The organism is Muriicola sp. Z0-33, from assembly GCF_026126425.1.
Taxonomy (GTDB): domain Bacteria; phylum Bacteroidota; class Bacteroidia; order Flavobacteriales; family Flavobacteriaceae; genus JAFMPW01.
In genome coordinates this window covers 1-115,343 of record NZ_JAFMPW010000001.1, presented here as the reverse complement: position 1 = coordinate 115,343, position 115,343 = coordinate 1, and the positions used below count along the sequence as shown (strand labels likewise).

Annotated in this window: 95 protein-coding genes and 1 tRNA gene (1 of these 96 running past the window's edge); 67 read left to right on the top strand and 29 right to left on the bottom strand. The window is 39.8% G+C overall.

What is annotated here, in order from left to right; all coding sequences use genetic code 11:
• From J1G40_RS00480 to J1G40_RS00445, 8 genes are all read left to right on the top strand, one after another.
• A protein-coding gene (locus tag J1G40_RS00480) for a S41 family peptidase (protein ID WP_265240306.1) crosses the window boundary here: on the top strand, nucleotides 1-560 show its end. The gene continues 1,069 nt to the left of window position 1, outside the view; the window shows 560 of its 1,629 coding nt (coding positions 1,070-1,629); its start codon lies off the left edge, out of view; it ends in the stop codon at nucleotides 558-560.
• Nucleotides 561-587: 27 nt separating this feature from the next.
• Nucleotides 588-1,484: an SMP-30/gluconolactonase/LRE family protein gene (locus tag J1G40_RS00475; RefSeq protein WP_265240305.1), complete on the top strand. Its 897-nt coding sequence runs from the start codon at nucleotides 588-590 to the stop codon at nucleotides 1,482-1,484.
• Nucleotides 1,481-2,263, top strand: a complete 783-nt coding sequence (locus tag J1G40_RS00470; RefSeq protein WP_265240304.1) for an SDR family NAD(P)-dependent oxidoreductase — start codon at nucleotides 1,481-1,483, stop codon at nucleotides 2,261-2,263. The genes J1G40_RS00475 and J1G40_RS00470 overlap by 4 nt, the downstream gene beginning before the upstream one ends.
• Nucleotides 2,264-2,349: 86 nt before the next feature.
• Nucleotides 2,350-3,210 (top strand): fructosamine kinase family protein, encoded by an 861-nt coding sequence (locus tag J1G40_RS00465; RefSeq protein WP_265240303.1) that lies wholly within the window; start codon nucleotides 2,350-2,352, stop codon nucleotides 3,208-3,210.
• Between the two features lie 102 nt (nucleotides 3,211-3,312).
• Nucleotides 3,313-4,374: a Gfo/Idh/MocA family protein gene (locus tag J1G40_RS00460; protein WP_265240302.1), complete on the top strand. Its 1,062-nt coding sequence runs from the start codon at nucleotides 3,313-3,315 to the stop codon at nucleotides 4,372-4,374.
• A 15-nt stretch (nucleotides 4,375-4,389) separates the two neighbouring features.
• Nucleotides 4,390-5,868, top strand: a complete 1,479-nt coding sequence (locus tag J1G40_RS00455) for an acyl-CoA synthetase (RefSeq protein WP_265240301.1) — start codon at nucleotides 4,390-4,392, stop codon at nucleotides 5,866-5,868.
• Nucleotides 5,869-6,044: 176 nt separating this feature from the next.
• The gene (locus tag J1G40_RS00450) at nucleotides 6,045-7,562 is read left to right on the top strand and encodes a sodium:solute symporter family protein (protein WP_265240300.1); all 1,518 of its coding nucleotides are present in this window, start codon (nucleotides 6,045-6,047) and stop codon (nucleotides 7,560-7,562) included.
• A 104-nt stretch (nucleotides 7,563-7,666) separates the two neighbouring features.
• Nucleotides 7,667-8,041 (top strand): hypothetical protein, encoded by a 375-nt coding sequence (locus J1G40_RS00445; protein WP_265240299.1) that lies wholly within the window; start codon nucleotides 7,667-7,669, stop codon nucleotides 8,039-8,041.
• Between the two features lie 22 nt (nucleotides 8,042-8,063).
• On the opposite strand, the gene J1G40_RS00440 is transcribed toward J1G40_RS00445, so the two are convergent.
• The 3 genes from J1G40_RS00440 to J1G40_RS00430 all read right to left on the bottom strand — a co-directional run bounded on the left by J1G40_RS00440 (nucleotide 8,064) and on the right by J1G40_RS00430 (nucleotide 9,942).
• Nucleotides 8,064-8,504 (bottom strand): GNAT family N-acetyltransferase, encoded by a 441-nt coding sequence (locus J1G40_RS00440; RefSeq protein ID WP_265240298.1) that lies wholly within the window; start codon nucleotides 8,502-8,504, stop codon nucleotides 8,064-8,066.
• Nucleotides 8,505-8,508: 4 nt separating this feature from the next.
• A complete protein-coding gene (locus J1G40_RS00435) occupies nucleotides 8,509-9,432 on the bottom strand; it encodes a cation diffusion facilitator family transporter (RefSeq protein WP_265240297.1) in 924 nt (307 codons plus the stop codon).
• Nucleotides 9,433-9,510: 78 nt separating this feature from the next.
• Entirely contained in the window at nucleotides 9,511-9,942 is a 432-nt protein-coding gene (locus tag J1G40_RS00430) for an RpiB/LacA/LacB family sugar-phosphate isomerase (protein ID WP_265240296.1), read from the bottom strand.
• A gap of 609 nt (nucleotides 9,943-10,551) precedes the next feature.
• Here J1G40_RS00430 and rnr point away from each other — a divergent pair.
• The 3 genes from rnr to J1G40_RS00415 are packed head-to-tail and all read left to right on the top strand — an operon-like array spanning nucleotide 10,552 to nucleotide 14,163.
• Complete coding sequence (gene rnr / locus J1G40_RS00425) at nucleotides 10,552-12,741, top strand: ribonuclease R (protein ID WP_265240295.1); 2,190 nt, start codon at nucleotides 10,552-10,554, stop codon at nucleotides 12,739-12,741.
• Between the two features lie 49 nt (nucleotides 12,742-12,790).
• Entirely contained in the window at nucleotides 12,791-13,471 is a 681-nt protein-coding gene (locus J1G40_RS00420; RefSeq protein ID WP_265240294.1) for a head GIN domain-containing protein, read from the top strand.
• A 17-nt stretch (nucleotides 13,472-13,488) separates the two neighbouring features.
• The gene (locus J1G40_RS00415) at nucleotides 13,489-14,163 is read left to right on the top strand and encodes a LysE family translocator (protein ID WP_265240293.1); all 675 of its coding nucleotides are present in this window, start codon (nucleotides 13,489-13,491) and stop codon (nucleotides 14,161-14,163) included.
• A 56-nt stretch (nucleotides 14,164-14,219) separates the two neighbouring features.
• Here J1G40_RS00415 and J1G40_RS00410 read toward each other — a convergent pair.
• The 6 genes from J1G40_RS00410 to J1G40_RS00385 all read right to left on the bottom strand — a co-directional run bounded on the left by J1G40_RS00410 (nucleotide 14,220) and on the right by J1G40_RS00385 (nucleotide 33,787).
• Nucleotides 14,220-14,290, bottom strand: a tRNA-Cys gene (locus J1G40_RS00410).
• Nucleotides 14,291-14,338: 48 nt separating this feature from the next.
• A complete protein-coding gene (gene folB, locus J1G40_RS00405) occupies nucleotides 14,339-14,698 on the bottom strand; it encodes a dihydroneopterin aldolase (RefSeq protein WP_265240292.1) in 360 nt (119 codons plus the stop codon).
• A gap of 115 nt (nucleotides 14,699-14,813) precedes the next feature.
• On the bottom strand, nucleotides 14,814-15,758 hold the full coding sequence (locus J1G40_RS00400) for a type IX secretion system membrane protein PorP/SprF (RefSeq protein WP_265240291.1): 945 nt from the start codon (nucleotides 15,756-15,758) through the stop codon (nucleotides 14,814-14,816).
• Nucleotides 15,759-15,778: 20 nt separating this feature from the next.
• Nucleotides 15,779-29,419, bottom strand: coding sequence for a T9SS type B sorting domain-containing protein (locus J1G40_RS00395; RefSeq protein ID WP_265240290.1), 13,641 nt, complete (start codon nucleotides 29,417-29,419; stop codon nucleotides 15,779-15,781).
• The gene (locus J1G40_RS00390) at nucleotides 29,420-31,507 is read right to left on the bottom strand and encodes a PorP/SprF family type IX secretion system membrane protein (RefSeq protein ID WP_265240289.1); all 2,088 of its coding nucleotides are present in this window, start codon (nucleotides 31,505-31,507) and stop codon (nucleotides 29,420-29,422) included.
• A gap of 9 nt (nucleotides 31,508-31,516) precedes the next feature.
• Nucleotides 31,517-33,787, bottom strand: a complete 2,271-nt coding sequence (locus J1G40_RS00385) for a gliding motility-associated C-terminal domain-containing protein (RefSeq protein ID WP_265240288.1) — start codon at nucleotides 33,785-33,787, stop codon at nucleotides 31,517-31,519.
• Nucleotides 33,788-34,056: 269 nt separating this feature from the next.
• Between J1G40_RS00385 and J1G40_RS00380 the strand changes: the two genes are divergently transcribed.
• Entirely contained in the window at nucleotides 34,057-35,742 is a 1,686-nt protein-coding gene (locus J1G40_RS00380; protein ID WP_265240287.1) for a glutamine--tRNA ligase/YqeY domain fusion protein, read from the top strand.
• Nucleotides 35,743-35,812: 70 nt separating this feature from the next.
• Here J1G40_RS00380 and J1G40_RS00375 read toward each other — a convergent pair whose 3' ends face one another.
• The 3 genes from J1G40_RS00375 to J1G40_RS00365 form a co-directional block, all read right to left on the bottom strand.
• On the bottom strand, nucleotides 35,813-36,745 hold the full coding sequence (locus J1G40_RS00375) for an SPFH domain-containing protein (protein ID WP_265240286.1): 933 nt from the start codon (nucleotides 36,743-36,745) through the stop codon (nucleotides 35,813-35,815).
• Between the two features lie 128 nt (nucleotides 36,746-36,873).
• A complete protein-coding gene (gene gltX / locus J1G40_RS00370) occupies nucleotides 36,874-38,403 on the bottom strand; it encodes a glutamate--tRNA ligase (RefSeq protein WP_265240285.1) in 1,530 nt (509 codons plus the stop codon).
• A gap of 36 nt (nucleotides 38,404-38,439) precedes the next feature.
• Nucleotides 38,440-39,486, bottom strand: coding sequence for an alkane 1-monooxygenase (locus J1G40_RS00365; protein WP_265240284.1), 1,047 nt, complete (start codon nucleotides 39,484-39,486; stop codon nucleotides 38,440-38,442).
• Nucleotides 39,487-39,622: 136 nt separating this feature from the next.
• Between J1G40_RS00365 and J1G40_RS00360 the strand changes: the two genes are divergently transcribed.
• The 6 genes from J1G40_RS00360 (at nucleotide 39,623) to J1G40_RS00335 (ending at nucleotide 47,589) form a co-directional block, all read left to right on the top strand.
• On the top strand, nucleotides 39,623-43,042 hold the full coding sequence (locus J1G40_RS00360; protein WP_265240283.1) for a DUF4175 family protein: 3,420 nt from the start codon (nucleotides 39,623-39,625) through the stop codon (nucleotides 43,040-43,042).
• Nucleotides 43,035-43,454, top strand: coding sequence for an rRNA maturation RNase YbeY (gene ybeY, locus J1G40_RS00355; RefSeq protein WP_265240282.1), 420 nt, complete (start codon nucleotides 43,035-43,037; stop codon nucleotides 43,452-43,454). Before J1G40_RS00360 ends, ybeY begins: the two co-directional genes overlap by 8 nt.
• 7 nt (nucleotides 43,455-43,461) lie before the next feature.
• Nucleotides 43,462-45,330: a tRNA uridine-5-carboxymethylaminomethyl(34) synthesis enzyme MnmG gene (mnmG, locus tag J1G40_RS00350; RefSeq protein WP_265240281.1), complete on the top strand. Its 1,869-nt coding sequence runs from the start codon at nucleotides 43,462-43,464 to the stop codon at nucleotides 45,328-45,330.
• 134 nt (nucleotides 45,331-45,464) lie between these two features.
• Nucleotides 45,465-46,004: a hypothetical protein gene (locus tag J1G40_RS00345; RefSeq protein ID WP_265240280.1), complete on the top strand. Its 540-nt coding sequence runs from the start codon at nucleotides 45,465-45,467 to the stop codon at nucleotides 46,002-46,004.
• Nucleotides 45,982-46,809: a class I SAM-dependent methyltransferase gene (locus tag J1G40_RS00340; RefSeq protein WP_265240279.1), complete on the top strand. Its 828-nt coding sequence runs from the start codon at nucleotides 45,982-45,984 to the stop codon at nucleotides 46,807-46,809. Before J1G40_RS00345 ends, J1G40_RS00340 begins: the two co-directional genes overlap by 23 nt.
• A 273-nt stretch (nucleotides 46,810-47,082) precedes the next feature.
• The gene (locus J1G40_RS00335; RefSeq protein WP_265240278.1) at nucleotides 47,083-47,589 is read left to right on the top strand and encodes an OmpH family outer membrane protein; all 507 of its coding nucleotides are present in this window, start codon (nucleotides 47,083-47,085) and stop codon (nucleotides 47,587-47,589) included.
• 55 nt (nucleotides 47,590-47,644) lie between these two features.
• On the opposite strand, the gene J1G40_RS00330 is transcribed toward J1G40_RS00335, so the two are convergent.
• Both J1G40_RS00330 and J1G40_RS00325 read right to left on the bottom strand, forming a co-directional pair.
• The gene (locus J1G40_RS00330) at nucleotides 47,645-48,043 is read right to left on the bottom strand and encodes a DoxX family protein (RefSeq protein ID WP_265240277.1); all 399 of its coding nucleotides are present in this window, start codon (nucleotides 48,041-48,043) and stop codon (nucleotides 47,645-47,647) included.
• A gap of 10 nt (nucleotides 48,044-48,053) precedes the next feature.
• A complete protein-coding gene (locus J1G40_RS00325; protein WP_265240276.1) occupies nucleotides 48,054-49,205 on the bottom strand; it encodes an ATP-binding protein in 1,152 nt (383 codons plus the stop codon).
• 114 nt (nucleotides 49,206-49,319) lie between these two features.
• Here J1G40_RS00325 and J1G40_RS00320 point away from each other — a divergent pair, with 114 nt between their 5' ends.
• From J1G40_RS00320 to J1G40_RS00310, 3 genes are all read left to right on the top strand, one after another.
• Nucleotides 49,320-50,513: a phosphoglycerate kinase gene (locus J1G40_RS00320; protein ID WP_265240275.1), complete on the top strand. Its 1,194-nt coding sequence runs from the start codon at nucleotides 49,320-49,322 to the stop codon at nucleotides 50,511-50,513.
• A gap of 115 nt (nucleotides 50,514-50,628) precedes the next feature.
• Nucleotides 50,629-52,266, top strand: coding sequence for a LysM peptidoglycan-binding domain-containing protein (locus J1G40_RS00315; RefSeq protein ID WP_265240274.1), 1,638 nt, complete (start codon nucleotides 50,629-50,631; stop codon nucleotides 52,264-52,266).
• Between the two features lie 11 nt (nucleotides 52,267-52,277).
• A complete protein-coding gene (locus J1G40_RS00310; RefSeq protein ID WP_265240273.1) occupies nucleotides 52,278-53,261 on the top strand; it encodes a DUF4837 family protein in 984 nt (327 codons plus the stop codon).
• A gap of 46 nt (nucleotides 53,262-53,307) precedes the next feature.
• On the opposite strand, the gene J1G40_RS00305 is transcribed toward J1G40_RS00310, so the two are convergent.
• The 3 genes from J1G40_RS00305 to tatA form a co-directional block, all read right to left on the bottom strand.
• Nucleotides 53,308-53,478: a DUF6747 family protein gene (locus J1G40_RS00305; RefSeq protein ID WP_265240272.1), complete on the bottom strand. Its 171-nt coding sequence runs from the start codon at nucleotides 53,476-53,478 to the stop codon at nucleotides 53,308-53,310.
• Between the two features lie 240 nt (nucleotides 53,479-53,718).
• On the bottom strand, nucleotides 53,719-56,226 hold the full coding sequence (locus J1G40_RS00300; protein WP_265240271.1) for an OmpA family protein: 2,508 nt from the start codon (nucleotides 56,224-56,226) through the stop codon (nucleotides 53,719-53,721).
• Nucleotides 56,227-56,871: 645 nt separating this feature from the next.
• On the bottom strand, nucleotides 56,872-57,054 hold the full coding sequence (tatA, locus tag J1G40_RS00295) for a twin-arginine translocase TatA/TatE family subunit (RefSeq protein ID WP_265240270.1): 183 nt from the start codon (nucleotides 57,052-57,054) through the stop codon (nucleotides 56,872-56,874).
• A gap of 203 nt (nucleotides 57,055-57,257) precedes the next feature.
• On the opposite strand from tatA, the gene J1G40_RS00290 reads away from it, so the two are divergent.
• Complete coding sequence (locus J1G40_RS00290; protein ID WP_265240269.1) at nucleotides 57,258-58,127, top strand: M23 family metallopeptidase; 870 nt, start codon at nucleotides 57,258-57,260, stop codon at nucleotides 58,125-58,127.
• Between the two features lie 5 nt (nucleotides 58,128-58,132).
• Entirely contained in the window at nucleotides 58,133-59,641 is a 1,509-nt protein-coding gene (locus tag J1G40_RS00285; protein ID WP_265240268.1) for a GH3 auxin-responsive promoter family protein, read from the top strand.
• 50 nt (nucleotides 59,642-59,691) lie between these two features.
• Here J1G40_RS00285 and J1G40_RS00280 read toward each other — a convergent pair whose 3' ends face one another.
• A complete protein-coding gene (locus J1G40_RS00280; RefSeq protein WP_265240267.1) occupies nucleotides 59,692-61,035 on the bottom strand; it encodes a hypothetical protein in 1,344 nt (447 codons plus the stop codon).
• A gap of 206 nt (nucleotides 61,036-61,241) precedes the next feature.
• Here J1G40_RS00280 and J1G40_RS00275 point away from each other — a divergent pair, with 206 nt between their 5' ends.
• From J1G40_RS00275 to purD, 20 genes are all read left to right on the top strand, one after another.
• Nucleotides 61,242-62,930: a DUF6909 family protein gene (locus J1G40_RS00275; RefSeq protein ID WP_265240266.1), complete on the top strand. Its 1,689-nt coding sequence runs from the start codon at nucleotides 61,242-61,244 to the stop codon at nucleotides 62,928-62,930.
• A complete protein-coding gene (locus J1G40_RS00270; protein ID WP_265240265.1) occupies nucleotides 62,930-63,934 on the top strand; it encodes a hypothetical protein in 1,005 nt (334 codons plus the stop codon). The genes J1G40_RS00275 and J1G40_RS00270 overlap by 1 nt, the downstream gene beginning before the upstream one ends.
• Complete coding sequence (rfbB, locus tag J1G40_RS00265) at nucleotides 63,934-64,956, top strand: dTDP-glucose 4,6-dehydratase (RefSeq protein ID WP_265240264.1); 1,023 nt, start codon at nucleotides 63,934-63,936, stop codon at nucleotides 64,954-64,956. Before J1G40_RS00270 ends, rfbB begins: the two co-directional genes overlap by 1 nt.
• A 1-nt stretch (nucleotide 64,957) precedes the next feature.
• The gene (gene rfbA / locus J1G40_RS00260; RefSeq protein ID WP_265240263.1) at nucleotides 64,958-65,812 is read left to right on the top strand and encodes a glucose-1-phosphate thymidylyltransferase RfbA; all 855 of its coding nucleotides are present in this window, start codon (nucleotides 64,958-64,960) and stop codon (nucleotides 65,810-65,812) included.
• Between the two features lie 30 nt (nucleotides 65,813-65,842).
• On the top strand, nucleotides 65,843-66,388 hold the full coding sequence (gene rfbC / locus J1G40_RS00255; protein ID WP_265240262.1) for a dTDP-4-dehydrorhamnose 3,5-epimerase: 546 nt from the start codon (nucleotides 65,843-65,845) through the stop codon (nucleotides 66,386-66,388).
• Complete coding sequence (rfbD, locus tag J1G40_RS00250; RefSeq protein ID WP_265240261.1) at nucleotides 66,385-67,155, top strand: dTDP-4-dehydrorhamnose reductase; 771 nt, start codon at nucleotides 66,385-66,387, stop codon at nucleotides 67,153-67,155. Before rfbC ends, rfbD begins: the two co-directional genes overlap by 4 nt.
• A gap of 17 nt (nucleotides 67,156-67,172) precedes the next feature.
• Nucleotides 67,173-67,754 (top strand): acyltransferase, encoded by a 582-nt coding sequence (locus tag J1G40_RS00245; protein ID WP_265240260.1) that lies wholly within the window; start codon nucleotides 67,173-67,175, stop codon nucleotides 67,752-67,754.
• Between the two features lie 64 nt (nucleotides 67,755-67,818).
• The gene (locus J1G40_RS00240; protein WP_265240259.1) at nucleotides 67,819-68,763 is read left to right on the top strand and encodes a Gfo/Idh/MocA family protein; all 945 of its coding nucleotides are present in this window, start codon (nucleotides 67,819-67,821) and stop codon (nucleotides 68,761-68,763) included.
• Nucleotides 68,764-68,798: 35 nt separating this feature from the next.
• On the top strand, nucleotides 68,799-70,211 hold the full coding sequence (locus tag J1G40_RS00235; protein ID WP_265240258.1) for an MBOAT family O-acyltransferase: 1,413 nt from the start codon (nucleotides 68,799-68,801) through the stop codon (nucleotides 70,209-70,211).
• A gap of 35 nt (nucleotides 70,212-70,246) precedes the next feature.
• Complete coding sequence (locus J1G40_RS00230; protein WP_265240257.1) at nucleotides 70,247-71,119, top strand: hypothetical protein; 873 nt, start codon at nucleotides 70,247-70,249, stop codon at nucleotides 71,117-71,119.
• A gap of 32 nt (nucleotides 71,120-71,151) precedes the next feature.
• Nucleotides 71,152-72,396: a lipopolysaccharide biosynthesis protein gene (locus J1G40_RS00225; protein WP_265240256.1), complete on the top strand. Its 1,245-nt coding sequence runs from the start codon at nucleotides 71,152-71,154 to the stop codon at nucleotides 72,394-72,396.
• A gap of 3 nt (nucleotides 72,397-72,399) precedes the next feature.
• Nucleotides 72,400-73,662, top strand: a complete 1,263-nt coding sequence (locus J1G40_RS00220) for an O-antigen ligase family protein (protein ID WP_265240255.1) — start codon at nucleotides 72,400-72,402, stop codon at nucleotides 73,660-73,662.
• The gene (locus tag J1G40_RS00215; RefSeq protein WP_265240254.1) at nucleotides 73,659-74,927 is read left to right on the top strand and encodes a hypothetical protein; all 1,269 of its coding nucleotides are present in this window, start codon (nucleotides 73,659-73,661) and stop codon (nucleotides 74,925-74,927) included. The genes J1G40_RS00220 and J1G40_RS00215 overlap by 4 nt, the downstream gene beginning before the upstream one ends.
• Nucleotides 74,928-74,978: 51 nt before the next feature.
• Nucleotides 74,979-76,112, top strand: coding sequence for a glycosyltransferase family 4 protein (locus J1G40_RS00210; protein ID WP_265240253.1), 1,134 nt, complete (start codon nucleotides 74,979-74,981; stop codon nucleotides 76,110-76,112).
• Nucleotides 76,113-76,271: 159 nt separating this feature from the next.
• Complete coding sequence (gene wecB, locus J1G40_RS00205) at nucleotides 76,272-77,363, top strand: non-hydrolyzing UDP-N-acetylglucosamine 2-epimerase (RefSeq protein WP_265240252.1); 1,092 nt, start codon at nucleotides 76,272-76,274, stop codon at nucleotides 77,361-77,363.
• 27 nt (nucleotides 77,364-77,390) lie between these two features.
• Nucleotides 77,391-78,137, top strand: coding sequence for a glycosyltransferase family 2 protein (locus J1G40_RS00200; protein ID WP_265240251.1), 747 nt, complete (start codon nucleotides 77,391-77,393; stop codon nucleotides 78,135-78,137).
• Between the two features lie 23 nt (nucleotides 78,138-78,160).
• Complete coding sequence (locus tag J1G40_RS00195) at nucleotides 78,161-79,528, top strand: sugar transferase (RefSeq protein ID WP_265240250.1); 1,368 nt, start codon at nucleotides 78,161-78,163, stop codon at nucleotides 79,526-79,528.
• Nucleotides 79,529-79,686: 158 nt separating this feature from the next.
• Nucleotides 79,687-80,985 (top strand): UDP-glucose dehydrogenase family protein, encoded by a 1,299-nt coding sequence (locus J1G40_RS00190; RefSeq protein ID WP_265240249.1) that lies wholly within the window; start codon nucleotides 79,687-79,689, stop codon nucleotides 80,983-80,985.
• A 55-nt stretch (nucleotides 80,986-81,040) separates the two neighbouring features.
• Complete coding sequence (locus J1G40_RS00185; protein ID WP_265240248.1) at nucleotides 81,041-82,027, top strand: UDP-glucuronic acid decarboxylase family protein; 987 nt, start codon at nucleotides 81,041-81,043, stop codon at nucleotides 82,025-82,027.
• A 67-nt stretch (nucleotides 82,028-82,094) separates the two neighbouring features.
• On the top strand, nucleotides 82,095-83,366 hold the full coding sequence (gene purD / locus J1G40_RS00180; RefSeq protein ID WP_265240247.1) for a phosphoribosylamine--glycine ligase: 1,272 nt from the start codon (nucleotides 82,095-82,097) through the stop codon (nucleotides 83,364-83,366).
• A gap of 64 nt (nucleotides 83,367-83,430) precedes the next feature.
• Here purD and J1G40_RS00175 read toward each other — a convergent pair whose 3' ends face one another.
• Entirely contained in the window at nucleotides 83,431-83,652 is a 222-nt protein-coding gene (locus J1G40_RS00175) for a DUF6341 family protein (protein ID WP_265240246.1), read from the bottom strand.
• A 51-nt stretch (nucleotides 83,653-83,703) separates the two neighbouring features.
• Here J1G40_RS00175 and J1G40_RS00170 point away from each other — a divergent pair, with 51 nt between their 5' ends.
• From J1G40_RS00170 to J1G40_RS00160, 3 genes are read left to right on the top strand one after another with little or no spacing between them, the layout of a single operon-like run.
• Nucleotides 83,704-84,642 carry a hypothetical protein gene (locus J1G40_RS00170; protein WP_265240245.1) on the top strand — a complete coding sequence of 313 codons (939 nt, stop codon included), beginning with the start codon at nucleotides 83,704-83,706 and terminating at the stop codon, nucleotides 84,640-84,642.
• Nucleotides 84,643-84,672: 30 nt separating this feature from the next.
• A complete protein-coding gene (locus J1G40_RS00165; protein WP_265240244.1) occupies nucleotides 84,673-85,275 on the top strand; it encodes a DUF4254 domain-containing protein in 603 nt (200 codons plus the stop codon).
• Complete coding sequence (locus J1G40_RS00160) at nucleotides 85,262-86,368, top strand: glycosyltransferase family 9 protein (protein WP_265240243.1); 1,107 nt, start codon at nucleotides 85,262-85,264, stop codon at nucleotides 86,366-86,368. Before J1G40_RS00165 ends, J1G40_RS00160 begins: the two co-directional genes overlap by 14 nt.
• A gap of 8 nt (nucleotides 86,369-86,376) precedes the next feature.
• Here J1G40_RS00160 and J1G40_RS00155 read toward each other — a convergent pair whose 3' ends face one another.
• From J1G40_RS00155 to J1G40_RS00135, 5 genes are all read right to left on the bottom strand, one after another.
• Nucleotides 86,377-86,994, bottom strand: coding sequence for a TetR/AcrR family transcriptional regulator (locus J1G40_RS00155; protein ID WP_265240242.1), 618 nt, complete (start codon nucleotides 86,992-86,994; stop codon nucleotides 86,377-86,379).
• A 236-nt stretch (nucleotides 86,995-87,230) separates the two neighbouring features.
• Entirely contained in the window at nucleotides 87,231-88,286 is a 1,056-nt protein-coding gene (arsS, locus tag J1G40_RS00150; RefSeq protein ID WP_265240241.1) for an arsenosugar biosynthesis radical SAM (seleno)protein ArsS, read from the bottom strand.
• Between the two features lies 1 nt (nucleotide 88,287).
• On the bottom strand, nucleotides 88,288-88,623 hold the full coding sequence (locus J1G40_RS00145; RefSeq protein WP_265240240.1) for an arsenosugar biosynthesis-associated peroxidase-like protein: 336 nt from the start codon (nucleotides 88,621-88,623) through the stop codon (nucleotides 88,288-88,290).
• A gap of 113 nt (nucleotides 88,624-88,736) precedes the next feature.
• The gene (locus J1G40_RS00140) at nucleotides 88,737-89,426 is read right to left on the bottom strand and encodes a DUF2064 domain-containing protein (RefSeq protein ID WP_265240239.1); all 690 of its coding nucleotides are present in this window, start codon (nucleotides 89,424-89,426) and stop codon (nucleotides 88,737-88,739) included.
• Between the two features lie 289 nt (nucleotides 89,427-89,715).
• Entirely contained in the window at nucleotides 89,716-90,765 is a 1,050-nt protein-coding gene (locus tag J1G40_RS00135) for a ferredoxin--NADP reductase (protein WP_265240238.1), read from the bottom strand.
• Between the two features lie 128 nt (nucleotides 90,766-90,893).
• Here J1G40_RS00135 and J1G40_RS00130 point away from each other — a divergent pair, with 128 nt between their 5' ends.
• The 19 genes from J1G40_RS00130 to J1G40_RS00040 all read left to right on the top strand — a co-directional run bounded on the left by J1G40_RS00130 (nucleotide 90,894) and on the right by J1G40_RS00040 (nucleotide 108,618).
• Nucleotides 90,894-92,366, top strand: a complete 1,473-nt coding sequence (locus tag J1G40_RS00130) for a DUF5687 family protein (protein WP_265240237.1) — start codon at nucleotides 90,894-90,896, stop codon at nucleotides 92,364-92,366.
• Nucleotides 92,367-92,423: 57 nt separating this feature from the next.
• A complete protein-coding gene (locus J1G40_RS00125) occupies nucleotides 92,424-93,119 on the top strand; it encodes an ABC transporter ATP-binding protein (RefSeq protein ID WP_265240236.1) in 696 nt (231 codons plus the stop codon).
• Nucleotides 93,120-93,389: 270 nt separating this feature from the next.
• Complete coding sequence (locus J1G40_RS00120) at nucleotides 93,390-95,945, top strand: tetratricopeptide repeat protein (protein ID WP_265240235.1); 2,556 nt, start codon at nucleotides 93,390-93,392, stop codon at nucleotides 95,943-95,945.
• A 35-nt stretch (nucleotides 95,946-95,980) separates the two neighbouring features.
• Nucleotides 95,981-96,451 (top strand): bactofilin family protein, encoded by a 471-nt coding sequence (locus J1G40_RS00115; protein ID WP_414855654.1) that lies wholly within the window; start codon nucleotides 95,981-95,983, stop codon nucleotides 96,449-96,451.
• Nucleotides 96,429-96,662: an AtpZ/AtpI family protein gene (locus tag J1G40_RS00110; protein ID WP_265240233.1), complete on the top strand. Its 234-nt coding sequence runs from the start codon at nucleotides 96,429-96,431 to the stop codon at nucleotides 96,660-96,662. Before J1G40_RS00115 ends, J1G40_RS00110 begins: the two co-directional genes overlap by 23 nt.
• Before the next feature lie 10 nt (nucleotides 96,663-96,672).
• Complete coding sequence (locus J1G40_RS00105; protein WP_265240232.1) at nucleotides 96,673-97,056, top strand: hypothetical protein; 384 nt, start codon at nucleotides 96,673-96,675, stop codon at nucleotides 97,054-97,056.
• 88 nt (nucleotides 97,057-97,144) lie between these two features.
• Entirely contained in the window at nucleotides 97,145-98,257 is a 1,113-nt protein-coding gene (gene atpB, locus J1G40_RS00100; RefSeq protein WP_265240231.1) for a F0F1 ATP synthase subunit A, read from the top strand.
• Nucleotides 98,258-98,281: 24 nt separating this feature from the next.
• Complete coding sequence (gene atpE, locus J1G40_RS00095) at nucleotides 98,282-98,533, top strand: ATP synthase F0 subunit C (RefSeq protein WP_265240230.1); 252 nt, start codon at nucleotides 98,282-98,284, stop codon at nucleotides 98,531-98,533.
• A 63-nt stretch (nucleotides 98,534-98,596) separates the two neighbouring features.
• Nucleotides 98,597-99,091 carry a F0F1 ATP synthase subunit B gene (locus J1G40_RS00090; RefSeq protein ID WP_265240229.1) on the top strand — a complete coding sequence of 165 codons (495 nt, stop codon included), beginning with the start codon at nucleotides 98,597-98,599 and terminating at the stop codon, nucleotides 99,089-99,091.
• Between the two features lie 7 nt (nucleotides 99,092-99,098).
• Nucleotides 99,099-99,638: an ATP synthase F1 subunit delta gene (gene atpH / locus J1G40_RS00085; protein ID WP_265240228.1), complete on the top strand. Its 540-nt coding sequence runs from the start codon at nucleotides 99,099-99,101 to the stop codon at nucleotides 99,636-99,638.
• A 55-nt stretch (nucleotides 99,639-99,693) separates the two neighbouring features.
• Nucleotides 99,694-101,274 (top strand): F0F1 ATP synthase subunit alpha, encoded by a 1,581-nt coding sequence (gene atpA, locus J1G40_RS00080; RefSeq protein WP_265240227.1) that lies wholly within the window; start codon nucleotides 99,694-99,696, stop codon nucleotides 101,272-101,274.
• 28 nt (nucleotides 101,275-101,302) lie between these two features.
• On the top strand, nucleotides 101,303-102,163 hold the full coding sequence (gene atpG, locus J1G40_RS00075; protein WP_265240226.1) for an ATP synthase F1 subunit gamma: 861 nt from the start codon (nucleotides 101,303-101,305) through the stop codon (nucleotides 102,161-102,163).
• 134 nt (nucleotides 102,164-102,297) lie between these two features.
• Nucleotides 102,298-102,822 carry a hypothetical protein gene (locus J1G40_RS00070; RefSeq protein WP_265240225.1) on the top strand — a complete coding sequence of 175 codons (525 nt, stop codon included), beginning with the start codon at nucleotides 102,298-102,300 and terminating at the stop codon, nucleotides 102,820-102,822.
• A 50-nt stretch (nucleotides 102,823-102,872) separates the two neighbouring features.
• Nucleotides 102,873-104,330 carry a lipopolysaccharide biosynthesis protein gene (locus tag J1G40_RS00065; RefSeq protein ID WP_265240224.1) on the top strand — a complete coding sequence of 486 codons (1,458 nt, stop codon included), beginning with the start codon at nucleotides 102,873-102,875 and terminating at the stop codon, nucleotides 104,328-104,330.
• Complete coding sequence (dut, locus tag J1G40_RS00060; RefSeq protein ID WP_265240223.1) at nucleotides 104,327-104,761, top strand: dUTP diphosphatase; 435 nt, start codon at nucleotides 104,327-104,329, stop codon at nucleotides 104,759-104,761. The genes J1G40_RS00065 and dut overlap by 4 nt, the downstream gene beginning before the upstream one ends.
• Nucleotides 104,762-104,816: 55 nt before the next feature.
• The gene (locus J1G40_RS00055) at nucleotides 104,817-105,752 is read left to right on the top strand and encodes a tetratricopeptide repeat protein (RefSeq protein ID WP_265240222.1); all 936 of its coding nucleotides are present in this window, start codon (nucleotides 104,817-104,819) and stop codon (nucleotides 105,750-105,752) included.
• 4 nt (nucleotides 105,753-105,756) lie between these two features.
• Nucleotides 105,757-106,542 carry a DUF4292 domain-containing protein gene (locus J1G40_RS00050; protein WP_265240221.1) on the top strand — a complete coding sequence of 262 codons (786 nt, stop codon included), beginning with the start codon at nucleotides 105,757-105,759 and terminating at the stop codon, nucleotides 106,540-106,542.
• Between the two features lies 1 nt (nucleotide 106,543).
• Nucleotides 106,544-107,776: a murein hydrolase activator EnvC family protein gene (locus J1G40_RS00045; RefSeq protein ID WP_265240220.1), complete on the top strand. Its 1,233-nt coding sequence runs from the start codon at nucleotides 106,544-106,546 to the stop codon at nucleotides 107,774-107,776.
• A 5-nt stretch (nucleotides 107,777-107,781) separates the two neighbouring features.
• Nucleotides 107,782-108,618, top strand: a complete 837-nt coding sequence (locus J1G40_RS00040; protein WP_265240219.1) for an aldo/keto reductase — start codon at nucleotides 107,782-107,784, stop codon at nucleotides 108,616-108,618.
• On the opposite strand, the gene J1G40_RS00035 is transcribed toward J1G40_RS00040, so the two are convergent.
• On the bottom strand, nucleotides 108,615-109,136 hold the full coding sequence (locus J1G40_RS00035; protein ID WP_265240218.1) for an acyl-CoA thioesterase: 522 nt from the start codon (nucleotides 109,134-109,136) through the stop codon (nucleotides 108,615-108,617). The two genes, J1G40_RS00040 and J1G40_RS00035, sit on opposite strands and share 4 nt — an antisense overlap.
• Nucleotides 109,137-109,192: 56 nt before the next feature.
• The gene (locus J1G40_RS00030) at nucleotides 109,193-110,143 is read right to left on the bottom strand and encodes an SPOR domain-containing protein (protein ID WP_265240217.1); all 951 of its coding nucleotides are present in this window, start codon (nucleotides 110,141-110,143) and stop codon (nucleotides 109,193-109,195) included.
• Nucleotides 110,144-110,248: 105 nt separating this feature from the next.
• Here J1G40_RS00030 and dprA point away from each other — a divergent pair, with 105 nt between their 5' ends.
• Nucleotides 110,249-111,352: a DNA-processing protein DprA gene (dprA, locus tag J1G40_RS00025; protein ID WP_265240216.1), complete on the top strand. Its 1,104-nt coding sequence runs from the start codon at nucleotides 110,249-110,251 to the stop codon at nucleotides 111,350-111,352.
• A 279-nt stretch (nucleotides 111,353-111,631) separates the two neighbouring features.
• Here dprA and trpS read toward each other — a convergent pair whose 3' ends face one another.
• Both trpS and J1G40_RS00015 read right to left on the bottom strand, forming a co-directional pair.
• On the bottom strand, nucleotides 111,632-112,600 hold the full coding sequence (trpS, locus tag J1G40_RS00020) for a tryptophan--tRNA ligase (RefSeq protein ID WP_265240215.1): 969 nt from the start codon (nucleotides 112,598-112,600) through the stop codon (nucleotides 111,632-111,634).
• 78 nt (nucleotides 112,601-112,678) lie between these two features.
• Complete coding sequence (locus J1G40_RS00015) at nucleotides 112,679-112,921, bottom strand: GlsB/YeaQ/YmgE family stress response membrane protein (protein WP_265240214.1); 243 nt, start codon at nucleotides 112,919-112,921, stop codon at nucleotides 112,679-112,681.
• A gap of 57 nt (nucleotides 112,922-112,978) precedes the next feature.
• Between J1G40_RS00015 and J1G40_RS00010 the strand changes: the two genes are divergently transcribed.
• Entirely contained in the window at nucleotides 112,979-113,725 is a 747-nt protein-coding gene (locus tag J1G40_RS00010) for a lysophospholipid acyltransferase family protein (RefSeq protein WP_265240213.1), read from the top strand.
• A 92-nt stretch (nucleotides 113,726-113,817) separates the two neighbouring features.
• On the opposite strand, the gene J1G40_RS00005 is transcribed toward J1G40_RS00010, so the two are convergent.
• On the bottom strand, nucleotides 113,818-115,305 hold the full coding sequence (locus J1G40_RS00005; RefSeq protein WP_265240212.1) for an outer membrane beta-barrel protein: 1,488 nt from the start codon (nucleotides 115,303-115,305) through the stop codon (nucleotides 113,818-113,820).
• Nucleotides 115,306-115,343: the final 38 nt, after the last annotated feature.

The window sequence follows — 115,343 nt, the reverse complement described above, 5'->3', positions numbered from 1 at the left end:
ATGCCGTGCGCAACACTCAATTTAATGACTTTACTACAAGAAATGGCCGTAAGGTACAAGACGGCGGTGGTGTAATGCCCGATGTTGAGATAAGTGCAATTAAGACAAATGGTCTTACCAGGGCGCTGCTTAACAATCATGTGATTTTTGATTTTGCCACTAATTACCATTATCAAAACAAGCTGGAAAATGTAGCCGCATTTGACTTTTCTGATAGCGACTTTTCTGATTTTAAAACCTTCGTTTCCAAGAGCAATTTTAATTTTGAAACGAAAACGGAAAAAGCCCTTAGAGAGGCAATGGCCAGTGAAGAAGATGAAATTTTTGGAGCAGCTGTTGAAAATAATTACAAAACACTCCTTGGTGAAATTAGCAAGAGCAAACTAGCGGCCCTGGATAAATTTCAAATGGAACTTCAGAAAAATCTTGAGGACGAAATAATAAAACGTTATTTCTACCGGGAAGGACTGTATGATTATTACCTGAAGAACGATGATGCTATCCTTGCTGCGGCAGAATTGCTCGATAATACCACAAAATACAAAGACATCTTAAATTAGAATTTATTCTCCTGCAAGGGCGTAAGTGTGAAAAACAACAACAACAAAAGAGCCCGATTGATATTCGATGCTAAAGCAGAGTTAGGCGAGGGCCCTGTTTGGGATGCAAAGCAACAAAGGTTGTTCTGGGTAGATATAGAAAGAGGGAGGCTACATTGCCATTATCCACTAACTAAGAAAAATCTACACTGGGATTTTGAAGAAATGATCGGTGCAGTTTCTATCATATCAGATGGTAACTTGCTCTTAGCACTGGCATCCGGATTGGCTACCTTTTCTTTAGCCACTGAGGAACTTAAGCGCCTTAGTGTGCTGGAAAACACCGACCCCAGCATACGGTTCAATGACGGCAAATGCGATCCAAACGGGAATTTCTGGATAGGAACCATGCATAAAGAATTTCTTCCCGGAAATGGCAACCTCTACAAAGTAGATCATCAATTAGGACCTACACTACAGATAGAAAAAACTACTATTTCCAATGGCATGGCCTGGTCCTCAGATGGTTCCAGATATTTTTATATCGACTCCCCCACATTTGAAGTTGCTGTTTTTGATTTTGACAACGCCAGCAATCTAATTTCTAACAGGAAAAGTCTCTTTAAAATTCCTTCTTCCTATGGGGCTCCGGATGGTATGGCCATTGACAATGAAGACATGTTGTGGATAGCACATTGGGGGGGAGGATGTGTCAGGCGATGGAATCCGGCAAATGGGAAAGTGCTCCAGGAGATCTCTGTGGATGCTCCGCATGTAACCTCCTGTTGCTTTGGAGGCAAAGATTTGAATATGTTGTATATTACAACTGCCAGAAGCGATTTGGCCGAGAAAGAGCTAAAAAACTCTCCCTTAAGTGGCGGTCTTTTTTGTTTTAAAACCAATACTACCGGGAAGGCGGGAAGTCTGTTTAAAGGTAAAGTATGATATATACCGGAATAAAGGATAAGGTGGCAATTATTACAGGGGCAGGAACCGGAATAGGATTCGCCATTGCATCTTTATTACTCGAAAACGGTGCCAATGTAGTGTTGAACGACCTGGATAATGAGGTTACAGAAAAAGCTACTAAAACATTAGATGCCAAATATTCTGGCCATTGCCTTCCTTTTTCGGGTGATGCAGGAAATATAGAGGTCATAGATGGCCTGGTCCGATATACTCTTGAGCACTTTGGTAGAATAGATTTTGTCGTCCCCAATGCAGGCATCACCTTATTTGGTGATTTTTTTGAATTTAGCCCTCAGGATTTTCAAAAAGTAGTTAATCTTAATTTGCAAGGAGCGTTTTTTCTTGTGCAAAAGGCCAGCGCTATTATGAAAGATCAGGGCAGTGGGGGAAGAATAGTACTGATGTCATCTATTACAGGAATTAAGAGCTATCCATCATTGTCGGTATATGCGATGACAAAAGCCGCACTTCGTATGCTGGCAAGAAGCCTGGTGCTGGTACTTGGTGAACATCAAATCACAATCAATGCAATTGCGCCCGGGGCCACCCTGACAGAGCGCACAGCTCTGGAAGAGCCAGATTATGCAGGAGCCTGGGGCAAACTCTTACCCGGAGGAAATGTTGGTAAGCCCGAAGATATCGCCAACACTTGTCTTTTCCTGTTGTCAGAAGGGGCGGCCCATATTAGCGGGCAAACCCTGGTGGTAGACGGAGGCTGGACGGTTATTGGTCGTTATCCGGGAGATTTGGATTAAAAATATAGATCCGAAACTTTTTTGGAACCCAAGTCGACCTGATGATAATACTGTTTCCTAATACTTCAATCGCATCAATCTAGTATATGCAAAAAGACACTGAATTTGAATTGGCAGGGCTTCTGGGCAATAAAATAGTTGGGGTAAAACCTATCTCAGGTGGTGATATTTCCAAGGCCTACTTGTTAGAACTGCCTAAAAGTAAGGTGTTCTGTAAATTGAATTACAGCAAATTTGCCTATTCCCTTTTTGAACAAGAATTGACCGGATTGAATTTAATTGCCGATTCCGGAGCTATCAAAGCCCCTGAAGTTATTGGCTGTAGTAGATTAGAAAGGGGGGCTTGTTTGCTATTGGAATACATAGTGCCCGGTAACCCTACTGCAGCGGTAATGCAGAAGTTTGGATATCAATTAGCAGAACTTCATTTGTGTGGTTCTGAATACTTCGGCCTGGAGGAGGATAACTATATTGGCAGTTTGCCTCAGTCTAATAGCAAACACAATAATTGGGCAAATTTTTATGCCCGGGAGCGATTACATCATCAGTTACAACTTGCATTGGAAAAAAAGCTACTTAGAGCAGAAGAGGTGCCCGATGTTCAGACCTTAGAAAGCGTTATTGAGAAATACACAGGTGGAGCTATGCCCGGATTATTGCACGGGGATCTTTGGGGTGGAAACTATCTTATATCTTCCAGGGGTGATCCTTATTTAATAGATCCTGCCGTTTATTACGGCCATCACGAAGTTGATATTGCAATGACAAAGCTTTTTGGTGGTTTTGACAACGCCTTTTATCAGGCATATCACGAAATCATTCCGCAATCCGAAAGATTTGTTGAGCGACAAGATTTGTACCAGCTCTATTATTTGCTGGTGCATCTAAATCTCTTTGGCAGTTCCTATTATCCGGCAGTAATTAATTGTATCAAAAACTACTTTTAAGCGGGCAAGTAATCCTGGGTCAATTTTGTTTTTATATTTTTAAAGTGAGTTAAGTGCCTTCTTCACTTTCAACACAAAAGAAGCGCTATAATATAAACCTGTATGGAAAGAATAAAAGTTCTAGTAGTCGGCTGTGGAAACATGGGTATTAGTCATGCTCGTGCTTACCATCAATTGCCCAATTTTGAGATTGTCGGACTGGTAAGCAGAAGGCCCGATAGCCGGGAGAAACTTTCTGAAGAGTTGGGAGGTTTACCCACATTTTCAGACTTTAACACTGCACTAAGCAGCACTCGGCCAGATGCCGTATCAATCAATACTTATCCGGATACCCATGCAGAATATGTCAGGGCGGGACTGGAAGCCAATGCCCATGTTTTTGTAGAAAAGCCATTGGCTCTTACTGTGGAAGATGCGCAATCTTTAGTTGATCTGGCCAGGGAAAAAGGCAAAAAAATGGTTGTGGGCTATATTCTCCGGGTTCATCCGGCCTGGGCCCTTTTTATTGAAAAGGCACAAATGCTAGGTAAACCCCTGGTGATGCGAATGAACCTTAACCAACAGAGCTCCGGTGAGCAATGGTATACGCATAAACAACTAATGAATTCAATGTCCCCCATTGTTGATTGTGGTGTGCATTATGTTGACGTAATGTGCATGATGACCAGGGCCAACCCCGTCAGCGTAAGTGCAATTGGCGCCAGGCTTACAGATGAAATATCTGAAAACATGTACAATTACGGCCAGCTGCAGGTGCGCTTTGATGATGGCTCAGTGGGCTGGTACGAAGCAGGGTGGGGGCCCATGATGAGTGAAACTGCTTTTTTTATTAAAGATGTAATTGGCCCTAAGGGATGTGTGTCTATTGTAGAAGAAGACAAGGGGGCCTCCGATGATATTGAAGGACATTCCAAAACGGGCGGGCTATTGGTCCATCACAGTGATATGGATAGCGATGGTAATTTTGTTAAATCGGATCAGCTAATAAGTACAAAGGATGAGCCAGACCATGATGGCCTTTGTTTTCTTGAACAGGAATTCTTTTTGAAATCAATTCTGGAAGACAAGGATCTTACAGCCCACATGAACGATGCTGTGAACAGTCTTAAAATTGTCCTCGCAGCAGATGCATCTTACAAGCTTGGGAAAACCATAGAATTATAATATAAATAGAGTGCTATGATCTCATTAATAGACAGAGCCTATACTTTCGAAAACCGAACGGCTATTCTCTCTGATGGTAAAAAATACAGTTATAAAGAGCTTATAGCTGCCTCTGCTAAGGTAGCCTCGAATCTCCTGGGGGGAGAAAGTGATCTTGAAGAAGCGCGGATTTGCTATTTGGTGCCTCCTTCGTTTGAGTATACCGCTATACAATGGGGTATCTGGCGTGCAGGTGGTATAGCTGTGCCGCTGTGTGTCCTACATCCGCTACCATCTATTAGCTACGTCCTGGAAGATACTGAAGCAAATATTGTTATCGTCCATAGCGATTATGAACAGTTTTTAAAGCCATTGGAGAAAACGCTTGGTATTACCATAGTAGCGCTAAAAGAAGTACTAGAAGGGTTAAGCAGTTCTTTGCCTGATATTTCAAAAGAGAGAAGGGCTATGATACTGTATACCAGCGGAACTACCAGTAAACCAAAAGGAGTGGTCACCACTCATCGCAATATCGAGGCCCAGATTACCACCCTGACAAATGCCTGGGAATGGAGTAAAGATGATCATATCCTTAATATTCTACCCCTGCATCACGTTCATGGGATCATCAATGTAATGAGTTGTGCGCTATGGAGTGGGGCATGTTGTGAATTTCAGCCAAAATTCGATGCTGAAAAAGTTTGGAAGGCAATATCTTCGGGAAGGTTGACTCTCTTTATGGCCGTCCCGACAATCTATTACAAATTAATTGCCTTTTGGGAAGCTTCGTCGAAAGCCCAGCAATCTGTTTTTTCTGAGGCGGCCTCTGGCCTGCGACTTATGGTGTCTGGTTCAGCGGCACTTCCGGTTTCCGTCTTGGAAAAATGGGAGGAGATTACCAGCCAAAGACTTTTGGAGCGCTACGGCATGACCGAAATTGGTATGGGACTCTCCAATTCTTATCGCGGTGAGCGAAGGCCGGGCCATGTTGGACTTCCATTGCCGGGGGTTCAGATGCGCCTTGTAGGTGCAGATAACCAGGGTGTTGCGTCAGGGCAAGCTGGTGAAATTCAGATAAAAGGAGCAAGTGTTTTTAAGGAGTACTGGCAGAATGAGGAAGCCACCAAAAAAGCATTTACCGAAGATGGGTGGTTTATTACTGGAGATATTGCACAGATGAATCGTGGGCTCTATAAGATACTAGGAAGAGATAGTGTTGATATAATTAAGTCCGGAGGTTATAAAATCTCAGCTTTAGAAATTGAAGATGTGCTAAGAAAGCAGACAAATATAGATGATTGTGCTGTTGTGGGTCTGCCAAACGAGGAATACGGAGAGCTGGTTGCTGCATGTCTGATATCCCAAAAAAGCGACATAGATTTTGAAGAGGTTACCAGGCAGCTAAAAACTCAACTGCCGGGCTATAAGATTCCCAGAAAGTACATATTGAGAGCGGACTTACCCAGAAACGTTTTGGGAAAAGTGACCAAAAACAAATTAAAAGAATATTTTTAGATTAAATTCAGTGTTTCGCTAAAGGCTTAGTGATCATTAATCATTAAATATATCTATGGATTTCCTCACCATATTTCCATATGTCGGAATTATTGTTTTGGCTTTAATTAATGCCCTTCTTGTTCTAAAAAGGAAGATCAGGGTAGACAAAAGCGATCATAATCCTGAACATTAATATGGAATATTTCAAAGAACATTACATTACAATACTACTTACGGCTCTTTATGTTGGGGGCTGCTTGTATATTGGGTGGTATTTTAAGAAGAAGGCCTCCAGGGAAATTGAAGACTATTATCTTGCCAAGCGACAAATTCCTGGCTGGGTAATATCCCTGGCTTTTTTCTCTACATCGGCAAGTACAAACACCTATATCGGACAGGCGGGGAAATCTTTTCAATACGGCCTATCATGGGCCTGGATGGCTTTTATCTGGACGGTATTCTGTATTATTTCATGGCAACTACTGGGGCCTAGGATGCGATTTCAAACCGCCAGGTTAAAATCGTTCACAATTCCTGATTATTTTCATCTTCGATACAAGAGTAATCTTGCAAAAAGTATCAGGGTGCTTTCTGCCTGCATAATACTTTTCGCCACCCTATGGTACATGATCGGAATTGCTAAGGGGTGTGCTCATGTACTTACCTCTGTACTGGATATCCCTTATGAATATGGCGCATTTGCCATCATTTTTATCACCTGTGCTTATACTATCTGGGGGGGCATGTACAGTGTCTTATGGACCGATGCCATACAAGGAATAATAATGTTCGGAGTGGCCATACTTATGTTGATGCTCCCCTTTATCTATGTAGGAGGAGTGGATACCCTTTTTGAGAACCTCAGAACAACAGACCACCTAACGGCCACTGGGCAACCCATGGGTTCTGGCCTGGTAACTTTCGGTGAACTGGTTTCCTTTCTTTACATACTTGGAATAGGGCTTGCTATTGGCATGAAACAAATCTCTGAGCCTAAAAACCTCATTAGGTTTTACTCTATTGATAATGCCAAAAGCATGCGTTTTGCAATGATCTGGACCCCTGTATTTCTTGGCATTTCCCTTGTTTGCGTTATGGGTCTTGGAGCTCTGGTTCACGGAATGGCTAATGCAGAAGAGGCCGCCTATCTGGTACAGAATACGGACGAAGTTATTGGCTTTATGCTAGATAAATTTGACAATAAGCTGGTAAGCGGAATTTGTGTGGCCGGGCTCTTTGCTGCCGGAATGTCATCCCTGGCATCTGTTATCATCATCATTGGAACCGCCTTTGTGAAAGATATATGGCATGTGGTTAAGCCAATGGAATACACCAGGATCATCCCCAGAACAAAATGGTTTATGGGCCTTTATTGTCTGTTGGTATACGTGCTTACTTTATACCCCATGGCCGGGATTGTAGAACTAACCGCCTTTGCAGGAGCGGTATTTGCTGCGAGTTTTTTTCCTGCAATATTCGGTGGTCTATACCTGAAATGGGGCACGGACCTGGGCGCTATGGCATCCATGGTTGCAGGAATGCTGGTTAATATTATATGGCGTTTCGGCTTTAGATTTAACTATGATGGCCTTGAAGATATTCATGAAATAATTCCGGCATTTATCATGTCTTTAATAACATATATCGTTGTGAGCTTATTGAGCAGGGAACGAAGGCCAAACAAAGAACACCTCGCCAGAATTTTTGACTAGTTGCAGTGCGTTTCTTCAGAAATTACAACTCTATTTAGTCATAAACTACTGTTAATCAGTCTGTAAAATTTGTAATTCTCTTATTTTCTACTATCTTACTAGTTATGATAAAAGAAGAAAAGAAAGAAAACGAAGCATTTTTAGAGAAATCGATACGTCATCTTGAGGCGAGAGGTTTTGAGGATATCAAAGCGGATTTAAAGGGTTATGAATCCCCTAAGTCTTTTATTAAAAAAAGTACCGGGGTGGCCATAACTCCTGATATTGTTGCTCGTAAAGACGGTAGCAAATATTTTTTCGACATCAGTTTGAAATCTGAAAAGTCAAAATTATTAAAGTCGAAATGGCTATTTCTTGATACCCTAAGCCGGTTAAAAGCCAATAAATTCAGGATAATTACTACCCGAGGGCATTATAAGTTTACAGATAATATGTTGGCAGACATTAATCTTGGTAATAAAACGCCCATCAGAATATAACCCCTCAGATCTTAGAGGTCGATTAATTTTTTTCCATCATAATGTGTGGTATCCCGTCTTCCAGATACTCCTCCCCTACCTGGCTAAAGCCCAATTCCTTGTAGAACTTTGTAAGATAGGACTGTGCCGACAAACAGATCTCAGAGGTTTTGAAGCTATTCCGAATGGCGTCTATCGAAGCTATCATGATATCCTTGCCATATCCAAATGCCCGCTGATCTTTCTTAACCACCACCCTGCCTATACATGCCTTATCTGTGTAATCTCCCGGGGCGAAAATTCTTGTATAAGCGACGATGTCACCATTTTTAGAACCAATAATATGAAGGGCTTTTTCATCCTTCCCATCCAGATCCTGGTAGGCACAATTTTGCTCTACAACAAAAACAGCTGCCCTTAGCTGCAAAATATTATAGAGTTCTTTTGTTGTTATTTCCTCAAAGTTTTTTACTGCAATCTTCATTTTTCTAATCCTGAACTATTACTTTTTTACTGTCGCACTTTCCGTATTCTGGTTGGATGTTTACATGATTTATCCCAAACTTCTGATAAACATCTTTCTCTATCCTTTCGAGTATAATATCAAATTGGGAAAGGTTAATGTCCTGATCAAAATCTATATGTGCCTCCAGGTGCACTTCGTCTTCATTTAACTGCCAAATATGAACATGGTGTACATTTTTTATCTCCTCAATTTTGCTAATAGTGTCCACTATTTTTTCCACTTCAATGGTATCTGGTGTGAATAACATCAGCACCCTTGTGGACGCTCTAAGAAGGTCATATCCCATATAAATAAGGTACAGTGCTATTAAGACCGTTAGTAAAGGGTCTATCCAATAGGCCTCATAAAACTTCATAAGAATTCCGCCAACTAAAACAGCTACGGAAGCCATCATGTCTGTTAGCAAATGCAAATAAGCAGATTTCATATTCATGTTGCTATTTGCGTCTTTCTTCAATAGCAGCACGCTAAATCCGTTTGCTAAAATCCCCAGTAGTGATAATAGTATAACAAGGTCCGAACCTATGGCTTGTGGCTCCATAAAACGCTCAACAGCTTCCTTAATAAGGATTATTGCAACAACGATAAGAGTAGCCGAGTTTACAAATGCCGCTATAATTTCAGCTCTTTTATAACCAAAAGTTTTATTAACCGACGCTTCTTTTTTTGCAATAACAGTAGCAAAATAACTGACAATCAAAGACAATACATCGCTGAAATTATGAAGGGCGTCCGAGAGTAAAGACAAGCTGCCTGAAATAAGTCCGCCTACAGCCTGGGCAACTGTAATTAAAATATTTAATAAAATAGATATAAAAAGATTCCTTCCCCTTAAATCCTGGTGGTGGTGGTGATGATGGTGATTATTTGAATGTGAATGACCCATGAATCTCTTTTAAGGAATATCCAGGATAAATTTAAAGGGGTAATCCGGGTAATGGTAATATGCTCTGAAAATAAAAAACTAAACACACGGAATCTTTTCGACCCGTCTTTCGTGTCTTCCTCCGGCGAAAGCAGTGTCTAAAAAGGTCTGTACCATTTCCAGGGCCTGCGGTAAAGCAATAAACCTGGCTGGCAAACTAAGGATGTTTGCATCATTATGCTCTCTTGCCAATGCAACAATTTCCTTATTCCAACACAAGGCAGCCCTTACTTTCTGATGTTTATTGGCCGTCATAGATGCCCCATTTCCACTTCCGCAAATAATGATGCCAAAATCTACTTTGTCATTTTCAACAGCCTCAGCCACCGGGTGGATAAAATCAGGGTAGTCTACACTGTCTGTACCGTCAGTTCCAAAATTTTTAATCTCAACATGCATAGATTTTAACAAACCTATCACCGCAAGTTTATATTCTGTTCCGGCATGATCATTTCCTATTGCTATTTTCATTATTTACAATGTTAATGGTTACTCAAAGATACAAATACGTTAATAATATGCGCTTAAAATGTTTATGAACAATATGGTGTCGGATATAAAGTTAGTTCCTTATAAATGAATGTGTTGTTAAAATAACACTTTGTTGATATTATGCTTAAAAGATGTTATTAGTAAATTTTTAGATTACACAAAAATTGCTTCTTACAAAACTTAGTCCGAAAGCCAAAACCAACTTCCCAGAACTTAAGAGAAAGATATTAAGTTAATTTGGTCTGCAACTAACAATTATAACCTAATAATTTATTAATAAAAACTGTTGATAGTAGTTATTAATATGCGTTAATAAATGTCATAATCAACTGATATTAACCACTAAGTACTAAAAGTAAATTGTCAATAAACACATATTTATATCCAAAGCAAGTTTTTAAGAAATCTTTTATCTTCATTATTAACACCCTATCATAGACACCATTAATTTTATTTAATTAAAAAAGAAAAATAGAGGACTTATAATAAGTGTTAATAAGATAATAACTATCTATTGAAATTAAAGAACCTGATGAATAAAGAAAGCTGTGGATTATAATTCGTAATTTGCGCCCCAAATTAAGTTGAATGTCAAAGAAAAAAAAGAGAATAAAAAGTCAAAGACAAAATGAAATTACAAAGGGAATTTTTACCGTTCTGGAAAAACAACCCAAACAAAACTTCAATTATAAACAAATAGCTTCCAAACTTCAAATTACGGATACTGAAGGAAGAAATCTACTTATAAAGCGCCTGGGGGAATTAAAGGCAAAAAACAGAATACAGGAAGCATCCAGGGGAAAATACACGGCACTTTCCAATAATAATTACAGTAAAGGACGTGTAGAAATTACGGCAAGAGGAAATGCATATGTTATTATGGATGAGGAGGATGAGGATGTATTTGTCCCATATAACAAATTAAAAAGAGCCTTCCATGGGGATATTGTGGAGGTGGCTATTTATCCAAGGCGAAAAACAAAAAAGCTGGAGGGGCAAATTGTAAATGTCCTGGAAAGAAAGAAATCTACTTTCGTTGGCATAGTTGATCTTCAGAAGACATTTGCTTTTGTGAGACCGACAGATTTTAAAATGTACAAGGATATATTTGTTCCGATAGAAAAAATTGGAAATGCAAAAGAAGGTGAAAAGGTGGTTGTTAGGATAAATGAATGGCCCGATAAAGCCGATTCACCTATTGGTGAAATTGTGGAAATTTTAGGGATGCCAGGCGAGCATCATACGGAAATACACTCCATTTTAGCAGAATATGGTCTTCCATATGAATTTCCGGTGGAGGTTTCGCATTTTGCAAATAAACTGGATACCTCTATTAAAAAGGAAGAAATAGCTAAAAGGCGCGATATGAGAGAAACGCTGACTTTTACTATAGATCCTAAGGATGCTAAAGATTTTGATGATGCGCTTTCTTTTGAGGTACTTCCGAACGGGAACTATGAAATAGGAATACATATTGCTGATGTATCTCATTATCTTGTTCCTGATACGGTTTTGGATGATGAAGCTTATTCACGTGCGACATCGGTCTACCTTGTAGATAGAGTGGTTCCTATGTTACCTGAGGTTTTATCCAATAATGCCTGCTCTTTAAGACCAAATGAAGAAAAATACACTTTTTCTGCAGTGTTTGAGATAGATAAGAACGCAGTAGTTAAAAATGAATGGTATGGCAGAACGGTTATTAATTCAGATGAAAGGTTTGCTTATGAAGAGGCGCAACATATAATAGAAACCGGTGAGGCCACTATTCCGGAAAATATTTCAATCAGGGGAGGCGCTTACCAGGTTGCTGATGAGGTTAAGGAAGCGACATTAAACTTAAATAAGCTTGCTCAAATTATGAGGAGTGGGCGAATGAGCCATGGAGCCATTTCCTTTGATAAAGTGGAAGTGAAGTTTAACCTCAATGAGCAAAATGAGCCGGAAAGCGTATATTTTAAGGAAGCGAAGGAAGCGAACAAACTGATTGAAGAATTTATGCTGCTGGCCAATAGAAAAGTAGCCGCTTTTATAGGAAAACAGAGACCTGAAAGGACATTTGTTTATAGAATCCATGATGAGCCGGATGAAGAGAAATTAATGGCGCTTAACAGCATAATTTCTCGTTTTGGTCATAAGATTGATTTTAAGAATAAAAAGGCCATTAGCGATTCTTTAAATAAGCTTCTCGAGGATGTGAGGGGGCAAAAAGAACAAAATTTAGTAGATACCCTGGCTATTCGAAGTATGAGCAAGGCAATATATACCACAGAAAATATTGGGCATTACGGATTAGCCTTTGATTATTATACCCATTTTACCTCCCCCATAAGGCGCTATCCAGATGTGATGGTCCATAGACTTTTGCAGCATTATTTAGATAAGGGCCAAACTGTTAATGCAGATAGCTACGAAGAAAAGTGTAAGCACTCTTCCAATATGGAAAGTCTTGCTGCCAATGCAGAAAGAGACTCAATAAAATACATGCAGATAAAGTTTATGGAGGACCATAGGGACATGGAATTTATAGGAGTAATTTCAGGGGTTACGGAGTGGGGAATCTATGTTGAAATTATTGAAAATAAATGTGAAGGAATGGTCCGTATTAGAGATATAAAAGATGATTATTATACCTTTGATGAAAGACAATACGCTATAATTGGTGAGCGGACGGCTAAAATGTATCAATTAGGAGATGAGGTGAGAGTAATGGTCAAGGATACTGATCTATTAAAAAGGCACCTGGATTTCACCTTGTTGGGCAAGGTGAAAAAGTAGTAAAATTTATGTTGTTCGTTATACAGGAAACAACCTAAAACCAACATTTATGAAACAGCTGGTATTATTAATTTTCCTTGTATTGGGATCTGAAATGATATGGTCTCAGAATGAAAAAATAACCCATAGTTTAGATAAATTCACTGAACTAAAAGCTTTTGACGGGATATCAGTAAACCTTATAAGATCTACGGAAAATAAGGCAGTTATTACTGGAGCGAACACCAAAAAGGTGGCTATAGTTAATAACTCGGGCGTACTGAAGATTCGTATGGAGATTGATAAATTATTTAGTGGGTACCGCACTTTTGTCGATTTATACTATTCTGAAAATTTAGTGGTAATAGACGTCAATGAAGACGCCAGGATAAGTTCTGAAGAAACGCTAGAACAGGATGTGTTGGAGGTAAAAGCCCAGGAAGGAGGGGAAATAGTTATTAATGCGCAGGTAGAACAAATGCTTATTAAATCTGTAACAGGTGGCGTAATTACAGCCACAGGCGTTTCAGATAATCAGGATGTTGCAATAAATACCGGGGGTGTTTATAAAGGAAAGGATTTTAGAACCAAGTTTACCACTGTAAATGTGAATGCGGGATCTAACGCAGAAATTTATGCAACAGATTATGTAAAGGCAACGGTTAAGGCAGGAGGAGAAGTATTGGTTTATGGCGACCCTTCAAAAATGGATGAGAAAACGGTCTTTGGAGGCAAAATAAAACGCATGTAAAGGCATAAAAAGAAGGCATGTTAGAAGATATTCAGGCTGCAATTCCATTGGGCTTTTTATTAAGCTTTATGATTGGGCCTGTTTTTTTTGTACTGCTTGAAACCGGCGCGACTAAGGGATTCAGGGCGGCCTTGTTTTTTGATTTCGGAGTTATAATTGCAGATATTCTCTTCCTTACTATTGCCTATTTCAGTAGTTTTCAATTGTTAGAAAATCTAAGTAACCAACCAGGCTTATATGTCTTTGGGGGGGTTATACTCGTAGTTTACGGAATAACTACATTCTTCCAAAAAGGAGGAAAAAAGCAATCGACCGAGATAAAAACAAAAAAAGGAGATTATTTAAGCCTTTTCATAAAAGGGTTTTTATTGAATTTTATCAATATTGGAGTATTGGTTTTCTGGCTGGGTGTAATAATTATTGTCGGCCCAAGTCTGGATAACGAACCCAATAGAATTCTTATTTTCTTTTCATCAATGTTAGGGGCTTATCTGGCTACAGATATTTTTAAAATTTTATTGGCTAAGCAGTTAAAAAGGAAACTGACGAGAGAAAGAATATTTATGGTTAAAAAGGTTTTGGGCATCGTGTTGGTGATTTGCGGCCTTGTTCTTATCGTAAAGGGCTTTTTACCAAAGGACAAATTTGATATACAGGAAGGTATAGAGCGCATAGAGAAAATAAGAGATTAGCCAGCCGCGCTTTATATTATTGAAAAACCCCCAACAAATATGCTGAGGGTTTTTAGAGGCATCGAGCGGATTCGAACCGCTGTACAAGCTTTTGCAGAGCTGTGCCTAGCCACTCGGCCACGATGCCATTAATGAGGTGCAAAGGTACTATTTTTTCCTGCTTTGAAAAAGAAAGTCAGATTCTCTTTTCTTGCAAAATAATCGCCACCGATTCAACATCACCACCGATAGGCGGATTTAGTTTTGATACCGAAACATTAATTTCTGAAACAGTATTAAGTTCGGAGAATATCCTGCGGATAATCCTTTGTGCCACATGTTCTAACAGCTTAGATCTTATCTGCATTTCTTCTTTGACGATGCTATTGATATGTACATAATCAACTGTATCTTCAAGAGCATCGGATGTTTTGGCAACATCTAAATTGGCCTGGATTTCAATATCTACGCGGTATTCACTGCCAATCAGCGCTTCTTCCTCCAGACAGCCGTGATAAGCGTATAAGCGTATATTATTGACCCTGATCTTGCCCATAGTAGTTCTTCAGTAGTGCAAACTTAAATTAAACTGGTGAAAATACCATCCTCCCTGGTGAACAGGTTGCGATAGTTGAAAATAATAAGAGGTGCCTGCTTTTAATTTAGTAACATTAATACGTACACCTACAGTTACTAAGCCCCTGGAAAAGATCTACACCAAGTGTAACAACGTGTGTTCCGGTACTGTATCCGAGGATTTCGTTCAGGATGATCTGATAAGAATAACCAAAATAAAAATTACTTTTTTTAAGCCCTACAATTGGTGCAATATAAAGGGGGTCTCCTATCTGGTCATTTAGAAACCTGTAGGTTACACCGGCGTAATAATAGTCTTCAAAATCGTACCAGCGAAATTTAACGTTTAGGTCTGTCACAGACCTGCCATCACTTTCAAACCACTGAAAAAATACAGAAGGTTCTATTTCTAATTGGCTGTTTTTGTTTTTTGTATACCTGTATCCCGTATATACATAATAATTTCTCAATCTGTTTGGCTCAAAAACCGGGTTAAATTTACTTAAGTCCTTATTGATAAGATTAGAGGCATTAAGACTAAAGTAAAACTTGTCTTTTCGATAAAGCACCCCAACATCAAAGTTGTGATTGGTAGTGGCCCTGTCGTCCGTTACGTTGGGATCCGGACCATCAAAATTCTCTATATCTATTCTGAACTGATTGAAATTATAAGAAAGACCAAAAGACAGGAATTCATCGTCGTATCTGTCTAAAGTCAGGTGATGCGCAAAGGAGACCCTTGCTCCCCGCTGTTTTGTTTCCCCATTGCTATCATTATAAAGAAGCATTCCAAGACCAGACCTGTTTCCAATCCTGGCATCAGCTGCCAACGACTGGGTATCGGGGGCATCTTTAATCCCTACCCACTGCGTAAGGCCATTGACCCTTATTTTGATATGATCTCCTATACCCGCATAGGTTGGCGACATCACAAACGGATTATCTGCCAAATATTGCGAAAGCTGAGGAAGTGTAAGTTCCTGGCCATTGGAGGCAAATACCCCTAGCAATACCATTAAGCTTAATAATCTAATACGCATAGTTCTATAGGTTAAAATCATTATCTGTATAGGGTAAAATGTCCGACAAACTCCCGGTCATCAAAATCTGCCTTAAGTTTAATTACATACCAGTAATCTCCTGTCGGCAACTCGGATCCTTTATATCTGCCATCCCATCCAGCTTCACCTCCAGATACATGAGCAACGACTCTACCATAACGGTCAAATATTTTGATTAGTATTTCAGGGAATATTTCAGTATTCCTAGGCATCCATAAGTCGTTTTGACCATCGCCATCAGGAGTAAAGAAATTGGGGATTTCTATATCTATAAACTCCATGAATATATCTGCGGTAGCTTCACAACCATTAGCGTCTACCACCCTTACGGTATAGGTATCTGTCCGGTTGATGTAATAAATAGGATCGCTTCCATTGTCAATATCTTCAAAATAGTAAGTGTAAGGAGCTAATCCTCCGGCTCCGATAGCTGTTATTTCGTTAATATTGTTCTGCTCCAGAGTCAACGTCACCGGCTCAAAGCTATCAATCACAAAATCCAGGGTTTGTTGTATACATCCATTAGCATGTGAAATACCAATAAAATGGGTTCCCGGGGTCATATTTCTAAAATCAGGACTCAATTGCATGTCCGCAGGGTCTGTAGAATCCAGAGCATACATGACATCGCCTGAGACAGATGGGTCTTCCAAAGTGAGTACAATGAAATTCTCGGGGGTATCGCCCGTACATTCGTACATTGGCTCCACAGTGGCATTCAGGTTTACACCAGGATCAATAGTAACGATGACATTGGTTTCGCAGTCCTGGGCGTCTCTCACAAATATGGCGTAAGTACCTGCAGCAAGACCCACAAAAGAAGTCTGGCCTAATACAAAATCTGCGTCTGCGTTAGAATTAAATGCAGTTCTGTACGGCGCTGTTCCTCCTGTAATAACCAGGTCTGCTGAACCATCAGCGCTTCCTAAACACACCTCAGGCAATGCGGTAAATGTAACATCTACTGGGGTAGGTTCAATGATAGTAAATTGGAAAGGAATAAAACATCCGTTTTCATCCTGAGCGATTACATCATACACTCCCGGATCCAATTCGGTAAATACATTTTCGGTATCAAACTGATTTAAATTGGGCGTAATAGCATATAAGATGGTTCCCGTTCCGCCAGAGACCTCAACGGTAATTGTACCATCGGCTTGCCCGGCACAGGTTACATCTGTAAATTCTTGCCTGTCTATTTGTAAAGGAACGGGTTCTGTAATGATGATTTCAGGTGAAACTTCAACACAATCCATGCTGGTTACTCTTACATAGTAACTGCCCGCTATTAGGTTGTTGAATTCACCATCAGGCTGAGGACCTCCTATAAGGTTGGTCAAAGCTGCATCTGTAAACAATTCATAGGAATAATTTCCAAGGCCACCAAAGGCGTCCGCAATTATAGTTGCCGTGGCTTCCCCAGTACAATTTATAATTGCAGCACTGTCATCTATTACAATGTTCAGAGGAACAATTGCGTCTACTGAAACCTGGTTAGAAATCGTTGCCTCACAACCAAAAGCGTCGCGCACATAGTATTGATATACTCCTGCTGGCACTGTAAAGACGTGTGTATTGCCACCTGCCATAGGAGAGTAGACTATTCCGTCTGTACTCCATTCATAAGGGGCAGTACCCCCTGTTGCTGTCAACTCCAGTTCCGCAGGGTTGGTGCAACTCAATGAGGTGAGCTGAATTAAATTACTTGCCACATCTGTTGGTTCACTTATAGTAACCTGAACAGTTTCTACATCACAGTTCCATCTGTCGGATACAGTGATGCTATAAATTCCGGCACCAAGATTATCAAACACCGGACTCGCTTGCTCCCCGGTAGTAAAGTCTATTACTGTACCTGTTGGGTCATAGTAGTTTAATTGATAATCATATGAGCCCTCGCCGCCCACAACGTTTATTGCGGTTACGGTTGCATTTGTGTCTCCATAACATACCAGAGTAGTTGGGGTTGCAGTAATATCTGCCGTAATGGGAGTTGGTTGTACAAGATTAATAACATCATTGATAACACATCCGTTGGCATCTGTAATGGCAACAGTAAAGTTACCGGCAGAAAGACCTGCAAATAACTGACTATTCACTCCTGATACATTGTATACGGTAGTAGTGGTGGTGTTGGTTAGTACTATATCATATGGCGCATAACCACCGGTGGGATCAATAAGGATTTCACCCTGATCATTAGTGCAAGTTACATTGGCAACCTCGCTAACAGTAGCTATCAGTGGCATATCCGGAGAAACAATGGTAATGATGTTGGAATCTTCCACACAAAGTGGCACCAGGGTTTCTGTAATGCTCACAAAATAATTACCTCCCGAAAGGCCAGTAATGGCAAACGGATTAGTCGCAGTATCTCCAGCTCCGGAGATGCCAGTTGTCACCCCTGAACTGTCAAATACCTCGTATGAGTAAGCGCCTGTATAACCGCTAACATTAATCTCCAGGGCTCCATTGCTGTCACCAAAACAGGTAACAGGCGTGGTGGCTGTAGCTACCACATCAATAAGGTCGAATGGAGCAATAGTATATGGAGCAGTGTCTACATAACAACCTGTTGTCGTGTCTGTTATTCTAAAGGTGTAACTTCCAACCGCAGACAGATCAAATGTTGCTGTAACGTTTGTGGGCGTTGATGTTAAGGCGCCGTTAGGATTGCCTAAAGGCAGTAATTCATAAGTATACACATTTGCGGGGTTCCCATCATCTGTAACAGTAATCAATACTTCTTCAGGATTTACACATGAGATGGCAACATTCTGAGTAACTGTTACTGAAAACACGTTTATTGGCTCAATAGATACCGTATCTGTTGTTGTACATCCATTGGCATCAGAAACATAAACGGTGATGTTTTGAGTAGCCCCTGAATCTACTATATCAAAGGTGCTTGAAGTCTGGAAATTAATATTGTCAATACTGTACAAGTAAGGCGCTGTTCCTGATCCTACAGGAACTGTTGCTGTAATAGTTGAGGTATTAACGGTATTATCGGGATTACAGACAAATGTAGTTGCCGCTGCCGTTACCGTAAGTAAAGTAGGCTCATTAACGACAACAAATTCTCTTAAGAAACAGTTCCTGTCGGAAACAGCTTCTACCTGGTAGGTGGCAGCAGGCAGCCCTGAAAATATAGGGCTAGACTGTGGCCCCGTGATAATTACACCACCAGCATCATATAGATTATAGGCATATATCGGGTTGTCATTTACGCCTGGAGCGGCGGGCGCCAGGTTAACAGTAATGCTTCCGTCGCTAAGACCGTTACAAGACACATCTGTAATAGTATGAGGGTCAAAAGTAACTGGAGTTGGAGCGTCCAGATCTACCGCAATAGTTTCGGTGCAAACCGGAGAGCTTGTATTTAAATCGGTGATAACAAAAGTATAAGTACCGGCCTGATCAAGTGCAGTAAATACGCCTGTGGCATTTGATACTGTAGTTACTAAATCCGGGAAGGTTACTGTATAATCCAGGTTTCCGGATCCTCCATTTACAGTTATGGTAATTTCTGCATCTGGCGTAGAACCGCACTCTAAAGGTTTAACAACGGTACTAATAAGGTTCATTTCCTCATAAAGCACTTCGGGACCTATAGTGACGGTACAAGACCATTGGTCTGTAATCTGCACCTCATAACTTCCGGCTCCTAGCCCGGAGAATACGGTTGAGGTTTGCGGCGCCCCAAAGGCTACCGCGTCTTTTATTAATTGATAGGTATAGTTACTTCCCTGTCCTCCGGCAGTACCTATTACCTCTATCTCTCCTTGTAAATTAGTACAGTTTTCCTGATTGATCTGGAGTGTTGCTGTAATAGGAGCAGGGTCTGCCAGAACAATACCGTTCTGGATCATCTGCTGACACCCGGCGCTGTCTATTACCCAGGCTTCATAGGTGCCTGGCGACAATGGGGCAAACTGAGGTCCGGCAACATAAGAACCTGGCCCGGCCGGAGCCACTGTTCCTACATAATAGGAATATCCACCCCATCCTCCAAGGACATCAATAATTTCGATACTTCCGTCATTGCCCAGACAGGTGATAGGAATTATATCTGTATTGGCCGTAATGGCCGCAGGGGGGCCTGCAACACTAAAGTTTTCTTGTTGTGTGCAGAATGGATGATTGTCCTGAGTAATTACCACATAATAATCCCCAACAGGAAGGTTAACCACAGGGGTTGGTCCTAAGTTGGCCTGGTTAAGCAGGGCCGTCATAGGGATGTTGGTTATTTGCTCAAAAACCTGATAATCAAATCCTGCCACATAAACCGCATCTGTAATAGAGAATTCCACTTGTCCGGTATTGGTTCCAAAGCAGATTACATCCTGTATTTTATTGATAACTATATCAAAGGTGTTAGGATCAGTAATAGTTTCTGATGCTGTTATTATACATCCAGTATCTATATGTCTGATAAGGAAATCGTGTACACCAATTCCAAGTCCGGCAAAAACATTTGAGGCCTGGTAAGCAGCTCCATTATCTATGCTGTATTCGAACCTGGTGGTATCATTGTTGGTGGAGGTAACCGTGATGGTAATTTCCCCATCTGTTCCAGGAGTACAACTAATAGGATTGGTAATGGCTGCAGTAGCCGTTAACAATTCATCGTAAGGTAAAATCGCGGCTGTTGTGCTGCCAATACATCCATTATCGTCATAAACATTAATGATGTAAGTTCCGCCAGCAACATCAGTTTCTGTATACACTGTATTTGGCCCGGTTTGAACAATAACATCATCACCAGTGGGTACGGTACCCTGATCATTGATAAATTCGTAAATCACATAGGTAGAACTACCCCCGGTAATTGCTGCATCATTGATTGTAATAGTAGCATTGTTGGGATTGTTTCCGGCAGTACAACCAAATTCAACAACGGCAGGAGCAGGAACCACAATCGGGTTGGGTTCATTAATTACAATTCCCACAATGTCTGTTGTACAGCTATTTGTACCTGTAGCTGTAATTGTATAAGTGTTTGGAGGCAGGTTCTCAAAGGTGTTTGTTCCTGCATTGAACACCCCTGCTACTGGTGAAATGGTGTATGTTAAAGGGCTTATTCCATTATCTGTGGGTATAAGTGTTATACTACCATCATTTGCTCCGTTACAGCTGATATCTATATGCGTTTCCGTAAATGCAGGAGTTACAGCTGCCGGCACGTCTACCACAATTGTTTCGAAGCAATTGGGAACCGAGGTACTCACATCATAAACCGTAACGGTATATGCTCCTGCTGCACTTGCCAAATTCCAGGTAAACGGATTTGAAGGCAATGCCACTCTGGCCTGGTTGACAGGACCTGATATTTCGTATTCATAACTTCCGGATCCTACGGATACGTCTATAGTTATTTCGGCATTTGCAGCCACACCGGCTTCACAATCCAGTAAAGCAGTCAGACTGGCATTGAACTGTAAGTTTGGTTGAATGTTAAAGGGATCTGTATCTGCACATCCATTTAGGTCGCGTACGGCGATGGTCTGAGCAAGTCCAGAGCTCAATCCACTTACGGTGTATTGGTTGCTGCCATTGAATGTAATATTTTGAAATGGCCCTCCATTTACACTTAGCTGATACGGCGCAATACTTGGAACATCCAGAGTTACCAGCACTTCAAAAGCGCCTTCTGCTGCACAGTCATCAACTACGGCTATGGAGATTTCCGGCCTTGCATCTAACAATACAGTTACAGGATCGCTCTGGATACAATCGTATGCATCTTTTACATAAACAATATAATCTCCAGATTCTACATTGGCAGTGGTACTGCTCGTCCAACCCGGGGATGCCGCTGTTGGGGCAGGGTCCGTATTTAATAAATACTGGAATTCATATGGCGCTTGTCCAAATTGTGCTAAAGCCGTAATTACCCCTGCGTTTGGATTACAATTGTCATTGGTTGGGGAAGCGGCTGTAACAGACAATAAGTTAGTAGATTCGTCTATAGTGAAATTCGGCGAGCTAATAGAACAACCATCAAAAGGTCCTCCAACTTCCGCCAAAAGAATATAGTAGATGCCTGGTGGTAAGGTGGCAAAATTATTTATTGTCACTGGGCCGGCTGGGGGGTTTACTGCTGTGGTGCCTGTAAAGGTTGTAGTCACATTAGATTGTGCATTAAAAATCTCATAAGTTACATCAGTAGCAAGAACATCGAATGTATCGAAAGTAAATGTTACGTTTCCATCATTGGCCCCTGTACAACTGACATTAGATTCTACCAAAGAGGTGACCGTCATATTGGAAGGGGAGTCTATAGGTGCCGCTGCGGTTTCAAAATAATAACAATTAGTGGTCAAATCATGTACCACAAAAGTGTAAGTTATACCTGGGACCAAACCGGTAAAAGTAGATGTGTCACCACCCACAACATCAGGAGCCTGATAAGTAGCAGAATAAGGAACAGTATAGGTTTCCAAAATTGCAAATTCGTAGTTTCCACTACCGACAGCAGAGGAAACAGTCACAATTGCGGTACCACCTGCGGCGCAGCTCACCGTTGCGGTAGAGACATCAATGTCAAGATCATTCGGAGGAGAAGCGATAATATTGGTAGTCCTTAAGGAACATCCGTTAGCATCAACCACATCAACTTCGTAAATACCAAATTCCAAAATAGTGAAAGTGTGGTCTTCACCTCCTGCGGTAGTGACATAAGAATCTGAGAACCCATTATTACCTGTTAAGTAATAGGTGTATTCTACCGTACCGCCTGATAAGTTCTCAACGGTTATAGAGCCGGGATCTGTGCCACTTATGGGGTTACAAATTATTGGAACTACGTTAATACCATAAGCGATGGCATTTGGTTCATTAATAGTTACCGGGAATGGAACAGAAACACAACCTTTGTCATCTGTTATGGTGACTTCATAATCACCAGCAGGAAGGCCAGTGGTTTGCGTGCCATAATTTGTTGTTGAAATTGTTTCTATCACCTCTATTACATAAGGTGGGTTACCTATAGAAGTATCAATAATCACATCAAGGGCTCCCGTGCTATCTCCATTACAAAGAATATGTGTTGGGGTAACTGTTGTGATTACAGGAGTATCTGCAGGGCTAACTATTACCTGATTGGTTACTACTGTACAAGCCGTAGGCGCAGTAGTATCTGTTACTCTGAAAATATATGTGCCATCTGTGTTAGTGCTGAAGGTGTTCCCAACAAAATTGGTTGAAAAGTAGCTTGCTCCGGCATCGTTAGACCATTCGTAAGAATATGTCCCAGACCCTCCGGCCGCGTTTATGGTAACGGCGGCAGGGGCCAAACAAGTAAGGTCTGCAGTTAATACTGCGTTAGCAGTCAACTGCGGATTAATAGTTATGCTTTGTTGTACGTCTGCGCAGCCAAACTGATCTTTGACATCAATTGTATATGTTCCTGCGGCCAGGTTACTAAAAGTATAGCTTGTTGCCGTTACCGGACTTGGAGTAATCCAGGGCCCTCCGTCAATACTAAACTGGAACCCACCATTACCGGGTAATGAGGTAACATCTACCTGAATAGTGCCGTCATTGGCTCCGCTGTAACAAGCTGTTGGCGTGGCCGTAAAAGTTGGGTTATTTGGAGCAACTACAGTGAGTGCTGTATCTATAGGGTCTATACAAGCATTTGCATCTCGCACCCTGACAACATAATCGCCGGCAGCTAAACTGGTAAATACGGTTGAAGCCTGGTAGGCAATTATAATTCCGCCTACACCATCTTCTAACTGATATTCATAACTTGGTGTACCGCCAACTGCACTTGCGGTAATTGTTGCGCCGGCATTATTACAGGTAAAAGGCTCAGTAATACTTGCGCTGGCAACCAGCACGGCAGGCTCAGCTAAATTCTGCATCAAAGTAACAGAACAACTGTTGTCTAAAACGTCTCTAACAACAATGGTAATGTTCCCGGCGCTTAAGCCGTTTACGGTTATAGGCGAAACAGTTTGAGGGGCAGAAAATGCACCTGCATTTACCGAGTATTCAAATCCGTTTACAATATCAAAGTTCTCAACATCAAAAGTTATCGTACCGCTGGCATCAGCATTACAAAGTAAGTTCGTAAAGTTTGTTATTGACGCATCAAACGCATTCCCCGCATTAATAGCAACTGTGGTATCTACCGTACAATCACTTCCATAATTAACGGTAATCGTATGGTTCCCAACAGCTACATTGTTAAAAACATTTGAGGCTTGTGGGGCGCCTGCGTCCAGGCTATAGGTATATGAAGGATCGTTTGGTAATACAGTTACATTACCACTTCCATCGCAGTTATATGTAACCGCAGTACTTAAAGTGGGTTCTACTGGTAATGGAGCGATAATTACATCGGGCAAAGTAAGCACACAGGAAACTGCATTTGCATCCCGTACAGTAATAGAATAGGTTCCATCTGTCAGCGCGGGATACACAATTCCTCCTGGAGTACTCGCAGACCATGTGCCGCCATTAAGACTGTATTGAAAATCTCCGGACCCTCCCGAAGTCGGAGTAATACTTCCTACTGTGATTTCCCCTAGTTGCAAACAAGTATACGCCAGTGTTTGGGCGGCTTCAGCAACCAATGCTGCTGGTTCAGTAATGTCTATAGAGGCCGTCTCTTCACAATTATTGGCATCTCTTACCCGGACTGGATATGTTCCTGCAGTAAGGTTTACAAAGTCTGTTGATGTTTGGTAGTTTGTACCGTTGTCTATGCTATACTCGTAAGGAGCTGCACCACCGGTTACAAGAAGGGAAATAGCCCCATTGCTATCTCCAAAACATACTACCGGAGTAACTGTCGGGGTAATTGCAAGTGGAGCGTCCTGAACAATGGTAATGTCGAACATAACCTCGCAGAAACCTGCACCTCCACTATGGTCCCTGACATAAACATCGTAATCTCCTGCACCTGTTACTGCAATTGGGTTGATTACTCCAAAATCTCCTGGGATTGGAGCTACTCCATCGGCAACAATAGCATAAACATAGTTATTGTCTCCGCCAGCTGCCGTAATGGTTACATCTGTATCCGTACCACAAGCAGTTATTGGCACGGCTGTAGCAGTTACACTTAATTCAGGATCAATGGTGATAGTATCTGTCCCTGTACAGTTGTTTCCATCAACCACATCAATAGTATAAGTTCCTGGTCCTAAACCAGCAAACACATTATTAGGATCGTAAGCACCTCCGTTAATTCTGTATTCAAAATTGCCATCGCCTCCTGAAGTCACGGTAGCAGTCAAAGTCAGCCCTACGGCATCATCATAACAAAGATCATTTGCAGTGATAGAAAGTACGGGGGCAATTGCTGCATTTAAATCGAATGTTGTGACGGCCACACATCCATTGCCGTCGGTTACCGAAGCAGAATAGGTTCCTGATTGGGCCAGATTTGTAAAGTTGCCCGTGGAATTGTTAACAATAGTAACCAAATCTGGATAGGTTAAGCTATAATTATAGCTCCCCCAACCGTCACTGGCAGTAATAACAACACTACCCGGGTCTGTACAGGTAGGCTGAGTTTCAACGGCGGCTATTGTAAGGGCTGCAGGAGGAGCTGCGATTATTACGGAAGCCGTATCGGTACAGTTGGTGTCTGTATCTGTAACTGTAATATCATAGGTTCCGGCAGCAAGATTCGTCAGCGGTATTGTAGTGCTGGTCTCCCCGTTATTGTTAAAATTGGCAGGCCCGGTTATTGTATAGTCGTAACTAGTGGCGAATCCTGAAACTGTGAATAATGCTTCCCCGTCTGTATCTCCAAAACAGCTAATATTACTTACAAGCTGACCGACAACACCAATAGGGGTAACCGGACTTATAGTAAAACTTTCATCATAAGTACAACCTTTGTCATCGGTAACCCTGAAGGTATAGGTGTCTGGAGCAAGACCGTTAAAATCTGCAGAATTCCCAGAAGTTGAACTCGCGGCAATTGCTGCCGGTGCAATTATTTCAAATACAAAAGGCGTATTTCCATCAACCACCGTTACGGTAACATCGGAAATAAGTGCTGGGCACAAGGGCTGAGTTGCGGTAAATGTAAGATCGCTAGGCTCATTAAGAGGATCAATAACAATTGGATTGGTCAGAAACACACAACCATTAGCATCTCTAACTGAAATAGTATAGGAACCATTGGTCAGGTTAGAAAAAGTTTCTGCTCCTGCCCCGCTAACAAAGTTCACCCCATCTATGCTGTATTCATATGGCGCAACTCCCCCCGCAACATTTTGGGCTTCTATTATTCCGAGCTGTGTACAGGTATAATCCTGTATTAGCACAGCGTTTGCCGTTATGCCATCAGCGGGTGTTGATATGGTGTGGTATTCAAAATAATCACAGGAAGCACTTCCTTTGCGCTGTGTAATCACTATGGCGTAATCTCCTGCTGGTAAATTTGGAAAGTTACCTGATGCATTGGCGGCCAGGGCATTTGCATAGTCATAGTTGTCTTCGTCAAATCCGGCACCATCAAAAAGGTAATATGTTAGTTGATAGCCGTTGTCATCGATAAGGTTAAATTGTATTCCTCCGGTAGCTTCGCCAAAACACAATACATCTGTGACTGAGGTAGCGGCAAAATCTGCGGCGGGCCTGAATTCTATAGTGACCAGGTTAGATAGCGCAAAACAATTATTTCTATCGACAACCACAAAAGTATAATCTCCTGGGTCGAGTATATCAAAGATCTGACTCGTTTGAAACTCTGATGGCGGGATGTCTCCTGGGGTCGGATAAGAAATAACAGGAACTCCTCCCTCATCAACATAGGACCAAATGGCATAGGTATGGGGGGTTTTGCCTCCTCCAGAGTCCATTAAAATATTTCCTTCTCTACATGTTATATGTTGTGAGACTCGGGCGTCTAGAAAAAGATCGCTATTATCCAGTATTGTGACTTGTTCAGTATAATTACACCCATCATCGGTGGTGGCAAGTATATCATACACTCCAGGATTTAAGTTCTGAAAAGTGTAGTTATTGTCCGTACTGGGCCCGAAAGTATCAACCGTTGTGCCTCCCTGTGAAATTTCATAGTAATATTGAGGTTCTACGTTGAGTATAGAAATAGCTATTTCTCCAAGTCCGCTACAAGTTGCATCTGTGGTAACCACATCTACCTGGAAATCTCGGGTTAAGATTCCGATGTTTTCCAAATGGAAAACACAGCCATCCACAACCCCAACCTGGCGCATTTCTACGCTGTAAGCGCCGTTGCTGGCAATAGAAAAACTAGGGCCATTATTCGCTGAATATGGAACCAAAATGGCGCCAGATACGGCATCTAAAAGCTGATATTCATAATCTGCCGGCATATTGGTTACAGTGATGTTTCCGGGAGAAGTACAAATCAGATCTGTTTTATTAAATTGCGGATCTAATGGATTTTTAAAAATGTTGAAATAGAAGGTCCCAAAACAGCCATTCTGATAGTTCACCTGTAAGCGATACTCTCCGGCATTCTCTGCAAGGAAGTTAATTCCTGTTCCTACATTGTTCCAGGTACAAGCGCTGTCTGTGTTGGCGCAATCGGCAATAGAGGCACCACAACTGGCCTCGTCTAATTGCTCCCATTCGATGCTAAGCGCATCGGGAATATTCACTTGTATTGGTTCGGTATCATTAAGTCCGCATAGGAAAATATTAGGCAATAATTCCCCATCATTCGGGCAAGTGACTACTTCCCCTTCTACGGTATTGGTAGGGTCGTTAATTAATTGAACAATAGGGTTGGGTTGTGTAGATCCAAAGGATATTACCGTAATAATTTCCTGAAATCCTTTACATGGATCAGCAACAATCTTATCAACAATATACATCCCCACCTGAGTCACCTCTTGAGTACTTGGGTCGTTGTCCGGATCACCATCATCAATAATAGTGTCTCCGGCATCTATAAGGCCATCTTCATTCTCGTCCTTATACCAGATATAACTATCAAAATTATCACCAGCATCTAACAAGACATTCGCACCACAGAGCTGAACAGTTCTGCTGAAATCACAATTTTCTAGATCATCCAGAAGGAAGTTGGTGGCACCCGGTGTTACAAATCCACAGTTGTCAAAATCAGACACACTGGGGTCATCTGTAATTACATTATCATTAATTACCCCTTCATAAGTAGAATAGGCAAGGTTCTGTATCAGATCTGTACAGGCATCTATAAAATCGAAACAGTTTTCGGCCACCTGCACCCGCATCCGAATTTGTGAAACAGGATCACCAATTTCTATTAAATTATCCGGAATGGTAAAGGTAACCGTCCTGGAAAGAGCATCGAAGGTATAGGTCACCCCCGGAGGTAGTACCATATTGGTTTCATCCAGAGTTACATTTATAGGAAGAACATCCCTGAGCGTATAGTTGGTAGCATCATCGTTTCCGATATTCTGAAAGGATAATACATAGTCTAGTAATTGTCCCAGGTTTACCCCTGCTCCGGTAATATCGTTTCCGGCTATATCTTCTACTTTCTTCTCAACCACCATATTAGGTTCAATTATCTCAACATTAAAGGAGTTGAAGAAAGGATAGTATTGATCACCACTGGAGGTGAATCTCAATGTAGCGTCGGTTTCGTTGTTAGGAATGACAGAATTTAAGGGATTATTCAGAGAGAACATATCTGTGTCATATCCCAGGGTATTAACACTATTAGGGTTTCTGTTGGTCGTTATGGCGCCATTAAGGGTAATATTGCTATTAAAAAAATTACTTGCCGGGTTTACCGGATCACTAATAGTGGTAAATGATCCTACACTGGCAGCTCTTATGCGCATTCTGTCGCCTGTAATCCTATTGTCTCCCTCAAGGGCAGCAGCACCGATAGTAGCTCTAACTGGCCCTGCAGGAATGGTATTAAAACCACTGTAATTGATATCTACTGTTGGGTTAGCGCTTCTGACCCTGGCAAAACCGTCAAATGTGGTAATAAGTTTACCAGTAAGTGTAGGGTTTTCATAGGCGATGACCAATGTCCAGCCTCCTGCCGCACCACCTCCAGGAGAAAGCGATCCTACCACAGAGCGCACATTAGCTATGGTATAGTCGCCTGTAGGATCTGCCAGGGCAGTTACAAGTGCAGTCACATCTGCGTAGCAGGCATACGGACTGTTTTGTTGTACTGAGGGGTCTGTACTGGTAAATCCGTCGAAGAGCACCTCATCGGCTATCACATCCACATAGGCGCCTCCCGGCACCATGAATTTCACCTGATTAAAGTCGTTCTGTCTGTTAGTCCCCAACGCCTGGCCAGCTTGTTCACTTGGATAGGTTGCAGACCAGTATAAGCCCGCATAACGGATGAGGTTACAATTGGCTTGAGCAAAATTAAAGGTGGCCGTACTGGAACTAAAAGTAGTAGGGTCACTATCAACGTCTATATATTGCTGGCTGAGCCAGTCGTTATAAGTAGAACTGTTGCCTGTTAGGTTATATGGGTCTTCTGGCTCTGTAGTTGCCGTTCCTCCATCCCTGTTTACAATATTATTTGCAATAAATGTAAGGTCACCTTTAATATTGTTTTGGTAACGAATATCAAAAGTGTTGTATTGCTGAGCAGTGCCGATGTATGAAAAGAGCACAGCAAGGGCAAATAATAACTTCTTAGAATTGGTTAGTTTCATTTAGGTTATCAGGTTAGGTGTTACGCGCATGATCCACATTTTATCATCATACGAGTCGTTCAGTTTGGTATAGTAAGATATGAGGGCATTGTTCCAGGATTCATGGCGTTTTAAATAAACATACCTGTAGTTATTTTCGGGGTTAATGAAATAACTGGCACTAAGACCCTGGGTGTTTAAAAGTTTTACAAAGCGGTTGGCGTTCTTGGGGTTTGCAAAGACATTGGCTATGATATAGTATCCAGAGCCGGTGCCATTAATTGCAAAGTTTTTGGGCTCTTGAGCCGCTGCGTCAATATTATCTCTGACAACGACATTCTTCTGCAAGACATCTGTGCCGTATTTGGCATTTTTTTCACGGATTTTGTTGGTGTTTTCCACATAGGCTTCGTTAGAATATCTGTTATCAACATTCATGATCCACAATTCGCCGTCATAGGCACCGTTAATGCCCGACTTATGAGCAGCCACGGCTTCTTGCCAGGAATCATATCGTTCTAAATAGACATATTTCAGGCCATTTTTAGGATTGTCTATATAATCTGCATCAATCCCCTGGTTGGCAAGGTCGTTTACAAACTTTTCCAGGTAATGACCTCCTTTATAGACATTGGCTACAACATAGTAGCCGTCCTTTACGCCATTAAGATCTTTGAATTTTCTGCTTTTAACGGGCTTCTGTTTTTTAACAGCAGCTATTGCCTTTTGCTGAGTATTGTCTTGAGTTACCTGTGGGCGTTGAACAGGCGCTTTGGTCTTGTCGGCTGCGGTATACGCCACTGCGGACTCTTCTTCCTTGATCGGCGTTTGAATTTTGTTCTCTTGAATATTTTCAGTTTCCGGAGCTATGGCTACGGCTGTCTTATCATTATTGATCTCATAGATTTGTTTTACCTGATCTTCAATATCTGGCCGCTCCCCTTTGGTCTCCCGACGCACCAGGTTCATAGCCATTTGATATCTTCTTTCAAGGTCTTTTTGGCGGTTAGACTCTATTGAATCCTGGCGGAACATCAGCTCGGCGAGGATAGCATCATTTTCTGCCAGCCTCCTTTTTAATTCTTCAATCTCTTCATCTTTTGAACTAAATGGCTCATCAATATCAGTTTCTTCTGTGTTTTCTACCAGTGCGTCCTCATTGTCTTCGAGCATTACCCTGTCTTCGGTGAGGTTTGGAGTAAAGGAATAGGCAAATGATATTTCATGGGTAACCCCAAAATTGTCAAAATTGTTAGATAATCCCTTTTCCATGGTATATCCCAGAGACAACCTTCGGTTAAGGTTAAAACCAATACCAGCAGAAGCACCGTAAAAACTGTCATAGCCTCCCTGGACCCATCCTAATTTTGGAAGGTCGAGAATAACACTACCTCCCAGAACCACTTCATCTTCTCCAACTTTCCTGGCTCTGGCAAGGGGGATCAGCCTTCCACTTTCTAAGATGCCCGCGGCGTTTTTAAACTGATGGGTATATTGTAAGTGACTGGAAAAGGTTTTGTCCTTAAACTCTGTGATAGACTCGCTTGTCTTCAGATTGTAATCGAATAGATTTTCGGCAAAAACACCAAAATCGAACTGACCATAAGAAATGTTGAAACCAGGCTGAAAGGATAAAAGGGAATTGTCTTGAAACCCACTAAGCAGCGGATCAATTTCTACCGGGTTGGCTCTGCTTTCGTCCAGGCCGCTACTGTAATAAGAGAGGTTAGCACCGAAGGTAAAATTGCTCTTCTCACTAAGTTTAACGCCGTAGGCATAATTTGCCAGGACACCGTAATTACTTACAATACCTTCTCGCTGTGTATATAAACTTAGCCCTAATCCTGTGTGATCACTTATTCGGCCACTATAACTTAGGAAGTAGGCCTGGTTGTTGTCATCAAAGGATACGGACTGGTTTCTATGCAACAAATTAAAATACGATTTGTCTTCCCTTACTGTTGAAAATGTAGGGTTGATCAGAAACCTATTGTACTTTAATAAGTTTTGAGAGGGAACATCATAGGTGATGAACGGACTCTCTTCCTGCGCACTAACAATTGTTAATGCGCCCAGGAATAAAAAGATATATATAAGCAGGTTTTTCATTGTGCTGACTTAGCGAATAATAGTTATTGTCCCTTGCTTCAACACTTCCGCTGCGTTTCTGATCTTATAGAAAAAGACCATATTTTGGTTTGGAAAGGCCGTTGAAGACTGAGGCCAGTTATTTTGGTAGTTAAATACATTATAAACCTCTTCTCCTTTTTCATTGTATATGATAACATTTACTTCAGGATCATTGGAATAGGAGTTGGGAATGATCCATTGATCATTTATTCCATCTCCGTTTATGGTAATTACATTAGGCACTTTAAAAGTGTCCAGATATTCTACTGTTATAGGTCTTGAAACCGTACAATTGCCTATTGTAGCTATAAGCATGTAGTCTCCTTCATTGGTAAAAGTCATAGAGGAGCTGGCGCTCATTTCTACATTATTGTCATCTAACCATCTATAAGACTCTGCTCCGCTCGCGGTTACAGTTCTGGAGGTCCCTTCCGGGAACACTACATTGTCTGATGGATCCAGGGAAATTCGGTTGGGGTCCAGAGGCGCAATCACAATTTCATTTGAATTGAGCGGGCACCCATTCCTGTCTAAGACCAATTGGTATGTTCCAGGGTCTGATACATCTATACTTACTGTACTTAAGTTAAGGTTAACTCCATCACGGAACCAATCGTAGCTCTCACCGCTAAGATCGGTAGTGGTGCTTATCGTTATGATTTCAGAGGGTCCGCAACTCACCAGGCTGGTACTGTTTAGCGTAAGAGTTTCATTAACCAAAAGCTGAACGGATAAGGAATTGGAACCTGAATTATAAGTGCTTATACTGCCATCTATAGTGTAGTTGCCATTTTCCGAAATATCAGCAAGGCTTATGTTGTTCGAAGTGGCCCCTGCAACGTTTGCTCCGTCTTTTTGCCATTGATAGGTCATGGCAGTTAGTAAAGCAGAGGTTACGTCAGTTCTGGCTCCTCCGGAATCTAAGGCGTTAATGGTGGTAACGCCCAAAGTTACATTGGTGCTGGAACAGGCTGTATAGGCAGAAGTATAATCTATTATTAACTCCAGAGAATCTGGGATAACCACGGTGGTTACCTGAGAGTCTATTGAAGTAGAGGAACAAGATCCTCCACTTAAAGAAACACGGGCAAAATAATCACCTGTTTCTGTTTCGTCTACTGTTATGCTGCTGCTGGTTTCCCCTGCAACCGGAGCGCCATCTCTATACCATTGAAAAGTAGGAGAGGAAGCATCAGTGGTAACGCTTAACACTCCTGATTGTCCTGGCAATACTACTACATTGGCAGGGTTGTCTCTGGTAACAGTGAAATTACCCGCATTTGTTATAGTAACTGCCGCGGAACGTTCCAAACAGGCTCCTGGTCCTTCAATCTCTACCTGATAGTCTCCTTCAAATCCAGGAACTGAAGCGTCTACAACATAAGTATCGTCATCTACGGTAGGAGGCGTAATTGCAGCACCATCCTTAAACCATGTATAAGTTAGTCCCTGGCCAGTAATATTTGCTTCTAATGACGCGGTTTCACCTGTACATAATGAAGTTTTGGCAGGAGGGTTTATTGCAATTCCAAGACTAACACCTACAGTTACCTCAATAGGCTGGGATAATGTTCCTCCTCCGGCACTTGAACAATCGCCATAATCTATTTCCACCTGATAAATACCAGCAGTATTTACAGTGATTGAGGCCCCTTTTTCACCAGGAATCGGGCTTGAACTTTTATACCAATTGTACTGGTATGTCCCGGCATTAGGAACATTATGTGGCGCTAGGGTAATAGAACTCCCATCACAAACTTCAATAGTACCTCCGGGAGGAATGTTTCCATCGCCATTTGGACTTATTAAAATTGCATCATCAAAATCTCTATAGTACATGGCGTAGGCAGCCGACTCGTCTCCTATTATAGCCGGACTGGTACTTCTTACCCTCATTTTATAGCCTTGGCCTCGGGTGTCTGTAGGAATAGAGAATTGAAAGAAGAAATTAAAATTGACATTTTCTGCATCTTCTCTGGCTAATTCTACGGCGCTGCTGAAGTCGCCTGTAGCATCAGATAATTCCAGAATAAATTCGTTATCCCCGTTTACCAGGGGTGGATTCCATGTAAATTCTACCCAGTAGTCGTTGAATGTGGCAGAAGCACAGGCTTTGTCCCAGGCAGAACTTCCTACCGGTGGGTTTTGGTTGGGCGCAGGAATAGGCGCTTCCAAGGTCTGTGCATTGTTAATAAATGCACTGAACATTAGCAGTGTCAGTAAAAGCGGGCGGATGGGTACTGGTAGTTTTGTTTTCATAAGTAGGAAATTTGAGTTACTACAGTTGTAATTTGAGTTTTTGGGCCCCGTTAATGCTATGATTCTGGTTAGTTTTGATAGTATTTGGCTGCTATCTTTCTAAAGACCACAGCATTCAATAACAAATATGATATTTAATTCTCGCGCGGGGAATTTAATGTTGTGGCAGTAAATAAATCTGTTGTGAAACAGTGGTATTTGTATGGATAGGTATTTTGAAGTCCCTAATACCGCCATTTTTCCTACCTTTGCGCTTCAAAATTTATTTCATGAGTGATGCGCCTAAATCGCTTAATTTTATTGAGCATATTGTAGAGGAAGATCTGGCAAAGGGTTTTCCAAAGGAGTCCTTGCGATTTCGCTTTCCACCGGAGCCTAACGGCTACTTGCATATAGGGCACGCCAGCTCTATCTGCCTTAATTTTGGTTTGGGAGAACGTTATGGTGCCCCGGTAAATCTGCGTTTTGACGATACAAATCCTACAAAAGAGGAGCAAGAGTATGTGGAGGCCATTAAACGAGACGTTGAATGGCTGGGATATACATGGGATGAAGAGCGTTATGCATCGGATTATTTTCAACAACTTTATGATTGGGCTGTAGAGTTCATAAAAGCCGGCAAAGCCTATGTAGACAGCCAATCTTCGGAAGAAATGGCAATACAAAAGGGAACTCCAACTGAAGCTGGAGTAGATAGTCCCTTTCGTAATCGTAGTGCAGAAGAGAATTTAGCACTATTTGAGGGCATGAAAAATGGTGAATTCCCTGAGGGATCCCATGTGTTAAGGGCTAAAATAGATATGTCATCTTCCAATATGCTTATGCGAGACCCTATTATGTATCGCATATTGCATAAAGCGCATCACCGAACAAATACCGATTGGTGTATTTATCCTATGTACGACTGGACACATGGGGAAAGTGATTATATAGAGCAGGTAACACATTCTTTGTGTACCCTGGAATTTGCTTCTCACAGGGAGCTTTATGACTGGTTTTTAGATCAGGTAAGAGATCCTGATAAGTTGCGCCCCAAGCAAAGAGAGTTTGCCAGAAGAAACCTGAGCCATACTGTTGTGAGCAAAAGAAAATTGCTCCAGTTGGTAGAGAAAGGGGTTGTAAATGGCTGGGATGATCCAAGAATGCCCACTATTTCTGGTCTGAGACGCAGGGGGTATACGCCTGAATCTATTCGGAGTTTTGCCGATACTATTGGTATTGCAAAAAGAGATAATGTTGTAGATGTTTCCTTATTAGAGTTTCATATACGAGAACATCTTAATAAAATAGCGCCTCGGGTTATGGGGGTATTAAACCCTGTTAAATTAACCATTACCAATTATCCGGAAGGAGAAACGGAGTGGTTAGTGGCAGAGAACAATCCCGAAGATGCTTCAGCTGGGGAAAGAAAACTTCCATTTGGACGCGAACTCTTTATAGAACAGGAGGATTTCAGGGAAGAGGCCAACAGAAAATTTTTTAGACTCAAGCTAGGGGGTGAGGTCAGACTTAAGAATGCCTATATCATTAAGGCTGAGAGTTGTATAAAAGATACCGACGGGAATATAATAGAAATAAAATGCACTTATGATCCAAAAAGTCGCAGCGGTAGTGGCAGTGAAGAAAGCCTTCGAAAGGTAAAAGGAACTCTTCACTGGGTTGCAGCAGAACATGCGGTTAGCGCTGAAGTAAGGCTTTATGATCGTTTATTTACTCATGAAACTCCGGATAGCCATAAGGACAAAAACTTTATGGAGTTTATAAATCCGGATTCTTTAAAGGTAATTACTGCTTATGTTGAACCTGGCCTGAAGGATGCGCAACCAGAAGAGCGCTATCAATTTCAAAGACTTGGTTATTTTACTGTAGATCCTGATAGTACCGAAGATCATCTTGTATTTAACAGGACGGTTACATTAAGAGACACCTGGGCTAAATTGCAACAAAGGAAATAGTAAGTAACAAGTATAAAAATACCCCGCTAGATTGGATCTAACGGGGTATTTTATTGAGGGTTTTTACGCTCTACATCTCATCTTTTTTAGGCTTGTTGGTTTTTTTCATAGACTCCCCTATCATATTGCTCGCAGTAAATGAAGCCACCATATTGTTTAACATATCACTGCCAGCTTGCGGGGAATTTGGCAACAAGATGAGATTGGTGTTGGTTTCTTCCCCAATAGACTGTAGAGTGTCATAGTGTTGAGTAACAACAATCAGTGCTGATGCCTCCTGAGAATTGATGCCAACTTTGTTTAACACTTCTACAGATTCTTCCAGACCTCTGGCAATCTCTCTTCGCTGATCTGCGATACCTTGTCCCTGTAACCTTTTACTTTCGGCCTCTGCCTTTGCTTTTTCCACTATTAGGATGCGCGCTGCATCCCCTTCAAACTGGGCAGCTATTTTTTCGCGTTCCGAGGCATTAATCCTGTTCATGGCGGCTTTTACCTGAGCATCCGGGTCGATGTCTGTTACCAGGGTTTTGATTATATCATAACCATAATCTAACATAGCATCTTGCAGTTCGGACTTTACTGCAATGGCGATATCGTCTTTCTTAACGAAGACATCATCTAACTTCATCTTGGGAACTTCTGCCCTGACCACATCAAAAACATAGGAGGTTATCTGGTCATGCGGATATTCCAGTTTGTAAAAAGCATCATACACTTTGGTTTTAATCACCACATATTGAACAGAAACCTTTAGTTTAACAAAAACGTCGTCCAGGGTCTTGGTTTCCACAATAACATCAAGCTGTTGTATTTTTAACCCCAGCCGGGCGGTAATCCTGTCTACCAGGGGAATTTTCATTTGTAATCCCGATTGGCGAATACTGTGGAATTTGCCAAAACGTTCAACGATTGCAGCTGTTTGTTGCTTTACAATAAAGAAGGATGAAAACAATATAATCAGACCAAAAAATACAATTGGTATAAGAAAGAAGTTGCCCATGATTTAAGATTTTAAGTGAGTAAATGAATATAGTAAGACTTCAGCATATTAGTAGGGTTTTTAGACGATTTGTTACACTAAAGATGAAGGGAGCGGTTCTTGAATCACTTTGGAGATGAAACAAAAACCTAAATATTTGAGTCTGTAATAGTTGTAATGGCCCGTTTAATTCTTTCTATGCTTGCATTTTTACCAATAAGTGCCATAATCTGGAACAAATCCGGGCCTTTCATTGCCCCGACGATCACCAGCCTGAGTGGAGGCATTACTTTTCCAAAGGACAGACCTTCATTTCCGATCCAGTCCTTAACGCCATGTGATATAATTTCGGCCTCAAAATCATCCATGTTGTCTAGGATTGAAGCAACTTGGTTAAGAATATCGGCGGTATCTTCTTTCCATTGCTTCTTTGTTGCTTTTTCATCGTAGGCCGTTGGAGCGATAAAGAAAAAATCAGAAAGCTCCCAGAAATCAGCTTCAAATGTGGCTCTTTCCTTGATTAACTGAACAATTTTTTTAACGTCATTAAACTCAGCATCTATTTCGGTATTACTTGTTGCGGCAATAGTCTTTAGCTTACTTAGAAAGCGCTTTGTGAGTTCGTCTTCATCCTGTTGTTGCAAATAATGATGATTATACCATTTGGTTTTATCTGGATCAAATCTCGCTCCACCCTTGTGCACACGTTCCAGGCTAAATACAGCGGATAGTTCCTGTAGGCTAAAAAGTTCTTGTTCTGTTCCCGGGTTCCATCCCAGTAAGGCCAGAAAATTGATCACTGCCTCAGGATAATAACCTGCTTCTTTATACCCAACAGAAGCTCCCCAGGACAACGGGAAAACCGGAAAGCCCAATTTTTCACCATCTCTTTTGCTCAGTTTACCTTTCCCTGTCGGCTTCATAATTAAGGGCAAATGGGCAAATTCAGGGGCTTGCCAACCAAATGCATCGTAAAGAAGTTGATGTAGAGCCAGAGAAGGCAACCATTCCTCCCCGCGGATAATATGTGAAATTTGCATTAAATGATCATCTATGATGTTGGCCAGGTGATACGTAGGCATCCCATCGCTTTTGAATAAAACTTTGTCGTCAAGAATATTTGTGTCTATTGTAATTTCACCCCTTATGGTGTCTTGAAGTTTTATAGTCTCATCTTTAGGAGACAAAAACCGAATCACATAATCCGCATTACTATTTAGTCTTGTTTGCGTTTCTTCTTTGGAAAGTGATAGGGAATTGGTCAATTTAAGACGGTTATGCCAATTGTAAATAAATGTTTTACCCTTTTCTTCGTGATCTTTTCTATGGAAATTTAGCTCCTCTTGTGTGTCAAAGGCATAGTACGCCTTTCCTTTTGATATAAGCTCATCTGCGTATTGACGATAGAGATGTTTACGCTCACTCTGCCGGTAAGGCCCAAAGCCTTTGTCTTTCCCAGGACCTTCATCAAAGGTAATGCCGCACCAATTCAGGGAATTAATTATATACTCTTCTGCACCTTCAACATATCGGTTTTGATCAGTATCCTCAATTCTTAAAATGAAATCGCCACCATGCTTTTTTGCATACAGGTAATTAAAAAGTGCTGTTCTAACTCCACCAATATGCAGAGGGCCAGTTGGGCTGGGTGCAAATCGGACACGACATTTTTTGGACATAAATAGAAATTAAAGGTGCAAAGATATGAAAAGGACCTAGGCAGTTGGCTTCATTTCAGCCGGAATTCGTGGATTCATTATTTTAAACCATAAGGGAGGCACCAAAGAAAGCACCATAGATGTCGGATAACCGAAAGGCATCTGAGGAGAAGTATCATGGCAATCCAGGGTCTGATATTTTTTTGTGGATTTATAATGATGATCACTATGCTGCGTGAGTTCATATAGCACAATCCTGCCAATTACATGATTGCTGTTCCAGGAGTGTATTTCCTGAACCCGTTCATAGCGTCCGGAGGCCAATTTGTTTCGGATTAGTCCGTAATGCTCTATATAATTAACGGTTTCTAAAAGCAGGAAGCCCACCACGCCAGCGGAAAGCGCGAAATAAACCGCTGTTGATCCAAAGAAATAAAATAGTGTAAAGACATATGTTAGTTGTAATAGGGTAAACCATAACATATCGTTCTTGTAAGATAAAAACCCTCTGTTTTCGGAGCGCAATAGCTTAGTTTGCAATTTCCAGGCGCTTATATATTGGCGAAAAACAGAAGTTATCCAAAAGGAATATACCGATTGGTTATATTTGGCGGTGGCCGGGTCTTCCTTCGTTGCGGCATGCAGGTGGTGTCCAAAATTATGTTCAATATAAAAATGCATGTAAAAGGAGGGCAGTAAAAGAAACTTACCAAGTAGCCTTTCAGCAAATGACGATCTGTGCCCCAATTCATGTGCTACATTTATACCATTAGTTCCGAGAACTACACCCAATGAGAAAATAAGCCCTCCTAGTTCGAAATTAGAATAATTGTATGAGCTTATGTCCCAAAGTGAGTAAATAAGCAGAGCATAGACTAAGGGCACATTTAGATAAAGCATATAGTCAAAAAGCTTGTTATTCTTCTTTTTAGCCGCGAGATTCTGGTTAAGATTAGAATTGTCAAGAGGCATTATGAGCTCTAGTATTGGAATAATAACAAACGCATAAAAAGGAGTAAAGAAAGTCATGCTTCCTTTAAAATAGAGTCCTATAATCGCTGATATAGGAATGGTAATTGCTGCCAAATACTTTAAATCTCTCATTGCGTACTTTTTAACAAATATTTGAGGACCATTTTCCCAGTAACTGGTATCTTGGTATTAAATATAGGAGATTCTGAATAGTTTTGACGACATATTAAACAAACTTGCGCGTTTTTCAGCTAAGTATTATACAAAAATGCTGGTCAAAGGCGGACTTCTTTTTTTGGCACTAGGGGTGATTTTCTTTTTTGTCGTTCTGGGGGTTGAGTATTTTTTATGGCTGAATTCTACGGGGAGGTTACTCTTATTGTTGTTCTTTATTGGAGTAGAAGCATATTTATTGTTTAGGTACATCCTTATTCCGTTATTCTACTTGTTTAAACTAAAGAAAGGCATAAGCAATAAGCAGGCCTCCGTTTTAATTGGCAGACATTTTCCAGAGGTAGGAGATAAGCTTTTTAATTTATTGGATCTTGCAGAGTCTAAGGAGCAATCAGAATTACTTGTGGCTAGTATAGAACAGCGTTCAATTAAGTTGCATCCAATCCCTTTCGTTAAAGCTATCGATTTTAAGGAAAACCTTAAATACGCCAGGTATATGGTAATACCCTTGTTGCTATTTGGGGTCATTTGGATATCGGGAAATATAAATTCGTTTTTTAGCTCGTACAAGCGGGTACTTAATTACGATACCGCTTATGAACCGCCTGCGCCTTTTGAGTTTAGATTAATTTCGGGGGATTTAAATGTTCTTGAAAGTGCCGAGTATGTTATACAGGTGGCCACAGAGGGAAAAGTAAGACCAGAAAATGTGTATTTGATGCTAAATGATAAAAAGTATCTATTACAGCAAAAGAATGGAGTATTTCAGCATCAGATTACACCGCCCTTGCAGTCTTCCAGTTTTTATTTTGAAGCCAATGGGGTAACCTCAAGAAATTATGAACTGAATGCTTTAAGGACTCCCGGCATACAGAATTTTAGGCTTGAGTTAAACTATCCTGATTATACAAATAAGCCCACAGAGGCACTTAATAGCACTGGGAATGCAACGTTTCCGGAAGGCACGCAAGTAAGCTGGAAAATCAATGGAAGACATACAGATAGGATTGAGCTTGTTTCTTCTGATTCAACACAGCTTTTTTTGAAGGATGAAGATACTTTTAGTTTATCAAGAAGCATTTATTCTGACTTCGCTTATCAATTGGCTACATCAAATGAGAATGTTGCGAACTATGAAAAGCTAGAGTATAGATTTAATGTAATAAAAGACGCTTATCCTACAATTAAGGCAAGACAGGTTTTGGATTCGCTAAATCCTAATGTGGCTTATTATTCCGGGGAGGCCTCCGATGATTATAAGCTGAAAAGCATTCGCCTGGTGTGTTACCCTGAGAGCAACAGAGAGAATGTTCAAGTCTTAGAATTAGGAAGTCCAAATAAAAATTTTGAACAGTTTTACTATACTTTTCCATCAGGCTTAGAACTGCAGGAAGGGGAGCAATATAGCTTTTATTTTGAAGTACAGGATAATGACGCTTTACGTAAAGGCAAAACAACTAAGAGTCAGGTTTTTAGCTTAGCGGTGCTGGATGATAACCAGTTAAAAAACAAGCAGTTAGAGAATCAACAGTCTATAATTAACCAACTCGATAGATCCCTTGATAGTTTCAAGGAACAGAAGGAAACCCTAAAAGAAATTAATAGGGAACAAAAGGAAAAAAGCAGTCTTAATTTTAACGATCAAAGACAAATAAAGGATTTTCTGCAAAAGCAACAGCAGCAGGAAGAGATGATGCAAAAGTTTAGCAAAGACCTGAAAGAGAACCTACAAAAGGAGGAAAGAGATGATGAGTTAAATAAACTGCTTCAGGAACGGCTTGAGCGTCAGGAAATCCAGGCAAGGAAGAATGAGAAATTGCTCGAGGAGCTTAATAAAGTGGCGGATAAAATAGATAAAGAAGAGCTTTCAAGAAAGTTAGAAGAGTTAGGAAAGAATCAGCAGAATACGGAGAGGAGTCTTGAGCAATTGGTAGAATTAACCAAGAGGTATTACGTTACGGAAAAAGCGGCACAGCTGTCCCGTGATTTGGAAAAGGAAGCAAAAAAACAGGAAATTTTATCAGAATTAAAACTGGGTGAAGAATTTTCTAATGAAGAACAGCAAAAACTTAATGAGAATTTCGAAGAAATTTCGGAAGAATTAAGGCAATTGCAAAAGGATAATCAGGACCTTAAGAAGCCGTTAAGACTTAAGATTGATAAAGAGAAAGAAGAAGGGGTAAAGACAGATCAGAATCAGGCGTTGGAGGAAATAAACAAGCACCAGGGAGCTGAAGAGTCTTCTGAATCCGGGGAACGTCAGAAAATGGGTAAGAGGGCAAAACAAAAGCAAAAATCTGCAGCCCAGAAAATGCAGGAAATGAGTGATGACCTGAAGGATTCCAGTTCATCTTCGGGTGGAGGGTCATCAATAGCTGAAGATGCTGAAATGTTACGACAAATATTGGATAACCTTATTACTTTTTCATTTAAGCAGGAAAAACTGTATGAAAGCCTTGAGGGGATAGATTTAGATGTATCTCATTTTTCATCAAGTGTACGTCAGCAACAGGAGTTGAGAGATTTATTTGAACATGTTGATGATAGTTTATTTGCATTGTCTTTAAGAAGGGCAGAATTGTCTGAATTTGTTAACGAGCAAATAACAGACGTGTACTATAACATAGATAAGTCTCTGGGCAGTATGGCAGAGAATCAATTATACCAAGGAGTATCTTATCAGCAATATGTCTTAACCGCCTCTAATAACCTGGCAGATTTTTTAGCAAATCTTCTGGATAATATGCAGCAAAGCATGTCTCAAGGCAATGGCTCAGGTAGCAGTAGCCAGGGATTTCAGTTGCCGGATATTATTAAGGCGCAGGGGGAATTAAAGGATAAAATGGGTGAGATAGGTGAATCTGGCAAGGAAGGTAAAGATGGCGGATCTGGCGAAGAGGGCAAAGATGGTAAAAAGGGGGAAGGCGAAAATGGTGAAGGCGGTGAAAAGGGTGATGGTAAGGACGGGGGAGAGCAAGGAAAATCTGGTAAGAGCGGAGAAAATGGAAAGGAAGGGAAAGGCAAACAAAGTGGCGAAGGGAAAGAAGGAAGTGGGGGCAATAGTGGTACTTCTGGGCAGACAGGGCCTTCTGAAGAAGAATTGAAGGAGCTTTACGAGATTTATAAGGAACAACAATTATTGAGACAGCAGTTAGAGCAGCAGTTAACGGACATGATTAATACGAAAGACAGACAATTGGGTCAGAAGTTAATACAGCAGATGCAGGATTTCGAAAATGATCTTTTAGAAAATGGTATAACGCAGCGGACGATGAATAAAATGAATAGCATACAGCATCAGCTGTTAAAATTAGAAAATGCCAGCTTAAAACAAGGTCAGAAAGAGGAAAGGGAAAGCGTAACCGATAAAAGTGCTTTTCAGAATCCAATTACCAATAAACCTGTCATCCTTAGGGATTTTAGAGACGAAAATGAGATCTTAAATAGACAAACCTTACCTTTGCACCAAATTTTTCAAGAGAAGGTAAGGAACTATTTTAGAAACAATGATTGAGTTTAACTACGAGGCAGATTTCTTTCTGGAAAATAAATCAGACTACACCTATTGGCTAACTAGGGTTTTAGAAAGTGAGGGCAAGTTAACAGGTGATATTAGTTATATTTTCTGTACGGATATTTACCTGCATGCATTAAATCAGAAGTTCCTTAATCACGATAGTTTTACAGATATTTTGACCTTTGATTATAGTGAGGGCAATACTATAAGTGGTGATGTTTTTATTTCAATTGAAAGGGTTATGGATAATGCTAATTCGTTAAAGGAGCCATTTGAAAGGGAGTTAAACAGAGTAATGGTTCATGGACTTTTACATATGATGGGGTACGGAGATAAGACGGAAGAAGAAAAGTCTAGGATGCGCAAATTAGAAGAGGATAAAATGTTAATGTTCCACGTGGAACAATAGGAGAGTTATGTTTGAGACGAAGTATGATGTTATTGTGGTAGGCGGTGGGCACGCTGGTGCGGAAGCGGCAGCTGCAGCTGCCAATATGGGGTCTAAAACTTTATTGGTAACAATGAATTTGCAAACCATTGGACAAATGTCTTGCAATCCGGCAATGGGAGGTATTGCAAAGGGGCAGATCGTAAGGGAGATTGATGCCTTGGGAGGCTATAGTGGTATTATCACCGATAAATCTGCGATTCAGTTTAAGATGCTTAATAAATCAAAAGGACCGGCAATGTGGAGTCCTAGAGCACAGAACGACAGGATGCGTTTTGCTGAGGAATGGAGATGGGCATTAGAGGCAACGCCAAATGTGGATTTTTATCAGGAGATGGTGAGAGGTTTATTGGAACGGAACGGAAAAATTGTCGGAGTAAGAACTTCATTAGGGCTCGATATTAAGGCAGATGCCGTAGTCCTGACTAATGGCACTTTCCTTAATGGTTTAATACATATTGGAGAAAAACAATTCGGAGGAGGTAGGGCTGGTGAGAAGGCGGCTACAGGAATTACCGAGCAATTAACTGCACTTGGTTTTGATAGTGGACGAATGAAAACGGGCACTCCGCCCAGAGTTGATGGTCGTTCTTTAAATTATGAGGTGATGATACCGCAGCCGGGCGACACTATTCCAGAGAAGTTTTCATATCTGGATACCCCGGTTTTAGAGCAACAGCGAGACTGTCATATGACGCATACAAGTGATTTGGTGCACGATATGCTTCGTGAAGGTTTTGACAGGTCTCCTATGTTTAATGGTAGAATTAAAAGCATTGGACCAAGGTATTGTCCTTCAATTGAGGATAAGATCAATAGATTTGCCGATAAGAGCAGTCATCAGATTTTTGTTGAACCTGAAGGATGGCATACTGTTGAGGTGTATGTCAATGGTTTTTCCACCTCACTTCCTGAAGATATCCAGTTTAAGGCATTGAGATCAGTTAAGGGGTTTGAGAAAGTGAAGTTTTTCAGGCCAGGTTACGCTATTGAATACGATTATTTTCCTCCTACACAGCTAAAGCATACTTTAGAAACTAAGCTGGTAGATAATTTGTACTTCGCAGGTCAGATCAATGGAACTACCGGTTATGAGGAAGCTGCTTCACAGGGGTTAATGGCAGGCATAAATGCCCACTTAAAGATCAATGAAAAGGACCCTTTTGTTTTAAAGAGAGATGAGGCATATATAGGGGTTTTAATAGATGATTTAATAACAAAAGGCACAGAAGAGCCATATCGAATGTTTACTTCAAGAGCTGAATACAGGACGCTTTTACGGCAGGATAATGCTGACTTCAGACTCACACCTAAAAGCCATAAGATTGGATTAGCCGGGGAGCAGCGCTTGCGCAGAATGGAGGTCAAGGAAAAAAAGGCCAGTGCATTTATAGACTTTTTCCGGAACACAAGTTTTGCGCCCCAGGAGATAAACCCGATACTCGAAAGCGTTGATTCTTCACCTGTAAAGCAGTCTGATAAGATGTTTAAAGTTTTTTCCAGACCCAGGGTGACCATGGAGCACATGCTTCAATTAGAAAAAGTCTCCGATTTTGTAGACGCCAATGAGTTGGATAGGGAAGTGATGGAACAAGCGGAAATCCAGGTTAAGTATTCTGGATATATCCAAAAAGAAAAGAACAATGCAGATAAGTTGCAACGATTAGAGCATGTAAAAATTCCCGAAGATTTTGATTATGCTGTATTAAAATCTTTGTCGTATGAAGCGCGGGAAAAACTAGAAAGTATCCGTCCAGTAACCATATCACAAGCTTCCAGAATTAGCGGGGTTTCTCCCAGCGACATCAGTGTGTTGTTGGTTTATATGGGGCGTTAACCTTAAGTGTTCCACGTGGAACAATCGAAGGGAAGTTGCAGACATCAGACACCTGTTTTCACTCGATTATATAATACCGTATTCTTTTGGCTCATTTTTTGATGCTATTTGTAGCACAATAAATGAGCACTTATATGAGAAAAATTCTATTCTTCAGTTTATGTTGTTTTTGCTTCAGTTCCTGTATTCCGCTTAAGATTGCCCCTAACATCAATGACTATAAAGTTAGCCGTGGTAGTAAGTTCAGCAAGGGCTTATCGGATCGGTCAATGTTCTTGTTTGAAGATCCTAAGGAAGCGGGAGAATTCTATGCTTATGTAAACAACAAATTTCAATTAGATAATATTAATGTATTTGACGATGTGCCTTTTAAAGTTCAGGACGAACAGTACTTTTTTGCCTTCTATGAAATTGAAATCAATGATAAGGTATTGAATTTGTTTCCCTTTCTTATTTATGCGGCCCTGGACGCTGAAGATGGTGCTTATGAAGGTGGAGATGAAATTGTCAAAAGGGAAAACTGGTATATCGCAATAGAAGTCTACAGCGATATAGAAAAAGATTGTCTTGAAGAAGATTCGCTTTCAAGAGAAGTGGTTTTGCAGTACCTTCGCACTATAAAAGAGGAGTACCTTTCTACTGATAATTACAATGAACTTGTTTATAAAAACTAAGGATTACACAGTTAGTGGGGAAGAGTTTCATTTGATGTATGACCAACAGAATGACATGCTCATCACCCAACCGCAGCCTAAGCAACAAGATCAATATTATCAAAGCGAGGATTATATTTCGCATACCGATACAAAAAGAAACTTTTTAGAGCGCCTCTATCATATTGTTAAACAATACAGTTTAAAGAAGAAGTGTTCGTTAATAGAGAATTTTTCCGGTGCAAGTAAATCACTTTTGGATATCGGAGCCGGAACAGGAGATTTTCTTTTATCCGCAAAAAAAAGAGGGTGGCAGGTAAAAGGCGTGGAGCCTAACCCCTTGGCTAGAAATAAGGCGCTGAACAAGGGCCTGAGTTTGATAGAGGACAGCACTGCTTGCAAAAACGAAAAGTTTGAAGTAATAACCTTATGGCATGTCCTTGAGCATCTGCCTGATCTTGAAAATCAAATTCGGCAAATTGTTTCCTTACTCGAAGAAAGCGGAACACTCATCCTGGCGGTGCCGAATTTTAAATCTGACGATGCGGCATATTATAAACACTTTTGGGCAGCCTATGATGTTCCCCGTCATTTATGGCATTTTTCACAAACTGCAATTTCAAATCTATTTTCTGAAAATGGGATGAAGGTAATTAAAGTTAAGCCCATGATTTTTGACTCCTTTTATGTCTCCCTGCTTTCGGAAAAATATAAAAACGGAAAACCTAATTATGTCCGTGCATTCTATCAGGGTTTCAAGTCGAATTTAAAAGCCATGAAGACGGGCGAGTATTCCTCGCTGATCTACATCCTTAAAAAGGGCTAAAATCCATTTTAAAGCCTTCTGACACACTTTTGACCCGGCAGTTGATTATGCACTACTTAGAAAAAAGATAATTGATTGCAGCAAGGAATAATCAAGCTAAAATCAATAGACAAGAATGATGTAAAGTTTACCGCCCATAGATTTTTCTTATAATTTACTACATTCGCGAAATGCTTCAAATTCATTAGTTAGAAATACTTCCAAATATTAAAAAGCAAATACCATAACACTTTTAAAAAGCTTTCCTATTTTTGCGCCACTAAAATCAGTGGTATGAAGAAATTACTTTTTGTGGGATTTATTATAGGTTTGGTTTCTTGTCAGCAGGATAAGATTGGCTATATAGACAATATTGAACTTATGGAAAAGTATCAGGAGAAATTGGATATCGAAGCTAAATACCAGGCAAAGACTGCTACTTTTAGCAAACGAAGAGATAGTATTTCTCAGGCATTTCAGCTAGAAGCTCAGGCCTTTCAGACCAAAGCACAAAGCATGTCTCAAAAGAAAGCGCAGGAGGAGTATGAACTGCTGCAGCAAAGAGGGCAGTTTATGGGCCAACAGTTACAGCAACAGGAACAGGAACTACAATTAGAGGGCCGCACCGAAATGGACAGTTTGGTAAGTAAAGTCAGGAAGGAAATAGCTACCTATGGAAAAGCACAAGGATATACTTATATCTTAGGCGGGGGTGAAGGTGGAAGTGTTTTATACGGTAATGATGCAAATGATCTCACCGCTGAGATTCTTAAGTTACTCAACGAAAAACACAAAAAGTAAAGGTTGTTTTCTTAGACAAGCCCTAACCTGAGATCTTTTATCGAAATTGTATTGATTAAGATTGTAATAGGAAAACCAGAAATATTGCCGGGATAAAATAAACGGCGATGGTTTTTGCTCCCTCGTAATCTTTGGCCATACGCTGTCCAAAAAGCAACATTAAGAGCGCAATACAAGACATAATTGCTCCTAATAGGGCTATTGTTTTATCCTCCAGCACAACCAATTGGTAAATTCCAATTGAACACAAAGCACCAGCCAGGACTTCCGAAATCAGAACGATGCCAAGCAATAACGGAACCAGGCTTTGTAATGGGGTATTTTCAAAATGTCCCTTTAGCCAGCTGAGATTGCCTGTCCAGTCGAAGATTTTGTCAATTCCACTTTGTAAAAAAGTTATTATTAAAAATAACAAGAGTAAAATTTCAGTAGAGTTGTGGAGTAGATTTCCCATAATAAATTATTTATGCCGCTTTTTTATGCAATAGTCTGGTAAGCCGAATAGAAAGGTCTGTAAATATTAGTTTAGAATTGCCATTGCGTTCAACATGATAGATAGCATCCTCTATTTCACTAACTATGTTCTCAATATTGTTTTCGTGAACAAAAGGGGCAAATTTCTCGAGTTGAAAATCGTCAAGATGAATTTTCATATAAGCCAGTTCATTCGCTTTATAATTAATCAGCATGGCCTGGCGCATTACTGCTAAGCCGTATTTCAAGAAATTCTTCTGGGTTTCGCGTCCTGTTTTTGCAACTTCTTCACTCCATAGAATTAATTCGTGGACGGCAGCTTTATTTCCTTTTGCCTTAAACGCACTCCGCATCCATTGCACAAACCATCTTTCAAAAATCAATTCCTCGGAGTCCTTATTCATAAGGTCCATGGCTTTGTTGAAATTACCATTAGCTTCGTGCGCCAGTCTTAAAGCTTCATCTCTCAGCAGGCCTTTGATAATTAGCGCTTCTGCAATAGCATCTTCTGCAAGCGGAGGAAAGTGCACTAGCTGACATCTGGATTTGATGGTCTGTATTATCTGTTCTTCATCTTCCGCAATAAGAATTAAAATCGTTTTTTCCGGGGGCTCTTCAATTAGTTTTAGCAGTTTGTTAGATGCAGAAATATTCATTTTTTCGGCCATCCAGATAATCATAATTTTATGACCTCCTTCATAAGACTTCAAAGCTAATTTCTTCACTATATCCATTGCCTCATCTACTCCAATCTGCCCTTGTTTTTTTTCTATTCCAATTTGCCTGTACCAATCGAAAAGATTCCCGTATGGCTGCTCTTTTACAAATTGCCGCCACTCTTCCATGTAATGATTGCTTACGGCATGGCTCTTAATTTTATCGGAATTTGCCACAGGGAAAGCAAAATGTAAGTCGGGATGTGATAACCCATTACATTTTAAATTACAGGCCTGGTCTCCCCCCTGGTTTTCACCTTCTATATTACCACATAAGATATATTGTGAATATGCTATTGCCATAGGAAGAGTGCCGCATCCTTCAGGACCAACAAACAATTGGGCGTGAGGAATCCTGCCTGCATCGGCACTTAAGGCCAGGTGTCTTTTAATATGTGACAGCCCCAAAATTTGATTAAATAACATATTTTCAAATATAACATTTTAGAACTTTAAGACTGCAAATAAATAAGCTTCTGGCTTTACCTGAAGTCTATTAATCTTTACATTTGCGCTTTGCTTAAAAACACCAAAAACATTATGAAAACAATAGAAGATTTTAATTTCGAGGACAAGAAGGCGCTAATAAGGGTAGATTTTAACGTACCTCTGGATCAGGACTTCAATGTTACAGATACAAATAGAATTGAAGCGGCAAAACCCACAATAATAAAAATTTTGGAAGATGGGGGTAGTGCGGTACTTATGAGCCATCTGGGAAGGCCAAAAGGTCAGCGGAATACCGATATGTCTTTGAAACACATTTGTGAAACAGTTTCAGAAATTATTGGAGTACAACTTAAGTTCGCAGAAGATTGCGTTGGGGAAGCTGCCGAGAAGGCTGCCTCCGAATTACAGAATGGAGAGGTGTTGCTTTTAGAAAACTTGAGATTTCACAGCGAAGAAGAGAGCGGAGATGAGGCCTTTGCAGAAGCATTATCCAAATTGGGAGACATCTATGTGAATGATGCTTTTGGAACGGCCCACAGGGCACATGCCTCTACCACTATCGTGGCAAAATATTTCTCTGAAAACAAGTGTTTCGGGAATCTTTTGGCCAAAGAAATAATGGCAATTGAGAAAGTTATGCGAACCGGCGAGAAGCCTGTTACCGCAATTTTGGGGGGCGCAAAAGTGTCTTCCAAAATCACAATAATAGAGAATATCCTTGATAAGGTAGACCATCTTATTATTGGGGGTGGAATGACCTATACTTTCGTTAAGGCGCAGGGGGGTAAAATAGGAGATTCTATTTGTGAAGATGACAAAATGGATTTGGCAATTAATATTTTATCTAAGGCAAAAGCCAAAGGAGTACAGGTGCATCTCCCTGTAGATGTTATCGCTGCCGATGCTTTTAGCGCAGACGCAAATACCAAAATCATAGCAGTTGACGAAATACCGGACGGGTGGCAAGGCTTAGATGCCGGGCCAGCTACCCTGGATAACTTCAGAGAGGTAATACAGGATTCAAAAACTATTTTGTGGAACGGCCCTGTAGGTGTTTTTGAAATGGAAAAATTCTCCAAGGGTACTATTGCAGTAGGAGAGTTTATTGAGGAAGCCACAAAAAACGGATCGTTTTCCCTTGTTGGTGGAGGAGATTCTGTTGCGGCTGTTAAGCAGTTTGGCTTTCAGGACAAGGTGAGCTATGTTTCCACGGGAGGAGGGGCCATGTTAGAGAGTCTGGAAGGGAAAACCTTGCCCGGAATAGCCGCAATATTGGGAAGCTAAAGGCGTTATCGAATAAAGAGGCCGTCAAAAATTGGCAATAGTTTCACTAGGAATATTTTATATTTTCAGAAAAAAAAACGATTTTCGTTAGCCCCCACGGCCAAATAATTGTTTTATGTCCGCATTTAAGAAAATAGCGCTCACATCCTTTCTGTTTATTATTCTGTTTTCTGTACAGGGGCAACAAGTAGATTCTTTAGCTACGGAAAGCCCTGCAATCCTTGTACAAAAGAAAGTTGCGTTAGATTCAGCATCCTTTGAAACAAATAATGCCGATAAAGAAGATCTTCCTGGAACTCTTAACGAACTCGCTGATAATCCTCTGGAATTTAAAAAGGAAAAAAGCGGCTATAATCTGGCAGATATGGCCCAGGCGGCATTATATGACAGCCTTTGGATGAAGGAATTGTATCAGAGTGCCGCGCTATATGATGACATGTATAAGGCGGTAACCTCTCCTGATACTACTGGCGCCCAAAACATGGAGTTAGACACCGATCTTTTAAAAGAACGATTAGAACTACTCAATCAGAAAACACCGCTGAACATCTCTTATAACCCCTCATTGGAAAGTGTTATAAAGTCGTTCCTTATTCGAAAAAAAGAATTAATGGAACGCATGCTTACGGCAAGTCAGTTCTATTTTCCGATGTTTGAACAGGAATTGGACAATTATGATATTCCACTCGAAATAAAATACCTGGCCATTGTAGAGTCTGCCTTAAATCCCAGAGCGAAATCCAGGGTAGGCGCCACAGGGCTCTGGCAATTTATGTACGGAACGGGAAAAATGTATGGATTAGATGTCAGCAGTTATGTGGACGAGCGCAGTGACCCAATTTTAGCCACTGAAGCGGCTTGTAAATATCTCTCCAAGCTCTATGATATATTCGGCGATTGGGATCTGGCCCTGGCGGCATATAACTCTGGTCCCGGAAATGTAAATAAGGCTATAAGAAGATCCGGTGGATATAAGAATTACTGGAATATCAGAAGAAATCTTCCGCGGGAAACCGCAGGTTATGTTCCGGCTTTTATTGCCACTATGTATCTCTTCGAATTTGCTGAAGAACACGGCCTCACTATTAAGAAAGCAGACAGACCATATTTTGAAACGGATACAGTACATGTTAAGAACCTGATTACTTTTGATCAGATATCAGAATTGGTAGGGGTAAGTAAAGACGAGCTGAAAATACTCAATCCGTCGTACAAGTTAAACATCATTCCCAAGGTTGAAGGGAAGAATTACATCTTGCGCCTCCCTCATGATGCAATGAGGAAGTTTGTGGCCAATGAAACGGCCATATATGCGCATGTGGAAAAAGAGTTTAAAAGCAAGGAAAGCCCCTTGCCCCAACTGGTAAAGGCCCAAGATAGGATTAGGTATAAGGTGAGATCCGGGGATTATCTGGGTAAAATTGCTGAACGCTACGGGGTTGGAGTAAGCCAGATCAAAAGATGGAACGGACTTAGAAGTAATAATTTAAGAGTTGGCCAACGCCTTACTATCTTTCCAAGAAGACCAATAACTCAGGTCGCAAAAGCCTCGCCAAAGGCATCTAAACCGGCCAATACTTCCTCTAATGCAGGCGGATCTAAGATACACACCGTAAAGCGGGGAGATTCTCTTTGGACGATTTCCAGAAAATATCCTGGAATTTCTATTGAAAATTTACGAGAATGGAACGGTATTAGTGGTAACAATCTTCAACCGGGCACAAAATTGAAATTGTGCGATTGTTCATCGTAATTTAAACCTATATGAAAAAATTTGGAACGCTATTTATCCTTCTTCTCGTTATAGCCACATCATGTGAAGAGAAAAACAAGAAAGTTTATAAACCAGCATCTCTTGGCGCCATTAATAACCTTGTGGTAGTTATGGAGACGCATCTTTGGGAAAGTGAAATAGGCGATAAGGTAAGAGAGCATTTTGCGGCACCAATTGTTGGCCTTACATGGGACGAGGCTAAATTTACAATAAATCACATGCCTCAAAGGGTCTTTTCGGGACAGACCAGGCATAGACGATCTGTACTCTTTGTGGGTCTGGATACTGTGAATATCGCTCATATTAAAACAGATCTTTATGCGAGTCCGCAAAAGGTTGCAGTCATTAAGGGAACAACCAGGGAAGAAATCATACAGAACATAGAGGACACTTCGGATCAAATTATTGCCGCGATAAGGCAAATGGAAATCAAAGAGGAACAAAAAAGATTTGAGAGGTCGCTAAATAAAGAAAAAGTCCTGGAGGATAAATTCAATATTACACTGAAAATGCCCTCTTTATATACTGTAGGGAAACAAGAAGACAACTTCGTATGGATTGATATGGAAATTCCCAAGGGCAACATGAATATAATTGCTTATGAAATGCCCTCCGAGAGTTTTTCAGACGAATCTACTTTTGTAGGAGACATTGTGAAAATGCGAGATTCAATAGGGAAGAAGTATATCCCAGGACCTGATATCCCTAATAAAACAACTTATATGGCCACTGAAAAAGCGTTTGCTCCTTATATATTTTCTGCAGAGATTGGAGGAAAGAAGGCTGTGGAAGTGAGGGGTATTTGGGAAGTGCAGAACTACCCCATGGCCGGGCCATTTCTAACTTATATCATTAACGATAGTGAGAACGACAGAAAATTGGTTCTGGAAGGGTTTACTTTTGCTCCAGCTACGAATAAAAGAGATTATATGTTTCAGCTAGAAGCAATTCTTAAAACGGTTCAATTCAATTAAAACAGGGCATAAAAAAAGCCCCTAAGGGCTAATTTTATTTGTGTCTTTAGTCAAAAGCAAAGCCTGTAGCTACCCTAAATAAAAAGGCATATAGCACTATAATAAAGCTTACAAAGCAGAACCATGAAAAGATTTTAAAGTAATTCTTAACTATTGCACTCCCGAGATTTTTAAAGGCCTCGAGATATATTTCCTTAAGAAGTAGAATGTTTTTCATAATGTCAGATTAATGGTTATTAATTAGATATACTACTATATATAACTCTATATCTTTTTATTAGGTATTTCCCGTAAATGCTTTGTTGTGAATGGGCCGGATCATGTTGTGAAAATAAAAACAGAATGCTGCGATTTTGTATTCGGACAACTATTTTCCCTAACTAATCCAGATTTGTACAAATAAAAATCCGCTGTTGGCTAACAGCGGATTTAAGTTTTTATTCCTGATTTAAGAAGCTTACATCTTTACAATTATAAACTCTGAACGTCTGTTAAGCTGGTGTTTTGTTCCACTGCACCTGACACTGCCGTCGCATTCGTTGAGCAGTCTTTCCTCTCCGTAGCCTATAGCGCTTTCAATACGCTCTGGAGATATCCCCTGACGAATCAGATAATCACGTGTAGACTTGGCTCGTTTGTCAGACAAGTACTTGTTGTAGGCATTGTTACCCCTGGAATCTGTATGAGATTCAATTTTGATAACCATGCCTTCGTACTCGTTCATAACGTCTACCAGTTTGTCTAGCTCCTTGGAGGCATCATTCCTGATGTAAAATTTGTCAAAATCAAAATAGATCATATCTATTTTCAATTTTTTGATTCCGTCTTCAATGGCGATCAGTTCTTTCAGACGCTTCATTGTGACATCGGCATTGACCACCTCGTTCTTCTTGGTTTCAACTATCTTCTCATCGTCAAAATAGGAGCCTTTTACGGTTTTAATGGTGTATTTGGTAGTGCCTTCCAGGTCCTCAAAAATAAAACTGCCGTCATCTCCTGTAACTACTTCTTTAAGTTTCCTGTTGTTCTCGTCTAACAAGATAACCAGGGCTTCGGGCATAGTTTCACCTGTAACAAGCTCTGTGACCACTCCTGCAATGGCATTTTCTTCTACTTCCTCAACAATAAGACTTTTAAAGGAATATATATCATCATCACCCTTACCTCCTCTTCTGTTGGAAGCAAAGAACCCCTTTTGAGTTTCCTCGTCTATGATATAAGAAAAGTCATCTACTTTGCTATTTATGGGCTTCCCTAAATTCCTTACCTCAAGAAAGCCATCTTCATCATCAAAAGCCACTTCATAAATGTCTAATCCTCCAAGACCTACATGACCGTTGGAAGAAAAATACAGTTTCTTGTTGTTAATAAATGGAAACATCTCTTTTTGTTCTGTATTAATCTCTGGCCCAAGATTTCTGGGTTCTGAAAATTGTCCGTCACCCAACACATCCACCACAAATATGTCTGTCTGACCAATGCTACCGGGCATGTCAGAGACGAAATACATTTGTTTGCCGTCCGGGCTCATTGCCGGATGTCCTGTAGAGTAATTATCGCTGTTAAACGAAACTTCTGTAGCCTCAGTCCAATCATCGCCGACCTTCCTTGACATGTAAATTTTTAAGTGATTTATACCGTTTTTATCCCTTTTGAGCTTCTTACCATAGTTGTTCCTCGTAAAATACATAGTGGTATTGTCCGGGGAGAAAGTAACCGAGGCTTCGTGGTACTTGGTATTGATTTTTTTCGAGAATTTAATAGCATTTCTTACTTCGTCAGATTCTTTGTTTATTTTGGCAACATAGAGGTCCAGATAAGGTTGATTATTCCATTTATACCTTCTGGTACTAAAAAAGGCAGAATCAGCAGCTGAGGCAAAAACCATCTCATCCCCATTGTGAAACATTGGTGAAAAATCAGAATATTTTGAATTGATATCCAGGTTCTTGATCTCAAAAGTCTGTTCGGCACTAAGAATATTATCCAAAACAACCTCGTTAGGAGTTGCATCCCTGCTGTCGATGTTGGCAACATCAGCGCTTTCTATCTTCTTGTTGTAAAGACGCATTAATCTTTTTGCGCGGGCATATTTACCTGTTCCTTTTAAACTATGTGCGTATTTGAACAGATTATCTGCGGACATCTCTTTGCCATATCGGGAGTACAAAATATCATACCACTGATATGCTCTTTCCATATTAGTGTTGAAATAATGCGAATCACCTGCCTTTTGAATCACCTCATAAGATTGACTGTCATCGTATTTTTCCAAGGCAATTTCATAAAGTTCAGCAGCTTCAGCGTACCACATTTTGTCAAAATATATGTCGGCTTTCTGAATCAGCTTGGCCTTGGTATTGGGCACATCATCTTTATTTGCAGTTGTCCTTACTTCATCACTCGCTTTAGCTCCATTAGAGAAAGTATCTCGCTTCGTTTTATCGGCACTACTGCGAGTTGCAGTTTCTTGTTTAAGAGGGGTATTAGCGACACTTTCAGCCACTTCCAAAATCCATATATCTCCGTCATATCTGGAATTCTTAAAGCTGTTTGTGGCATCAATTGCGGTCATCCCTTTGGTATGATGCTCTAAGTAAACATATCTTAAATTGGTTTCCGGATGTTTAAAATATGCGGCTTCAATCTTCTTTTTCTTTAGCTTTTTGACATGTTTTTTAGCATTCTTGTCTTTGCTATAAACCCCAGTGATAAGATAAAAACCATCATTTATTCCACCTAATCTTTGAAAGAGGCGCGTGGGGATATCATTGTGTTTTGCTGCTATTTTAAACGTTTCACGGTCAAGAATCTCGGAAGCCTCGTTGGTAAGATTGCCAGTAGTGCCGTCCTCAAATGCCGATGCATATGCATTGGATGAGGGTACGCTGGAATTATCTTGTAAATCCTGTGCACTTACTCCAATGCTTAGCAAGAATGCGCAGGCTATAATAATATTTTTCATGGTAGGCTTCATTAGGATAATCTTCGGGCTTGGAATTGGGAGACTGGGGTAATTAGGTGTTTTAGCTCAATTCGTAAGGTCGAATCAATTCCCGGGATTATCACAGCCACATTTCTCTTCAGACGGTTGGACAGTTTACGGGAACTAATGGCGTCCTGTTTATAATTAACGCAGAGACATGAAGTTTCGTATGCCTCTTTTAACAGGCTGATAGTTATGGGTAAAGACATAAAACAATTCGGGTTGGAACAACTATCAACACAGCTGTTGCTTCCCAAATTGATCGGATAACACAGTGCCCATTTTGACAGGCGCTCAATATTGCTATTTTCTTTTACTTCAAACACTTCAAAAACTTCAAAGTCCTACTGGTCAGTTAATTGAAGCAAATGTAGTATTTGAAGCACCCAATAATTTATTTTTGTTGTGAAAGTGGCCATATATGTAGTTAATGCCCATATTCTTTACATTTTCTGAGTTTTTTAGCAGAAAAAGCTGCAATTGAATATCGTCCAGGCCGTTCAGGACTATCGTTATCGATATAAAAATACCGAATAGTATATATGTTGCATGGGTAAGTTTATACAAAAAAAATACACCTCCAAAACGGAGATGTACATATAAATTCAAGGAATAAGAATTAGACTATTCGTTTTTCTCCTCTAATTTTTCGTCTTCTTTTGAAGCATCTTTAAACTCTTTGATTCCGCTTCCAAGACCTCGCATTAATTCTGGTATTTTCTTTCCGCCAAATAGTAATAATACAACTACAACAACCAATATTATTTGTGGAGCCCCAATGGCAAGAAATGTAACTAAAGATAACATAGCATTAAATTTAAATGGATAACAAATGTACTAAAAAAAGTTCTTAGTTTACTGATTATAGTAACGCCAAGATATATATTTAATTGTTAGGAAAGTACTTTGTATTTTATTTTGGATATTTACGCCCCCTTACGTGAATCTGCTTTCCTAAAATTAAATGGGAAACACTACAATATTTAAAACGAACCTTATCTTTGTGCTTTATGGCAAAAAAAGGAAAGAAAAGAAAGGAAATTAAAAGAAAGCTTTTACACAAGTATCGTCTTGTGATTCTTAATGAGAGCACTTTTGAAGAAAAAATTTCTTTTAAATTAAGCCGGCTTAATGTTTTTGTGACAGGCACGTTATTTATAATAGGGCTTATTGGCCTGACCACGCTATTGATTGCGTTTACCCCGCTTCGCGAGTATATTCCGGGCTATTCATCTACCCGCTTAAAACAACAAGCAACGGATTTAACTTATAAAACAGATTCCCTGGTTAATGTATTAAGTTATACCAATCGGTATTTGGATAATATCCGAATGGTACTCCGCGGAGATATAGAGAACAACGAAATAAATCGGGATTCCCTTTTTGAGCAATTTAAAATAGATCCATCTACTATTGATCTTACGCCTATAAGGGAGGACTCGCTACTCAGGGCATCTGTTGCCTTGGAAGATAAATACAATCTGTTCGAAAACCGCAATCCGAGTAGTACGTTAGTACTGTTCTCTCCACTAACAGGGACCGTAACACAGGAATACGATGCAGATGAAAAACACTATGCGGTTGATGTTGTTGCTCCTGTTGACACCCCCATTAAAGCTGTAGCAAACGGAACAGTTATTTTTGCTGAATGGACGGCTGAAACCGGATATGTAATTATACTTGAACATAAAGACGGACTACTTTCTGTTTATAAACACAATGGATCCCTAAATAAATCTCAGGGGGATATTGTGAGGGCAGGAGAAGTAGTTGCTTCAGTAGGTAATACGGGAGAACTTACAACAGGTCCCCATTTACATTTTGAGCTGTGGACCAATGGGGTTCCGGTAAACCCTCTGGATTACGTTGATTTTAAATAAACGGTATGTCCCTGAAATCATTCGCCGCTAGGATATTCGCTGATATTGTTGCAAAAAAAACTGCAAAATGGGTTAATGACCCAATTGCCACACAGGAAAAAGTGTTTAGGGAATTAATCAGCAGGGCAAAAAATACCAATTTTGGGAAAGACCACAATTTTCATGGCATAAAATCATACTCCGATTTTGCATCAAATGTTCCTGTCCGGGATTATGAAGCCCTAAAACCTTACGTAAATAGGGTGGTGAATGGTGAGAGCGATATTTTATGGCCGGGGAAACCCATCTATTTTGCCAAAACTTCCGGAACTACTTCCGGAGCTAAGTATATTCCCATCACTTCGGAAGCTATAAAAAATCAGGTAGAGGCCTCCAGAAATGCGATTCTTAACTATATTCATGAGACGGGGAATACAGATTTTGTTAACGGACGATGGATATTTCTACAGGGCAGTCCCGAACTAGAGGAGAAGAATGGCATAAAATTGGGACGCCTTTCCGGAATTTCCGCTCACTATGTTCCAAAATATTTGCAAAAAAACAGGTTGCCAAGCTGGGAAACCAACTGTATTGATGATTGGGAAACAAAGGTAAATAGTATTATTGCGGAAACAGTAGATGAGAACATGACTGTTATAGCAGGTATCCCCTCCTGGGTTCAAATGTATTTTGAGCGTCTTTTAGAACAGACCGATAAGAAAATTGGCGAACTCTTTCAGAACTTCAGGTTATTTATTTATGGAGGAGTCAATTACGAACCGTATAGGGCCAAATTTGAAAATTTAATAGGGAGAAAAGTAGACAGTATAGAACTCTTTCCGGCAAGCGAGGGTTTTTTTGCCTATCAGGATGCTCAAAATGAGAAAGGCATGTTGCTTTTACTCAACTCAGGCATTTTCTATGAGTTTATCGAAGCGGATTCTTTTTTTGACGACAATCCTAAAAGGATCACACTCAAAGATGTGAAAACAGGAGTTAATTATGTTATGATTATTTCTACAAATGCCGGTTTATGGGGGTATAACCTTGGAGATACCGTTCAGTTTATTTCCTTGTTCCCATTTAAAATAATTGTTTCAGGAAGAATTAAGCACTTTATCTCCGCCTTTGGAGAGCACGTTATAGCCAAAGAGGTGGAAGAGGCGATGCAAACAGCAATTGCTGCCACAGATGCAAGGGTGAACGAATTTACCGTTGCGCCAAGAATTACGCCCGAGGACGATGAATTGCCTTACCATGAGTGGTTAATAGAATTTGAGCAACTCCCGGGCGATATGGAATTGTTTAAATCGGTTATGGATAAAAGTCTACAAGAACAAAACAGCTATTATTTTGATTTAATTGAGGGTAAAATATTGCAGCCCTTAAAAATAAGCTGTATTGAACAAGGAGGGTTTACCAACTATATGAAGTCTGTGGGGAAATTGGGCGGGCAGAACAAAATTCAACGGCTTGCAAATGACAGATCAGTCGCGGACAGCTTGCTTAATTACCAGCTTACAGATCAGAAATAACTTATAAGCTTTCATCAAGGCTAAGGATACCTCTGAAAAAATTGTCGGGTTTATTGTTGCTCTTCCCGATCAAAGACCCAACTGTCAGCATACATACCATAGACCAATCCAATTTCATTATCAAGAACATATTTTTCGTCCTTTCCAGGGTCGAAATTTACATTGTACACATAAACTTTTATCCCTTGTTGCCTAAGTTGTTTTAGCAAGCCCGTTTTAGCCGCTATAATCCTACGGGAAATGGCAACATGTTTTACATTGTTTGCCGTCAGGTAGGCTACTTTGTCTCCTGCAATTTTATTTAACGGGTTCTGAGAGATCATTGCAACAATGTTGTTTTTGGCGGCTTCTTCAACTGCCATCAGACTAAAAAGTTCCATTATCAACCTGCTCTTGTCTACAAATTGTTTCGCAAAACTGAGCGGGTCACTAACTTTATCCGTTATTAAGATGGCATCAGGATGGGCTGTAAACCATTTGTTTATAGCCTCCATATCCATAGTGGTATACTTACCGTATATCTTGTGTCGCAAAAATTCTGAATGAGTCACAGGAAGATTGCCTTTATAGTCTGTGAATCTGGCCCACATCTTCCAGTCGTGAGCGGCGACATATTTACCATCACTTGTTTCAATAATATCCAACTCAAATAACCTGAATCCCTTTTTGTAATTGCTATCCAGAGCTTCAAGCGAATTGGTAGATTTAACCCCGTTGATCTCACCGGCGGCATGAGCAATAAACCGGTCATTGCTATAGTCGTAATCATATTTGGTTTTTGGAAATATATTTCCGGACTCGTTTGCAATCTTTGGCACAGAAAGTTCTTTGCTTATAGAAAGATCGTTTGCAGTTTCAGAGATACTTCCCTCAAAATTATTCATTACATAGGCCTGCCTGCTCTGGAGCCCTCCCAATACTTTAAAGCCCATTTTGGTAAGCCTTCCTGAAAATTGTTTTAAACTTTTAGCGGCAGAATCATGTGCTAGTAAGGCAAAAACTGATTTATTTTTTAACAGCAGCTTTAGATGCTCAATCAACTCAGAGGCCTCTTCTTCGCTGCCATGTGTGTCGAAAGAGCGAAATTCGAATTTATCGGATGAAATAAAATGTACTATGGTAAGGCCTCTTGTGGTGTACTCAGTAATACCATTGACACTAAATCTACTCCGCTTTTTTGAATTAAAACCATTGCTTTCAATACTAATCAGCACCTTATCTGCCAACTGCCCGATACTGGAGTTTGCCTTGCCGCAGTCAGTACTTACAACGGACAGGGCATTATCACAATTTACAGTAAACCATCTATTGGGATAGCTATTATTGGTAAAACTTATAAGAATTACCACCAAGAGAATCATAGTCTGTTTACTGCCCGTTATATAGCTCTTCATTGGTCTTTCCCATTTAAAGTTGAATATGGACCACTGATTTATCAAGTAAATCAAAGATCTTCCGAGAATATCAACGAAAACAGCAGCATCTTATTATAGGGTAGTGGTCCGGGGGCCGTAATTTTATTAATTAATCGGCCCTACTTTACATAATTGCAGTTGCGCATCTTAAAACAAAAATTTTAAATGTAATTTTGCTTTAGATTATGAAAGGCCTAAAAAATAACACCAGGGCGCAAGAATCTACAAACGCTATAGAGCGCTTGTACATTACTATGCGACACTTATTCAACAGAGGATTTTACAAACCTTTAGGTATTTCCGGTGAAACATTGAGAAATGCCCTTTTGCTGCTACGTCCGGAAATATACGGGTCTATAGCAGAGGAAAAAGCAGAATTGAACGGGTTAATATACGTGTTAGAGCGATTACCCGAAGGCATAGAACAATGCCGGTTTATTAATCTCACCTCTGATGAAGGCTATACCAAATCTCATTTTAAACCAATTATTCCACCAAAACGAAGGAGAAATTGTTATAGAATAGATAATGAGCAAATGAATATTGAGATCACCAGGGGGCGCTCAGATATATATGACATTCTTACTCACCTGACTTTTCTTTTTGTGGAATCTCAGAAAATCTGCAATAAGGTCCTGATCGAGGATACTGATAATACAATAAGGGATTGGAAAAAGCTTGAAGCTGCCGTACACAAAACCAAATTAACATTGGCCGAAAAAGAAGTGGCTTTAATACACACGGCGACAATATTAGGCAGGTCTTTTAGTGAAATTGTAGAGGTTTATGAAAAGTTGGGGACAAAGAAAGATCCTGAAAAACTTCTGAAAATTGTATACTGGCTGGGTAAATTGGCCATAGACGAGGAAACCGGAGGGGAAAAGAGGACCATTACCTTTAGCGCACTGCTCAGGGAAAGACTAGGACATCATATTCACGGCGAACGATGGGCTAATACCATAAAAGACACGCTTAAAAAGCACAACTTACTGCAGCGCCCCATCCACATTATTAGTGCAAATATGCATAGCGTGTTAAATTCGCTCTATGCTAAAAATGCCCTTTCAAAAGAATTTCCCAAAGGTGATAATCTTGAGATATACGAGGCACTGAGTTCTGAAAAGAGTAGTGCATTAAGGGCAAAAGTGCTCACGGCGGCAAGGAAAAATGGGATGATTGAGATAAATGATGTTTCAGGAACCAATATCGACGTTCAGATTTTTGATCTGGCCAAACTGGGCAAGGATGCATGTTGCTATGAGCTGAATGAAGAGACACAAGATGATCAAAAACCTGTTATCTTTGTTATGGACTATGCTTTTGGGGAGCAAGCCTATGAAACAATAGATGAGCTACTAAAGCCTTATAGGTCTACAAAGAAGCAACGGTTATTTTTGGACATAGCTTCAATTTCAATTATGGGTAAGGCAGGGATTCTTGAAGGCGGGAAAGGAGATTTGATGATACCTTCTGCTCATATATTTGAGGGAACTGCTGATAATTACCCTTTTAAGAATGAACTTTCTGGCGCAGATTTTGAAGGCCACGGTCTAAAAATATTAGAAGGCACAATGGTTACAGTGCTGGGCACTTCCTTGCAGAATAAAGATATTTTGAAGTTTTTTCATCAATCTACATGGGGAGTTATAGGTCTGGAAATGGAAGGCGTACATTATCAAAAAGCCATACAATCTGCCTCAAAAATAAGGAAAAGTATCAGGGAAGATGTGAAGGTAAGATATGCCTATTACGCCTCAGATAACCCATTGGAGAGCGGTAGCACTTTGGCTTCTGGGGGTTTAGGGACGACCGGAGTAAAACCTACCTATCTGATTACTGATAAGATTCTTTTACAAATTTTCAATTCACACTAATGGAAAACCAAGTATCACCAAATTCCAATTCCCCATCTGATGAAATAGATTTGGGACAGCTTTTTAAAATGATCGGGAATGGCTTTAAAAACTTGTTTAAAACCTTTTTAAGACTTTTTGTCTATCTGAAAAAGAACGTTGTAAAATTGGGCATTTTAATTGTGATTGGTCTGGCTATTGGATATGGCCTTAATCAAATTGTCACCAAAAAGCTAAAAACAGAAGTTATTGTAAAGCCCAATTTAGAAAGCAAGAGCTATTTGTATTCGGTAGTAGGAGAAATACAAACGAATGTCAAAGCAAGGGATACTTCTTTTTTCAGGGAAATGGGGGTCGGCATAGAGGATTTAAAAGGATTTGAAGTAACGATAGAGCCTGTCGAAAAAAGTACTACAGAAGCCATTATTGACGATGATGTTGAGTATCTGGAACTGCTCCAAAAATTTCGCAACGATGATCTTATTCTGGATATAGTAAGAACGGAGATCTTAAACAGAAGTAATTTGAACCATAGGATCACCTTCTTTTATAAGGATGCCAAAATTGGTAAAAGTTTAAGTGAGAACTTAATGAATTACATAAATTCTAATGAATATTTCAATGACCTTGTTGCCATCAACAGGAATAATGCTGAGGAAAGAATTAAGCAAGATCAAAATCTGGTGAAACAGATTGACAACCTGGTGGAACAATTCTCAGAGAAAATGACGCGAAGCGGTCAGAACGGGGAAGGCAGAATAGTGCTAGATAGCGAAGATCCTTTAGATATTACCGGAATTTTAAACCTCAAGAATAATCTTATTCGTGATATTGAAAGAAAAAAACTAGAATTGCAGGGCGAAAAGGAAGCTATAAGAATTATAAATTTTGGCAAAACCCAGGAAGTTCAAAAATCATTTCTTGGCAAAAACATAGTGCTTGTTCCTTCATTACTCTTGCTCCTGTTCTTTCTTATCGACATATTGAAATACCTTAATTTAAAATCTAAGGAGATGCAGTTGTGATGACTGGGAAAAGAAAAGAAGGAACTATCTTGATTACTGGTGGGGCAGGCTTCATTGGCAGTAATTTTATAGGGTTATTCCTGGAGAAAAATCCCGAACTAAATATTGTAAATCTAGACAAACTAACCTACGCGGGTAGTTTAGATAATTTGGTTGAAGTGGCGTCTCATAAACGTTATTTGTTTATAAAAGGAGATATTTGCGACAGGGGGCTTATGCAAACTATTTTTGAAGAGCACAACATATCAGGAGTAATCCATTTTGCCGCCGAATCTCATGTAGACAATTCTATTGCTGCCCCGGATAACTTTATAAAAACCAACATAGAAGGCACCTTTGCATTGCTCGAAACTGCGCGAAGCTTTTGGTCAGCATCCGATGAGTTATTAAAGGAAAACAGATTTCATCATATTTCTACTGATGAAGTTTACGGTAGTTTAGGAGATGAAGGTTATTTTACTGAGGAGACTCCTTATGCACCAAATAGCCCATATAGTGCCTCTAAGGCAGCCTCAGATTTTCTCGTAAGGAGTTATCATCATACTTACGGCTTAAATGTGGTGACCAGTAATTGCTCTAATAATTATGGTCCCAGGCAGCATGATGAAAAACTGATACCCACTATTATTCGTAAAGCCATTGCAAAGGAGAAAATTCCAATTTATGGAGATGGAAGTAATGTCAGGGACTGGCTTTTTGTAACGGATCATTGTGAGGCATTGAACATGGTTTTTCACCAAGGGAAAGCGGGTGAAACCTATGCCATAGGAGGGGATAATGAGCATAATAATTTGTACATTGCCCGTACTATTTGTGGTATTTTGGACGAGGTAATCCCTAATCCTGAAGGACGCTATGAGGAACAGATAAGTTTAGTTGAAGACCGGCCTGGCCACGACTACCGGTATGCCATTGATTGCACAAAGATAAAGAACGATTTGGGTTGGAGTCCGACAGAGGATTTTAGTACAGGGATTCAAAAAACAATCCAATGGTATCTAGCAAAATACCAAAAGGTATAATATGAAAGGAATAGTATTAGCAGGCGGTTCGGGAAAAAGATTACACCCACTCACATTGGCCATAAGTAAGCAACTAATGCCGGTTTATGACAAGCCAATGATTTACTATCCACTTTCTACCTTAATGGCCGCAGGAATTAGGGAAATTCTGATCATTACAAGATCTCAGGATGCTGGTCTCTTCAAAAAATTATTGGGAGATGGAAGTCAACTAGGGTGTAATTTCAGTTATGCAATTCAGGACGAACCCAAAGGTTTGGCAGAAGCATTTATTATTGGCAGTGATTTTATTGGTGCAGATAAAGTTGCTCTCATTCTTGGCGATAATATTTTTTATGGATCCGGACTTTCTAAATTATTACAGGAGAATAGCGATCCTGATGGTGGCATAATCTATGGGTATCATGTAACAGATCCCGAACGGTATGGGGTGGTACAATTTGATGCTCAGGGTAAAGCAATTTCAATAGAAGAAAAACCCAGTAATCCAAAAAGCAATTACGCCGTTCCAGGGATCTACTTTTACGACAACCAGGTGATAAGTATAGCCAAAGCAATACAGCCCAGTGAAAGAGGGGAATTGGAAATTACAGATATTAACAAGGCTTACCTTGAAATGGGCAAGCTACAGGTAAGTATTCTGGATCGGGGAACCGCATGGCTAGATACAGGTACCTTTAGTTCTTTAATGCAGGCGTCCCAATTTGTAGAAGTAATTGAAGAAAGACAAGGACTTAAGATCGGGGCAATAGAAGAAGTGGCTTATACCAAAGGATACATATCAAAAGAACAATTGCACCAATTGGCCAAACCACTGCTAAAGAGTGGTTATGGAGAATATTTAATGCAACTCTAATGGCGCTGTCCAGATTAAATTTTATTATAAGTGACAATTAGTAAAAACAATATTGCGGGTAGTTTTGTTATTAACCCGGATATATATGAGGATGAACGAGGCACATTTTTTGAATCTTTCAATCAGAAAGAATTTGAAAAAATCCTGGGGAATCCTATTCAATTTGTCCAGGACAATCATTCTATATCCAATAAAGGAGTTTTACGAGGGCTTCATTTTCAAAAAGGAAAGCATGCGCAGTCAAAACTGGTGCGAGTCGTCAGAGGGGAAGTTATAGATGTAATTGTTGATATAAGGAAAGACAGTCCCAGCTTCGGTGAACAATTCAAATTAAGACTGTCCGAGAAAAATAAAAAGACCCTCTTTATTCCGAAAGGGGTTGCTCACGGATTTCTTGCGCTTGAAGAGGAAACAGTTTTTGTTTATAAGTGCGATGAATACTATAATAAAGAGGCAGAATCGGGGATCATATACAATGACCCCCAATGGAATATCGATTGGGAATTTCCGGCAGATCAGATTATTCTTTCCAAAAAAGACAGCTTACTTCCTCCTTTTAATGAGTTGGAGTTATGAAAAAAGTCTTGGTTACCGGTGCCGAAGGACAGTTAGGAAAATGCCTTCAAAAAATCGCCGGCGATTTTCCTAATTTAAAATGCTTCTTTAAAGGCAGCACTGTCCTTGATATAACTGATAAGGAAGCCATTAACCTGGCTTTTGAAAACACAAATGTTGATTATTGTATTAATGCTGCTGCCTATACCAATGTGGAGGAAGCTGAGAGGGCGCCGGACAAGGCCTATGCGGTAAATGCACAAGGCGCCAGAAATATTGCTGAAGCCGCTAAAAAGTATGGGGTTACTCTTGTTCATCTCTCAACGGATTACGTCTTTGATGGCGAGAAAGAAGGCGCTTATTCCAGCTCAGATGTCCCGAATCCCATTAATGAATATGGCAGATCTAAGTTGGCTGGCGAAAGACATATTCAGGAGGTACTTGATAAATATTATATCATAAGAACTTCCTGGTTGTATTCAGAATTTGGACATAATTTTTATAAAACTATCCTAAATAAAGCCGGTCAAGGAGAATCCCTTTTTGTAACGGATACTGAAGTTGGCTGCCCAACCAACGCCAACCATCTTGCCAGTTATATCATGGAATTACTGACTCACCCAAAAGATTATGGGATATATCATTTTACTGATGGTCTTGCTATGAGCTGGTTTCAATTCGCTGAGGCCATTCTTAAAGAAAATGGTTTGGAAGGTAAAATAGAGCTTGTAAAGGATAACAATTATCGTACTTTTGCCCGGAGACCCCGCAATAGTGTTCTAAAATAGATAGATTTCAAAATACTATGAATCCAGAAAACTACTTTGCCCATGAAACTGCTGTAGTTGATGAAGGCTGTATAATTGGGGAAGGGACTAAAATTTGGCACTTTTCTCATATTATGCCAAATTGCCAAATAGGCCAAAAATGCAATATCGGGCAGAACGTAGTTATTTCACCAGAGGTTATTTTAGGGAATAATGTTAAGATACAGAACAACGTATCAGTGTATACCGGAGTGGTTTGTGAAGACGATGTATTCCTGGGGCCTTCCATGGTCTTTACCAACGTAATTAATCCCAGAAGCGCCATTGTACGAAGAGGAGAATATGCCGAAACTACTGTAAAAAAGGGAGCTTCAATAGGTGCTAATGCCACAATAGTTTGCGGAAATGATATAGGGGAATATGCCTTTATTGGGGCAGGTGCAGTTGTAACCAGGGACGTGCCGGCTTATGCACTTTTGGTGGGGAACCCTGCCAGGCAAATTGGTTGGGTTGGGGAGTATGGTCACCGTTTGGAATTTAGTGAAGAAGGATTAGCCGTGTGCCGGGAAAGCCAGCAGGAGTACAAATTGGAGAGTAACAAGGTAAGAAGAGTAAAATAGTCTTTGGCCTGAAGACAAGTAGTTATTTCACGAAACAGATAACCTTAATTAAATAAATACGTCAATGAAAAACTTTGCTTTAATCGGTGCTGCCGGATATATAGCACCTCGTCATATGAAGGCGATAAAGGACACCAATAACAATTTATTGGCCGCTTTTGACAAGGGCGACAGTGTGGGTGTTATAGACTCCTATTTTCCTAATGCAGATTTCTTTGTTGAATTTGAACGTTTTGACAGGCATATTGAAAAGTTGAAGTACGAAAAAGAGGTTTTTTTAGACTTTGTAAGCATCTGTTCTCCTAATTATCTGCACGATGCCCATATTAGATTCGCCCTAAGAAGTGGTGCCGATGCCATTTGTGAAAAGCCATTGGTACTGAATCCATGGAATGTAGATAAGCTGCAGCATGTTGAAGAAAAGACGGGAAAGAAGATATATAATATTCTTCAGTTAAGGGTGCATCCAAGTATTATTGCACTAAGGGAAAAAGTAAAGAATTCTAGCAAAGACCAAAAGTTTGAAGTTGACCTTACCTATCTTACATCAAGGGGGCATTGGTATCATACCTCATGGAAAGGAGATAAGAGTAAGTCTGGGGGCATAGCCACCAATATTGGTGTTCATTTTTATGATATGCTGTCATGGATCTTTGGAGATGTACAGGAAAATATCGTACATGTACATGAAGAAGACAGGGCTGCCGGTTACCTGGAGTTTGAGAATGCAAGGGTGCGGTGGTTCTTATCTATCAACGCCAAATACCTGCCACAGGAAGTTAAAGACAAAGGTCAGACCACCTTCAGGTCTATTACCATAGATGGAGAAGAATTAGAATTCAGCGGAGGCTTTACGGACCTTCACACTATGGTTTATAGCGATATTCTGGCAGGCAAAGGTTATGGCCTGGAAGCCGCAAGGACGGCTATCGAGATTGTACACAACATAAGAAATACAGATCCAATTGGTTTAAAAGGCGAATTTCATCCTTTTCTCAGTCGCACTTAAGAGCTTTTCAGAAAAACCAGGTTTAAAAAATAAGGATGTCCTTTAACTCACTCGCCTTTCTGGTATTTATTTCGCTTTTTTTACTTCTATGGCAATTTGTTAAAGGGAAACATAATCTAAAATTCATTTGTTTAATCCTGAGTTCCTTCTTATTCTATGGCTGGTGGGATTGGCGCTTTCTTTTTCTTATTATATTTAGTGGACTCGTCGATTTTTTTGCGGCGAAATTAATAGACAAGCACAGGAACAGGGGCCGCATTATACTCATTTTTTCGCTTTTTGTAAACCTTTCTTGTCTTAGTGTATTCAAGTACAGTGTATTCTTGGCAGAACAAATAGAGAATTTTCTTCTTCTCCTTTCTCTAAATGTCAGCATTAAGGACAATCTACCGGCTTTTACTTATATACTTCCAGTAGGGATAAGCTTCTATACTTTTCAATCTATCAGTTATACCGTTGATGTGTATAAAAACAAATTGAAGCCCACACCTAATATCCTGCACTTCTTTTCATATTTGGTCATGTTTCCTCAACTTGTGGCCGGGCCGATAGTTAGGGCAAAGGATTTTTTACAACAACTTGCACGCCAACGAGAAGTATCTCCTTTGGCTTTCTGGAATGGAATAAAACTAATACTCCTGGGATATTACCAAAAAACGGTACTTGCAGACAATCTGGGCATTTTTGTTAACCAGGCATTCGCCGGAATAGATAACGGCACTGGTATTTACTGGTGGGTGGTCATGGGGTGTTTTGCATTTCAGATCTATTTTGATTTTTCTGGATATAGTCAAATTGCAAGAGGTTTGGCTAAACTTATGGGATATCATTTCAGGATGAATTTCAATCATCCTTATTTATCTGTTTCTATGCGAGATTTTTGGAGTAGATGGCACATTTCTTTGTCTACCTGGTTTCGCGATTATGTGTACATCCCTTTGGGCGGAAATAAGAAAGGGAGATTGAGATCTCATATCAATATGTGGATAACAATGCTATTATCAGGGCTTTGGCATGGAGCAGCTATTAACTTTGTGCTTTGGGGAGCATATCATGCTTTTGCATTGAGTGCGGAAAGGGTAATTGGAAAAATCTTCAAAATTTCAGGCTATAGAAAATGGAGGATACTTAGATGGACGGCTACCATGATTGTTGTGCTAATAGGTTGGGTATTATTCCGGGCGGCTACTTTCGGGCAATTCACTACTATCATAGAGGGGATGTTTTATCCGGATTTCAACATTCAATTCTTAACAACAAATCTGAACCTTATGATTTTTATTGCTTTAGCGCTGTTGTATGAAGGAGGTTATTTCTTATCAAAACAAGTATCTTTAATACCCAAAGACAAAATCCCCTATTTCGATTCTGTTAAATTTGCAATCATCCTGGTCTGCATATTATTTCTCAGAGGTCCGGAACAGGAGTTTATTTATTTTCAATTTTAATGAAGCAGCAGCCATATAAATATCAATTTTATATTATGACTGCACTGGCTTTGCTGCTAATTTATCTGGTCGGAACAGTGAGACCTCAGCCTATGAGTTCTGTGATTGCCAAGGAGAAATTCTGGGCAGATAAAGTACATGCAAAGACCAAATACAACGTCATTGTCGCTGGAGATTCTAGAGTATATAGGGGCGTTGCTTCTAAAGTTATATCTGATGAGCTCGCCGGTCTTAAAGTATTAAATTTTGGTTTCAGCTCAGGAGGTCTGAATAACGAGATTTATAATGAGATTGAAGAGCGCCTGGCCAATGAGGGCCAAAAAATAATTGTGTTGGGAATCACTCCCTATTCTCTTACTCCCAAGGCACAGTTAAATGAGCACTTTCTTCAAGAAAAACAGCGCGATAAAAAGGAAATTTTTAGAAGGCGCTTTATAAGCCCTGTCATCCATTTTTTTGATCCCATCAGCCCTACAGAAATTATCTATAGAAAGGATAAAAAAAAGGGATATTATGAACGGTTTAACAGGGACGGTTGGGTAGCTTCTTTAAAATATCCGGCAGATTCCAATGCCGCATTAAAAAGTTACAGGAAGAATTTTAAGGGGAATAAAGTGAGTGCGGAAGTAGTTCAAGAACTTTATAAAAGAGTTGCCAGATGGAAACGAGAAGGCTTTAGTATTTTTGCTTTCAGATTACCTACCACAGAAGGAATGTTATTGCTCGAAAACGATATAAGCGGGTTTGATGAATTGGAATTAAAAAACCAGCTGACGACATCCGGTGCCACTTGGATCGACATAGAAAACAAGCACAGTTATTCATCATATGATGGCAGTCATCTGGAAGAAGCATCCGCCGTGAAATTTTCCAGGTATCTCGGGCAAGAATTGAGAAAAAACTTATAATAATCAAAAAACTAACAGACATCTGGGCCAGATTGCTTAAATCTGAATTCTCTAAAAACGTATCTTCTCAAATACTGGGTACAGGAATAGCCCAGGCGCTGCCCTTTCTTGCCACTCCTGTTTTAACGCGTTTATATACCGAGAGCGACTTCGCCGCCTACACCTCCTTTTTTGCAATTGCTACCATCTTTGCGGTTGCAGTGGGAGGCAAATATCAAATGGCAATAGTGCTCCCAAAATCAGCAAAGGAAGCGCTAAGGCTCTTCACTTTAAGTTTATATATCACCTTTGCCTATTCCTTGCTTCTGGCGCTTCTTACAATTTTATTTTACGATTTTATAGACTTAAATATTGGGCAACTCATTTACCTGGTACCCTTGTATGTCTTATTCTTTGGAATTTGGAGTGCGTTTATAAACCTTTCAATTCGGGAAAAAACTTTTAAGGTAAATGCCTATGCCAAAGTATTGCAGTCTGTTGGTTATATCCTTACCGCCATCGGCCTGGGAATTGCAAAAATTGCCTTGTATGGCCTTGTTCTGGCCAAAGTAACAGGCACCCTGTTTTCCTGGGGATACCTGTTTAAGAAATCTTTGGTAAAGGCCAGAGTTGTGCCTGTACGGAAGCTTAAGGAGGTGGCGAAGAAGTATATAGATTATCCAAAATATGGAGTTGGACCAGCATTTCTTAACACTATTTCTTCTCAGGCATTGATTCTGATCCTGAGTAAGTATTATACCACTGATGATTTGGGGCATTTTGGTCTAACATTTATGGTGCTGAGCGCCCCACTTACATTAATTGGCACCTCATTTAAGGATGTATTTTATCAAAGGATTGCATCATTGATAAGTAGTGAAAAATACAAAGAAGCTTTGTCTTTTTTCAAGAAATCTGCCTGGTCGTTGCTGGTCATGGGCATTCCTATTTGCGCGATTCTGTACTTCTTCGGAGAACCTATATTTTCTCTGGTTTTTGGGGAGAGGTGGTCCAGGTCCGGGGTGTTTGCATCTATTTTGGCAGCAAGTTTTCTGATGAAATTGGTGGTGAGTCCGTTATCATCAGTTTTTAATGCTACCAACAGATTAAAAGTTGCTATGGTATGGCAGGTGACTTATTTTATAACAACTTTCCTTACTTTGGGGTTGTGTGCTACCGTTTTCAACTTTGACGTTGAGCAACTTTTTTATGTCTTTGTTGTCCACGAGATTGTGCTTTATAGCCTATATTATGGATTGCAATACAGAACAATGAGGAAATTTTATCTTGATGCCTGATCTATGCGAAATAAAATGAGCTTTGAGAAGATTAGCTGGCAGCGGCTGTATTACTACGCTGCACTTTTGTATGCTTTCTTTATTGCTCTGGATCAGCAATTAGCAACCATAGCACTTATCGTATGGGCCGTATTCTCTTTAATAAACTTCAATAGACTTAGTTTAAACAAAACAAGGTATCTTTTTTTATTACCCTTACTCTACCTCACCTATTTATTTGGGACTGTTATTTCAGGAGTGACTTCGCTGTCTTTTTTGGAGCATAAATTATCGATGCTTGTATTTCCATTGATCTTCTTTCTTCACGTTTACACAAGGGAAGAACGCATTAGGATCTTGCGCTTTTTTGTTTATGGCTTAGTGGTAGGAACCGCCCTCTGTGTATTTATGGCGTTTTATCGCTCCATGGTTTTCGAGGATGATGGGCTAAAATTTATTCCGAATGTATTAGAGGGGAAAGCGTTCCTGGAATCTATAATTTACGGTGGCAATCACTTTTTTGGCAATCATTTTTCTATGTTTCATCAGACGGTATATTTTGGACTTTACCTCTGTACAGGCATAGCTATCCTTCTTTTTAGCCAGGAGGTCTTTAACCGTAAAAAAAGATTCATTTTAATCTGTGCTTTCACAGGCGTTTTATTCCTGATTTCCAATAAGGCGGCATTTCTGGTGCTCGGTCTGCTTTACGTATATCGAATTTTATCTGCAAAAATCTCCCAGTCGAAAAAAGCGATTATTATAATTGGTTTTGTAACGGTAGGCCTGTTATTTGCCTTTATAAACCCCCGATTTAAGGAAAGTATTAGAAAACTGGCTAATAACGAAATAGGAGTTGATAAGAACGCGCGTTATGATTTTGCTACTCGAATCCTCAGCTGGGATGCTGCACTGCTCCTGATAGGAGAAAAGCCGTTACTGGGATATGGCGGGGGAAGTGCACAGCAAGAATTAAACAGGGTATACACCGAAAAGGAATATACTTTTCCCCTGAAAGAACAATTAAACGCACATAATCAATTCTTTCAGATCTGGATAGAAAATGGCTTACTGGGTTTAGTGGTACTTACCGGAATTTTTATTGCCTTATTCCGGGTATGCCGGAATGTTGAAATGAATAGAAATCTATTTTTTGCCATCCTTTTAGTGGTCTTTGTAAATATGCTCTTTGAGAGTGTTTTTAACAGGTTTTCCGGGGTTTCTTTTATTTCTTTTATTGTTTGTTTTATTTTTTCTGAAACTAAAGAGAGAGGAGGCGATCAATGAAACTGAGAATCCCTATAACCGTGTATTTTACAATATACTATTTCCTGCTATTGTGGCTTTACCATTATAAGATCATCACCTATTTTTACTGGGATAATATTGCTTTGATGAAAGAGGGGAGTTTTGATCTTTCTACCAACAGATTGGCAATATCGATAGCCATCTTTTTTCTAAATGCGTTCTGCCTTTCTGGTATTCGAAAGACAAAATTTGCTTTTATTTCCCTTTCTATATTTTTTGTGCTCCTGACTGTTCCTTCACTGATCGCATTTACCTCAGGAGAGATGTACCCCTTAGAGGTATTGGGATATCATCAACTATTCTTTTTTGGCTTCTTCGCCTTTTCATTTATAAAAATAGACTTTAGCGGCATCCCCGTTCTCAACAAAAGGCAGGCACTTTATTTATTGCTTCTGGTTACAACTATTGGGGTAATCCCCTATCTTCTGGTATATGGGCCTCATATAAATCTTAAAAACCTATTGTTCCTTGATGTTTACCAAACACGGAGCACCATGGGGGGGCTTTCTAATCCTTATTTTGGGTATACCTATTCGCTTTTTACGAAGATTATTATTCCCCTTATCATTGTTTTTTCACTTGAATTAAAAAACAAGGTGCTGGCCCTTGTAGGCGTGCTATATCTGGTGCTTTTTTATCTGTTCGGAGCGCATAAAACAGTATATGTCGGACTAATTCTGGTGCTGGTTTTTTACCGCTGGAGCTATAGTCAGACCGTAAAAAGGATACTTAACTATTCCAGTTTGCTTATCGTCATTTGTTTACTTTTGGCTTGGGTTAATTACGATTATCCCTGGATCCTAAGTTTCAGGAGGGTTCATTTTTTACCCACTTTACTAGACATAAGCTATATTGATTTTTTTGAAGGAAAACCGCTTTACTGGTCAGAATCTGTTTTAAAACAATTTTTTGAATACCCTTTTGATGTAAGGCACGAATATCTTATTGGGGAAGTGTATTTTAACCGGCCGGATATGGCTGCAAATAACGGATTGATCTCCGATGGTTTTATGAATTTAGGAGGATGGGGAGTTGCAATAAATGTGTTTATTGTAGCGGTTTATTTTATGATCTTAAATAGCCTTAAAATACCTTCTAAATATTTTGGCCTCTATTTCCTGGTTATTTTCTCTTTTTTAAGCTCTTCTTTGTCTATTGTCATCCTTACCCATGGAGCACTGGTATTACTATTGATTTCAATATTTCTTCTCAATCAAAAAGATAATAATTATAAGACGAATTAATGTATTGGAATTATGCTGTTATCTTTGCCCCTGAATTGAAAAAATCAGAATTTGAATAAGACAGCGACCAACAAAGTTTGTCATTTCACCACGGTGCATCCCCGTTACGATACGCGTGTGTTCGTAAAGGAATGTAAATCATTGGCCAGAAATGGATATGATGTTACCTTAATTGTGGCAGACGGACAGGGAGATGAAATAAAAGACGGAGTACAAATTCTGGATATTGGGAGTTATTCTGGAAGATTTCAGAGGGTCATCTCTTTTTCCAAAAAAATATACCAAAAAGCAATTTCCTTAAATGCGGACATCTATCATTTTCATGATCCGGAATTGCTGTATGTGGGTAAAAAGCTTGCAAAGAAGGGCAAAAAAGTGATATATGATGCCCATGAGGATGTTCCCAGGCAACTTTTGACAAAGGCATATATTCCTTCGATATTTAAATCGACCTTATCTCGTTTATTTGAAAAATACGAAGATAATATTGCATCAAAGCTTGCTGGAATCGCTACAGCTACCCCATTCATACGGGATAGATTCTTATCTAATAATCCGATGGCTGTGGAAATACAGAATTTTCCATTTATAGCAGAGTTTACCACCGCGCCCGAGGCAGGTGACAAAGCAAAGGATAATCACATATGTTATGTCGGGGCCATTTCCAAAGTAAGAGGGTTTCCCACAATTGTAGACGCACTGGAATATGCAGGAAATGTAGAACTATTGCTTGGTGGAAAATTTGAAAGTGAAGAATTAAGGAGTTTAACCACCCAGAGTAAAGGATGGAGTAAGGTGAGTGAACTCGGCTTTTTAAGCCGGAAAGATGTAAGCCAGACACTTATGAAATCTGTAGCCGGATTGGTAGTGTTAGAGCCAACAATTAATTATCTGGATAGTATCCCGGTGAAAATGTTCGAATATATGGCTGCGGGCATTCCGGTGATCGCCTCCGATTTTGAATACTGGAGGTCCCTAATTCAGGATTTGGATTGTGCAATTTTTGTCGATCCAAAAGATCCAGCAAGTATAGGAAAGGCCATTAATGAACTGGTATCAGATAAAGAGAGGGCCAAGGCCATGGGAAGCAGGGGTAAAGCCGCGGTACTGGAGAAATTCAACTGGGCAAATGAAGAAAGAAAGTTATTAGACTTCTATGAAAGGGTGCTCCTTGCAAATGATTAAATGAGCTACTGCCATTTATGGCTTTAGCCTCTCAGGATAATATTCCTTAAGTTTAAAGAAATAATAGAAATCAGTGTTATTCCTTTATCCTGCGAATACTATTTTACGAGGGAATAAAATTGAATTAAACAGCTAATTTTAGTTTTAGTGAGGCCACCATTGAAAATTATTACAGTAATAGGCGCAAGACCTCAATTCGTAAAAGCAGCGGTAGTCAGCAGGGCCATAGTAGCATTCAATAACCAGAATGAAAACTTAAAAATCAATGAGGTTATTGTACACACCGGACAGCATTTTGATGAAAACATGAGCAAGGTTTTCTTTGATCAGATGAATATCCCGGAGCCCCACTACAACCTGGAAATAAATAGCCTTTCCCATGGTGCCATGACAGGGAAAATGCTCGAGGAAATTGAAGGGGTATTAATTTCAGAAAAACCAGATTGGGTTTTAGTGTATGGAGACACCAATTCTACTATCGCCGGGGCATTAGCAGCAAAGAAATTACATATTAATGTGGCTCATGTTGAGGCAGGATTACGCTCTTTTAATATGGCCATGCCCGAGGAAGTTAATCGGATACTCACAGATAGGATCAGTGATATTCTTTTCTGTCCTACCGAAACGGCCATGACTAATCTGCTAGAGGAAGGATATAAAAACATTGACATAAAAAGGGTGAATTGTGGGGATGTAATGAACGATGCCGCTCTTTACTATAAAAGCAGAGCCGTTAAACCTGCTGCAATAGACCAGGACACGGCATTTATTTTATGTACTATTCACAGGCAGGAAAACACGGATTTTAAAGGCAAATTGGAAACAATTTTTAAAGCTCTGGGAGAAATCTCCAATGAGAAAAAAATTGTATTGCCTTTACATCCAAGAACCGTTAAACAATTAAAAAAGTTCAGGATAACACCAAACGCAAATATCAGGATAATTGATCCTGTCGGTTATCTTGAGATGATATGGTTGCTGACCAATTGTGAGGCAGTAATAACAGATAGTGGAGGTTTACAGAAAGAAGCATTTTTCTTTAAAAAGCCTTGTATAACAGTAAGAGAAGAAACAGAATGGGTAGAATTGGTAACCCATGGGGTAAACTTTCTTGTCGGATCCGATAAAGAAGCCATGTTACATGCCTATGATAAGCTTAAAAGTACCGTGATAAATTTTGACATTAATTTATACGGTAATGGGAATACCGGACAACTAATTGTAGAAGAATTAGTGGCGGCTACTCTTTAATATTATAATTATTAAGAAAATAGATTGTTGAATAAACTAGTTTCCATTGTAACCCCTGTACACAATTCCGAGGATTTTATCGCCGGTTGTATTGGCTCAGTCATTTCCCAGACGTATCCGCATTGGGAACATATTCTAGTGGACGATTGTTCAACAGATAAGAGTGCCCAGATTGTAAGGAAATATGTGGAAAAGGACGAGAGGATAAAGTTAATTGTTCTGGAAGTAAATAGTGGGGCAGGGATAGCCAGAAACAAGGCTATTGAAACTGCGGCGGGGGACTATATAGCTTTTTTAGACAGCGATGACCTTTGGGCACCGGAAAAACTTCATAGGCAATTGCATTTTATGCAAGACAATAACTATTATTTTTCATTTACTGCTTATAACACCATCAATGAAAATGGAGATGATATTTCCAGGGTTGTAAAAGCCAGAGAACGTGTTACCTATAAAAGTGCTTTATTTAAAAACCCGATAGGATGCCTCACTGTGATTTATGATCTTAATTTTTTTGGAAAACAGTTTATGCCTGCGATCAGGAAAAGGCAAGATTACGCCTTATGGCTTAAATTATTGAAAAAGACTGATGCTCACGGACTTAATGAGATCCTTGCTACATACAGACTGAGAAGCAATTCTATATCTTCAAATAAATTTGGCCTGCTCCAGTATGAATGGAAAATATACAGAGAAGTAGAAGGCCTATCCTTCCTTAAATCCCTCTTTTATATACTTTCAGCCGTTGTTTTGAAAATGAAAAGCTATTTTTGAGCCAGTAAAACAGAAATTCAAAAATGCCGAGGCCGTCTATATTAAATTCTATAGAAAGAAAGTTTATCCTTCTTGTGGGAGACCTTCTTATTATTGTTGCCTCACTTAACGTTTTTATAAACCATGCTATTGATGCTGAGTTTTTGTCTATTCCCTTAAAACTGGGCGTATTTTCTATTGGTCTTATTGCCTATTTATCGCTCTCCTATATCCTTGATTTTTTTAATCTGGAGAAAGTAGCAAGAAGACGATATGTACTTTCGCAATCTGTTTATATAGCAGCGCTTTTTGTTTTTGTTGTCTTTATACTGACCGTACTTTTCTATGATGTGAGCTTTTGGAGAATACCTCTGCTGTATTTTTTAATAATGACCCCCCTGGAAATTGCATTATGGCGGTTTCTTTTTAGTAATATTTTTCGGATAATTCCGGTGACAAAGAATGTTTTGTATATCTACGATGAGAAAACCGCGAAGAATTTAAAGGAAGACCTGAATACCATTAATGGAAAAGAGACGGCAACATTTTACAAAGTAAAGCTTACCTATTCTCTTGATAAGAATACCCTGGAAAACAAAAAGTTTTTCCTATCCGCTGCAGATAAAATTGATGCCTGGATTATCAATACAAAAAGCTACAATTTTATTCCCAAGGATTTGGAAAACATGCTATTGCAGTCTATGATAAATGGCAAGGAAGTAATTTCTTTTACTTCGTTTTATGAAAACACTTATGAGGCCATGCCGATAAGATCTCATAACGACAGTTTCTACGAAATTCTTCAAATAAGGAATAAGAAAATAAGATACTTACAACAGGTTTTTAGTTTCGGGATTAATTTTTCATTAGCCGTTTTACTGGGTTTTATATTTGTTCTTTCAGTCCCGTTTGTATTTATCTTAAACCTGTTTTTTAATAGGGGGCCATTGTTCTATGTACAAAAAAGAATAGGACAATACGGTAAGGAATTCAAGATCTATAAATTTAGATCGATGGTGGTCGACGCGGAAAAATCCGGAGCAAAGATGGCCACCAAAAACGACAGCAGGATAACGCCATTCGGGAGAATACTCAGGGTGTTCAGAATTGATGAACTCCCTCAGATTATTTCTGTTATCAAAGGGGACATGAAATTTATTGGTCCCAGACCAGAACGAGAAGTTTTTGTTAATCAGCTAAATCAAATTCTTCCATTTTACAATGTGAGACATGTTATTCCTCCGGGAATTACTGGATGGGCTCAGGTAAAATACAAGTACGGTGAAAACCTTGAAGATTCCATGAGAAAGTTGGAATACGACTTGTATTACATAAAAAACAGATCTATAACACTTGACTTTCGAATAATTTTTAAAACAGTGACCACTGTTTTATTTTCCAGAGGGGTGTAAATAATTGGCTTCAGGTATACTAACTTTCAAAATATTAAGTTTTGACCTAGAATCTTGTTTTTAATCAGAAATAATTGGTTAGCTAATTGACCACTGTTATTTTTGCCACTCAATTTTTGATCAACATTTTAAGATCCTAACAATTTTTAAATAAAAATATGAAAGTATCAGTAATAGGTACAGGTTATGTTGGCCTGGTAACAGGAACTTGTCTGGCAGAGACAGGCAACGAAGTAATTTGCGTAGATATTGATGAAAATAAAGTCAAAAAAATGCAAAATGGTGAAGTTCCTATTTACGAACCTCATCTTGATGTTATCTTTGAAAGAAACATACAGGCAAAACGATTAAGTTTTACGACCTCATTAGAAGAAGGTTTAGAACATGGAGATATTATCTTCTTGGCGCTGCCAACACCTGAAGATGAAGACGGTTCTGCAGATTTAAAATATATATTAGGTGTTGCCAATGATATTGGTAGTCTAATTAAGGATTACAGGGTTATTGTAGACAAAAGCACAGTGCCTGTCGGGACTTCTGATAAGGTGCGTGCAGCTATTGCTAAAAATGCCAAATGTGATTTTGATGTGGTTTCCAATCCGGAATTTCTGCGTGAAGGTTTTGCTGTTGATGATTTCTTAAAGCCAGAACGTATAGTAGTGGGATCTAGCTCGGACAAAGCCACAGAATTAATGCAGAAATTATACAGCCCTTTTGTGCGATCCGGGAACCCGGTGATCATAATGGATGAGAAGTCGGCCGAATTGACCAAATACGCCGCAAATTCGTTTTTGGCTACCAAAATTACCTTTATGAACGAAATTGCTAACTTCTGTGAAAAAGTAGGGGCAGATGTAGACAAAGTACGTATCGGGATGGGCACAGATTCCAGAATTGGAAAGCGTTTTCTTTTCCCGGGAATAGGTTATGGCGGGTCTTGTTTTCCAAAAGACGTAAAGGCTTTACACAAATCCGGGAAGGATTCCAATTACGATTTCCAGATTTTAGAATCTGTGATCGAAGTAAATCAAAAGCAAAAAACCGCGCTGATACCAAAAATAAAGAAGTACTTCAAGAACGATCTTAAGGGAAAAAATATTGGCGTTTGGGGGCTGGCCTTTAAGCCGGAAACTGACGATATTCGGGAAGCGCCTTCATTATACATTATAGAGGAACTTTTAGCTTTGGGAGCCAACATTACAGCTTTTGACCCTGAAGCCATGGACAATGTACAGCGTAAGCTGGGAGATCGAATTTCCTTTGCCAAAGGCATGTACGGAGCACTGGAGAATGCAGATGCCCTGGTAATTTGCACGGAATGGGGAGTTTTCAGAAACCCTAATTTTAAAGTAATGAAAGAATTACTTAAAGACAATGTTATTTTTGATGGGCGTAACTTATATGATACTCAGGAAATTAAAATGGAAGGGTTTCATTACGAATCTATCGGGAGATAGGGAATGCTAAACAGTTTGCTTTACATTTGTAACAGTGACATTTAAAAGATAAAATTTGAAGAAGGTACTAATTACAGGAGCGGCAGGATTTTTGGGATCTCATCTTTGTGATAGATTTATTAAAGAGGGATATCATGTTATTGCCATGGATAACCTAATTACCGGTGATCTAAAGAATATTGAGCACCTCTTTAAACTTGAACAATTTGAGTATTATCATCACGATGTTACAAAATTTGTCCATGTCCCCGGGGATCTGGATTATATCCTGCATTTTGCCTCCCCGGCCAGTCCGATTGACTATTTAAAAATTCCAATACAAACTTTAAAAGTGGGGGCGCTAGGAACTCACAATCTTTTGGGATTGGCAAAAGACAAAGGGGCAAGAATCTTGATTGCCTCAACTTCAGAGATCTATGGAGATCCTTTGGTACATCCACAAACTGAAGAGTACTATGGAAATGTAAATACTATAGGACCAAGAGGAGTTTATGATGAAGCCAAGCGCTTCCAGGAGTCTATTACAATGGCTTATAACAGGTTTCATGGGGTAGAAACGCGTATTGTCAGGATCTTTAATACATATGGCCCCAGGATGCGGCTGAATGACGGGAGGGTTATCCCTGCCTTTATGGGCCAGGCGCTACGAGGAGAAGATCTGACTGTCTTTGGAGATGGTTCACAAACAAGGTCATTTTGTTACGTTGATGACGAAATTGAAGGAATTTACCGATTATTGTTAAGCGATTATGACCTTCCTGTGAACATTGGAAATCCACACGAGATTACCATCAAGGATTTTGCCGAAGAAATCATTAAACTTACTGGAACAGACCAAAAGATCATCTACAAACCTTTGCCAAAAGATGACCCACTACAAAGACAACCCGATATTTCGAAGGCCAAGGAAATTTTGGGGTGGGAACCAAAAGTGGGGAGAGCAGAAGGGATGAAAAAGACTTTTGACTACTTCAAAACACTTTCTCAGCAGGAACTGAATAAGACCGATCACCGAGATTTCAGCAGTAGAAACAAAAGATAATCGATATCTGATCTTTTACATGTCATTTATCAAATTCAAAGTGTATTTTTGCCGAAACTTCTAAGGCATGAATGTACTGATTCTGGGCGCTGGTGGTAGAGAACATACTCTGGCGTGGAAATTAAAACAAAGCCCAAAGCTCAATCAATTATATGTAGCTCCTGGTAATGCAGGAACCTCTGAAATAGCTATTAACTTAGCGGTTGGGGTAAACGATTTTCAGAAAATAAAAGACTGTGTTATTTCTGAAGGAATCAATATGCTGATTGTTGGCCCGGAAGATCCCCTGGTTAATGGGATACATGACTTTTTCTTAAATGACCAGGAAATTGCCCATATTCCAGTAATTGGCCCCGAGAAGGCGGCAGCGACTTTGGAAGGCAGCAAAGAGTTTGCTAAAAAGTTTATGAAGCGACATGCCATTCCAACTGCCGGTTACCAGAGTTTTACTTCCGACAATCTCGAAGAAGGATTTACATTTCTCGAAAGCCTACCCCCACCTTATGTTCTTAAAGCGGACGGTTTGGCAGCTGGTAAAGGAGTTCTCATTCTAAATGATCTGGAAGTTGCCAAGAAAGAATTACAGGCCATGCTAATAGATTCAAAATTTGGCAATGCCAGTGCTACAGTGGTAATAGAAGAGTTTTTATCGGGAATAGAGTTGAGCTGTTTCGTTCTGACAGATGGCGAGCACTACAAAGTGTTACCGATGGCAAAGGATTACAAAAGAATTGGTGAAGGAGATACCGGGTTAAATACAGGGGGCATGGGAGCTGTCTCTCCCGTTCCTTTTACTGATGAAGAATTTATAGAAAAGATTCACTCTCGAATTGTTCAACCTACTGTGACCGGACTAAAGAAAGACGGCCTTCCATACAAAGGGTTTATTTTTATTGGTTTAATTAAAGTAGGGGAAGAACCTTATGTTATTGAATATAATGTTAGACTGGGGGACCCTGAAACGGAAGTGGTGATTCCAAGAATAGAAAATGACTTGCTCGAAGTTTTTAAGGCCGTAGCCGATGTTCGTTTAAACGAAATAGATTTGATGATAGATAAACGCGCGGCCACTACCGTAATGTCTGTCTCTGGGGGCTATCCTGAGGCCTATGAAAAAGGAAAAGTAATATCAGGTCTGGAAGATATACAGGATACGGTAGTATTCCATGCCGGGACACGGATAGATGATGGCCAGGTAGTTACCAATGGCGGCAGAGTACTTGCTGTAACGGCTTATGGAACAGACTTCAGTAAAGCCCTAAGCCTGTCTTACAAGGATCTGAAAAAGATTTCATTTGACGGAATGTACTATCGGAAAGATATCGGATTCGACCTTTAGCGTTTAGGCGGGAGCCAAAACCACTATAGGTGTTGTGTCAAAAAATACTTGCCTGATATCCAATTTATAAATAAGAATGGGCGGTAATGCTTTTATCTTCTTCACCATTGTCATTGAATTTCTTCAATTGGTTAAGCCAGTAGACCATTGCTATGGCACCCAAAATAGCGAAAATCCAATTTACCATATTGGAAGCCCACCAGTTCTCCATGAACCTGAAAAAGTCATAAGGCCAGAAAAGCCCGTTTACGAATAAATCTGCTATACCTTCAAAAAATGCGCGCATCTTGGTTATATTTACAATACAAAAGTATAAAAACCCTGGAAACTTTCTAGAATGATTTCGAGCATTTTTGGAAAAACTAAACCAATTAACTACATCATACTACTGGCGTTTTTATTTATTTTCTATTGTACAGTTCATTTTCTCGTTTATAAATTATCTTTCACTATAGAACAATTGCTATTGCAATCCGTGGTGTTGGGCATTTTACTTTTCAGCATTTTTGTTGTTAATTTTGTTGTTAAACGCAACCAGATAACCGGGACAAATTCTTTCACAGCACTTTTTTATGTCTTACTAATAGTAGTGTTTCACGCCGTTGTATTGGATAATAATGCAATTCTATGCAGCTTTTTTCTCTTGTTAGCTCATAGAAGACTCATAAGTCTGAAGTCGTTAAAAGAAGTAAAACTAAAGCTGCTGGATGCCTCACTTTGGGTGGCTCTCGCTAGTATTTTTTACGACTGGGCATTAATCTATTTTATTTTAATTTTTGCGGCGATATATTTTTATGAACCAAAGAATATAAGGAATTGGCTTATTCCGTTTTTAGGAGTATTTACACTTGGGATAATTCTTTTTGGCTTCCTCACTGTTGTGGATCAACAACAATTCATATCCGATCATTATCGGTTTGAATTTTCCTTAGACATTAATTTCTTTGCGTATTGGGGAAACAGTACCAAGATGGTTATCTACGCCATTTTTGTATTGATTATAGGCCTGTGGGCATTTTTTAAACTAGGCAAATTGGGGATGGGCAAAATTATGACAATGAGACTCATTGCGATATCTTTTGCGATAGGAATGGGTCTGACATTGCTGAAGACCTCAGAATCATCATTTCCGGTATTAATCACCTTTTTTCCGGCCGCTGTTTTATTCACCAAGTATATAGAAGTAATCAAAAAAGTAAACATCAAAGAAATTGCATTGATGATATCAGTCCTTGTACCGTTTGTAATTTTTTTAGCAGAATGGATTGTCAAATAAACGGTATCTTTGCCCAAAATTTATAGTTCTATGTTCAGTGCTTTTGCTTTTAAAATATTTGATGAGAGTATTGCCAACTATCATGTGAAGGATGACGTGAATCAAGCATTTTCAAATCCTTATCCTGCAGATGAGATAGCCCATTTACTTTATCGGAAGAATTGGATTGATACTGTTCAATGGCACTATGAAGACATAATCCGGGATCCGGATATTGAGGCTACAGATGCACTGCAACTCAAGCGGAAAATTGATGCGAGCAATCAGGACAGAACAGATCTGGTGGAATATATCGACAGCTATTTCCTAAAAAAATATGAATCGGTTGATATTGAAGAGAATGCTACTGTAAATACCGAAAGCCCGGCCTGGGCGATTGACAGACTCTCTATTCTTGCCCTGAAGATTTATCATATGCACGAGGAAGCAAATAGAAAAGACGCTTCTGAGGACCATCTTCAAAAATGTCACCAGAAACTGGCGGTTTTGATGGAACAGAAGAAAGATTTATCACTGGCTATTGATCAATTACTAGAAGACATAGAGCTTGGTAAGAAATACATGAAAGTCTATAAACAGATGAAAATGTACAATGATGAAGAACTAAATCCAGTGCTTCGTGGAGGCAAATGAAAGCACTTCTGAAAATGTAAATTCTGCTTCTAAAAAGACCGAACATATTATAGCTATTCGGCTATCTGCGATGGGAGATGTGGCCATGGTGGTACCCGTACTTAATAATTTACTGCTTCAATATCCCGATTTAAAAATCACATTTGTAACCCGGAAGTTCTTTGCACCCATGTTTTCTTCAATGGAAAGGGTTTCGGTTTTTGAGGCCGATGTTAACGGAAAACACAAAGGGTTATTAGGACTTTGGAGACTTTACAGGGCCCTTAAAAAAGAGCAACCAGATGCTATAGCCGATTTACACAAGGTATTAAGGAGTGCTATATTGAAGTTTTTTTTCTCCTTTACATCCATTCCGGTACGTCAGATAAATAAGGGAAGGCAAGAGAAAAAGTCGCTAACCTCTCTAAAGAAAAAAGTCTTTGAACCTCTTAAATCCACACATCAGAGATATGCGGATGTATTCCGGGATTTAGGATATCCTCTGGAGTTAGATACTTCCAAAGTATTGCCTAAACGCGGATTGAGTAAAAAAGTGTTAGAGCTTACTGGCGATCACGAGAGGAAATGGGTTGGAATTGCCCCATTTACTGCTTATGAAGGTAAAATGTATCCGTTGGAGCTGATGAAAACAGTAATAAAAGAACTCAATAATACCAATGGGTATAAAATATTTTTATTCGGCGGAGGGAAAGCGGAGGTTAATACCTTAAATGCTATAGAAGGAGAATACAGGGGTGCGAAGAACATTGCAGGGAAATTGAATTTTGAGGAAGAACTTAGCCTTATTTCTCACTTAGATGTCATGCTCGCAATGGACAGCGGTAATGGGCATCTGGCAGCTATGTTTGGCGTTCCTACCGTAACCCTATGGGGGATAACTCATCCCCACGCAGGATTTTCTCCATTTGGACAGCCTACTGAATATGCTCTATTATCAGACAGGGAGCAATTTCCGGCCATACCCACATCGGTATACGGCAATAAATATCCCCAGGGCTATGAAAGCGCTATGTCTAGTATAGCCCCGGAAACTGTCGTACAGAAAATGATAGAGGTATTGCAGAAGCAATCCGGCAAAATGAATAAGAAGTAGCTATTTCCCTATACGATCTCTTTTTTAGCTGCTATAGACTTAAAATACTGCCTTAGTTGTATCATAAACCTGTATTTTCTTGCACTAGGGGTATTTTCAACCATAAAAGTTCTAATTCCCATATAAGAACTAATCAGAAATACAGCCACTCCTTCACTGTCTACATGCCTGTCTATATAGCCATTAAATTTCCCTTTTTGGATCACAGAAACCAAATTCACCTCCCAGATTTTCAATATATCGCTGAGGTGTTTCATGATCATTGGGTTTTTGCCATTAAATTCACTGATAAAATTACCTAGTATAAAACCAAAATCAAGTTCGTTGTGCACAGCAGTTTCCAGGGCATTCTCAAAACAGTTGGTTATTAGTTCCAGACTATTTTCATGACCTTCAATAGGTTCAATCAACATAGTATACATTTTGCGCACAACCAGATTTTGAATGATTTGTACAAAAAAATCTTCTTTTGAATCAAAGTGGTGGTAAAATGCTCCTTTAGATAAAGAGAGTTCCTTTAAGATATCATCAATACTTGTATTGTAATACCCATTGCGGTAGAATAATTCCAGGCCGGTTACTTGTAGTCGTTGCATGGTGGCCATGCGTTTTAGATTCTTATCCATAATATTAGATTTAAGGTTTAAACAGACCGCTTGGTCTACTATTAAAAACCTCTTACCACTATGGATAATTAATTTCGGGCGTTCAAATACTCCAATACTCGTTGAAATGTTAAAACCCCGGTAAAGTACAGCCAGTAGGGCCTTTTGAGCAAACCACTTAGTCGGTGAAATTGCCCAATGGACGATAAAATCATCATGGAATTAGGACTAAAAATGAAAAAAAAGGGTATTTTTTGCTAAGTAACAGTCCCCTGGCAACTACTTCCTGCACCTGCAGTACACCCATAACAATGTTGGGAAATAATAATGTTGCGATCATTTAATACCTCTTCATTATAATCCTTAATATGTTTTACCTTACTGGCCACTTTAAGACCAAGCATTTGGTTAAAGTCGCAATCGTATAACCAGCCGTCCCAACTTACAGATATAGTATTTGTACACATTACTTTCTCCACGGCTGCTGGATTGTAGGCATCTACAAGGGCATACATATAATCTTCGTAGTTTTCCGATGCGATCAGATAATCCAGAAAACGAGAGATAGGGAGGTTAGTAATGGCAAAAAGGTTTTGAAATGAGATATCAAAGTCTTCCATTAGGGCTTTCTTAAAATCCCTCTCCAGGGCAGCCTGATCTCCCGGCAGGTAGGCACCGGAAGGATTGTAAACAAGATCGAGCCGCAATTCACTGCCTTCCAAACCGTAGCCTACGGCATTTAGTTCTTGCAGTGCCTTAATAGATTTATCGAAAACTCCATCTCCTCTTTGTTTATCGGTTTTACCCCTGGTGTAATGTGGCATGGATGAAATGACATGGACATTGTGCTTCTTAAAAAACTCCGGAAGGTCATAATATTTTTTATTTGCCCTGATGATGGTAAGATTAGAACGCACAATAAAGTCTTTTATCCCTGCTTTAGATGCTTCTTCAACAAACCACCGGAAATTTGGATTCATCTCCGGGGCGCCGCCCGTCAGGTCTAAGGTATGGGCAGCTGTTTTCCTGATAACATCAAGGCATTGCTCCATGGTCTCCCTGCTCATTATCTCCTTTCTATCCGGTCCGGCGTCTACATGGCAATGTTCGCATACCTGGTTACACATATACCCCACATTGATTTGCAATACTTCCAATTTTCCTGGCTTTAAAGGAAATTGTCCTATTGCAGCTACTTTGTCCTTAAAGAAGGGAAGTTCACCCCGAGCAAAGATGCCCCCATTAAGAATATCCAGTTGTGTATTGCTTTCTGCAAGCGCTTCCTGCCTGGCTTTTAATGATTTTGTTGCCATGTTACATCGACAGTTTGTTGTATTTATTCATCATTTGAACACCATGAACAAGTGTAGCTCCACTTTCAATTGCAGCACCCGCATGAACAGCTTCCATCATTTCTTCCTTTGTAATTCCTTTTTGCAAACCGTCTTTTGTATAAGCGTCAATGCAATAAGGACATTTAACCACATGTGCTACAGCCAGTGCTATTAATGATTTCTCCCTTGCCGAAAGGGCGCCTTCTTCAAAAACCTTTCCGTAATAATCAAAAAACTTTGTTCCTAACTCTTCGCTCCATTCCGTGATCTTGCCGAATTTTCTTAAATCGGCAGCATCGTAATATGTATTTGCCATTTCTGTATGTATAATATTGTTGATATATAAGTTGTGAATGTAAATGTGATATACATCCATTTATCCGGACAAAATCCGAATTGCAATGAGCATTGCTGATTGTTTGAAAGTATTCAGGGATACCTGAATATTATAGGAGAGCCTTTGTTAAAGAAGATTGAACTGAAAAAGGTCTGACGATTGAAAAAAGACGATTGTATCCTTGTTTTTGGCGGTTGTAGCAAGTCTTGGATTACGACCAGAAGCGATTTTGTAATATTGTGAAAACGGGAAATAAACAATTTAAGATCTTCCCTGTTATCCAAATCGAAAAGGATTTTCATTCTTACTACATCCTTTCGCCGGGATACAAGATCTAACAAGGATTGATACAAATCTGAAGTTTGCCATGGGAGGTTAAGAAATTCCAAAGCTTTAAAATCGTCCCTGTGAATCCCCATCATATAAATTCCGCCATCTGCAGAAGGTCCCAGGACAATTCTTCTAGCCTGCAGCTGCATATTAGCCTGCAACAAGTCTGAAGTTTTTAATTGTGGACTGTCATTACCTACAGAAATGACATTTGAGAACCCCATTTCAAATACCCGCTCCAGGGCATTTACAAACCTATCTTTAAATGAGTCGCCTTTTTGTGAGCGTTCCGTAAAATGAAAGTAAGGCAAACCTGTGCTATGAACAGTGCTTAAAGTATGTTTGGTCAGAACATCAAAAATAGCTGTACTGTTAATATGTGGCTTATTGCTTAACTCCCTTTCAGAGGAGTTAGCAAAAATCAAAATCGCTGTGGAAGAATCTTGCCCCATGTTCCATTTAAAAACCGATATAAATTTACAATAAAACGGATTTAAGTCTTGGTCGAATCGCCACTTGTTTCATTACTCCCCCTTAAAAAGATTCAATTAATTAGTATAAGAGAAAACCGACCATTAGGTTGGTTTAACAAAGTAAAATTTTACTCAATAAATCCAATTATGGGTTATAAATAAGGGCCTTATCGATAAACGGCAGGAATGCTGAACAATATCGGGGAGATTGCATTAGAACAAACCATCCCGTCTGTTTCTTCTATCTGCATTTATATCAAAAAAGGGGCTAAACATCGTCGTAATCTACCTTTAAAGTGGGCGTAGTCGGGTGCGATTGGCAAGTTAGAATAAAGCCCTCTTCAATTTCCGAATCCGTGAGGATTTGGTTCTTCACCATTTCTGCTTTTCCTTCTGTTACCCTGGCAATACAAGTACTGCAGACGCCTCCCTGGCAAGAATAGGGCGCATCAATATTTTCTTTGAGCACCGCATCTAATACCAAACTACCTTTATCCATTGATAAACTAAACTCCTCATCATCTAAAATAACGGTTAATGCCGTTTGCCCATCCTGCTTTTCGGGAAGATCATCGCTAATCTCATTTGTGGTAAACAACTCAAAATGTATTTTATCTTCAGTTACATCATGAGTGGCCAAGGTATCTTTTACATTATAAATCATGTTTTCAGGACCACAGATATAATAATCATCAAAAACAAGACCCTTATGTTTGTTATTAAGGATGTAGTTAACCGTAGAAGACTCGATACGGCCAAATAAAGAATCTTCTTCCTGTGCGGTACTCAACATAAAATAAATAAAGAACCGATTAGAGTATTCTAACTGCAGTTTTACAAGTTCTGTATAAAACATGGTTTCTTTATAGGACTTATTACCATAAACCAAAACCAATTTGCTTTGAGGATTATCTTCCAATACGCTTCTGGCGATGCTCATTATAGGTGTAATGCCACTTCCTGCCGCAAATGCCAGTATATTTTTGGTTATACCTGAAGGTTTAAAAACGAACCTGCCTTCGGGCGGCATTACCTCCAGGGTATCCCCTTTTGACAATTTGGTATTTGCAAAATCGGAAAAGCCTACTCTATCTACTTTTTTTACACCAATGGTGATACTATCTTTCTTTGGGGAAGAGCTTATAGAATAGGCCCTCCTGAGTTCGGTCCCTTTAATTTCTTTTTTTATTGTAATGTATTGCCCCGGAATAAATGCGAAGGTCTGAATTAGTTCTTTTGGGATACTTAAGGTAATTGCCACAGCATTGGGAGTAAGTTGTTTTACCTCTGAAACACTTAGGGTGTGAAAATTGCTCATTTATAGAAAATTTTTGCAAAACTAAGCAAAGCCGGCTCCATTTAAAACGGAAAATGAAAAAATAGGTTCCCGATGTAACAAAATATATATTTGTGGTACTAACCCTACTGAGCTAATTCACCAACCGTATGTTCAAGCACTTTATCAATTTGCAATGGAAATCGTTTTTCAGATCGGCTTCCTTTAAGACCAATATTGCCTTCAAGATCCTTATGATTTTTGGGGCGCTATACATGATTGTTGTCTTTTTGGCTTTAGGAGTAGGCTCCTTTTTCCTGATTAAAAAGGCCGGTATTGGAGATCCTTTACATGTTGTAAACAAATTCTTTATCTACTACTTGCTAATGGATCTTTACCTGCGCTATGTGCTCCAAAAGATGCCTATACTGAATATAAAGCCTTTGCTTTATCTGCCATTTAAGAAAGGGGAAGTAGTAAAATATTCGCTGGGCAAAACTGTGGTTTCCTTCTTTAATTGGGGACATGCTTTTTTCTTCCTGCCATTTTCCATAGTACTAATAATTCAAGATTATAACCTTTTGGGCGTATTGGGATGGCATTTAGGAATTATGGCACTTTTTTACTGTAATAACTTCATCAACATCATGATGAATAACAAGGATATTGTTTTTTATCCTATGCTGGCCCTTCTGGCTGTACTCGGCATAATTCAATATTACGGATGGTTTGATATTACCATCTATACCGGGCAACTTTTTAACACCTTGTATTATTCACCATGGACGGCACTGATTCCCTGGCTACTTTTAGTTGTTTTGATAGTTGCAGCCTTCAACTACTTCAAAAAACATATGTTTTTAGATGGTGGTCTGGCAACCAAACAAACAGTTGCCCGGACCGAAGATTATACCTGGCTCAATAGATTTGGGAATTTAGGGACGTTTTTGAAAAACGACATTAAATTAATTAAGCGAAATAAACGGTCTAAAACGGCTGTAATTATGGGTTTCATGTTTCTATTTTATGGCCTGCTGTTTTTTACCGGAGCAATAGAAGCCTATGAAAACCCAGTTTGGAAGATATTTGCAGGGATTTTTGTATCGGGTGGTTTCCTGTTTAGTTTTGGCCAGTATGTGCCCAGTTGGGATAGTTCATATTATCCGTTGATGATGAGCCAGAACATCAGGTATAAAGAATACCTAACCTCTAAATGGTACCTGATTATCATTGCCACTATCATTAGTACGATACTCGCTTCTTTTTATATATATCTTGGCTGGGACGCCTATTTGGCCGTACTGGTTGGCGCCATTTATAATATTGGAGTCAATTCGTATCTTGTTTTGTGGGGCGGGGCTTATATTAAAACACCAATAGATTTAACTTCTAACAAAAAGGCCTTTGGAGATAAACAGGCGTTCAATACAAAAACCCTCTTATTAACCTTGCCTAAACTTTTACTTCCTTTGGTGGTTTATGCGATCGGACACTATACGATAAATCCGACTGCGGGTTACATATTTGTGGCCCTGACGGGAGTGTTAGGCTTTGCTTTTAAAAATGTGGTATTTAAAATGATAGAGAAGATTTACAAAAAAGAAAAGTATAAGACGCTGCTGGCCTATAAGCAAACCACCTGATTATAAAATTTAAATACGGACTTCCCGGAAGCTGGGAGAAAAGATAAATAACAGACAATGATAACATCACAAAATCTAACAAAAACATACGGGAGTCAGACCGTACTGAATATAGACCATCTGGAAATACCTAAAGGACAAAGTTTTGGACTTGTAGGGAATAACGGTGCAGGGAAAACTACCTTTTTCAGTCTTTTATTAGATCTTATACAACCTACTACCGGGAGTATTGTAAATAATGAGGTCCAGGTAGATGCAAGTGAGGCATGGAAGCCCTTTACTTCGGCATTTATAGATGAAACCTTTTTAATTGGGTATTTAACTCCGGAGGAGTATTTCTATTTTATAGGGGAGCTGAGAGGGCAGAGCAAGGCAGATGTGGATGAACTTTTATCTGGATTTGAAGATTTCTTTCATGGTGAAATCCTAGGCCAGAAAAAATATTTACGCGATCTCTCTAAAGGGAACCAAAAGAAAGCGGGTATAGTCGCATCCTTTATAGGCCACCCGGAGGTTATTATCCTGGATGAGCCCTTTGCCAATCTGGATCCTACCACTCAAATCCGGTTAAAATCGATAATACGAGACCTTGCTCAAAACAGAGAAGTTACCGTTTTGGTCTCTAGTCATGACCTTATTCATGTAACTGAGGTATGTGAGCGCATTGTGGTGCTTAATAAGGGAGATATTGTAAAAGATATCCAAACCTCAGCGGAAACCCTGAAAGAACTGGAAAGCTTCTTTGGCGGGTAAGTAGATTTGATGGAAAGCTAACACCATTTTTACTTCTGCGCCTCAACAGTCAACGGGCATATTGTAAAGTTTCATCACGCAAATTTGAAAGCTCTTTTCTTGTAGAAATTATGCGCAATTTTCGGCAATTTTATACACTCTGTGTCAAAAGAGCAATATATCGGCAATTCTATCTGAAGATGTATTAAAATAAAAAAAGGCATTTTGTCGATCAGCCGTATAATAATATGGTTGTTTTTCAGTTTAGAATACGAACGATTATCGGGAATTTTGAAGCTTCGAACTACTTTTATTTTATACATAATTTTTGGGGGACTACTTTTTAACGCGTGTTCCACAAAAAAAGACGCCTTTGTTAATCGCAACTGGCACGCCCTTAATACCAAATACAATGTCTTGTACAATGGCAATATTGCCTTTGAAGAAGGGAGAGAACAACTCAATCAGACCTATAGGGATAATTACTGGGAGATTCTACCAGTGGAGCGCCTGGAAGTTACAGAGGAAATAAAACTGGACTCTGAAGATAATAACCCCAATTTCATTATTGCAGAGGAGAAGGCCACCAAAGCCATTCAGAAGCACAGCATGAATATCGATGATGAAGAACGGAACCCCAAAACAGATGAATCATTTCTATTGCTTGGGAAAGCCCGCTATTTTGATCAGCGGTATATTCCCGCCCTGGAGGCATTCAACTATATCCTAAGAAAGTACGCCGAGAGCGACAAGCTAAATGAAGCAACCATTTGGCGTGAAAAGACCAATATCAGATTGGAAAATGAAGAGCTTGCTTTAAAAAACTTAAAACGCCTTCTAAAACTCGAAAGTCTTAAAGCTCAGGATTACGCTGATGCCAGGGCTATGATGGCACAGGCATATATTAATTTGAACGCCCCCGATACGGCGATCCAACAATTAAAAATAGCTTCGGCCTATACCAAAAAGAACCCCGAAAAGGGGAGGTACTATTTTATAATAGGACAACTTTACAATCAACTGGGGTTTAAGGACAGTGCCAATTACGCATTTGACAAAATACTTGATCTCAATAGAAAGTCGCCCAGGGTATATATGATCAATGCCCATATTAAGAAGATTCAGAATACGGAAGTTACCGATGAGAACAGAGAGCTAATGTACGAGTACCTTACAGAGCTTGAGGAGAATAGGGAAAACAGGCCATTTCTGGATAAGATCTACAGGGAAATTGCCCAATTCCATATGGGAAATGAAGATGATAGCCTTGGCCTTGTGTACTACAATAAATCTATAAGGGCTACACGGAATTTACCGCAACTCAATGCGTTGAATTACGAAAACCTTGCGGAGTATTATTTTGATGATAATGTATATAAGACAGCCGGGGCCTATTATGATAGTGTCCTGACCAACCTTCAGGAAAACACAAAAAAGTACAGGGCCACCAAAAAGAAGTTAGACAATCTGGAGGACGTCGTGGCTTATGAAGAAATTGTACAATATGTGGATAGTGTTACCACCATCTATAACATGCCCAGAGCTGAACAATCTGCCTATTTTGAGGATTATATCACAGAACTAAAGCGTATTGCAGAAGCTGCAGCCAAGGAAGAAGAAGACAGAGCAAGTGCCGGCTTTGCTGCTTTTGCCCAAACCAAAGGAGGCAAAGAAAATAAAGGAAAATTTTATTTCTATAATATAACGAGTCTGGGTTATGGAAAGACTGACTTTGTCAACAGATGGGGAGACCGCCAACTGGAAGACGATTGGAGATGGAGCAACAAAGCCAGATCTTTGCCTTCTGAGGCAACCGGCGACCTCATAACAGAAGCAGATAGTACGGGTGTTGATCTTTCTGAGGACCAGAAATATTCTGTCGATTATTATCTGGACCAAATACCAACAGATCCGGCAGTTATTGATAGTCTGAGAAAGGAGAGGAATTTCGCCAACTATCAACTGGGGCTTATTTACAAAGAGAAGTTTAAAGAGAATTTACTGGCTGCAGGAAAACTGGAAGATGTGCTGGGGGCCGATCCTGAGGAGCGCCTTATACTTCCCTCAAAATACAATCTATATAAGATTTATGAAGATGCCGAAAGCAACCTTGCTGATGGAATGAAACAGAATATTATCCAGAATCATCCGGATTCTCGTTATGCAGAGATCCTGCTAAATCCACAGGCGGTATTAGAGAATGCTGCTGATAGTCCGGATGCCAAATACGCTGCTTTGTTCAAACAATTTCAGAACCAGGAATTCCTGAAAGTCATTACCGGGGCCGAAGACAATATCAATACCTATACAGGAGACCCGATAGTACCCAAATTTGAGATGCTTAAAGCCAATGCAATAGGAAGACTTCAGGGGTATACCGATTTTAAGGAGGCGCTGAATTATGTTGCCCTAAATTATCCCAATAATCCTGAAGGGAAGAAAGCGCAGCAGATGATTTCGGAGCAGCTGCCCAAGTTAGAACCAAAAGAGTTTTCAGAAGAAACTAATTCTACCGGTACGGGGAATTGGAAAGTTGTTTTTCCATTTAAAAGGCAACACAACGAAGCTGCACTCTTTTTAAAGAAAAGACTCGAGGCTTCTATAAAGGACCTTAGGTATAAAAATGTAGTTTCAAAGGACATTTATAATCTGGAAGATCAATTTGTTGTAGTACATGGATTTAAATCCAGGGATTTTGCTTTGGGTTACGTTGAATTGCTAAAAATTAACAAGGATTACAAGATTGATGTTGAGAATTTTGTTATTTTGTCCTCTAACTATAAAATAGTCCAAGTACATAAAAACTTAGAAGAATACAACGCGCAAATTTTAACCCCAAAACCATAAACAAAATGTTTTCAGATAACAAAAAACCTAGAACTATGAACGAAATTGGTGGACAACCCAACAGGATTGAGAAGAACACTAAAATCAAAGGAGATATTATTTCCGAAGCGGATTTTAGAATAGACGGAAAGCTCGATGGTAATGTAAAGACTTCGGGAAAAGTTGTTATAGGCAAAGGTGGCTATATTCACGGAAAAGTAGAATGTGTAAATGCAGATATTGAGGGTAGTTTTAACGGAGAACTTACAGTGTCCGATTTACTTTCCTTAAAAGCATCTGCAGTTATAGAAGGAAACGTCACTGTTTCAAAACTGGCTGTTGAACCTGGAGCAACATTCAATGCATCGTGTACGATGAAAGGAAAAGGAGGAACCAGTAACTCCCCCGGCACCTCAAAAGGCTCATCTATAACCTCCCAGGGAGGTAGCGGAAGCACCGGCGGTTTCAAATCTTCTGTAGGTAGTACCAGCTCTAGTAGTGCAAATGAAAGAGCAAAAGCCTCCTAAGAAAACCAATTCGGTAAATTCATATGCCAAATATTCCGGTATCGCCATACAAATGTTGGCCATTATCGGCTTGGGTACTTATGGCGGGGTTAAGCTAGATGAGTACTACCCAAATAAATATCATGTGTACACCCTGGTATGTTCTCTGGCGGCAATTGCCATATCGATGTATTTTGTGGTAAAACAAGTGTCTAATAATTCTAAAAACTGAGAAAGCCCGAATGACTAAAGATATTGGCAGCTTTTTAGTAAAACTATTGGGTTTTTCATTACTGCTCTTTTTTGTTCACTTTTATATTCTTTCCCAATTCTTCACGGGAGAGTTGTATTTGCCACTGTGGTCTATATACTGTTTTAATGCTATAATGGTGTTGGCCGTATATCTGATACTTCGTTACTATAGCAAGGAACAGCCTTCCAATGTACTGAAATATTTTCTACTTCTTACCCTCTTAAAAATGGTCTTGGCAATTGTCTTTTTACTGCCTATATTTTTGAAAAAATCTGCCCATTCACAACTGGAAATCTTTAATTTTTTTATTCCCTATTTTTTGTTCCTGATCTTCGAAATAATGGGGCTCACCAAATTTCTTCAAAAAACCTGAACAAACTGGCGTAGAAGTTTGTCAGTTAGCAGAATGTGTGTATTTTTGCAGCGAATTTTTCAGGAGGTTTTTTAAACAAGAAATTTCAATGCAGATCAGAAAATACAAGGCATTTTTAACCGTCTTTTTTTTATCGCTTATTACAACGGGTTTTGCAGCTTCGAATTCATCTGATAATGAGGCTACTACAGAAGAAGAACCCTTTAACGCTTCAGAGTTAATTTTTCATCACATTGGTGACTCTCATAGCTTTCATGTTTACGGGAGCGATGAGGATCATTTTCCAAAGGCGCTTACTGTGCCACTTCCAGTAATTTTGTGGACAGATAATGGGCTGGTTAGTTTTTTATCCAATGAGTTTCATCACGATGTGGATGGAAAGGTTGTTGTGGAGAAAAACGGGATGAAGTTTGTAAACCTTCACAGTAAGATTTACCAACTTAATGAAGGCGCTATCGCAGTAGATTTTGATGAGGAACACCATGCTACCAATGCGGTGAGACCCATGGATTTTTCAGTGACCAAAAACGTGTTTTCCATGTTTTTGTCTGTGGCCCTTATACTTCTGATATTCTTGTTGTCTGCAAGGTCTTACAGAAAATCAGAAGATAACATGCCCAGTGGAATAGGGCGCTTTATGGAACCTATAGTCGTTTTTATAAGAGATGAGGTAGCCATACCTAATATTGGTGAAAACCATTATAAAAAGTATATGCCATATTTGTTGACCTTGTTCTTTTTTATTTGGATCAACAATGTAATAGGGCTTATCCCATTTTTCCCATTTAGCTCAAACTTAAGCGGGAACATTGCTTTTACCCTTACCCTGGCCGTTATTACTTTTGTTATTACACTATTCAGCAGTAAGAAATACTATTGGAAACACATGCTTTGGATGCCAGGATTGCCGGTACCAATGAAGTTGTTTCTTGCCCCAATTGAGATTATTGGGATGTTTGTAAAACCTATTGCCCTTATGATACGTTTGTTCGCTAATATTACTGCGGGTCACGTAATTGTATTGAGCTTAATTGGTTTGATATTTATTTTTGAGACGTTTTGGGTGGCCCCGATATCTGTGCTGTTCACATTGTTTATCAGTGTAATTGAAGTACTGGTGGTGGCTATTCAGGCGTATATTTTTACAATGCTTTCAGCCCTGTATTTTGGACAGGCACTGGAAGAAGAACACGAACATTAATTAATTTTTTTAAATACGTAAACTATGAGTTTAGCATTATTACAAGAGACTGCTGCTGCAGTTGATTACGGAGCATTTGCTGCTATTGGAGCAGGTTTGGCCGCAATCGGTGGTGGTATCGGTGTAGGTAAAATTGGTGGTGCCGCTATGGAAGCAATGGCACGCCAGCCAGAGATGCAAGGAAAACTACAAGGGTCTGCGATTGTACTTATTGCCTTTATTGAGGCGGTAGCACTATTTGGGGTTGTTGTAGGACTAATGGGTGTCTTAGGCTAGAGCTTATATTAAGGCACAACGGTTGGTTGTGCCTTAGTATTTAAAAAATAAATAAAGAAGTATATGGATTTAATCAAACCGGAAATTGGACTCATATTTTGGACGGCACTGACTTTTGCCATTCTCTTATTTGTATTGAAAAAATTTGCCTGGAAGCCCATTTTAGGCGCTGTTGGGGATCGTGAAGATTCTATTAAAAAGGCCCTGGCAGAAGCGGAAAATGCACGTAAAGAAATGCAGAACCTGCAGGCAGATAACGAGCGCATTCTTAAAGAAGCAAGGGCAGAAAGAGAAGCTATGCTAAAGGAAGCACGTGAGTTAAAAGATAAAATTGTTTCGGATGCTAAGGACCAGGCTAAAGTAGAAGCCGATAAAATGGTTAAGCAGGCACAGGCAACTATTGAAGGAGAAAAGAAGGCTGCTGTATCGGAAATTAAAAGCCAGGTAGCTAATTTGTCTGTAGATATAGCAGAAAAGGTAATTAAAGAGCAATTGGCAAACAAGGACAAGCAATTGAAGTTGGTTGAGGGAATGCTTGGTGATATTAAATTGAATTAATTAACCGATGAACGAATCCAGAGCAGCAATACGTTACGCCAAAGCAGTTTTGGACCTTGCAATAGACGGGAAGGTTACAGACGCTGTTGAAAACGATATGCGTGATATTGTAAATACCATATCCGATAGCAAAGAATTGCAAGGTATGTTGGGTAGCCCCGTTGTAAATGGTCTAGAGAAGAAAGCAGCTTTGAAGGGGATCTTTAAGGATAAACATGCGATAACAGAGGGCTTGCTAAATATTTTAGTAGACAATAAGAGAATCCCCATGTTAGAGGATGTAGCCTCCAAATATATTGTTCTCAATGAACAGTTAAAAGGTGAGGGAGTAGCATATGTTACTACTGCCGTGCCCATTACAGCAGGCCTTGAAAAGGAAATTCTGGAAAAAGTTACCAAACTTACCGGAAACAAGGTAGTTATTGAAAATAAGGTAGACGAAGGCATCATAGGAGGCTTTATTTTGCGTGTAGGAGATTTACAATACGATGCGAGTATAGCTAATAAGTTAAGCAATATTAAACGAGAATTCGAAAGTAGTTTATAACTAACATTTAGGAGGTGAAAAGCAATTTTCTCCTTCAACTTTTATCTAAACAGAAATGGCAGGAGTAAAAGCCGCTGAAGTATCAGCAATTTTAAAGAAACAATTATCAGGATTTGAAGCCACAGCTTCTTTGGACGAAGTGGGAACCGTATTACAGATTGGTGATGGTATTGCCAGGGTATATGGTCTGGCCAATGTGCAATATGGAGAATTGGTAGAATTTGAGGGAGGCCTTCAAGGGATTGTTCTTAACCTGGAAGAAGATAATGTAGGGGTGGTACTTTTAAGTCCATCCAGAGATGTAAAAGAAGGGACTACTGTTAAAAGAACCCAGACAATTGCATCTATTAATGTGGGTGAAGGGATCGTAGGACGCGTTGTAAATACCTTGGGAAGTCCAATTGATGGAAAAGGTGCAATTTCCGGAGAGTTATATGAAATGCCTTTAGAGCGAAAAGCTCCAGGGGTAATTTTCAGAGAGCCGGTAACCGAGCCTTTACAGTCCGGGATTAAGGCGATTGATGCCATGATACCTGTGGGAAGAGGGCAAAGAGAATTGGTTATTGGCGACCGTCAAACAGGTAAAACCACAGTATGTATAGATACTATAATTAATCAGAAAGAGTTTTATGACGCCGGAGAACCGGTTTACTGTATTTATGTGGCTGTTGGGCAAAAAGCATCAACAGTAGCTAATATTGCGAAGGTTTTAGAAGATAAAGGCGCCCTTGCTTACACAACAATTGTTGCTGCAAATGCATCTGACCCTGCTCCTATGCAGGTATATGCACCTTTCGCAGGAGCAGCAATTGGTGAATACTTCAGAGATACAGGCAGACCAGCTCTTATTATATATGATGACCTTTCAAAACAGGCGGTAGCTTATAGAGAGGTTTCCTTATTGCTTAGACGTCCTCCTGGACGTGAAGCATATCCTGGGGATGTGTTTTACCTTCACTCCAGATTGTTAGAAAGAGCGGCTAAGGTAATTGCCGATGACGATATAGCAAAAAATATGAATGATTTGCCAGAACCTCTTAAACCCATGGTAAAGGGAGGCGGTTCGCTGACAGCATTGCCAATCATTGAAACACAGGCGGGAGATGTATCAGCATATATTCCTACAAACGTAATTTCTATTACTGATGGGCAGATATTCCTTGAGCAGGATTTGTTTAACCAGGGAGTACGACCTGCCATTAACGTGGGTATTTCGGTTTCCAGAGTAGGAGGTAATGCCCAGATCAAATCCATGAAAAAAGTTGCAGGGACATTAAAACTAGACCAGGCGCAATTTAGAGAATTGGAAGCTTTTGCCAAATTTGGTTCCGACCTTGATGCTGCTACCCTGAATGTGATCGAAAAAGGAAGAAGAAATGTGGAGATCTTAAAACAAGCACAGAACGATCCTTTTACGGTAGAAGACCAGGTAGCGATTATTTATGCAGGTTCTAAGAACTTGCTTAGAGATGTTCCTGTTGATAAAGTTAAGGAGTTTGAAGGGGAGTATCTGGAATATTTAAATGCAAAGCACAAAGATGTTCTAACTACACTAAAGGCCGGGAAACTAACCGATGAGGTTATTGATACCCTGACCGCCGTGTGTAAGGAAATGACAGCAAAGTATCGTAACTAATCCGATTATAGATTAATTAGTCCAGGAAATGGCGAACCTAAAGGAAATACGTAATAGAATAGCATCGGTTTCTTCAACTATGCAGATAACCAGTGCCATGAAAATGGTTTCTGCTGCAAAACTGAAGAAAGCACAGGATGCTATTACGGCAATGCGCCCCTATGCTAATAAGCTTACCGAATTATTGCAGAATTTAAGCGCAAGTATGGACGGCGAGGCCGGAAGTAAATATGCTGACAACAGGGAGGTAGAAAAAGTGCTGGTGGTTGCCATAACCTCTAACCGGGGATTGTGTGGAGCTTTTAATTCTAATATAATTAAGCAGTGCGTATCCATGCAGCAGGAAACTTATAGCGATAAGCAGGTAGATTTTATGGCTATTGGGAAAAAAGGCAATGACCTGCTCGGCAAGAAAAATACTATAGTAGCCAACCATAGTGAGATCTTTGACCAGCTAAGCTTTGATAATGCGGCGACAATTGCGGAAGAACTGATGGATCACTTCACTAATGGCGAATATGATAGAATTGAGCTGGTTTACAATAAGTTCAAAAATGCCGCAACACAAATAGTAATGACAGAGCAGTTTCTACCTATAGTCCCAATACAAGGGGAGGAAAGCAGCAATGTAGATTATATTTTTGAGCCATCTAAGCCCGAAATTGTGGCCCAGTTGATTCCAAAATCTTTAAAAACTCAGCTATTTAAGGCTATAAGAGATTCATTTGCCAGCGAACATGGGGCACGTATGACCGCCATGCACAAAGCAACAGATAATGCAACAGAATTAAGAGATCAGTTAAAGCTTACCTATAATAAAGCGAGACAGGCTGCTATTACCAATGAGATACTTGAAATTGTTGGTGGGGCCGAGGCGCTAAATAATTAATTGCTGTTGAACAGATGTAAAAACCCACTTCCACTATGGTTCGGAAGTGGGTTTTTTAGTTTAAGGATTTAAGAACAAATATTCTCATTTTGGCACCAATTTTGGTTTTATATCTTTACTAAAGATTAAGTGTTATGAAAATAAAGAACGCAATTTATATTATCATGGGATGTGCCCTTACTCTTCAGGGTTGCTCCTCTCAAAAACGATTGGAAAATAGCGCTCCCTTTACAATTGACAAAGCCAGTTGTCAGGAATGGGTAGCTGGAAAAGAAGAAAGTGGGACAGGTTTCAGGTTACGCCTACCACTGGAGTCAACTGTCATAGCGGATGACATCCAATTTAAAGAGGTGTTTTTTAGAGGCGCCATTATGGAGGCGGAGTTGGAGAAGAATGATGGTAAGATGACAGTTATAGGTAATTACTTCAGAGAGAAGGGCGTAAAACCGGATATTATAATGCATTCAGACCCTAAAAAGGAGGTTGGGAATCAACCGCCAAGATTGGAGAATAAAGGGCATAAATTTCCTTTTGAACTAAAGTCCGATGAGGCAGTTATCAGTTATTTAGAAAAGGGCAGTAAGAAGGTAAAATATGTAAAAATAGGGGGCATAGCAGACAAACCTTCCAGAATTTACCCCGGCAGACCGCAGAACTGACTTTGTTGGCAGGCTATAAATAGGTACTTTTGAAGCCTAATCCCTAATTATTGAACCCGCTTAAAAAACTCTTTAAACAGACCTTTATCTACGGGTTGGCTACGGTTCTACCTCGTATGCTATCCTTCCTGCTGCTTCCCCTGTATACCAGGGTAATGGCACCGGAGTTATATGGAGAGGTCACCATAATTTTTGCCTGGTTCGCTATTTTCAATGTTTTTCTGGCCTATGGGATGGAAACAGCGTTTTTCAGGTTTTACAATAAATCAGATAATAAGGAGGGGGTAGTGGCTACTTCTCTATTGTCTATTTTAACCTCTACAGCCTTCTTTTTCGTTCTGGCATTTATGTTCTATAACAGTTTAGCCGGGCTGCTTGGTATTGATCCTGAGTTCATCAAATATGTGATTGTGATTTTATCACTCGACGCCCTGGTAATGATACCTTTTGCCTGGCTGCGTGCCAACGAAAAGCCAATTAAATACGCGATAATAAAAATTTTTAATGTTGCCATCTACCTCTGTCTGAATGTATTTTTTCTGGTATTGCTACCTAAGTGGGCAGAAGGGAACCCGGAAGGATTTTTAGCTGGAATGTATACGGCTGACTTTGAAATTTCATACATCCTAATTTCCAATCTAATTGCCAGTGGTATCACCTTGTTATTGATGCTCCCCCTCTATTTAAAAAGCACCTACAAATTCGATAGAGGACTGTGGAAAAAAATGATGAAGTATGCCTGGCCCGTACTGATAGCCGGCATAGCATTTACGATCAACGAGGTTTTTGATAAAATTATGTTAGAGCGTTTATTGCCCCCGGACGTTGCTGAAAGTGAATTGGGGATGTATGCCGCATGCTACAAGTTGGGAATGTTTATGACCCTTTTTGCAACGGCTTTCCGCCTTGGAATTGAACCCTTTTTCTTTAGTCATTCCACAACTGAAAACCCCCAAAAAGCCTATGCTCAGATCACTGATTACTTTGTGGTATTAGGAAGTGTCATATTTCTGGTTGTTGTGGTGTCCGCAGACATCTTAAAGGAAATTTTTGTTGATAAAGCCTATTGGGAAGCGATGCCTGTTGTTCCCATTATTCTATTGGCGAGTTTCTGTTTGGGGATCTATCATAACCTTTCTGTATGGTACAAAGTTACGGACAGAACCAAGTATGGAGCTTTCATTTCCCTAATTGGGGCATTTCTTACTATTTTAATTAATTATATTTTCATCCCCGTTATCGGATATTATGCATCCGCTTTTGCGACTCTGGCGGCCTATGGGGCTATGATGCTGCTTTCGTATTATTTTGGCAGAAAAAACTATCCTATACCTTATAACCTTAGAAAAATAGTCTTTTACTTAAGTGTCTCTTTGGTGTTCTCTGTCTTATCATTCTATGTTTTTAACAGAAATTTGGTAGTGGGTAGCCTGTTACTTTTAGTATTTTTAGGTTTAGTATATAAGATGGAAAATGAAAAATTAAGACAAATATTTCTGAAAAAATGAGGATTAAAATAATAAATAAATCAGAGCATTCATTACCGCATTACGAGACAAATGCTTCTGCAGGGATGGATCTAAGGGCTAACCTATCCCAGCCGGCGACATTACACCCCCTGGAAAGAACTATTGTTAAGACCGGGCTATTTATTGAGCTTCCTGTAGGTTATGAAGCTCAGGTCAGACCAAGGAGTGGTTTGGCTGCTAAGAAAGGAATTACAGTCTTAAATGCGCCGGGAACAATAGACGCAGATTATCGTGGTGAAATTGGTGTGATTCTTGTGAACTTATCTAATGAGGTTTTTACAATAGAAAATGGTGAGCGGGTAGCGCAATTAGTTATTGCCAGACATGAAAGGGCAGAATGGGAAGAGACAAAAGAATTGTCTGAAACCCTTAGAGGAGAAGGTGGGTTTGGAAGCACAGGAGTAAAATAACAATTGGTATATAGCTCTAAGGGCCTATATAATTGGCCTAAACAGGATTGGAATTATGAAGAAGTTGTGCGTATCATTGGTTTGTCTTTCTGGGATATTTCATTTCTCCCTGGCGACTTATGCGCAGGAAGATCAGCAAATTGATGTGGAGCAAAGCGCAGAAGTATTTCTTGAACAATATACGGATGAATTCCAGGAAAGTTTCTTCGAAGCTCTGAAGCAAAAAGGGATAGAAAACTATGATAAGGCTATTAATTTGCTTTTGGAATGCAAACGATTAGATGTCGAAAGCACTGCGGTTGATCATGAATTGGCGAAGGCATACCTTGCAGATAAGCAGTATATTTTGGCCCAGGAATACGGCCTCGAAGCTTTGAATGCGTCACCTGCCAATTATTGGTATTTAAATACCCTGGTTGAAATTTTAATTAAACAAGGAAGTACTATTAGTACACTGGACGCCCAAATACCTTTTGACAGCCCAAAATTAAAGGAAAACCTCGCCCTTATATATTTTCGCCTAAAGAATTACGAATCCGCCCTTGAGATTTTGAATGATTTAAGAACCTCAGAATTTAAACAGCAACTGACAAATAAAATAAACGACTCTATTACTAAAAAGCAGCGGGATATTCCTAAAAAAGAAAACACAGTCAGTACAACTACCATCACAAACCCCCTGAAAAGATATAACGATCAGATTGCAGAACTTATAGAGGATAATGATTTCTCTGCATTGCTCGAAATTACTTCGGAGGCCCTAGAAAGTTTCCCGTCACAACCTTATTACTATTATGCGCAGGGCCTTGGATTCAACAAAAATTCCAATGCTAAGAAAGCAGTTGAGGTATTGGAAATGGCCCTGGATTATCTTTTGGAAGATTCCGATTTGGCTGACAAAATCTATAAAGAACTGGCCACAGCACATACATCGTTGGGAAATATTTCTAAGGCAAATATGTATCTTAGTAAGATAAAATCTGGGTCCTGAAGCTATGAAAATTAAGATATTTAAAACTTATAAATGGATTGCTTTTTGCATATTACTTGTCCTTTTTGGATCATGCAAATCAGGAAAAATAGTCGCGGAAGTAAGCGCTGATGAGAAATTATCCGCAAGAGCAATTATTAGAAATCACTATAAGAATCAACTCAGTTTTAGGACATTGAGTGGGCGGATGAAGATAGATTACTCAGATGGGATATCGTCTCAGGGAGTAAGTGTTAGCATAAGAATGGAAAAAGACAAAACCATTTGGTTAAGCGCTCCTTTAGGCGTTGTTAAGGCGTATATTACACCTACAAGAGTCTCGTTTTACAATAAGCTTCAGAATGAATATTTTGATGGAGATTTTAGTTATTTAAGTGATATGCTTGGATCTGAGCTCGACTTTGAGCAGGTTCAGAATTTGTTATTAGGACAGGCCATTTTTGATTTACGAGAAAACAAGTATGAAGTAGATATCGCAAAAGAAACCTATCAGCTAAAGCCTAAGAAAGCGGCTGAACTCTTTAAAGTACTCTTTCAGATAGAACCACAAAATTTTAAAATGGCAACCCAGCAGTTAGCTCAGCCATCCAAAAAACGTTTGCTTCATATCAACTACAAGAATTACCAAGAAAAAGACAATCGTATTCTTCCCGATGAAATTGGCATTACAGCTATTGATAAAGAGGAGAGGACGATTATTGCCATTGAATACAGGAATATGGAGTTTAACAGGCCATTGAACTTTCCATATAAAATACCGAAAGGTTTTTATGAAATAGTATTAAAGTGATATGAGGAACAGAAGCACATATCATATTGTTATTCTTCTTTTTACCCTATTGCTGAATGCTGCAATTTGCTTCTCACAATCTAATGAACAAAAGGCCCTCGAAGCTAAACGGGCCAAATTACAAAACGAAATTGAGCAAATTAACCGTTTGTTGTTTGCAGAGAAAAAGCAAAGAGGTACCATTCTGGATCAGATGGAAGGACTGGACCAGAAGATTAATGTGAGACAACAACTTATTAGGGTTACTAATCAGCAATCTAACTTGCTAAATCGTCAGATTAATGCCAACATACGAAATATTGCCAAATTAAGGGAGGACTTGGATATTCTAAAAATAGAATACGCCAATATGATCCAGAAATCGTATCAAAATAAATCACGGCAAAACCGGCTCATGTTTTTATTGTCTTCAGAGAATTTCTTCCAGGCTTTTAAAAGACTTCAGTACCTAAAACAATATACCGAATTCAGAAAGAAACAGGGAGAACAAATAGTACTAAAAACGGAGGAGCTCACAGATTTAAATAAGGACCTAACCAATCAAAGGAAGTCCAAAGACCTGCTAATAGCAGAGAATAGAAAAGCCAAAAATCAAATACTAAAAGAACTTAAAGAACAAAAAGAATTGCTTAAAACAATTCGCAAGAATGAAAGCAGATATGCAGCTGCAATTCAGTCGAAAAAGAAGGAAGCACGCAAGATAGAGCAGCAGATTGAACGGCTTATTAGAAGTGCAATTGCCGCATCTAATAGAAAGGCAGGCAAGGCTGGCGCTAGCAGTAGCAAATTTGTTCTGACACCTGAGGCAGTTTTGGTATCAAATAACTTTTCGGCCAACAAGGGAAAGTTAATTTGGCCGGTAGAAAAAGGAATAAAGAAACAGGGATTTGGGGTATATAAAGACGCAGTTTATCCAGGAATTAAACACCAGAGCAACGGGGTAATTATTGTTACAGATCAGGGTGCCACGGCAAGAGCCGTGTTTGAGGGTGAAGTTATTGCTATTTTAGCGGTACCTGGAGGAAATAAAGGGGTTCAATTAAAGCATGGAAATTATATAAGCACCTATTATAATCTTTCAGACCTCTATGTAAAAAAAGGGGATAAGGTGGTTGCAAAGGATGCTTTAGGTAAAATATATACCAATAGGTTTAATGGCCTTACACAGCTTAAATTCTATTTGTACAGAGATGCCACCCGCCTCAATCCGGAGGAATGGATATTTAGATTATGATGCAAATGAAAGAGATAACAGACATTAAAGGAACATTTAAATTGCACAACGGGGTAGAGATGCCCTATTTCGGCCTGGGGGTATATTTGTCCAAAGACGGAGAGGAAGTAGTAAACGCAATTAAATGGGCTGTTGACGCAGGGTACAGGCATATTGATACTGCCGCAATATATAATAACGAAGATGGCGTAGGCCGGGGAATTGCCGAATGTAATACGCCAAGGGAAGAGTTATTTGTTGTGAGTAAAGTTTGGAACACAGACCAGGGCTTTGACACAACCCTTAAGGCATTTGACCAGAGCATGGAACGCTTAAACCTTGATGTTCTTGATCTGTACCTGGTTCATTGGCCTGTGAATGGCAAATACAAGGATACCTGGAGGGCACTGGAACGACTTTACAATGAAAAACGAGTACGGGCCATTGGGGTAAGCAATTTTATGCAACACCATCTGGATGATCTGCTTAGTACAGCAAAAGTGGTTCCTATGGTAAATCAGATGGAGTTTCATCCTTATCTGGTACAACAAGAGCTACTGGATTACTGTATTGCAAAGGGCATTCAGTATGAAGCCTGGTCCCCGCTAATGCAAGGGAAAATATTTAAATTGGATACTTTTAAAGCACTATCAAAGAAATACAATAAGACTATTGCTCAAATAGTATTAAGATGGGATTTACAAAATGGGGTAATTACCATTCCTAAATCATCAAAAAAAGAGCGCATCATATCTAATAGTGATATATTCGACTTTGAAATAGCCACTGAAGATATGACTTATCTTAATGCCATGGACCGCTCTAAGCGTTTTGGTCCAGACCCTGATAATTTTGATTTTTAAGAAGGTCCACTTGTAAATAGCGCCCGTAATTCTGTAGCATCATCGGGTTTTAACTTTCCGGCAAGCACCAAGCTCAATTGCTTACGTCTTAACGCACCTTCAAAACGCTCTTTTTCCAGAGGGGTTTCGGGCTCAAGGCCAGGTACTTCCGTTGGCTTTCCCGTTTCATCCACAGCTACAAAGGTGTAGATGGCTTCATTTGCTTTGGACCTTTCTCCGCTGATTCTGTCTTCCATCCAAACATCGATATATACCTCCATTGAAGTTCTGAACGTTCTGGAAATCGCAGCTTCAACAGTTACGACACTGCCCAAAGGAACAGATCTGTTAAAAGCAACATGGTTAACCGATGCCGTCACGGTAATTCTACGGCTATGTCGCCTGGCAGCAATACTCGCGGCCCTGTCCATCCTAGCGAGTAACTCCCCTCCAAATAGGTTATTTAATGGATTTGTTTCACTTGGGAGCACCATATCTGTCATTATGGTCCTGGAATCACTGGGTCTTTTAACCTGCATATAAAATTTTTATGCAAAGATACACCCTTAGTTAAGCATGGAAAAAGTATTGAAATTTATTTTGTGGAAAGCAACCAGGCATCCGAAGAGATGGTTCTCTTTATTTTCCTGAGAGTTGTAAGGGCTTCTTTTGGATCGGTAAAGCTGGCATAAGTAACCTGATGCAGGCCATAGGCATTAGTACCTATATAAGTGGCCTCATCAAAGCCTCTTCTATGCAACTGTTTTACCTTCTTTTCTGCATTTTTCTGCATTCTAAAGGCCCCTGCAATGATGTGATGTTGTCTGCCAACAACCTTCTTGGTAACTTCCAGCTCCAGTGCAGGTAATACCATTGGGTCTGCATTGAAAAAAGTAGCTTCCTGAATGTTTTTAGAGACTACTTCCTGAGCGTCTTCCCTTGCCAGTTGTTGATTTACAGTGGTTTCATTGTAAAATCGAAATCCGGTCAGGCCAGTAGACAAAGCCAGGAGGATAATGGCAGCGTATTTTAAATAGGGCCTGAAGTTGCTTCTTTTACGCTGTTCAGGGGTAATTATAAACGGAATTTTTTCTTCCAACTCCGTAACCGTTTCTTTTAAAACCTCCCTGGTTACAGGAAGAGAGACAAAAGACGATAAGCCAAAGGAGGAAGTAAGGTAATTCACCTTGTACGAGGGTTGAAATTGAATTTTCCCCTCTCTGTTTAACCATAATTCGCCAATATTGGGAAGTTCTAACCTTTCTCCAATCTTTAATTTTTTTCTCCAGACCTTGGCGCTTTCGAGTGTTTTTTTCAGCATTTCCTCATAGCTGACCCCTTCAGCATTGGCCATATAGGAAACCAGTAAACCATCATTAGAAATTAATTGCTCGTTGAAAGAGATAATTTTTGAAGGAGGAGAAAAAGCGTTAGTGCTTTTATGAATTACAGCAGATTTCATTTGGGTAAGGAAAGCACCAAATTCTGGCACTACCACACAATTATATCGGTAGAGAAGCTCTTGTATATAGTGATCCGTTCCCATAAATACAAAGATGAAAAAAAATTGCAGCGCCTCAAACTACCTTTGATAACTTTTTATTAACATAATATAGCCCACTTTTTATGAGCAAAAAAACAAAATCATTAAATGATTGATAATGAGCTAATTGCAATCTTGCGTCTTCAGAATATTCCCAATCTTGGAGATATTACTGCCAAAAAGCTTATTACCTCATGTGGTAGCCCAACTGCTATTTTTTCGGATAAAGTGAGTCATCTCAGGAAAATAGAAGGAGTAAGAGAAAAAGCACTTGATGGACTCTATCATGCTCAGTATCATGCAGCAGCTGTCAGGGAATTCGAATATATTACCCAAAATAATATTGGGTATATCTATTTTACTGATAAAACCTACCCCAGATATTTAAAGCATTGTGCAGATGGGCCACTGCTGCTTTTTAAACGCGGAAATATCCAATTGGAAGGGAGAAAAATAATAAGTGTAGTGGGTACCCGGAATATGACAAACTATGGGATGGCTTTTTGCGAGCAATTTATAGAGGATATAGCGCCACTGAATCCTGTTATCGTAAGTGGATTTGCTTTCGGAGTAGATATTTGCGTACAACGGGCCGCAATGAAAAGTAATTTACAGACCATAGGATGTTTGGCTCATGGACTTAACCAGATATATCCCAGGCAGCACGCTAGATTTACCAGCGAAATAACTGAAAACGGCGGTTTTCTTACAGAATTCTGGAGCAGTAGTCATCCTGAACGGGAAAACTTTTTAAAAAGAAACCGGATTATTGCCGGGATGAGTGAGGCCACTATAGTGGTGGAATCTGCTGAAAAGGGAGGTAGTCTGGTTACAGCGGATATTGCCCATAGCTATAACCGCGACGTTTTTGCTGTCCCGGGAAGAACTTCAGACACCTACAGTCTTGGATGTAACAATCTTATAAAACAACAAAAAGCACATTTGCTTAGCTCTGCTGCAGATTTAATTTATATGCTAAATTGGGAGGTTGGAGAGAAGGATATACGGCCTGTCCAGAAACAATTGTTTACAGAATTGGATGCATCCGAGAATGTGGTATATAATTACCTGCAAAAGGAAGGGAAACAGTTACTGGATAGCATTGCCTTGGAATGCAATTTACCGATATATCTGGCCTCCTCAACCCTGTTGAATATGGAAATGAAAGGAGTAGTCCGTCCTTTACCCGGAAAATTGTTCGAAGCCATTTAGTATTTTACAGACTAAGTGGTTGGCCAACTGATTAAATTGAGGTAAAATTATAATGGTTTCGTGATTTCATCGGTAAAATACCCTGTTAAATCCTGGTTTACTTTAAAATTGCCGAGTTAGAAAATCCACTAAAACCGACCGGCTGGTTTGCGTTTCTGCTTGTCCTTTTTTTGTGAATTTCGTCGGCCTGCTTTTATAATTCAATCAAAAATCTGGCATTTATCACTAGATTTTAAGGAGCTCTCCCGGGCATTTCAAATAGAGGAAAATGACCAAAAATTAGTACCCAACTTTTGCCCTAACCCGATCTAAAACAGCATCCGCTACCACTCTGGCCTTTTCAGCCCCAATTGCCAGGGCATCATCCACTTCATTAAGGTGTTCCATATAGTAATTGAATTTTTCTCTGGCAGGGCCAAATTTATCCAATATCAATTCAAATAATGCTTGCTTCGCGTGCCCATAACCGTAGTTGCCATTAATGTAATTCTGACGCATTTCGGCCACTTGCTCTTCCGACCCGAGTATCTTATACAAGGCAAAAACATTATCCTTATCAGGATCTTTAGGGTCTTCCATGGGCGTGCTATCGGTAACTATGCCCATAATTTGTTTGCGCAATGGTTTATCTGCCTGGAATAAGCTGATTAGGTTTCCTTTGCTTTTGCTCATTTTCTCTCCATCAGTACCTGGAACATACATGGTGTCCTGTTGTACTTGTGCCTCTGGTAAAACAAAGGTGTCTCCCAGCTGAGCATGAAATCTTGAAGCTACATCTCTGGTCATTTCCAAGTGTTGAAGCTGATCTTTGCCAACAGGAACAATATTGGCATCATATAATAAGATATCCGCTGCCATTAACATTGGATATGCAAAAAGCCCGGCATTAACATCTTCCAACCGGTCTGCCTTGTCTTTAAAGGAATGTGCCAGCGTTAGCCTTTGGTAAGGAAAGAAACAACTCAAGTACCAGGCTAATTCTGTTACCTGTGGGACATCGCTTTGCCTGTAGAAAACGGTTTTTTCCGGATCTAAACCAAATGCTAACCAGGCGGCTGCCGTTGCATACGTGTTTTTACGCAAAGTAGCCCCATCTTTAATTTGGGTCAGCGAATGCATGTCTGCAATAAAGAGAAATGATTCATTCTTGGGATCCTTGGCCATGGCAATGGCAGGGATTATTGCCCCGAGGATGTTACCCAAGTGTGGTGTTCCGGTGCTTTGTATGCCTGTAAGGATTCTTGCCATTAGGTTTTATGGGCAAATTTAACAATCAAAAACATAAAAAAAGCGGCAAAAGCCGCTTAATTATAATTCTTAAACAACTTATTTTTTGAATAGGCCTGCGATAAAAAGAACTACGACCGCACCTATTACGCCTGTAATCAGATCTCCAACAATACCAGAACCTATAGAAATATCCAGTATCCCAAATACCCAATTGCCAACGACACCACCAACTATCCCCAATAGAATATTTTTAAAAAGGCCAAATCCGCCGCCTTTCATTAATTTGCCAGCGAGCCATCCGGCTGCAGCCCCAATTAATAATGCATAGAGTAATCCCATAGAATTAATATTTAGATTGTTCTTTTAAATATAAGTAAAAATTCTACTTTTGAATTTATGATTCTAAGCTTCAGGAAAATCGGTCAAGCCATATACAGGGTTTGGTTTTACATTCTTGTGGCAACTCCCATCCTTGTTTGCTTTCCTTTTCTACTATTACTGACAGTTCGTGAGAAATGGTATCCTCAATTCTTCTGGATGGCGAGAAACTTATGGGCAACTCCCATATTGTACGGTATGGGATGCCCCCCTAGGATAAATTGGGAGCAAAAATTGGAACGAGGCAGGAGTTATATGCTCGTCGCCAACCATACGAGTATGTTAGATATTATGCTTATGCTCTATGTTAGCAAAAACCCCTTTGTTTTTGTAGGTAAAAAGGAGCTTGTAAACATTCCACTTTTCGGGTTTTTTTATAAACGGGTTTGTATAATGGTAGACAGAGAAGATAGTAAAAGCAGAACTGGAGTCTATATAAGGGCACAGCGAAGGTTGAGTGAAGGACTAAGTATTTGTATTTTTCCGGAAGGAGGTGTCCCTGCCGAAGAAGTGGTATTAGATGAATTTAAGGATGGGGCATTTAAAATGGCCATTGCGCATAATATAGACGTTGTACCTATGACTTTCCACGATAATAAGCAGCGATTTTCATTTACGTTTTATAGCGGAAAACCAGGCCCTCTAAGGGTTACCGTGCATAAATTCTTTGCTACTTCCGAACTTACAGAAACTCAAAAATCCGAATTAAGGCAAAAAGTAAGGGGCGTAATCCTAAAATCTTTGACAGGGCAGCCTAACGCCTAGGAGGCTAAAAGAAACGCCCTAATATCACTATCAGGGCGTTTTAGGGGTCACGGCTTATCGCTGTAACCAACCTAACCAACATTTTTATCTGATCAGAACTTAAAATTTAATCCACTATAAACACCAACGGAAAAAGGTTGAAAGCTACCGGAAGTATCAGAAAACGTATTTAACTGATATTTAAACATGGGCTCAAGGTGAAATTTAACCTTGGGTGAAAGATCATAATTCAACCCAACACCAATATTGGTGCTAAAATTTAAGCTGTTAATATTATTTGCTTCGCCAATATCGGTCGCGGCTCCATCAGATTCCAGGCTAACCGAATTTTCGATCAGAAACAAAGAACTAACACCACCAATAATATTAACTCCAAGCTTGCGGTCTACAAGGGCGTAATTTAGTTCTACCGGCACTTCCAGGTACCCAAACTCTTGTACCATTCTCCCATCTCTTGTAGGACTGGGAGCTGCAATTTCATTATTACTGGCAAATGCAGCATCCTGAGCAGGCTGTCCGTTTGTGCGACTTTGAACAACAAGATTTTTGGAGGTTAGAGCATAATCAATATTATCTATTCTGTTATTGGTAGAGGCGGCAAGAGACGAAGAAAATTGCACATCATTGGTGTCATATCCGTAGTCTACCTTATGAACTCCTGAACGCACACTTAATTTTTTAGAAACAGCATAGGAAACAGATAGGCCATAACTGAGATTAAGGCTTCCCGACTTAGAGTTAGGCACAAAATTAGAATGAATTGGAGAACCCTCTCCAAAAGAACTAAAATAAACAGGAGCCACGCTTGGGCCAACAGACCATTTGTTCTCCTCCGCATTTGCAACTACTTCCTCCTGCTGGTCTATTTCATCAAAAATAGATTTTTTCTCTGTAGTCCCGGCAACCTCCGTTGCTACAGTAGCTTCATCATTTTTCTCTTCATTAATACCATTGGGTATATTATTCTTCTGTCCTTTATCAACAGCCGAAATTAGTGTCTTCTCTTTATCTGCTGTTGCTAGACCTTCTTCTATGTTTTGCTTATTTGCATCTTCTGTAACATTATCTGTGACATGCTTAGTATTTGATACTACCTGACCAGTACTATTGATATTAGCAACATCGGGAGCATTAAATTCTGAATCCTCTTTTTCAGGAGATACATTTGAATTTTCATTTGTACTGGCAATACCAGCAGTATGTGTATCCTTATCCAGACCTGAAGGAGTTTTTACAAGAGGGTCTTCTGCTTGCTGTACGGCATCTGAAGTATTATCTGCATCGCTAACAGCATTATTATCCGGAAGCACTTCCTGATTTTCAGTGGGGCGTTCTTCTTGCTCGGTCGCCGTATTAACAACAGCCGGAACAGAACTATCTTCAAAAGGTTTTACAATATAGAATAAGACAGCAAGCAAAGCCGCTATCCCACCGATTTTCCACCATATTGGCAATAAACCGCGTTTTTTTCTCTTTTTATCCAATGAGGATTCGATTGCCTCCCAGACCTTTTCATCCGGGGCTTCGCCAAATTCCTTGAATTTCTCCCGAAAGAATTCGTCAAAATTATTTTTGTTCATGTCGTGTTAGATTACGCTATGTTTATGTTTTTTTTTTT

Excerpts from the sequence above, each read along its gene's own strand:
- J1G40_RS00470 (WP_265240304.1), top strand. The coding sequence starts at position 1,481 with ATGATATATACCGGAATAAAGGATAAGGTGGCAATTATTACAGGGGCA.
- J1G40_RS00465 (WP_265240303.1), top strand. The coding sequence starts at position 2,350 with ATGCAAAAAGACACTGAATTTGAATTGGCAGGGCTTCTGGGCAATAAA.
- J1G40_RS00460 (WP_265240302.1), top strand. The coding sequence starts at position 3,313 with ATGGAAAGAATAAAAGTTCTAGTAGTCGGCTGTGGAAACATGGGTATT.
- J1G40_RS00455 (WP_265240301.1), top strand. The coding sequence starts at position 4,390 with ATGATCTCATTAATAGACAGAGCCTATACTTTCGAAAACCGAACGGCT.
- J1G40_RS00450 (WP_265240300.1), top strand. The coding sequence starts at position 6,045 with ATGGAATATTTCAAAGAACATTACATTACAATACTACTTACGGCTCTT.
- J1G40_RS00445 (WP_265240299.1), top strand. The coding sequence starts at position 7,667 with ATGATAAAAGAAGAAAAGAAAGAAAACGAAGCATTTTTAGAGAAATCG.
- J1G40_RS00440 (WP_265240298.1), bottom strand. The coding sequence starts at position 8,504 with ATGAAGATTGCAGTAAAAAACTTTGAGGAAATAACAACAAAAGAACTC.
- J1G40_RS00435 (WP_265240297.1), bottom strand. The coding sequence starts at position 9,432 with ATGGGTCATTCACATTCAAATAATCACCATCATCACCACCACCACCAG.
- J1G40_RS00430 (WP_265240296.1), bottom strand. The coding sequence starts at position 9,942 with ATGAAAATAGCAATAGGAAATGATCATGCCGGAACAGAATATAAACTT.
- rnr (WP_265240295.1), top strand. The coding sequence starts at position 10,552 with ATGTCAAAGAAAAAAAAGAGAATAAAAAGTCAAAGACAAAATGAAATT.
- J1G40_RS00420 (WP_265240294.1), top strand. The coding sequence starts at position 12,791 with ATGAAACAGCTGGTATTATTAATTTTCCTTGTATTGGGATCTGAAATG.
- J1G40_RS00415 (WP_265240293.1), top strand. The coding sequence starts at position 13,489 with ATGTTAGAAGATATTCAGGCTGCAATTCCATTGGGCTTTTTATTAAGC.
- folB (WP_265240292.1), bottom strand. The coding sequence starts at position 14,698 with ATGGGCAAGATCAGGGTCAATAATATACGCTTATACGCTTATCACGGC.
- J1G40_RS00400 (WP_265240291.1), bottom strand. The coding sequence starts at position 15,758 with ATGCGTATTAGATTATTAAGCTTAATGGTATTGCTAGGGGTATTTGCC.
- J1G40_RS00395 (WP_265240290.1), bottom strand. The coding sequence starts at position 29,419 with ATGAAACTAACCAATTCTAAGAAGTTATTATTTGCCCTTGCTGTGCTC.
- J1G40_RS00390 (WP_265240289.1), bottom strand. The coding sequence starts at position 31,507 with ATGAAAAACCTGCTTATATATATCTTTTTATTCCTGGGCGCATTAACA.
- J1G40_RS00385 (WP_265240288.1), bottom strand. The coding sequence starts at position 33,787 with ATGAAAACAAAACTACCAGTACCCATCCGCCCGCTTTTACTGACACTG.
- J1G40_RS00380 (WP_265240287.1), top strand. The coding sequence starts at position 34,057 with ATGAGTGATGCGCCTAAATCGCTTAATTTTATTGAGCATATTGTAGAG.
- J1G40_RS00375 (WP_265240286.1), bottom strand. The coding sequence starts at position 36,745 with ATGGGCAACTTCTTTCTTATACCAATTGTATTTTTTGGTCTGATTATA.
- gltX (WP_265240285.1), bottom strand. The coding sequence starts at position 38,403 with ATGTCCAAAAAATGTCGTGTCCGATTTGCACCCAGCCCAACTGGCCCT.
- J1G40_RS00365 (WP_265240284.1), bottom strand. The coding sequence starts at position 39,486 with ATGAGAGATTTAAAGTATTTGGCAGCAATTACCATTCCTATATCAGCG.
- J1G40_RS00360 (WP_265240283.1), top strand. The coding sequence starts at position 39,623 with ATGCTGGTCAAAGGCGGACTTCTTTTTTTGGCACTAGGGGTGATTTTC.
- ybeY (WP_265240282.1), top strand. The coding sequence starts at position 43,035 with ATGATTGAGTTTAACTACGAGGCAGATTTCTTTCTGGAAAATAAATCA.
- mnmG (WP_265240281.1), top strand. The coding sequence starts at position 43,462 with ATGTTTGAGACGAAGTATGATGTTATTGTGGTAGGCGGTGGGCACGCT.
- J1G40_RS00345 (WP_265240280.1), top strand. The coding sequence starts at position 45,465 with ATGAGAAAAATTCTATTCTTCAGTTTATGTTGTTTTTGCTTCAGTTCC.
- J1G40_RS00340 (WP_265240279.1), top strand. The coding sequence starts at position 45,982 with ATGAACTTGTTTATAAAAACTAAGGATTACACAGTTAGTGGGGAAGAG.
- J1G40_RS00335 (WP_265240278.1), top strand. The coding sequence starts at position 47,083 with ATGAAGAAATTACTTTTTGTGGGATTTATTATAGGTTTGGTTTCTTGT.
- J1G40_RS00330 (WP_265240277.1), bottom strand. The coding sequence starts at position 48,043 with ATGGGAAATCTACTCCACAACTCTACTGAAATTTTACTCTTGTTATTT.
- J1G40_RS00325 (WP_265240276.1), bottom strand. The coding sequence starts at position 49,205 with ATGTTATTTAATCAAATTTTGGGGCTGTCACATATTAAAAGACACCTG.
- J1G40_RS00320 (WP_265240275.1), top strand. The coding sequence starts at position 49,320 with ATGAAAACAATAGAAGATTTTAATTTCGAGGACAAGAAGGCGCTAATA.
- J1G40_RS00315 (WP_265240274.1), top strand. The coding sequence starts at position 50,629 with ATGTCCGCATTTAAGAAAATAGCGCTCACATCCTTTCTGTTTATTATT.
- J1G40_RS00310 (WP_265240273.1), top strand. The coding sequence starts at position 52,278 with ATGAAAAAATTTGGAACGCTATTTATCCTTCTTCTCGTTATAGCCACA.
- J1G40_RS00305 (WP_265240272.1), bottom strand. The coding sequence starts at position 53,478 with ATGAAAAACATTCTACTTCTTAAGGAAATATATCTCGAGGCCTTTAAA.
- J1G40_RS00300 (WP_265240271.1), bottom strand. The coding sequence starts at position 56,226 with ATGAAAAATATTATTATAGCCTGCGCATTCTTGCTAAGCATTGGAGTA.
- tatA (WP_265240270.1), bottom strand. The coding sequence starts at position 57,054 with ATGTTATCTTTAGTTACATTTCTTGCCATTGGGGCTCCACAAATAATA.
- J1G40_RS00290 (WP_265240269.1), top strand. The coding sequence starts at position 57,258 with ATGGCAAAAAAAGGAAAGAAAAGAAAGGAAATTAAAAGAAAGCTTTTA.
- J1G40_RS00285 (WP_265240268.1), top strand. The coding sequence starts at position 58,133 with ATGTCCCTGAAATCATTCGCCGCTAGGATATTCGCTGATATTGTTGCA.
- J1G40_RS00280 (WP_265240267.1), bottom strand. The coding sequence starts at position 61,035 with ATGAAGAGCTATATAACGGGCAGTAAACAGACTATGATTCTCTTGGTG.
- J1G40_RS00275 (WP_265240266.1), top strand. The coding sequence starts at position 61,242 with ATGAAAGGCCTAAAAAATAACACCAGGGCGCAAGAATCTACAAACGCT.
- J1G40_RS00270 (WP_265240265.1), top strand. The coding sequence starts at position 62,930 with ATGGAAAACCAAGTATCACCAAATTCCAATTCCCCATCTGATGAAATA.
- rfbB (WP_265240264.1), top strand. The coding sequence starts at position 63,934 with ATGACTGGGAAAAGAAAAGAAGGAACTATCTTGATTACTGGTGGGGCA.
- rfbA (WP_265240263.1), top strand. The coding sequence starts at position 64,958 with ATGAAAGGAATAGTATTAGCAGGCGGTTCGGGAAAAAGATTACACCCA.
- rfbD (WP_265240261.1), top strand. The coding sequence starts at position 66,385 with ATGAAAAAAGTCTTGGTTACCGGTGCCGAAGGACAGTTAGGAAAATGC.
- J1G40_RS00245 (WP_265240260.1), top strand. The coding sequence starts at position 67,173 with ATGAATCCAGAAAACTACTTTGCCCATGAAACTGCTGTAGTTGATGAA.
- J1G40_RS00240 (WP_265240259.1), top strand. The coding sequence starts at position 67,819 with ATGAAAAACTTTGCTTTAATCGGTGCTGCCGGATATATAGCACCTCGT.
- J1G40_RS00235 (WP_265240258.1), top strand. The coding sequence starts at position 68,799 with ATGTCCTTTAACTCACTCGCCTTTCTGGTATTTATTTCGCTTTTTTTA.
- J1G40_RS00230 (WP_265240257.1), top strand. The coding sequence starts at position 70,247 with ATGACTGCACTGGCTTTGCTGCTAATTTATCTGGTCGGAACAGTGAGA.
- J1G40_RS00220 (WP_265240255.1), top strand. The coding sequence starts at position 72,400 with ATGCGAAATAAAATGAGCTTTGAGAAGATTAGCTGGCAGCGGCTGTAT.
- J1G40_RS00215 (WP_265240254.1), top strand. The coding sequence starts at position 73,659 with ATGAAACTGAGAATCCCTATAACCGTGTATTTTACAATATACTATTTC.
- J1G40_RS00195 (WP_265240250.1), top strand. The coding sequence starts at position 78,161 with ATGCCGAGGCCGTCTATATTAAATTCTATAGAAAGAAAGTTTATCCTT.
- J1G40_RS00190 (WP_265240249.1), top strand. The coding sequence starts at position 79,687 with ATGAAAGTATCAGTAATAGGTACAGGTTATGTTGGCCTGGTAACAGGA.
- purD (WP_265240247.1), top strand. The coding sequence starts at position 82,095 with ATGAATGTACTGATTCTGGGCGCTGGTGGTAGAGAACATACTCTGGCG.
- J1G40_RS00175 (WP_265240246.1), bottom strand. The coding sequence starts at position 83,652 with ATGCGCGCATTTTTTGAAGGTATAGCAGATTTATTCGTAAACGGGCTT.
- J1G40_RS00170 (WP_265240245.1), top strand. The coding sequence starts at position 83,704 with ATGATTTCGAGCATTTTTGGAAAAACTAAACCAATTAACTACATCATA.
- J1G40_RS00165 (WP_265240244.1), top strand. The coding sequence starts at position 84,673 with ATGTTCAGTGCTTTTGCTTTTAAAATATTTGATGAGAGTATTGCCAAC.
- J1G40_RS00155 (WP_265240242.1), bottom strand. The coding sequence starts at position 86,994 with ATGGATAAGAATCTAAAACGCATGGCCACCATGCAACGACTACAAGTA.
- arsS (WP_265240241.1), bottom strand. The coding sequence starts at position 88,286 with ATGGCAACAAAATCATTAAAAGCCAGGCAGGAAGCGCTTGCAGAAAGC.
- J1G40_RS00145 (WP_265240240.1), bottom strand. The coding sequence starts at position 88,623 with ATGGCAAATACATATTACGATGCTGCCGATTTAAGAAAATTCGGCAAG.
- J1G40_RS00140 (WP_265240239.1), bottom strand. The coding sequence starts at position 89,426 with ATGGGGCAAGATTCTTCCACAGCGATTTTGATTTTTGCTAACTCCTCT.
- J1G40_RS00135 (WP_265240238.1), bottom strand. The coding sequence starts at position 90,765 with ATGAGCAATTTTCACACCCTAAGTGTTTCAGAGGTAAAACAACTTACT.
- J1G40_RS00130 (WP_265240237.1), top strand. The coding sequence starts at position 90,894 with ATGTTCAAGCACTTTATCAATTTGCAATGGAAATCGTTTTTCAGATCG.
- J1G40_RS00125 (WP_265240236.1), top strand. The coding sequence starts at position 92,424 with ATGATAACATCACAAAATCTAACAAAAACATACGGGAGTCAGACCGTA.
- J1G40_RS00115 (WP_414855654.1), top strand. The coding sequence starts at position 95,981 with ATGAACGAAATTGGTGGACAACCCAACAGGATTGAGAAGAACACTAAA.
- J1G40_RS00110 (WP_265240233.1), top strand. The coding sequence starts at position 96,429 with ATGAAAGAGCAAAAGCCTCCTAAGAAAACCAATTCGGTAAATTCATAT.
- J1G40_RS00105 (WP_265240232.1), top strand. The coding sequence starts at position 96,673 with ATGACTAAAGATATTGGCAGCTTTTTAGTAAAACTATTGGGTTTTTCA.
- atpB (WP_265240231.1), top strand. The coding sequence starts at position 97,145 with ATGCAGATCAGAAAATACAAGGCATTTTTAACCGTCTTTTTTTTATCG.
- atpE (WP_265240230.1), top strand. The coding sequence starts at position 98,282 with ATGAGTTTAGCATTATTACAAGAGACTGCTGCTGCAGTTGATTACGGA.
- J1G40_RS00090 (WP_265240229.1), top strand. The coding sequence starts at position 98,597 with ATGGATTTAATCAAACCGGAAATTGGACTCATATTTTGGACGGCACTG.
- atpH (WP_265240228.1), top strand. The coding sequence starts at position 99,099 with ATGAACGAATCCAGAGCAGCAATACGTTACGCCAAAGCAGTTTTGGAC.
- atpA (WP_265240227.1), top strand. The coding sequence starts at position 99,694 with ATGGCAGGAGTAAAAGCCGCTGAAGTATCAGCAATTTTAAAGAAACAA.
- atpG (WP_265240226.1), top strand. The coding sequence starts at position 101,303 with ATGGCGAACCTAAAGGAAATACGTAATAGAATAGCATCGGTTTCTTCA.
- J1G40_RS00070 (WP_265240225.1), top strand. The coding sequence starts at position 102,298 with ATGAAAATAAAGAACGCAATTTATATTATCATGGGATGTGCCCTTACT.
- dut (WP_265240223.1), top strand. The coding sequence starts at position 104,327 with ATGAGGATTAAAATAATAAATAAATCAGAGCATTCATTACCGCATTAC.
- J1G40_RS00055 (WP_265240222.1), top strand. The coding sequence starts at position 104,817 with ATGAAGAAGTTGTGCGTATCATTGGTTTGTCTTTCTGGGATATTTCAT.
- J1G40_RS00050 (WP_265240221.1), top strand. The coding sequence starts at position 105,757 with ATGAAAATTAAGATATTTAAAACTTATAAATGGATTGCTTTTTGCATA.
- J1G40_RS00045 (WP_265240220.1), top strand. The coding sequence starts at position 106,544 with ATGAGGAACAGAAGCACATATCATATTGTTATTCTTCTTTTTACCCTA.
- J1G40_RS00040 (WP_265240219.1), top strand. The coding sequence starts at position 107,782 with ATGAAAGAGATAACAGACATTAAAGGAACATTTAAATTGCACAACGGG.
- J1G40_RS00035 (WP_265240218.1), bottom strand. The coding sequence starts at position 109,136 with ATGCAGGTTAAAAGACCCAGTGATTCCAGGACCATAATGACAGATATG.
- J1G40_RS00030 (WP_265240217.1), bottom strand. The coding sequence starts at position 110,143 with ATGGGAACGGATCACTATATACAAGAGCTTCTCTACCGATATAATTGT.
- dprA (WP_265240216.1), top strand. The coding sequence starts at position 110,249 with ATGATTGATAATGAGCTAATTGCAATCTTGCGTCTTCAGAATATTCCC.
- trpS (WP_265240215.1), bottom strand. The coding sequence starts at position 112,600 with ATGGCAAGAATCCTTACAGGCATACAAAGCACCGGAACACCACACTTG.
- J1G40_RS00015 (WP_265240214.1), bottom strand. The coding sequence starts at position 112,921 with ATGGGATTACTCTATGCATTATTAATTGGGGCTGCAGCCGGATGGCTC.
- J1G40_RS00010 (WP_265240213.1), top strand. The coding sequence starts at position 112,979 with ATGATTCTAAGCTTCAGGAAAATCGGTCAAGCCATATACAGGGTTTGG.
- J1G40_RS00005 (WP_265240212.1), bottom strand. The coding sequence starts at position 115,305 with ATGAACAAAAATAATTTTGACGAATTCTTTCGGGAGAAATTCAAGGAA.